Origin of the sequence: Humibacter sp. (genome assembly GCF_035547335.1) — a bacterium.
Classification (GTDB): domain Bacteria; phylum Actinomycetota; class Actinomycetes; order Actinomycetales; family Microbacteriaceae; genus Humibacter.
Genome location: NZ_DASZVF010000075.1, coordinates 1 through 115,343 on the forward strand (window position 1 = coordinate 1; position 115,343 = coordinate 115,343).

General features: G+C 68.5%; 100 protein-coding genes, 1 tRNA gene and 2 riboswitches (1 of these 103 running past the window's edge). Of the genes, 63 read left to right on the plus strand and 38 right to left on the minus strand.

The window, feature by feature from the left end:
- Nucleotides 1-909, plus strand: a 909-nt coding sequence (locus tag VHB92_RS14915) for an HNH endonuclease signature motif containing protein (protein ID WP_325454555.1), incomplete at its 5' end; no start/stop codon positions are given.
- Nucleotides 910-1,222: 313 nt separating this feature from the next.
- Here the strand turns inward: VHB92_RS14915 and VHB92_RS14920 are convergent.
- Together VHB92_RS14920 and VHB92_RS14925 are read right to left on the minus strand one after the other, a co-directional pair.
- The gene (locus VHB92_RS14920) at nt 1,223-1,483 is read right to left on the minus strand and encodes a hypothetical protein (protein WP_325454556.1); all 261 of its coding nucleotides are present in this window, start codon (nt 1,481-1,483) and stop codon (nt 1,223-1,225) included.
- A gap of 143 nt (nt 1,484-1,626) precedes the next feature.
- Nucleotides 1,627-2,199 (minus strand): YceI family protein, encoded by a 573-nt coding sequence (locus VHB92_RS14925; RefSeq protein WP_325454557.1) that lies wholly within the window; start codon nt 2,197-2,199, stop codon nt 1,627-1,629.
- A 174-nt stretch (nt 2,200-2,373) separates the two neighbouring features.
- On the opposite strand from VHB92_RS14925, the gene mfd reads away from it, so the two are divergent.
- From mfd to VHB92_RS14945, 4 genes are all read left to right on the plus strand, one after another.
- A complete protein-coding gene (gene mfd / locus VHB92_RS14930) occupies nt 2,374-6,030 on the plus strand; it encodes a transcription-repair coupling factor (protein WP_325454558.1) in 3,657 nt (1,218 codons plus the stop codon).
- 100 nt (nt 6,031-6,130) lie between these two features.
- Nucleotides 6,131-7,783, plus strand: a complete 1,653-nt coding sequence (locus tag VHB92_RS14935; RefSeq protein ID WP_325454559.1) for a fibronectin type III domain-containing protein — start codon at nt 6,131-6,133, stop codon at nt 7,781-7,783.
- Between the two features lie 4 nt (nt 7,784-7,787).
- On the plus strand, nt 7,788-9,686 hold the full coding sequence (locus tag VHB92_RS14940) for a gamma-glutamyltransferase family protein (protein ID WP_325454560.1): 1,899 nt from the start codon (nt 7,788-7,790) through the stop codon (nt 9,684-9,686).
- A gap of 39 nt (nt 9,687-9,725) precedes the next feature.
- Nucleotides 9,726-10,691, plus strand: coding sequence for an aldo/keto reductase (locus VHB92_RS14945; RefSeq protein WP_325454561.1), 966 nt, complete (start codon nt 9,726-9,728; stop codon nt 10,689-10,691).
- Nucleotides 10,692-10,887: 196 nt separating this feature from the next.
- Here the strand turns inward: VHB92_RS14945 and VHB92_RS14950 are convergent, their stop codons facing one another.
- Together VHB92_RS14950 and VHB92_RS14955 are read right to left on the minus strand one after the other, a co-directional pair.
- Nucleotides 10,888-12,054, minus strand: a complete 1,167-nt coding sequence (locus VHB92_RS14950; RefSeq protein WP_325454562.1) for a Na+/H+ antiporter NhaA — start codon at nt 12,052-12,054, stop codon at nt 10,888-10,890.
- A complete protein-coding gene (locus VHB92_RS14955; protein WP_325454563.1) occupies nt 12,051-12,428 on the minus strand; it encodes a VOC family protein in 378 nt (125 codons plus the stop codon). Before VHB92_RS14955 ends, VHB92_RS14950 begins: the two co-directional genes overlap by 4 nt.
- Before the next feature lie 161 nt (nt 12,429-12,589).
- On the opposite strand from VHB92_RS14955, the gene VHB92_RS14960 reads away from it, so the two are divergent.
- Complete coding sequence (locus VHB92_RS14960) at nt 12,590-13,420, plus strand: MazG family protein (protein WP_325454564.1); 831 nt, start codon at nt 12,590-12,592, stop codon at nt 13,418-13,420.
- 104 nt (nt 13,421-13,524) lie between these two features.
- On the opposite strand, the gene VHB92_RS14965 is transcribed toward VHB92_RS14960, so the two are convergent.
- Entirely contained in the window at nt 13,525-14,994 is a 1,470-nt protein-coding gene (locus VHB92_RS14965) for an MDR family MFS transporter (RefSeq protein WP_414653121.1), read from the minus strand.
- Nucleotides 14,995-15,106: 112 nt separating this feature from the next.
- On the opposite strand from VHB92_RS14965, the gene hisS reads away from it, so the two are divergent.
- Nucleotides 15,107-16,390, plus strand: a complete 1,284-nt coding sequence (hisS, locus tag VHB92_RS14970; RefSeq protein ID WP_325454566.1) for a histidine--tRNA ligase — start codon at nt 15,107-15,109, stop codon at nt 16,388-16,390.
- Between the two features lie 128 nt (nt 16,391-16,518).
- On the opposite strand, the gene VHB92_RS14975 is transcribed toward hisS, so the two are convergent.
- Complete coding sequence (locus VHB92_RS14975; protein WP_325454567.1) at nt 16,519-17,523, minus strand: N-acetylglucosamine kinase; 1,005 nt, start codon at nt 17,521-17,523, stop codon at nt 16,519-16,521.
- Nucleotides 17,524-17,707: 184 nt separating this feature from the next.
- On the opposite strand from VHB92_RS14975, the gene VHB92_RS14980 reads away from it, so the two are divergent.
- From VHB92_RS14980 to VHB92_RS15030, 11 genes are all read left to right on the plus strand, one after another.
- Nucleotides 17,708-18,637 carry a MurR/RpiR family transcriptional regulator gene (locus VHB92_RS14980; protein ID WP_325454568.1) on the plus strand — a complete coding sequence of 310 codons (930 nt, stop codon included), beginning with the start codon at nt 17,708-17,710 and terminating at the stop codon, nt 18,635-18,637.
- Nucleotides 18,634-19,389, plus strand: coding sequence for an SIS domain-containing protein (locus tag VHB92_RS14985; RefSeq protein WP_325454569.1), 756 nt, complete (start codon nt 18,634-18,636; stop codon nt 19,387-19,389). Before VHB92_RS14980 ends, VHB92_RS14985 begins: the two co-directional genes overlap by 4 nt.
- Nucleotides 19,390-19,461: 72 nt before the next feature.
- Nucleotides 19,462-20,838 (plus strand): N-acetylglucosamine/diacetylchitobiose ABC transporter substrate-binding protein, encoded by a 1,377-nt coding sequence (gene ngcE, locus VHB92_RS14990; protein WP_325454570.1) that lies wholly within the window; start codon nt 19,462-19,464, stop codon nt 20,836-20,838.
- Between the two features lie 98 nt (nt 20,839-20,936).
- On the plus strand, nt 20,937-21,839 hold the full coding sequence (locus VHB92_RS14995; protein WP_325454571.1) for a sugar ABC transporter permease: 903 nt from the start codon (nt 20,937-20,939) through the stop codon (nt 21,837-21,839).
- Nucleotides 21,836-22,738: a carbohydrate ABC transporter permease gene (locus VHB92_RS15000; protein WP_414653122.1), complete on the plus strand. Its 903-nt coding sequence runs from the start codon at nt 21,836-21,838 to the stop codon at nt 22,736-22,738. Before VHB92_RS14995 ends, VHB92_RS15000 begins: the two co-directional genes overlap by 4 nt.
- A 194-nt stretch (nt 22,739-22,932) precedes the next feature.
- Complete coding sequence (eno, locus tag VHB92_RS15005; RefSeq protein ID WP_325454572.1) at nt 22,933-24,213, plus strand: phosphopyruvate hydratase; 1,281 nt, start codon at nt 22,933-22,935, stop codon at nt 24,211-24,213.
- 40 nt (nt 24,214-24,253) lie between these two features.
- Nucleotides 24,254-24,703 carry a septum formation initiator family protein gene (locus VHB92_RS15010; RefSeq protein ID WP_325454573.1) on the plus strand — a complete coding sequence of 150 codons (450 nt, stop codon included), beginning with the start codon at nt 24,254-24,256 and terminating at the stop codon, nt 24,701-24,703.
- 4 nt (nt 24,704-24,707) lie between these two features.
- A complete protein-coding gene (locus VHB92_RS15015) occupies nt 24,708-25,223 on the plus strand; it encodes a DUF501 domain-containing protein (protein ID WP_325454574.1) in 516 nt (171 codons plus the stop codon).
- A gap of 39 nt (nt 25,224-25,262) precedes the next feature.
- Entirely contained in the window at nt 25,263-26,663 is a 1,401-nt protein-coding gene (locus VHB92_RS15020; RefSeq protein WP_325454575.1) for an NAD(P)/FAD-dependent oxidoreductase, read from the plus strand.
- A gap of 273 nt (nt 26,664-26,936) precedes the next feature.
- Nucleotides 26,937-27,010 (plus strand) — tRNA-Leu (locus VHB92_RS15025).
- Nucleotides 27,011-27,311: 301 nt separating this feature from the next.
- Nucleotides 27,312-28,127, plus strand: a complete 816-nt coding sequence (locus VHB92_RS15030; protein WP_325454576.1) for a ZIP family metal transporter — start codon at nt 27,312-27,314, stop codon at nt 28,125-28,127.
- Nucleotides 28,128-28,174: 47 nt separating this feature from the next.
- Here the strand turns inward: VHB92_RS15030 and VHB92_RS15035 are convergent, their stop codons facing one another.
- On the minus strand, nt 28,175-28,903 hold the full coding sequence (locus VHB92_RS15035) for a VIT family protein (RefSeq protein ID WP_325454577.1): 729 nt from the start codon (nt 28,901-28,903) through the stop codon (nt 28,175-28,177).
- A 217-nt stretch (nt 28,904-29,120) separates the two neighbouring features.
- Between VHB92_RS15035 and VHB92_RS15040 the strand changes: the two genes are divergently transcribed.
- From VHB92_RS15040 to mctP, 8 genes are all read left to right on the plus strand, one after another.
- Nucleotides 29,121-29,789: a TetR/AcrR family transcriptional regulator gene (locus tag VHB92_RS15040; RefSeq protein ID WP_325454578.1), complete on the plus strand. Its 669-nt coding sequence runs from the start codon at nt 29,121-29,123 to the stop codon at nt 29,787-29,789.
- Nucleotides 29,786-31,063 carry an MFS transporter gene (locus VHB92_RS15045; RefSeq protein WP_325454579.1) on the plus strand — a complete coding sequence of 426 codons (1,278 nt, stop codon included), beginning with the start codon at nt 29,786-29,788 and terminating at the stop codon, nt 31,061-31,063. The genes VHB92_RS15040 and VHB92_RS15045 overlap by 4 nt, the downstream gene beginning before the upstream one ends.
- Before the next feature lie 73 nt (nt 31,064-31,136).
- The gene (locus VHB92_RS15050) at nt 31,137-32,396 is read left to right on the plus strand and encodes an alanine racemase (protein ID WP_325454580.1); all 1,260 of its coding nucleotides are present in this window, start codon (nt 31,137-31,139) and stop codon (nt 32,394-32,396) included.
- A complete protein-coding gene (locus VHB92_RS15055; protein ID WP_325454581.1) occupies nt 32,393-33,730 on the plus strand; it encodes a D-arabinono-1,4-lactone oxidase in 1,338 nt (445 codons plus the stop codon). The genes VHB92_RS15050 and VHB92_RS15055 overlap by 4 nt, the downstream gene beginning before the upstream one ends.
- Nucleotides 33,731-33,929: 199 nt before the next feature.
- Nucleotides 33,930-34,496: a LemA family protein gene (locus tag VHB92_RS15060; protein WP_325454582.1), complete on the plus strand. Its 567-nt coding sequence runs from the start codon at nt 33,930-33,932 to the stop codon at nt 34,494-34,496.
- Nucleotides 34,497-34,550: 54 nt separating this feature from the next.
- On the plus strand, nt 34,551-35,456 hold the full coding sequence (locus tag VHB92_RS15065; protein WP_325454583.1) for a M48 family metalloprotease: 906 nt from the start codon (nt 34,551-34,553) through the stop codon (nt 35,454-35,456).
- A gap of 196 nt (nt 35,457-35,652) precedes the next feature.
- A complete protein-coding gene (locus VHB92_RS15070; protein WP_325454584.1) occupies nt 35,653-35,949 on the plus strand; it encodes a DUF3311 domain-containing protein in 297 nt (98 codons plus the stop codon).
- A complete protein-coding gene (mctP, locus tag VHB92_RS15075) occupies nt 35,946-37,682 on the plus strand; it encodes a monocarboxylate uptake permease MctP (RefSeq protein WP_325454585.1) in 1,737 nt (578 codons plus the stop codon). Before VHB92_RS15070 ends, mctP begins: the two co-directional genes overlap by 4 nt.
- Nucleotides 37,683-37,800: 118 nt before the next feature.
- Here mctP and VHB92_RS15080 read toward each other — a convergent pair whose 3' ends face one another.
- Nucleotides 37,801-39,030, minus strand: coding sequence for a winged helix-turn-helix domain-containing protein (locus VHB92_RS15080; RefSeq protein ID WP_325454586.1), 1,230 nt, complete (start codon nt 39,028-39,030; stop codon nt 37,801-37,803).
- 111 nt (nt 39,031-39,141) lie between these two features.
- Between VHB92_RS15080 and VHB92_RS15085 the strand changes: the two genes are divergently transcribed.
- On the plus strand, nt 39,142-40,329 hold the full coding sequence (locus tag VHB92_RS15085) for an AI-2E family transporter (RefSeq protein ID WP_325454587.1): 1,188 nt from the start codon (nt 39,142-39,144) through the stop codon (nt 40,327-40,329).
- Nucleotides 40,330-40,467: 138 nt separating this feature from the next.
- Nucleotides 40,468-41,724 carry a threonine ammonia-lyase gene (ilvA, locus tag VHB92_RS15090; protein ID WP_325454588.1) on the plus strand — a complete coding sequence of 419 codons (1,257 nt, stop codon included), beginning with the start codon at nt 40,468-40,470 and terminating at the stop codon, nt 41,722-41,724.
- Between the two features lie 39 nt (nt 41,725-41,763).
- Here ilvA and greA read toward each other — a convergent pair whose 3' ends face one another.
- Both greA and VHB92_RS15100 read right to left on the minus strand, forming a co-directional pair.
- On the minus strand, nt 41,764-42,255 hold the full coding sequence (gene greA, locus VHB92_RS15095; protein WP_325454589.1) for a transcription elongation factor GreA: 492 nt from the start codon (nt 42,253-42,255) through the stop codon (nt 41,764-41,766).
- 87 nt (nt 42,256-42,342) lie between these two features.
- Nucleotides 42,343-42,789: a DUF4307 domain-containing protein gene (locus VHB92_RS15100; protein ID WP_325454590.1), complete on the minus strand. Its 447-nt coding sequence runs from the start codon at nt 42,787-42,789 to the stop codon at nt 42,343-42,345.
- A 141-nt stretch (nt 42,790-42,930) separates the two neighbouring features.
- On the opposite strand from VHB92_RS15100, the gene mca reads away from it, so the two are divergent.
- The 3 genes from mca to VHB92_RS15115 are packed head-to-tail and all read left to right on the plus strand — an operon-like array spanning nt 42,931 to nt 45,338.
- Complete coding sequence (gene mca, locus VHB92_RS15105) at nt 42,931-43,872, plus strand: mycothiol conjugate amidase Mca (protein ID WP_325454591.1); 942 nt, start codon at nt 42,931-42,933, stop codon at nt 43,870-43,872.
- Complete coding sequence (locus VHB92_RS15110) at nt 43,869-44,165, plus strand: hypothetical protein (protein ID WP_325454592.1); 297 nt, start codon at nt 43,869-43,871, stop codon at nt 44,163-44,165. Before mca ends, VHB92_RS15110 begins: the two co-directional genes overlap by 4 nt.
- An 18-nt stretch (nt 44,166-44,183) precedes the next feature.
- Nucleotides 44,184-45,338, plus strand: coding sequence for an SLC13 family permease (locus VHB92_RS15115; RefSeq protein WP_325454593.1), 1,155 nt, complete (start codon nt 44,184-44,186; stop codon nt 45,336-45,338).
- 55 nt (nt 45,339-45,393) lie between these two features.
- On the opposite strand, the gene trhA is transcribed toward VHB92_RS15115, so the two are convergent.
- On the minus strand, nt 45,394-46,218 hold the full coding sequence (gene trhA, locus VHB92_RS15120) for a PAQR family membrane homeostasis protein TrhA (protein WP_325454594.1): 825 nt from the start codon (nt 46,216-46,218) through the stop codon (nt 45,394-45,396).
- A gap of 186 nt (nt 46,219-46,404) precedes the next feature.
- Here trhA and VHB92_RS15125 point away from each other — a divergent pair, with 186 nt between their 5' ends.
- The 4 genes from VHB92_RS15125 to VHB92_RS15140 all read left to right on the plus strand — a co-directional run bounded on the left by VHB92_RS15125 (nt 46,405) and on the right by VHB92_RS15140 (nt 50,907).
- Nucleotides 46,405-47,190, plus strand: a complete 786-nt coding sequence (locus VHB92_RS15125) for an isoprenyl transferase (protein WP_325454595.1) — start codon at nt 46,405-46,407, stop codon at nt 47,188-47,190.
- 110 nt (nt 47,191-47,300) lie between these two features.
- Complete coding sequence (locus tag VHB92_RS15130; protein WP_325454596.1) at nt 47,301-48,413, plus strand: aminotransferase class V-fold PLP-dependent enzyme; 1,113 nt, start codon at nt 47,301-47,303, stop codon at nt 48,411-48,413.
- A gap of 431 nt (nt 48,414-48,844) precedes the next feature.
- On the plus strand, nt 48,845-50,143 hold the full coding sequence (locus VHB92_RS15135; RefSeq protein ID WP_325454654.1) for a PhoH family protein: 1,299 nt from the start codon (nt 48,845-48,847) through the stop codon (nt 50,141-50,143).
- Nucleotides 50,144-50,340: 197 nt separating this feature from the next.
- On the plus strand, nt 50,341-50,907 hold the full coding sequence (locus VHB92_RS15140) for a prepilin peptidase (RefSeq protein WP_325454597.1): 567 nt from the start codon (nt 50,341-50,343) through the stop codon (nt 50,905-50,907).
- A 393-nt stretch (nt 50,908-51,300) separates the two neighbouring features.
- On the opposite strand, the gene VHB92_RS15145 is transcribed toward VHB92_RS15140, so the two are convergent.
- The 5 genes from VHB92_RS15145 to xseA all read right to left on the minus strand — a co-directional run bounded on the left by VHB92_RS15145 (nt 51,301) and on the right by xseA (nt 55,655).
- Complete coding sequence (locus tag VHB92_RS15145; protein WP_325454598.1) at nt 51,301-52,722, minus strand: class II fumarate hydratase; 1,422 nt, start codon at nt 52,720-52,722, stop codon at nt 51,301-51,303.
- Nucleotides 52,723-52,789: 67 nt separating this feature from the next.
- Entirely contained in the window at nt 52,790-53,416 is a 627-nt protein-coding gene (locus VHB92_RS15150; RefSeq protein WP_325454599.1) for a carbonic anhydrase, read from the minus strand.
- The gene (locus VHB92_RS15155) at nt 53,413-54,066 is read right to left on the minus strand and encodes a DUF4245 domain-containing protein (RefSeq protein ID WP_325454600.1); all 654 of its coding nucleotides are present in this window, start codon (nt 54,064-54,066) and stop codon (nt 53,413-53,415) included. Before VHB92_RS15155 ends, VHB92_RS15150 begins: the two co-directional genes overlap by 4 nt.
- A gap of 4 nt (nt 54,067-54,070) precedes the next feature.
- Entirely contained in the window at nt 54,071-54,361 is a 291-nt protein-coding gene (locus VHB92_RS15160; RefSeq protein ID WP_325454601.1) for an exodeoxyribonuclease VII small subunit, read from the minus strand.
- 10 nt (nt 54,362-54,371) lie between these two features.
- Nucleotides 54,372-55,655 carry an exodeoxyribonuclease VII large subunit gene (gene xseA / locus VHB92_RS15165; RefSeq protein WP_325454602.1) on the minus strand — a complete coding sequence of 428 codons (1,284 nt, stop codon included), beginning with the start codon at nt 55,653-55,655 and terminating at the stop codon, nt 54,372-54,374.
- 283 nt (nt 55,656-55,938) lie between these two features.
- Between xseA and VHB92_RS15170 the strand changes: the two genes are divergently transcribed.
- Both VHB92_RS15170 and VHB92_RS15175 read left to right on the plus strand, forming a co-directional pair.
- Nucleotides 55,939-56,970, plus strand: coding sequence for a 4-hydroxy-3-methylbut-2-enyl diphosphate reductase (locus VHB92_RS15170; protein WP_325454655.1), 1,032 nt, complete (start codon nt 55,939-55,941; stop codon nt 56,968-56,970).
- Nucleotides 56,967-57,557, plus strand: coding sequence for a DUF6264 family protein (locus VHB92_RS15175; protein WP_325454603.1), 591 nt, complete (start codon nt 56,967-56,969; stop codon nt 57,555-57,557). Before VHB92_RS15170 ends, VHB92_RS15175 begins: the two co-directional genes overlap by 4 nt.
- A 169-nt stretch (nt 57,558-57,726) precedes the next feature.
- On the opposite strand, the gene fbaA is transcribed toward VHB92_RS15175, so the two are convergent.
- A complete protein-coding gene (fbaA, locus tag VHB92_RS15180; protein WP_325454604.1) occupies nt 57,727-58,761 on the minus strand; it encodes a class II fructose-bisphosphate aldolase in 1,035 nt (344 codons plus the stop codon).
- A 398-nt stretch (nt 58,762-59,159) separates the two neighbouring features.
- On the opposite strand from fbaA, the gene glpX reads away from it, so the two are divergent.
- A complete protein-coding gene (gene glpX, locus VHB92_RS15185; RefSeq protein WP_325454656.1) occupies nt 59,160-60,176 on the plus strand; it encodes a class II fructose-bisphosphatase in 1,017 nt (338 codons plus the stop codon).
- Between the two features lie 32 nt (nt 60,177-60,208).
- Here glpX and rmuC read toward each other — a convergent pair whose 3' ends face one another.
- Nucleotides 60,209-61,567: a DNA recombination protein RmuC gene (rmuC, locus tag VHB92_RS15190; RefSeq protein ID WP_325454605.1), complete on the minus strand. Its 1,359-nt coding sequence runs from the start codon at nt 61,565-61,567 to the stop codon at nt 60,209-60,211.
- Nucleotides 61,568-61,726: 159 nt separating this feature from the next.
- Nucleotides 61,727-62,311, minus strand: a complete 585-nt coding sequence (locus VHB92_RS15195) for an exonuclease domain-containing protein (protein ID WP_325454606.1) — start codon at nt 62,309-62,311, stop codon at nt 61,727-61,729.
- A 205-nt stretch (nt 62,312-62,516) separates the two neighbouring features.
- Between VHB92_RS15195 and VHB92_RS15200 the strand changes: the two genes are divergently transcribed.
- The 5 genes from VHB92_RS15200 to VHB92_RS15220 all read left to right on the plus strand — a co-directional run bounded on the left by VHB92_RS15200 (nt 62,517) and on the right by VHB92_RS15220 (nt 69,400).
- Nucleotides 62,517-64,250: an ABC transporter ATP-binding protein gene (locus tag VHB92_RS15200; RefSeq protein WP_325454607.1), complete on the plus strand. Its 1,734-nt coding sequence runs from the start codon at nt 62,517-62,519 to the stop codon at nt 64,248-64,250.
- Entirely contained in the window at nt 64,247-66,370 is a 2,124-nt protein-coding gene (locus tag VHB92_RS15205) for an ABC transporter ATP-binding protein (RefSeq protein WP_325454608.1), read from the plus strand. The genes VHB92_RS15200 and VHB92_RS15205 overlap by 4 nt, the downstream gene beginning before the upstream one ends.
- Before the next feature lie 260 nt (nt 66,371-66,630).
- Entirely contained in the window at nt 66,631-67,380 is a 750-nt protein-coding gene (locus VHB92_RS15210) for a class I SAM-dependent methyltransferase (RefSeq protein ID WP_325454609.1), read from the plus strand.
- Nucleotides 67,381-67,462: 82 nt separating this feature from the next.
- The gene (ychF, locus tag VHB92_RS15215; RefSeq protein ID WP_325454610.1) at nt 67,463-68,536 is read left to right on the plus strand and encodes a redox-regulated ATPase YchF; all 1,074 of its coding nucleotides are present in this window, start codon (nt 67,463-67,465) and stop codon (nt 68,534-68,536) included.
- Between the two features lie 39 nt (nt 68,537-68,575).
- Nucleotides 68,576-69,400 (plus strand): DNA-formamidopyrimidine glycosylase family protein, encoded by an 825-nt coding sequence (locus VHB92_RS15220; protein WP_325454611.1) that lies wholly within the window; start codon nt 68,576-68,578, stop codon nt 69,398-69,400.
- A 50-nt stretch (nt 69,401-69,450) separates the two neighbouring features.
- Here VHB92_RS15220 and VHB92_RS15225 read toward each other — a convergent pair whose 3' ends face one another.
- Nucleotides 69,451-70,002, minus strand: a complete 552-nt coding sequence (locus tag VHB92_RS15225) for a type 1 glutamine amidotransferase domain-containing protein (RefSeq protein WP_325454612.1) — start codon at nt 70,000-70,002, stop codon at nt 69,451-69,453.
- 235 nt (nt 70,003-70,237) lie between these two features.
- Between VHB92_RS15225 and VHB92_RS15230 the strand changes: the two genes are divergently transcribed.
- Nucleotides 70,238-70,966, plus strand: coding sequence for a class I SAM-dependent methyltransferase (locus tag VHB92_RS15230; protein WP_325454613.1), 729 nt, complete (start codon nt 70,238-70,240; stop codon nt 70,964-70,966).
- Here the strand turns inward: VHB92_RS15230 and VHB92_RS15235 are convergent.
- The 6 genes from VHB92_RS15235 to VHB92_RS15260 all read right to left on the minus strand — a co-directional run bounded on the left by VHB92_RS15235 (nt 70,956) and on the right by VHB92_RS15260 (nt 77,262).
- On the minus strand, nt 70,956-71,354 hold the full coding sequence (locus tag VHB92_RS15235; RefSeq protein ID WP_325454614.1) for a PPOX class F420-dependent oxidoreductase: 399 nt from the start codon (nt 71,352-71,354) through the stop codon (nt 70,956-70,958). The two genes, VHB92_RS15230 and VHB92_RS15235, sit on opposite strands and share 11 nt — an antisense overlap.
- A complete protein-coding gene (locus VHB92_RS15240) occupies nt 71,351-72,553 on the minus strand; it encodes a cysteine desulfurase family protein (RefSeq protein ID WP_325454615.1) in 1,203 nt (400 codons plus the stop codon). The genes VHB92_RS15235 and VHB92_RS15240 overlap by 4 nt, the downstream gene beginning before the upstream one ends.
- 2 nt (nt 72,554-72,555) lie before the next feature.
- Nucleotides 72,556-73,434 carry a carboxylating nicotinate-nucleotide diphosphorylase gene (nadC, locus tag VHB92_RS15245; RefSeq protein WP_325454616.1) on the minus strand — a complete coding sequence of 293 codons (879 nt, stop codon included), beginning with the start codon at nt 73,432-73,434 and terminating at the stop codon, nt 72,556-72,558.
- Nucleotides 73,428-75,053 carry an L-aspartate oxidase gene (gene nadB, locus VHB92_RS15250; RefSeq protein ID WP_325454617.1) on the minus strand — a complete coding sequence of 542 codons (1,626 nt, stop codon included), beginning with the start codon at nt 75,051-75,053 and terminating at the stop codon, nt 73,428-73,430. The genes nadC and nadB overlap by 7 nt, the downstream gene beginning before the upstream one ends.
- A gap of 2 nt (nt 75,054-75,055) precedes the next feature.
- Nucleotides 75,056-76,357: a quinolinate synthase NadA gene (gene nadA / locus VHB92_RS15255; RefSeq protein ID WP_325454618.1), complete on the minus strand. Its 1,302-nt coding sequence runs from the start codon at nt 76,355-76,357 to the stop codon at nt 75,056-75,058.
- A gap of 104 nt (nt 76,358-76,461) precedes the next feature.
- Nucleotides 76,462-77,262, minus strand: coding sequence for an NUDIX hydrolase (locus VHB92_RS15260; protein WP_325454619.1), 801 nt, complete (start codon nt 77,260-77,262; stop codon nt 76,462-76,464).
- Nucleotides 77,263-77,451: 189 nt separating this feature from the next.
- A riboswitch (glycine riboswitch) is annotated at nt 77,452-77,559 on the plus strand.
- 1 nt (nt 77,560) lies between these two features.
- A riboswitch (glycine riboswitch) is annotated at nt 77,561-77,662 on the plus strand.
- Between the two features lie 82 nt (nt 77,663-77,744).
- Here VHB92_RS15260 and gcvT point away from each other — a divergent pair.
- Genes gcvT through gcvP form a run of 3 tightly spaced genes read left to right on the plus strand, consistent with a single transcriptional unit; the run spans nt 77,745 to nt 82,271 of the window.
- Complete coding sequence (gcvT, locus tag VHB92_RS15265; RefSeq protein WP_325454620.1) at nt 77,745-78,929, plus strand: glycine cleavage system aminomethyltransferase GcvT; 1,185 nt, start codon at nt 77,745-77,747, stop codon at nt 78,927-78,929.
- Nucleotide 78,930: 1 nt separating this feature from the next.
- Nucleotides 78,931-79,317, plus strand: coding sequence for a glycine cleavage system protein GcvH (gene gcvH, locus VHB92_RS15270; RefSeq protein ID WP_325454621.1), 387 nt, complete (start codon nt 78,931-78,933; stop codon nt 79,315-79,317).
- Nucleotides 79,318-79,373: 56 nt separating this feature from the next.
- Nucleotides 79,374-82,271 (plus strand): aminomethyl-transferring glycine dehydrogenase, encoded by a 2,898-nt coding sequence (gcvP, locus tag VHB92_RS15275; RefSeq protein WP_414653124.1) that lies wholly within the window; start codon nt 79,374-79,376, stop codon nt 82,269-82,271.
- 134 nt (nt 82,272-82,405) lie between these two features.
- Here the strand turns inward: gcvP and VHB92_RS15280 are convergent, their stop codons facing one another.
- Nucleotides 82,406-83,236: a CPBP family intramembrane glutamic endopeptidase gene (locus tag VHB92_RS15280; protein ID WP_325454622.1), complete on the minus strand. Its 831-nt coding sequence runs from the start codon at nt 83,234-83,236 to the stop codon at nt 82,406-82,408.
- Between the two features lie 340 nt (nt 83,237-83,576).
- Here VHB92_RS15280 and VHB92_RS15285 point away from each other — a divergent pair, with 340 nt between their 5' ends.
- The 3 genes from VHB92_RS15285 to VHB92_RS15295 all read left to right on the plus strand — a co-directional run bounded on the left by VHB92_RS15285 (nt 83,577) and on the right by VHB92_RS15295 (nt 88,209).
- Nucleotides 83,577-85,337: an ABC transporter family substrate-binding protein gene (locus tag VHB92_RS15285; RefSeq protein WP_325454623.1), complete on the plus strand. Its 1,761-nt coding sequence runs from the start codon at nt 83,577-83,579 to the stop codon at nt 85,335-85,337.
- 174 nt (nt 85,338-85,511) lie between these two features.
- Nucleotides 85,512-87,044, plus strand: a complete 1,533-nt coding sequence (locus tag VHB92_RS15290) for an ABC transporter permease subunit (protein WP_325454624.1) — start codon at nt 85,512-85,514, stop codon at nt 87,042-87,044.
- A 55-nt stretch (nt 87,045-87,099) separates the two neighbouring features.
- Nucleotides 87,100-88,209 carry an ABC transporter permease gene (locus tag VHB92_RS15295; protein WP_325454625.1) on the plus strand — a complete coding sequence of 370 codons (1,110 nt, stop codon included), beginning with the start codon at nt 87,100-87,102 and terminating at the stop codon, nt 88,207-88,209.
- A gap of 24 nt (nt 88,210-88,233) precedes the next feature.
- On the opposite strand, the gene VHB92_RS15300 is transcribed toward VHB92_RS15295, so the two are convergent.
- Complete coding sequence (locus VHB92_RS15300; protein WP_325454626.1) at nt 88,234-88,863, minus strand: PH domain-containing protein; 630 nt, start codon at nt 88,861-88,863, stop codon at nt 88,234-88,236.
- Nucleotides 88,864-88,961: 98 nt separating this feature from the next.
- Here VHB92_RS15300 and VHB92_RS15305 point away from each other — a divergent pair, with 98 nt between their 5' ends.
- From VHB92_RS15305 to VHB92_RS15315, 3 genes are all read left to right on the plus strand, one after another.
- Nucleotides 88,962-90,875: an ABC transporter ATP-binding protein gene (locus tag VHB92_RS15305; protein ID WP_325454627.1), complete on the plus strand. Its 1,914-nt coding sequence runs from the start codon at nt 88,962-88,964 to the stop codon at nt 90,873-90,875.
- A gap of 293 nt (nt 90,876-91,168) precedes the next feature.
- On the plus strand, nt 91,169-93,079 hold the full coding sequence (gene typA, locus VHB92_RS15310; RefSeq protein ID WP_325454628.1) for a translational GTPase TypA: 1,911 nt from the start codon (nt 91,169-91,171) through the stop codon (nt 93,077-93,079).
- Nucleotides 93,080-93,242: 163 nt separating this feature from the next.
- Nucleotides 93,243-93,686, plus strand: coding sequence for a hypothetical protein (locus VHB92_RS15315; protein WP_325454629.1), 444 nt, complete (start codon nt 93,243-93,245; stop codon nt 93,684-93,686).
- A 6-nt stretch (nt 93,687-93,692) separates the two neighbouring features.
- Here VHB92_RS15315 and efeB read toward each other — a convergent pair whose 3' ends face one another.
- The 3 genes from efeB to efeU are packed head-to-tail and all read right to left on the minus strand — an operon-like array spanning nt 93,693 to nt 97,910.
- Nucleotides 93,693-95,063, minus strand: coding sequence for an iron uptake transporter deferrochelatase/peroxidase subunit (efeB, locus tag VHB92_RS15320; RefSeq protein ID WP_325454630.1), 1,371 nt, complete (start codon nt 95,061-95,063; stop codon nt 93,693-93,695).
- On the minus strand, nt 95,060-96,283 hold the full coding sequence (gene efeO, locus VHB92_RS15325; RefSeq protein ID WP_325454631.1) for an iron uptake system protein EfeO: 1,224 nt from the start codon (nt 96,281-96,283) through the stop codon (nt 95,060-95,062). The genes efeB and efeO overlap by 4 nt, the downstream gene beginning before the upstream one ends.
- Nucleotides 96,270-97,910, minus strand: coding sequence for an iron uptake transporter permease EfeU (efeU, locus tag VHB92_RS15330; RefSeq protein ID WP_325454632.1), 1,641 nt, complete (start codon nt 97,908-97,910; stop codon nt 96,270-96,272). Before efeU ends, efeO begins: the two co-directional genes overlap by 14 nt.
- A gap of 211 nt (nt 97,911-98,121) precedes the next feature.
- Between efeU and VHB92_RS15335 the strand changes: the two genes are divergently transcribed.
- The 4 genes from VHB92_RS15335 to VHB92_RS15350 all read left to right on the plus strand — a co-directional run bounded on the left by VHB92_RS15335 (nt 98,122) and on the right by VHB92_RS15350 (nt 101,579).
- The gene (locus VHB92_RS15335) at nt 98,122-98,517 is read left to right on the plus strand and encodes a hypothetical protein (RefSeq protein ID WP_325454633.1); all 396 of its coding nucleotides are present in this window, start codon (nt 98,122-98,124) and stop codon (nt 98,515-98,517) included.
- Nucleotides 98,518-98,627: 110 nt separating this feature from the next.
- Nucleotides 98,628-98,948 carry a ferredoxin gene (fdxA, locus tag VHB92_RS15340; protein WP_325454634.1) on the plus strand — a complete coding sequence of 107 codons (321 nt, stop codon included), beginning with the start codon at nt 98,628-98,630 and terminating at the stop codon, nt 98,946-98,948.
- A gap of 22 nt (nt 98,949-98,970) precedes the next feature.
- A complete protein-coding gene (gene dapC / locus VHB92_RS15345; protein WP_325454635.1) occupies nt 98,971-100,077 on the plus strand; it encodes a succinyldiaminopimelate transaminase in 1,107 nt (368 codons plus the stop codon).
- 191 nt (nt 100,078-100,268) lie between these two features.
- On the plus strand, nt 100,269-101,579 hold the full coding sequence (locus tag VHB92_RS15350) for a citrate synthase (protein WP_325454636.1): 1,311 nt from the start codon (nt 100,269-100,271) through the stop codon (nt 101,577-101,579).
- 90 nt (nt 101,580-101,669) lie between these two features.
- On the opposite strand, the gene VHB92_RS15355 is transcribed toward VHB92_RS15350, so the two are convergent.
- Both VHB92_RS15355 and dapD read right to left on the minus strand, forming a co-directional pair.
- On the minus strand, nt 101,670-104,276 hold the full coding sequence (locus VHB92_RS15355; RefSeq protein ID WP_325454637.1) for a penicillin acylase family protein: 2,607 nt from the start codon (nt 104,274-104,276) through the stop codon (nt 101,670-101,672).
- Nucleotides 104,277-104,409: 133 nt separating this feature from the next.
- A complete protein-coding gene (gene dapD, locus VHB92_RS15360) occupies nt 104,410-105,411 on the minus strand; it encodes a 2,3,4,5-tetrahydropyridine-2,6-dicarboxylate N-succinyltransferase (RefSeq protein ID WP_325454638.1) in 1,002 nt (333 codons plus the stop codon).
- A 72-nt stretch (nt 105,412-105,483) separates the two neighbouring features.
- Between dapD and dapE the strand changes: the two genes are divergently transcribed.
- From dapE to VHB92_RS15375, 3 genes are all read left to right on the plus strand, one after another.
- Nucleotides 105,484-106,554: a succinyl-diaminopimelate desuccinylase gene (gene dapE, locus VHB92_RS15365; protein ID WP_325454639.1), complete on the plus strand. Its 1,071-nt coding sequence runs from the start codon at nt 105,484-105,486 to the stop codon at nt 106,552-106,554.
- A gap of 73 nt (nt 106,555-106,627) precedes the next feature.
- Nucleotides 106,628-107,878 (plus strand): hypothetical protein, encoded by a 1,251-nt coding sequence (locus tag VHB92_RS15370; RefSeq protein ID WP_325454640.1) that lies wholly within the window; start codon nt 106,628-106,630, stop codon nt 107,876-107,878.
- Between the two features lie 123 nt (nt 107,879-108,001).
- Entirely contained in the window at nt 108,002-108,175 is a 174-nt protein-coding gene (locus VHB92_RS15375) for a DUF3117 domain-containing protein (protein ID WP_325454641.1), read from the plus strand.
- Between the two features lie 135 nt (nt 108,176-108,310).
- Here the strand turns inward: VHB92_RS15375 and VHB92_RS15380 are convergent, their stop codons facing one another.
- On the minus strand, nt 108,311-108,943 hold the full coding sequence (locus VHB92_RS15380) for an O-methyltransferase (protein ID WP_325454642.1): 633 nt from the start codon (nt 108,941-108,943) through the stop codon (nt 108,311-108,313).
- 295 nt (nt 108,944-109,238) lie between these two features.
- Between VHB92_RS15380 and VHB92_RS15385 the strand changes: the two genes are divergently transcribed.
- Nucleotides 109,239-109,562 carry a twin-arginine translocase TatA/TatE family subunit gene (locus VHB92_RS15385; RefSeq protein WP_414653123.1) on the plus strand — a complete coding sequence of 108 codons (324 nt, stop codon included), beginning with the start codon at nt 109,239-109,241 and terminating at the stop codon, nt 109,560-109,562.
- 119 nt (nt 109,563-109,681) lie between these two features.
- On the opposite strand, the gene VHB92_RS15390 is transcribed toward VHB92_RS15385, so the two are convergent.
- The 3 genes from VHB92_RS15390 to VHB92_RS15400 are packed head-to-tail and all read right to left on the minus strand — an operon-like array spanning nt 109,682 to nt 112,716.
- Nucleotides 109,682-110,833, minus strand: a complete 1,152-nt coding sequence (locus tag VHB92_RS15390; RefSeq protein ID WP_325454644.1) for an Mrp/NBP35 family ATP-binding protein — start codon at nt 110,831-110,833, stop codon at nt 109,682-109,684.
- Nucleotides 110,826-111,404: a DUF1003 domain-containing protein gene (locus tag VHB92_RS15395; protein WP_325454645.1), complete on the minus strand. Its 579-nt coding sequence runs from the start codon at nt 111,402-111,404 to the stop codon at nt 110,826-110,828. The genes VHB92_RS15390 and VHB92_RS15395 overlap by 8 nt, the downstream gene beginning before the upstream one ends.
- Nucleotides 111,391-112,716 (minus strand): magnesium transporter MgtE N-terminal domain-containing protein, encoded by a 1,326-nt coding sequence (locus VHB92_RS15400; protein ID WP_325454646.1) that lies wholly within the window; start codon nt 112,714-112,716, stop codon nt 111,391-111,393. Before VHB92_RS15400 ends, VHB92_RS15395 begins: the two co-directional genes overlap by 14 nt.
- Before the next feature lie 270 nt (nt 112,717-112,986).
- Here VHB92_RS15400 and VHB92_RS15405 point away from each other — a divergent pair, with 270 nt between their 5' ends.
- Nucleotides 112,987-113,694: a general stress protein gene (locus VHB92_RS15405; RefSeq protein WP_325454647.1), complete on the plus strand. Its 708-nt coding sequence runs from the start codon at nt 112,987-112,989 to the stop codon at nt 113,692-113,694.
- Nucleotides 113,695-113,712: 18 nt separating this feature from the next.
- Here the strand turns inward: VHB92_RS15405 and VHB92_RS15410 are convergent, their stop codons facing one another.
- Nucleotides 113,713-115,254 (minus strand): aminopeptidase P family protein, encoded by a 1,542-nt coding sequence (locus VHB92_RS15410; protein ID WP_325454648.1) that lies wholly within the window; start codon nt 115,252-115,254, stop codon nt 113,713-113,715.
- Nucleotides 115,255-115,340: 86 nt separating this feature from the next.
- On the opposite strand from VHB92_RS15410, the gene VHB92_RS15415 reads away from it, so the two are divergent.
- Nucleotides 115,341-115,343, plus strand: partial view of a PHP domain-containing protein gene (locus tag VHB92_RS15415; RefSeq protein WP_325454649.1) — the start only. It continues 867 nt past the right edge of the window; only the first 3 of its 870 coding nucleotides appear in the window; its start codon is at nt 115,341-115,343; its stop codon lies beyond the right edge, outside the window.

Sequence of the window (115,343 nt, forward strand, 5' to 3'; positions counted from 1 at the left end):
TTCACTCCCGATCAGACCCGAGTTCAGGCGACGGTGTGGCAGACGGCGCTCGACCGGGACGGCGTCGAGCTGCGCGCCGAGGAGGCCATGCGGCACCGCGGGCTGACCCGGCTCGGCACGCGCGACGGCCTCGTGCGCTACCGAATGGACCTCATGCCGGAGGTGTCCGGCAAGCTGGAGCGTGCCCTGGATGCGTGTGTCTCGCCGAAGACCGCCCCGAAGTTTCTCAGCGACGAGGATGCGCGCGAGCTCGAAGCGACGCAGGCCGACGAGCGGACCTCAGGGCAGAAGCGGCATGACGCGTTCGCGGCTCTCGTCGATGCCGCGGCACGCTCCGCGGAGCTTCCCACCATCGGGGGAGCGGCACCGACGGTGCTCGTGCGCGTCGACCTGGACGATCTCGAGTCCGGGAGCGGTGCAGGCTGGATCGACGGGGTCGACGAGCCGGTGTCGATGCAGGCCGTCACCCAGCTCGCGTGCGCCGGGGGTGTGCAGCGCGTTCTGATGAGCTCCGCGGGGCGGTTGATCTCGCTGGGTGCGCCCGACCGCATCTTCACGCCGCAGCAGCGGCGCGCCATCTTCGTGCGAGACGGGGGATGCGTCATCCCTGGATGCACGGTGCCGGCCGGCTGGTGCGAGATCCATCACGTCACCGAGCACACTCGTGGTGGTCCGACCCACACCGACAACGGAGTATCACTCTGCTGGTTCCATCATCGCACCATCGAGACCTCGGGCTGGAGCGTCGACATGCGACGCGGCGTGCCCTACGTGCGACCGCCAGGATGGATCGACCCGCACGGAAGCTGGCGTCCGGCCGGCGACGGGCGGTCGGGTCGGATGAAGCGGTCAGCCTTGCGGCCAGCCCTCACGGGAGACCACGGGTCGAAGCTCACCGCGAGCGGGTAGGGCGGTCGAGTATGTAGGGGCTGCAGGGTGCGGTATGCAGGCCCGCCTGGTCTCTTTTCGCGGCTGGCATGGGGCCCGGCGGGAGTCACGCGCAGCGCGGCGGGGGCAGGCCCGCGAGAGCGCGATGGGTGCCAGCATGGCGGGGGCAGGCCCGCGAGAGCGCGATGGGTGCCAGCGTGGCCTCGCCTGGTCTCTTTTCGCGGCTGGCATCGGGTCTGGCGGGAGCCGCGCGCAGCGCGGCGGGGGCATGTCCGCGAAAAGAGACCAGGCGAGGGTGCGCACGACGACGTCGCGAATGCCGCTTCCTCAGCGCCTAGCGCCCGTGCGTCGCCAGGATCTGGTCCACGTCGATGTGGTCGAGCAGCTGCTGCCAGTCCAGCCCGCGTGCGACGTCTTCCACGTCCTTCTCCGCGAACACCTTTCCGTTGCGGTGCACCACGATCCCCTCGGGGATGATCGCATTGAGCTCGGCGAGCACGGCGTCGTTGGCCGCCTCCGTGTCGAAGTCGGCGCCGTAGCGCGCGTACACGTCGGCGGGAACCATGTAGTCGATAGTCGTGATCTCGGTGGCCATGAGGCGAGCCTAGGCCGTGCATCCCGTGCGCGACAGGACGACCTCGCCCGGTTGTCCCGCAACGCAGAAGCACCCCGCCATCCAGGTGGACGACGGGGTGCTCCCGGTGAGGTGTGCCCTCGAGTGACGCGATGACCGAGGTGTCAGGCGTCCTGCTGCAGCGCGGCCTGCAGCTCGATGGTGATGGTCACCGTGTCGCCGAGCAGCATTCCGCCGGTCTCGAGCGCCGCGTTGTAGGTGAGGCCGAAGTCCTCGCGGTTGATGACCGTCTTGGCGCTCGCCCCGGCCTTGTAGTTGCCGTACGGGTCGCCGCCGAAGCCGCCGAAGTCGAACTCGAACGTGACGGGCTTCGTGATGCCCTTGATCGTCAGGTTGCCGTCGACGAGGAACTCGCCGCGCTCGACGCGAGCACCGGTCGAGACGAAGTCGATGGTGGGGTAGGTCTCGGCCTCGAAGAAGTCGCCGGTACGAAGGTGGCCGTCGCGGTTCGGGTCGCCCGTGGAGATGGATGCGACCTCGGCGCTCGCCGTCACACTCGCCTCGAGCGGGTTCGCGGGCGTGACGAACGTGGCCTGGAAGCGCTCGAACTTGCCCTTGACCTTGCTGATCATCAGGTGGCGGATGCTGAACGCGACCTCGCTGTGCGCCGGGTCGATGACCCAGGTGCCCTCGCGGTAGCCGGGGATGTCGAGCGTGGTCGTTGCGGTGTCGGTCATGGTTCTCCTCTGGTCGAACGAATGCTGGGCAGGCGCCGGGTGGTCGGTCGCCTTGATGACGGATGCTGATGCCCCGAGTCGTGTATGCAAACGCATGCTCTGCGCAGGTATTCCCGACCGGTGAACTTTTCTTGCGCGACAACGGTGTCGGACCGGATCCGTACACTTGATCCAGTGATCCTCGAGGGCTTGACCGGGGCGCTTTCGCGTGCCCAGACATTCGCTGACGCCCTCGCCTACGCGAATCGCGACGCCGACTTCTCCGTGACGACAGGTCTGCGCGTCCCCCTCGCCTCGGCGCTGCTCGGCACCCGTCCGCGCGACAAGCAGGTATTGCTCGTCGTCACCGCAACCGGCCGCGAGTCCGAGGCGCTGCGCTCAGCACTCGGCTCGGTCGCGCCGCACGCCGAGGTGGTGGAGTTCCCCGCGTGGGAGACGCTGCCGCACGAGCGGCTCAGCCCGAGCGCCGAGATCGTGGGAAAGAGACTCTCCGCGCTGCGCCGACTCGGGTCATGGACACCGGATGACGGGCATCCGCTCGTCGTGGTCGCCTCGGTGCGCGCCGCGCTGCAGCCGCTCGCGTCGGGCCTGCACCTGCTGGAGCCGATCGAGCTCGCTGCCGGCAGTCGTGGTCACGACCTCACCGGCATCTCCTCGCGACTCGTCGACATGGCGTATGCGCGAGTGGACATGGTCACCAGACGCGGTGAGTTCGCCGTGCGCGGCGGCATCCTCGACGTGTTCCCGCCGACGGCGGAGCATCCGGTGCGCGTCGACTTCTTCGGCGACGAGGTGGAGCAGATCCGGCCGTTCTCCGTGGCGGACCAGAGATCGCTCACGCACGAGGTGCAGAACGTGGAGCTGGCGCCGGCGCGTGAGCTGCTGCTGACCGACGCCGTGCGGCAACGTGCCGCTGAGATGGCGCATGAGTTCCCTGGCCTGGAGCAGCTGCTGACGAAAGTGGCGGAGGGCATCCCGGTCGAAGGCATGGAATCGCTCGCGCCTGCGCTCGTCGACGAACTCGTGCCGCTGACCGACTACCTGCCCGACGGCGCGGCCGTCGCGGTGATGTCCCCAGAACGGGTTGCGGCCAGGGCGCTGAGCCTCGCGGAGACCAACCGCGAGTTTTTGGAGGCGGCGTGGAGCGCGGCCACCGTCGGCGCCGCCGCACCGATCGACCTCGCGTCCGGCGACTTCATGTCGTTGCGCCAGCTGCGCGACGCCGCCCAGCTGAGCCGTCCGGGTCAGAAGGCGCCCGACCATCCGTGGTGGACGTTCTCGAGCTTCGACACGGGAGGCGCTGAGCCCGTCGGGCCCGGCAACGTTCCGATCGCCGAGCAGTCCGTCGCGGACCTCGTCGAATCCGCGGGCGACTACGTGCGCGTGGCGGCGGAGGCGGTGCCGAGCTTCGCAGGCAACGTCGACGGCGCCATCAGCCATGTGGCGCAGCTTCTGTCCGACGGCTGGCGGGTCGCGATCGTGGCGGAGGGCCACGGGCTCGTGGAGCGTGCCGTCGACGTGCTCGCCGAGCGCGGTGTGGCCGCGCGCCAGGTGGACGACTATCCGCAGGATGCCGAGACCGGCGTCGCGTACGTGCTGGCGGCATCCGTCGAGCAGGGGTTCGAGCTGCAGGAGGCCAGGCTCGCTCTGATCGGCGAGACGGAGTTCTACGGCCGCACGATCGGATACGACGCCCGCCAGGTGAAGAAGCTCGGCGTTCGCCGCAAGAACGTCGTCGACCCGCTGCAGCTGAAGGCGGGTGACTACGTGGTGCACGAGACGCACGGCATCGGCAGGTTCGTCGAGCTCGTGCAGCGCGAGGTCTCGTCGGGCGGCCGCAACGCCGTGAAGTCGAAGCGCGAGTACCTCGTGCTGGAGTACGCGCCATCGAAGCGCGGGTACCCGGGCGACAAGCTCTACGTTCCCACCGACCAGCTCGACCTGTTGAGCCGGTACGTGGGCGGCGAGGCGCCGCAGCTGTCCAAGATGGGCGGCAGCGACTGGTCGCAGGCGAAGGGCCGCGCTCGCAAGGCGGTCCGCGACATCGCCGTCGAGCTTGTGAAGCTGTACTCGGCGCGCATGGCCTCGAAGGGGCACGCGTTCGGGCCGGATACCCCGTGGCAGCACGAGCTGGAGGAGGCGTTCCCGTTCGTCGAGACGCCCGACCAGCTGCAGACCATCGACGAGGTGAAGGCCGACATGGAGCGGCCCATCCCGATGGACCGGCTCATCTCCGGCGACGTCGGATTCGGCAAGACCGAGATCGCGGTGCGCGCCGCGTTCAAGGCGGTGCAGGACGGCAAGCAGGTGCTGGTGCTCGTGCCGACGACGCTGCTCGTGCGACAGCACTTCGAGACGTTCCAGGAACGGTTCGCCGGCTTCCCCGTGCACCTCAGGGCGCTCAGCCGGTTCCAGACCGACCGTGAGGCCAAGGAGGTGCTCGACGGGCTGGCCGACGGCACGATCGACGTCGTGATCGGCACGCACAGGCTGTTGTCGAAGGATCTGCGGATCAAGGACCTCGGCCTCGTCGTCATCGACGAGGAGCAGCGGTTCGGCGTCGAGCACAAGGACGCGCTGAAGAGGCTGAAGACGAACGTCGACGTGCTCGCGATGAGCGCGACACCCATCCCGCGCACGCTGGAGATGGCCGTCACCGGCATCCGCGAGATGTCCACGCTGGCGACGCCGCCGGAAGACCGGCATCCCATCCTCACATTCGTGGGACCGTACTCGGAGAGGCAGGTGGCGGCCGCTATCCGCCGCGAACTGTTGCGCGAGGGTCAGGTGTTCTTCGTGCACAACCGGGTGTCGAGCATCCAGCGCGTCGCGTCGCAGCTCGCCGAGCTCGTGCCAGAGGCGCGCATCGCGGTGGCGCACGGCCAGATGAACGAGCACGTGCTCGAACAGATGGTGGTCGACTTCTGGGAGCGCAAGTTCGACGTGCTCGTGTGCACGACGATCATCGAGACCGGCCTCGACATCGCCAACGCGAACACGATCATCATCGACCGCGCCGACAAGTACGGGCTTTCCCAGCTGCACCAGCTTCGCGGTCGGGTGGGCAGAGGCCGTGAGCGGGCATACGCGTACTTCCTGTGGGACGCCGACAAGCCGCTGTCCGAGACCGCCCACGACCGGCTCTCCACCATCGCCGCGAACAACGAACTGGGCAGCGGCATGCAGGTGGCGTTGAAAGACCTCGAGATCCGCGGTGCGGGCAATCTGCTCGGCGGAGAGCAGTCCGGACACATCGCGGGCGTCGGGTTCGACCTCTACCTGCGCATGATCGGCGAGGCGGTCGGGACGTTCCGCGGCGAGGTCGCGGAAGGGCAGACCGAGCTGCGGCTAGAGCTGCCGGTGGACGCGCACATCCCCGAGGAGTACGTCGACTCGGAGCGGCTGCGGCTGGAGGCGTACCAGAAGCTGTCGGCGGCGTCGGGCCCGAACGCGAAGCCGGACGCCATCGACCTCGTTCTGGAGGAGCTCACCGACCGCTACGGCGAGCCGCCCGAGGCCGTGACGAACCTGATCTCCGTGTCGCGGTTGCGCAGACGCGCGCAGCAGGCCGGGCTCTCCGACCTGGTGGCCATGGGGTCCAACCTCCGCGTCGCGCCGGCCGAGCTGCCCGATTCCATCCAGGTGCGGCTGCAGCGCATGTACCCGAAGGCGCGCCTCATCGCGGCGCAGAAGGTCGCGCTCGTTCCGCTGCCGGAGAAGGACGGTGCGACGCTGCCCGATGCCGAGCTCATCGAGTGGGTGCGGTCGCTGCTGGATGCGATCTTCCCCGCGCAGGAGACCGAGTCCGCCTCGACGACGTCGGCGTCCTGAGCGCCGCGACCGCTCTCCCCGCGGCACCCGGCGCGGAGTAGCATGACGCCGCCGGGCGCCGTCCGGTGGCACTTTCCGCGCGGAGCCGGGGGGTTTGCGCATGAATCGGAAGATCTCGGTTGCTCGGGCGGGGCGGATGATCGGCCTCGGCCTGCTCGGGATCGCTCTGGCGGCGGCCGGGCCGATGCTCGTCTCGACGCCGGCCGCCGGTGAGGTGGCATCCGGTGGGGCGGCGTCCGGTGCGGTTGCGTCCGCCCAGGCCGCACCGGCGGAGACGCAGCCCGACATCCCTGTCGACCTCGACACAGCGGTCGATGGCGGCTATTTGCCCATCGTCGAGGTCTCCATCAACGGCAGCACGCCCGTGAAGATGATGATCGACGAGGGAACGAGCTTTCTCGTCACCTTCCCCGGATCGATCATCGATCCGACCACCCCGATCGATGAGACCGGCATCCCGCAGAGCATCCAGTACGACGGCACGGCGGCATCCGGCCAGATCGCACTCGCCACAGTGACGGTGACCACGTCGACGGGCACGGTCTCGACACCCGAGCAGGCAGCCTTTCTGGATGCCGACTCGTGCACTCCGCACTGCCTGGGCTACAAGGACGGCGTGCAGGGCGTGATCGGGATCGCCCAGTCGAAGAACGCCACGAAGAACATCGAGCCGCCGGACGGCTTGTATTCCGTTCTCGCACAGCTCGGTCCGGACTACTCCAGCGGGTACACCATCGACTTCACCTCGGCGTCGCCCCACATCCGTCTCGGACGGCCGGCGCCCGGATCCGGCGGCGACACCACGATCCAGCGCGAAGACCAGGACGGGCTCCACTATCCCAACGGGCAGCGCATCTTCAAGCCGCCCGTCATCTGCTGGACCATCAGCCTGGGCGCGAACGTCGGCACGTCCTGCAAGAACACGGTGCTCGACACGGGTCAGAGCACGGGCAAGATCAACGGCGACATGTTCGACTCGGTGGTCACGCCGACCACGCCGCCGGCGACGAGCAAGGCGATCGCGACCGTCTCCGCCGACGCCGTCATCTCGTTCGCCACGCATGCAGGAGGTCCGCCGTTCGCTCGGCTGCCCTCAACGGGGCACGTGCCGCACCAGTACGACCAGTTCCCCGTCGAGCGGAGCGCCACCGCCGACTACTTCAACGCGGGCAACGACTTCTACCTCAGCCATGTGATCGGATTCGACAACGAGAACGGCGCCGTCGTCATCCACGCGGCAACCGGTGCGGCATCGCCACCTTCAGCGGTGACGGCAACGGCGGGAGATCGGACGATCGCCGTCGCCTGGACACCGCCCTCCGCCTCGGGCGACGACCGGCCGACGGGCTTCGTGGTCACCCTGCGCACCGTGGGCGGAGACCTCGTCTCGACCACGGTGGTGGGTGCTGTGGAGGCCGACGCACAACTGACCGGGCTGACGAACGGCACGCCGTACCTGGTCGCCGTCGCCTCGGTGAACGACCTCACCATCGGAGCGGATGCGACCGCCTCCGGGCCCGTCACACCCGGATCCGCGGCTTCGCCGGATCACTCGGCGACACAGCTGGCGGAGAGCGGCTCGAGCGCTCCGACAGCAGCCGTGCTGCTCGCGGCCGCGCTGCTGCTGACCGGAGTCGTTGTCCTGATGCTCGCGCGACGCCGGTCGCGGCACAGCCAGGCCGCTGACCGGGCGGTCGCCGGTGGTCCGGGTGACGGTGTCGCTCCCGGCCACGGTGCCAGTCGCTACCGTTGACCGAGTGACGTTCACTCCCGCCCCCGCTTTCACGACCCGTCCGACGCTCCGCGGCACGTTCGGCATGGCCGCCGCCACCCACTGGCTGGCGACCGCAACGGCCCAGTCCGTGCTGGAGCGCGGCGGCAACGCGTTCGACGCCGCCGTCGCAGCGGGTTTCGTGCTGCACGTCGTCGAGCCGCACCTGAACGGCCCGGGCGGCGACCTCACCGGCCTGTACCGCACGGCAGGGGGAGAGGTGCGCGTGCTCATGGGTCAGGGGCCGGCACCAGCGGCCGCGACGATCGAGCACTACCGCGACGGCGAAGGGCTCGAGGATGTCCCTGGCGCCGGCGCCCTGGCCGCTGCGGTTCCGGGGGCGGTGGACGCGTGGTTCACGCTGCTCGCGGACCACGGAACCTGGGAGCTCGCGGACGTGCTGCAGTACGCGATCGGATACGCCGAGAACGGGCATCCGCTCCTGCCCTCTGCCGCGCTCACCATCGAACGTGTTCGCGACCTGTTCGTCGAGCACTGGCCGACGTCCGCGGCGCTCTGGCTGCACGCCGACGGCCGAGCACCGAAAGCGGGCGAGCTGATCGTGAACCCGGCGTACGCCGGGGTGCTGCGCCGGCTGGTGGGGGCCGGTGAGGATGCCGCGACTCGGGAGGCGCGCATCGACGCCGCGCGAGCGGAATGGTCGACAGGGTTCGTCGCCGAGGCGATCGAGGCTTTCGCCCGTACGCCGCACAGGCACAGCGACGGCCGTGACCATGCAGGGGTGCTCACCGCGCACGACGTGGCGGCGTTCCGGGCGAGCGACGAAGACCCGGTCGTGCTCGACTTCCGCGGGTTCCGGATCCACAAGACGGGTCCGTGGGGCCAGGGGCCTGTGCTGCTGCAGACGCTCGCCATCCTCGACGCGTATGGCGGGATGCACGGCCTCACCGACGAGCACCTGGACCCGTCGACGGCGTTCGGCATCCACGTCATCGCCGAGGCGGAGAAGCTGGCGCTTGCCGACCGGGACGCGTGGTACGGCGATCCGCACGTCGCGGACGTGCCGCTACGCACGCTCCTCTCTGCGGAGTACGCGCGCTCACGCGCGGCGCTCATCGACGACCGGGCGAGCACGGAGCTCCGCCCTGGATTGCCGGACGGTAGAACCCCTTTCCTTCCTCCCGCGAGCGTCGGTGCAGGCAAGGACGGCCTTGCCGAGGTCGACCATCGGTCAGCCGGTGCCGGTGCCGGTGCTGGTGCTGGTGCCGGTGCTGGTGTCGGTGAGCCCACCGTCGACCGGCACGGGCAGACGAGGGGCGACACGTGCCACCTCGACGTCGCGGACAGCATGGGCAACGTCGTCACGATCACCCCGTCCGGTGGCTGGCTGCAGTCCTCGCCGACCGTGCCCGAGCTGGGATTCTGCCTGGGCACGCGGCTGCAGATGACCTGGCTCGACGAGCGCTCCCCGTCGGCGCTGCGACCCGGCGCGCGCCCGCGCACGACGCTCTCGGCGACGCTGGTGACGGCATCCGATCGCGGCGACGAGCGCATCGTCACGCTCGGCACCCCGGGGGGAGATCAGCAGGACCAGTGGCAGCTGCCCGCCCTGCTCAGGATGCTCGTGGGCGGCTGGGATGCGCAGGCCGCGATCGACGCCCCCACCTTTCACACCACGCACCACGTCTCCAGTTTCTGGCCGCGGGACTGGGAGCCGGCGGGTCTCGTCGTCGAGGACCGAGTGGGCCGCGACGTCATCGACGAGCTCGAGCGCAGGGGCCACAGGGTGACCGTCTCCGGCGGGTGGACGCTCGGCCGGCTGAGCGGCGTCGGCATCCAGCCGGCGACGAGCGCTCGGGAGCCCGCCGTGCTCTGGGCAGCGGCGAACCCGCGGGGCATGCAGGGCTACGCCGCGGGCCGCTGACCCCGTCGCGCGCGGGGCGCACGCCCTAGCCTCGATGCCATGGCAGACATCGACTATCGCACTCTCGGACCCTCCGGCCTTCTCGTCTCGACGGTGGGCCTCGGCTGCAACAACTTCGGACGGGCCGGCACCCGAACGGAGACGCAGGAGGGAACGGATGCGGTGATCGACGCCGCCATCGACGCGGGCGTCACGCTCTTCGACACCGCGGACATCTACGGCAAAGAGCCCGGCCTGAGCGAGACGCTGATGGGCAACGCCCTTCGCGGCAAGCGCGACCGCATCGTGCTGGCGACCAAGTTCGGGATGGACATGCGCGGAGCCAACGGTCCGGACTGGGGCGCCCGCGGGTCCCGCCGATACGTGCGCCGCGCCGTCGAGTCGTCGCTCACCCGGCTGCAGACCGACTGGATAGACCTGTACCAGCTGCACGCGCCAGACGGCGCGACACCCATCGAGGAGACCCTCGACGTGCTCGACGACCTCATCGCCGAGGGCAAGGTGCGCTACATCGGCCACTCGAACCTCGCGGCCTGGCAGATCGCCGACGCGGAGTATCAGGCGGTGCTGCACGGGCATCCGCGGTTCGTCTCCGCCCAGAACGAGTACAACCTCGCGCATCGCGGCGTGGAGCATGGCGTGCTCCCTGCCGTGCGGCACTACGGTCTCGGCTTCCTGCCGTACTTCCCGCTCTACAACGGCCTGTTCACCGGCAAGTTCTCGCGAAGCGGCGGCCCAGGCGACTCCCGCATCATGCGGCAGCGCAAGCACATCCTCGACGAAGCGCCCTGGGATGCCCTCGACGCGTTCCAGCGCTTCTGCGACGAGCGCGACATCACGATGGTGCAGGCCACGTTCGGCTGGCTGCTCGCACAGCCCGGCCTCACGAGCGTGATCGCAGGAGCGACCTCGGCCGAGCAGGTGGTGGCGAACGCGGAGGCCGCGACGGCGTGGAGTCCCACTCCCGACGAGGTCGCCGAGGTCTCCGCGCTGTTCCCCGCGTAGGGCCTCACTGCGCCGCCCGTCGTCACCACCTCCACCAGCGACGGGTCCGCATACTGACGAGCGGGCCGGTAATTGACGCGAACAAGGGGACCGCTCGGCAACTACGGGACCGGCGGCGGTGCGGTGTCGCGCTGGTCCGGTGTCGCGGTGGTGCGGTGTCGCGCTGGTCCGGTGTCGCGGTGGTGCGGCGGCCGCGCTACGCAGCGGACCGCTCGTGGTGCGGGTGCAGCCGCCGGTACCGCTTCGCGAGCAGGGCGACGGCGATACCGCCCGCCACGATCGAGACGGATGACCCGAGCAGCACCGCGAGCACCCCCTCGTCGCGCACCACGTCGGAGTGTGCGAACGCGAGCTCGTTCATCAGCAGCGAGACCGTGAACCCGATGCCGCCCAGTGCGGCGACGACCAGCGTGTCGAGCATCCCCGTCGGCTGACCGCTCGATCGGGAACCGATCCTGCCGCCGATCCAGCCGCCGAGCGTGATGCCGATGAGCTTGCCGACGGGGAGCGCGACGAGGATGCCCCAGAACGCCGGAGAGAGTCCGCCGATCGGCACGGCAGGCACCGCGACCAGGGCGGCCGAGAACGCGAACACCGGAAGCACAACGCCGTTCGACCACGGTTCGAGCGCGTGGGCGGTGGCGCGTGCCGGCGGACGCGACATCACGAGGCCGAGAGCGACACCGGCTATGGTCGCGTGCACGCCGGAGTCGTGCACGAGCATCCAGGTGAGGATGCCGACGAGCACCATGAGAACGGCGACGGGCCCGCGCAGCCTGCCGCGCAGCATCCGGCTGAGCAGCCAGAACGCCACGACGCAGACGGCGGCTACGGCCAGGTCGACGAGGTTCGGGTTCCTGGTGAAGAACACGGCGATGATGAGGATCGCGATCAGGTCGTCGAGCACGGCGAGCGCGAGCAGGAAGACGCGGAGACGGTGCGGCAGACCTCGGCCGAACACCGCGAGCACTCCGAGCGCGAACGCGATGTCGGTGGCGGTGGGGATGGGCCAGCCGTTCTGGAATCCGCTGCCGGCGGCGAACACCAGGAAGATGCACGCGGGCACCGCGACGCCGAAGAGCGCGGCGATCGCGGGGTGCAACGCCTTCCGCCACGAGCTCAGCTCGCCCACCGTCAGCTCGTGCCGCAGCTCGATCGCGACGATGAAGAAGAACACCGCGAGCAGGCCGTCGCTGATCCAGGCGCCGACGCTGAGCTGCAGGTGAAGCGCGGCCGGTCCCAGCTGCGCGTCCTTGACGCTCTGCACCACCGGTCCGAAGGGCGTGTTCGCGACCACGAGACCGAGAACGGCCGCCCCGAGCAGGATGCCTGCCGCCGCGCGCTCCGATCGGATCAGGCTCATGCGGTTCCGGCGGTTCCGGCGGTCCCGTGCTCCTGAATCGGAGTGACGACGCAGAACAGGTGGCCGTCCGGATCGCGCAGCACGCTCTGACGCTCGCCCCACGGCTCGTCGTCGGGGCCGTGCACGAGCTCGGCTCCCGCACTCACGGCCGCGGTCGTGACCGAGTCGACGTCGTCGACCGCGAACGTCGCCGCGACCCCGAACTCCGCAGGGGTCGGTGTGCGTCTGTGCAGCATCAGCTCCGCATCGCCGGCGCGCAGCCTGGCCACGTCCTCGTTGGCCCAGAGCGGCTCCAGCCCGAGAGCGCCGGAGTACACCGCCGACGACCGCTCGAGATCCGACACCGACACGACGATTCTGCGCACGCTTGTCACGCTTCCAGCCTAGGGCGGCGGCAACGGCGTCCCGGTGCACCTCCGGCACGCGTCGGGCGCGCTCCGGCCGCGTCGCGTGTGCCCGGTGCGCGGCGGGGTGCTCGCCGTGTTCCCGAAAGCGGGCACGTGCCACGATGAAAGGGCCGAGGAGGGGAGCCGTCATGTCGGAGGATGCACCGAACCATGCGCGAACTGCCACGTCGGGCGACGTCGCGCGAGCGCCGCAGCGAGCACCGGGGCCGTCGTCGGTGGCGTCATCGGCGGCATCGGCCGGGCCATCGGCCGGCGCGTCGGCGGCAGCAGAGGCCGCACCATCGGCCGACGTGTCGGCGCTGGACGTGTTCGCGAGCGCAATGGCATCCGTTCTCGACAAATGCGTGTGGTCGCAGACCATGACGCACGAGACCCTCGTGCCCTACCTCATCGAGGAGACGTACGAGCTCGTGGATGCCATCGAGGCCGGCACGACGGACGAGGTCATCGAGGAGCTCGGCGACGTGCTCTGGCAGGTGGCGTTCCATTCCGAGATCGCGTCGCGAACGGCGGGGGAGGAGTTCGACATCCAGGATGTCGCGGCGCGCGTCACGCAGAAGATGGTGCGGCGGCATCCGCACGTCTTCGGCGACGAGGTCGCGGAGACGCCCGAAGACGTGCTGCGGCTCTGGATGGCGGCCAAAGCCGCGGAGAAGCGCAATCGGAACAGCGTGCTCGACGGCATCCCGCCGGGGATGCCCGCGCTCGCCCTGGCGGACAAGGTGATCGGCCGTGCCGCACGGGTGGGCGTCGAGGTCGCGCGGGCGGACTCGGAGACGGAGACCGCGGCGGCGACGAGCGAGCGCGAGTTGGGGGCGGTGCTGCTGCGGATCGTCGCGTCGGCTCGCGAGGACGGGCTGGATGCCGAGCGAGCACTTCGCGTGGCCATCCGGTCGCTGCAGGACGACATCCGAGCGCGGGAGCACGGCACCGCAGCGGGACAGGTCGGCGATGCCTGAGGCGGATCGCCACGCCCGCCGATTGGCTCTGACCCCATGCGCGCCGGCACACCGTCCCGTGCGGCAGGTGTGCGGGCCGGACCGGACCGCAGCCCCGGGCAGGACTACAGGGCCGCTGCGGCCCCCGCGGAGGCGTCCGACTCGTCGGAGACCGCGGCGTTCTCGCGTCCCGGCATGAGCAGCACGGTCGCGAACAGCGCGACGGCCACGATCGCGATGCCGGCGAACACGAGGTGCACCGCATCCGAGAGTTGTGGCCCGTGCGGCGTTCCGTCTGCGCCGATGGTCGTGTTGCCGTTCACGATCGCGCCGAACACGGCGACACCGACGGCCGAGCCGATCGACCTCGCGAACATGTTCGTGCCCGTCACCATGCCACGCTCCTGCCAGCCGACCGACGTCTGCGCGGCGATGAGCGTCGGGACCGCGGTGAGTCCCATGCCGGCTCCGATCACGAAGCAGAACACTCCGACGAGCCAGACGTTGCTGCCGGCGCCGAGCGTGAGCAGCAGGAGCGCTCCCACGACGACGACGCCAGAGCCGATGACGGCCGTCCAGCGGAACCCCATGCGCAGGTAGAACCTGCCGGCGATCGACGCGGTCAGCGGCCAGCCCACGGTGAGCGCGGCGAGTGCGAAACCAGCGATCAAGGCGTTCACGCCGAGAACATTCTGCGCGTAGATCGGAACGTACGTCGACAGCCCCAGCACCACGGCGCCGATCAGCAGGCTCGCGATGGTCGACGCCCAGATCACGCGCCTGCCGAGCACTCCCAAGGGAAGGATCGGATGCTGCGCCGTGCGTTCGACGAACACGAACGCCGCGAGCGCGGCAGCTCCCACCGCGAAGATGGCGATCGAGGTGGCGGAGTTCCACTTCCAGGCTGTTCCGCCCTCGAGCAGGCCGAGGATGACGAGCGCCGTGCCCGCCGTCAGCAGCAGCGCACCGGCGTAGTCGATGCGCGGGCGGGTGCGCTCGCCGTGGGTGCGCTCGGTGAACTTGCGCCACAGCATCCACGCCGCGAGCAGCGAGAGCGGGATGTTGATGAAGAAGATCCACCGCCAGCTCACGAACTCGCTGAATACACCGCCCAGGGTCGGGCCGACGACCGCGGAGATGCCCCAGACGCTCGCGAGATAGCCCTGCGTCTTGGCGCGCTCCTGGAGCGTGTAGATATCGCTCGCGATCGTCATGCTCATCGGCAGGACAGCGCCGGCGCCCAGGCCCTGGACGATGCGCGAGACGATCAGCACGGGCATCGACCACGCGGCGCCGGCGAGAATCGACCCGACGAGGAACAGGCCGATGCCGATCATCATCAGCCGCTTGCGCCCGAAGAAGTCAGCGAGCCGGCCGTACACCGGCACGGATACAGCCTGAGCGAGAACGTAGATCGAGAACAGCCACGGCAGCTGGTCGAAGTGCCCGAGATCCTTCGAGATCGACGTCGACGCCGTGGCGATGATGGTCGAGTCCAGAGCCACGAGCGACGTGGCGAGCATGAGCGAGAGCAGAATGGGGCCGCGCTCGGATCTGAGTCCTACGCCGCGTCGAGTGATCGTGTTCTCCGACATCGAACAGGTGCAATCCGGATGCGTTCTCCGCTATTCCCGCCGCTCGGCGCGCCGGAAGGAACTCTGTTTCGGTCACGCCGAGCGCTGCTCGCGGTCCTGAAAGAATGAACGCATGGCCAACACCGTGAACCCGCCTCGTGGCATGCGCGATTTCCTCCCGGCCGACAAGGCCAGGCGCGAGCACGCGCTGGGCGTCATCCGGGCCGGCTACGCAGCGCAGGGCTTCGACGAGATCGAGACCCCCGTCATGGAGGATGCCTCGCGGCTGCACTCGGGGCTCGGCGGCGACAACGAGAAGCTCGCGTTCGGCATCCTGCGCAGGGGCCTCTCCGCCGACGCCGTGGCCGAGCTCGCCGCCGTCGGCGATCTCGAAGGACTCACCGACCTCGGCCTGCGCTTCGACCTGACGGTGCCGCTCGCCCGCTTCTACGCCAGCCATCGGGCCGCGCTGCCCAACGTGTTCAAGTCCATCCAGATCGCACCCGTCTGGCGTGCGGAGCGGCCGCAGAAGGGCCGGTACCGCCAGTTCGTGCAGTGCGACATCGACATCATCGGAGAACCGGGTGCGATCGCCGAGATCGAGCTGATCACGGCGACGATCGCGACGCTCGACGCCCTCGGACTCACCGGATGCGCCATCCGCATCAACCACAGAGCCATCCTGCGGAGCCTCATCGCTTCGTGGGGCGTGGCCGAGGCCGACTACGAGCGCGCCATGATCACGATCGACAAAGAGGACAAGATCGGCGTGGAAGGCGTCGTCGCCGAGCTCGTCGACCTCGGGCTCGTGGACGACTCCGCTTCGCAGACGGTGGCCGAGAGCCTGTCCGGCCTTCCCGACGACGGCTGGAACCTCGACAGGGGCGTCGTGCCGCCGCCGGCATGGCTCGACACGGATGCCTATCGTCAGCTGCACGAGATCCGCGATGCCGTCGCCGCCGTCGCCCCCGGAACTCCGCTCGTGTTCTCGCACAATCTGGTGCGCGGCATGGGCTACTACACCGGGGCGATCTTCGAGATCCAGCACCCGGAGCTCGGCTACTCGCTGGGCGGCGGAGGCCGCTACGACGGCATGATCGGGCGCTTCCTCGGAACGGACGTGCCCGCTGTGGGATTCTCGCTCGGGTTCGAGCGCATCGTCGACCTCATCACGGTGCCTGAGGACCGGCAGACGGACGGCATCGTGCTGGTCTACGACCGCGACGTGGAGCCCGCGACGCTGCTCAGGATCAAGACGCAGCTCGTCGGCTCCGGCGCACGCGTGCGCCTGGAACGACGCGTGAAGAACCTCAAGCCGTTGCTCGAACGACTCGCGGATGCCGGTTACACTCGGTTCGCCCCGGTGATGAGCGACACGCGCCAGGTCTCCGACCTGCAGTTCCGCGACCTCGCCTGAGCCCGTCCCGAGGGTTGAGCCTGTTGAACCCCGCTGCGGTGCGGTTTCGACAAGCTCAACCGGCGGGAGGTCGTGCACCGTGGGTTGAGCCTGTCGAAACCCGTGCTCCCCAGCCCCGCCGAGCCTCCCTACCGCAGTCCCGCTAGCGTCTCCCGCACCCGCTCGAACACCTCCCAGTCGACGGCCGTGCCGTTGGCGCGCAGCGCCAGCACGGCGGCGCCCACCGCGCCGTCCGCGACAGTGCGCACCTCGGTCACGCCTCGAAGGCCGTCGATCGGCAGACCCAGGGTGCCGAGCACGCCGCCGCCGCACACCACGGGACCACGCACGATCGCGCTGTCGATGGCGGCGAGTGTGGTGTGCAGTGCGGAACGCGCGTCCGCGAGGATCCCTGTCGCGACCTCGTCGTCGCCGGCGGCGAACACGAGCGGTGCGAAGCGGGCCAGCTCGATCGGACGCAACGCATAGACCGCATCCAGCAGCAGCCGCAGTGCGTCGGGCCTGCCGTCGTAGCCGGGCTCGGTCGAGGCATCCGGCGGTATCTCCAGCGCGGCCAGCAGCAGGGGAGTGAGCGCCGTGCGCGGTCCGCGGTTGTCCAGTTCCGCCGCGACGGCGCGTACCGTGCGCGCACCGAGCCAGAACCCGGATCCGTCGTCGCCGAGCAGCCAGCCGAGGCCGTCGGCCGACGCCTCCTGGCGGCCGCCGTGCACCCGGATGGCGGCCGAGCCGGTTCCCGCCACGACCGCGTAGCCGTCCTGCTCCCAGGCCCCTGAGCAGAAGGTCGCCAGCAGGTCGGATTCCAGCACGATCCGGCCGCGCACGTCGATTGCGGCGAGAGCCGACGTGATCCAGTCGGTCGAGACGTAGGTGCGCGAACCCGCCATCGCGAGCACCGCGATCTCGGCCGTCCCCGCCATCGCATCGTGGGCGCCGTGGGCATCGGGAGCGGCGGATCCAGCCTGGGCGAGCGCGGCAGCCGTCGCCTTGACGACCTCGCGTGCGGCGTGCTCAATGCCCGATGAGATCGGATTTCCGGAGCCGGCGACACCGTATCCGACGCACTGGCCGGCCGGCGTGAGCACGACCGCTCGGGTGGAGGTACCGCCGGCATCGACGGCGAGCAGATTTCTCATTGGTTGCGTTTCGGTTGCGGGACTTGATCCGGGAAGCAGGTGTCCTGATAATACTGTTCAGTCATCCGCACGACGAAGTGAGATTGTTTTTCAGGTGAACCCGACTGCCGAATCCCTCAGTGGCGACGACGTCGCCCGTGGCGACAGCGCCCCGCGGACTGCCGTGGCGCCGGCCGGAATCGGCATGCGCATCCAGTCTCGGCTGCCCCGGATGTCGCAGGCAATGGCGAAGATCGCCAAGCTGCTGCTGGACTCGCCGGATGCGCCGCTTCGGCTCTCGATCACCGAGCTCGCGGAGGCGGCGGGAGCCTCGCCTGCGACCGTCACGCGTTTCTGCCGCACCATCGGGTTCTCCGGCTACGCGCCGTTCCGGGTGGCTGTCGCGTCGGACGTCGGCCGGGAGCTGGCGCGCGAGCGCTGGAGCGAGGACATCGGGCGCGCGTTCGGTCCAGACGACTCGTCGACCGAGGTCATGAGCACGTTGCTGGCGGCACACACGCGATCGCTGCGCGAGACGGCGGAGTTCATCGACCTGGAGCGCATCAAGCACATCGCGGGGCGCGTGGCGACGTGCGCCCACGTCGATCTGTACGGCATCGGCGGCAGCGCGACCATGGCCGAGGAGATGCAGTCCAGGCTCTACCGCATCGGCATCAACTCGCACTTCTGGCCCGAGGTGCACTCCGGCCTGACGAGCGCGGCGCTTCAGGACGAGCACTGCGTGGCCATCGCCATCTCCAACACGGGGCGCACGGAAGAGACCATCCAGATGCTCGAGCGGGCCAAGTCCGCCGGCGCCCTCACCGTCGCCGTGACGAACTCCCCCGAGTCGCCGCTGGCGCAGCTGGCCGACGAGCACATCGTCACGCTCGCGAACGAGCAGTTCCTGCAGCCGGACGACCTCAGCGCCAAGCACTCTCAGCTCTTCGTTCTCGATCTGCTCTACCTCCTCGTGGCGCAACAGAACTTCGGACGCACCACGACGATGCTGTCCGTGTCGGCTCAGGCGGTGTCGCCGCACAGGCGTCCGCTGCGGGGTCGCCGCACCGCGAAGGAACTGGAGTTCGGTTCGGAGATGTTCACCGACGTCCCCCACGACAAGGAGCACGCATGACCCACCTGTTCGACGCCTTCCGGAACGAGGCCGACACCCGCATCGCCGCACTGACGGAAGAGGCGGATGCCGGAGCGTTCGACGCTGCCATCGACCTGCTGGTCGAGTGCGTAGCCGCTGGAGGCGTGCTCCAGGCGTTCGGCACCGGACACTCGGAGGCGTTCGCGATGGAGGTCGCCGGTCGTGCTGGAGGGCTCATCCCGACGAACCGGATCGCGTTGCGCGATGTCGTGCTGCACGGCTCCCGCGGTGTCGACATCCTCGGCGGCAGCGGCCTGGAGCGCGACCCGTCCGTCGTCGACGAACTGTTCGATCTCTCGCCGGTGGGCGAGCGCGACGTCTTTCTCATCGCGTCGAACTCCGGAGTCAACGGCTCCATCGTCGGCATGGCGCTGAAGGCCAAGGAGACCGGTCACAAGGTGATCGCCGTGACCAGCCTGCAGCACACCGAGGCGGTCGAGCCGAAGCATCCGAGCGGCCTGAAGCTGAAGGATGTCGCGGATGTCGTGATCGACAACAAGGCGCCGTACGGCGACGCCACGCTCGAGCTCGGCGACGGCGTGAAGGTCGGTGCGATCTCCTCGATCACCGCCGCGTTCATCGCCCAGCTGCTGACCATCGCGGTCGCCGAGCGCATCGCCGGAACCGGAAAGACCCCGCCCGTCTACATCTCGGCGAACATTCCGGGCGGGGATGAGCACAACAAGGCATTGGAGGACCTCTATCGAGACCGAATCAGCCGGACCGCCTGAGCGTTCGACGATCCGGTCCTACCTGACGCACCACCTACACATTCGAGAAAACGGAAAGGCAACACTCCTACCATGACCACAGAAAACAGAGGACTGGACCGGCGCACGTTCCTGCGCGGTGCTTTCGCCGCCGCGGTGGCCGTGCCGATCACTGTCTCGCTCGCGTCCTGCTCCAGTGGCAGCGGAAACGGCGGAGGGGGCGGAACCAAGTCGGCGAGCAACCCCTTCGGCATCAAGGAGAGCTCGAGCATCGACGCCGTGATCTTCAACGGCGGCTACGGATACGACTACGTCACGTTCGCGTCGAAGCTCGTCGACAAGAAGTGGAAGACCAAGTCCAAGGTCACTCCGCAGACGAACATCGCGCAGTCGCTGCAGCCTCGCTTCGTCGGCGGCAACCCGCCGGACCTCATCGACAACTCGGGTGCGAACCAGATCGGCTTCAACACGATCCTGAAGAGCCTCGAGACCCTCGACGACGTCTTCGAGGCGAACAACTACGAGGGCAAGAAGATCGCCGATACGCTGTACCCGAACGTCAAGACGCCTGGCACGTTCAGCAACAAGTTCGTCGCCATGAACTACGTGATGACGGTGTACGCGATCTGGTACTCGGCCTCGCTGTTCGAGGAGAACGGCTGGACCCCGCCCAAGACCTGGGACGAGGCGCTCGACCTGGGCGCCAAGGCGAAGGCCAAGGGCAAGTACCTGTTCGTCTGGGGCAAGGAAGCCGCGACGTACTACCTCACCATGGCTCTCGACTCCGCCATCAAGGAGGGCGGCCTCGAGGTCATGAACGCCGTCAACAACCTGGAGAAGAACGCCTGGTCGCAGAAGCCGATCCAGGATGTCTTCAACGCCCTCGAGAAGATCGTGGCGGCCGGATACTTCATTCCGGGTGGCGCGGGCACGCAGTTCACCGCGGCACAGGCGAAGTGGAGCAACGACGAGCAGGCGATCCTCTACCCGTCAGGCGGCTGGATCGAGAACGAGATGAAGAAGGCCACCGCGCCGAACTTCAAGATGACCGGTGCTCCTGAGCCCACCGTCACGGACAGCCCCAAGCTGCCGTACGAGGCGCTGCGCGCAGCGGCCGGCGAGCCGTACATCGTTCCTTCCCAGGGCAAGAACGTCGCGGGCGGCAAGGAGATCATGCGCGCCATGCTCTCCAAGGATGCCGCGACGAACTTCTCGAAGACGCGTCTCGCCCCGACGATCGTCAAGGGTCTCGTGCCCTCCGACGGCTTCGGATCGACGGCGCTCGTGTCCCAGACCAAGATGCTCGACGCCGCAGGCAAGAACATCTTCGACTGGGAGTTCGCCAGCCTGTACGGCCTCAACACCGACCAGCTCGTGATCTGGAACTCGTTCCTGTCCGGGCAGGCGACGGTGGCACAGCTGACGGCCCAGATGCAGGCGATCTCGGACAAGGCCGCGGCATCCAAGTGACAGCTCCGAACAGCACTACGACGACCGGGGGGCGGCTTGCGCCGCCGCCCCCCGGGCGCCGCCGCACGTCGAGGTGGACCTTCGACAGGGTCAGCTTCATGGCGGTGTTCCTCATCCTGCCGCTGGCGATCTTCCTGATCTTCGTGATCCTCCCGTTCGTGCAGGCGCTCTACTACTCGCTCACGGACTGGGGCGGGTTCTCGCCGACGATGAACTTCATCGGCTTCAAGAACTTCATCGACCTCGCGCAGGACTCGACGTTCATGCACGCGGTGCTCAACTGCATCCTGCTCGGAATCGTCGTGCCGTTCGTCACGATCTTCGTGGCCCTGATCATCGCCAGTGTGGTCACGGTCGCCGGTCCCAGCAAGGGGCAGATCCGCGGAGTGAAGGGCGCCGGCTTCTACCGCACGGTGTCGTTCTTCCCGTACTGCATCCCGGCCATCGTCATCGGCCTGATCTGGGCCGAGGTGTACGACCCGAGCGCCGGCCTGCTGAACGGATTCCTGACGGCGATCGGCCTGCACAACTTCAACAACTTCGCCTGGCTGGGCGAGGTCGCCACAGCGCTGCCCGCATCCATGTTCGTGATCATCTGGGGCTTCATCGGGTTCTACACGGTGTTGTTCGTCGCGGCGATCAAGAGCATCCCTGCCGAGATCTACGAGGCAGTGCGCCTCGACGGCGCCGGACGGTTCCGCACGGCGCTGTCGATCACGATCCCGTCGATCCGCGACAACATCCAGACCGCATACATCTACCTGGGCATCGCGGCCCTCGACTCCTTCGTCTACATGTCCGCGCTGTTCCCGAACGCGGGAGGCCCTGCGAACACCACCCTCGTGATCAGCCAGGACCTGTTCAATACGGCGTTCCGCAAGGGCCAGTTCGGCTATGCGACGGCCATGGGCGTCGTGCTCGCGGCGATCACCCTGCTGTTCGCCGCGATCGTCTTCACGGTGAACAGATTGAGCAAGGGCCGAGAGGAGGGCAGGTCGTGACTGCCACAGCACAGTCCGTCAGCGCCGGCCCGAAGAAGGCGTTGCGCGCCCCGAACAAGACGAGGCTCACCGGCGGCGACGTGGCCGTCGGCACCGCGTCGCACGTGCTGCTGATCGCGTGGTCGCTGATCGTCGGCATCCCGCTCCTGTGGGTGTTCATGTCGTCGTTCAAGACGACGAAGCAGATCCTCGACAGCCCGTTCAGCCTGCCCCAGAAGCTCGACTTCACGAACTACGTGAACGCGTGGAACGGGTCGGGCATCGGCAGCTACTTCGCGAACACGCTGATCGTGGTCGTGAGCGCGCTCGTGATCGTCATGATCCTGGGCGCCATGTGCGCGTACGTGCTCGCGCGGTTCAAGTTCTTCGGCGCCCGGGCCATCTACTACCTGATGCTCGCCGGGCTCACGTTCCCGCCGTTCCTGGCGATCGTGCCGTTGTTCAAGATCCTGCAGGGCATCGGCCTGCTGAACACGCTGCCCGGCCTGATCCTCACGTACGTGGCGTTCGCGCTGCCGTTCACGGTGTTCTTCCTGTACTCGTTCTTCCAGGGTCTTTCCGACGAGATCTACGAGGCGGCGCAGGTCGACGGGGCGGGCGAATGGCGCACGTTCTTCCAGGTGATGCTGCCCATGGCCACGCCCGGCATGGCCGCGGTGGCGATCTTCAACTTCCTCGGCCTGTGGAACCAGTTCCTGCTGCCTGTGGCGTTGAACTCCAACCAGAACAACTACGTGCTCACCCAGGGCATGGCGCAGTTCGCCTCTCAGGCGGGCTACTCGGTCGACTTCGGAGCGCTCTACGCGGCCGTCGTCATCACCGTCATCCCTGTGCTGATCGTCTACGTGTTCTTCCAGCGCCAGCTGCAGGGCTCCGTGTCGCAGGGCACGTCGAAGTAGTCGCAAGCACCACCGGGGAGGGCGGTCGCTTCGGCGGCCGCCCTTCTTGTGCGCCGGTATCGCGCTGCGCTGCTCAACCGCTCCATCGGCTCGGCTGTTCGGGGAGCGAGCTCCCCGAAAGCCTCGGCTCAGTCGCGGCTAAACTGTGCGGCGGACACTCGTCCATCTTCCGTACTTCCCTGAAGGAGACCGTTGTGGCTTTGATCGAGGCTGTAGGCGCTCGCGAGATTCTGGATTCCCGCGGCAACCCGACCGTCGAGGTCGAGGTGCTCCTCGAGGACGGCACCGTCGCCCGCGCGGCCGTCCCCTCCGGTGCATCCACTGGCGCGTTCGAGGCCTACGAGCTCCGTGACGGCGACAAGTCCCGATACGGCGGCAAGGGCGTCGAGAAGGCGGTCGACGCCGTGCTCGACGAGCTCGGCCCGGCGATCGAAGGGTTCGAGGCATCCGAGCAGCGTTCCGTCGACGCCGCGCTCATCGAGGTCGACGGCACCGAGAACAAGAGCCGGGTCGGCGCCAACGCCATTCTCGGCGTCAGCCTCGCCGTCGCCCGTGCGGCAGCGGATGCCGCCGACCTGCCGCTCTTCCGCTACGTCGGCGGACCCAACGCCCACGTTCTTCCGGTGCCGCTGTTCAACGTGATCAACGGGGGAGAGCACGCTGACAACGGCATCGACATGCAGGAGTTCTTCCTCGCGCCCATCGGCGCCTCGTCGTTCCGCGAAGCACTGCGCTGGGGTGCAGAGACCTACCACGTTCTCAAGTCCGAGCTCAAGGCGGCCGGCTTCAGCACCGGGCTCGGCGACGAAGGCGGCTTCGCGCCCGACCTCCCGAGCAACCGTGAGGGACTCGACTTCCTCGTGAAGGCCATCGAGAAGGCGGGCTTCACCCCCGGCACCGACATCGCGCTCGGACTGGATGCCGCGGCCACCGAGTTCTTCGAGGACGGCGTGTACACGCTCGACAAGAAGCAGTGGACGGCGCCGGAGCTCATCGACTACTACGCCGACCTCGTCGACTCGTACCCGATCCTCACGATCGAAGACGGCCTCGCCGAGGACGACTGGGAGAACTGGCAGCTGCTCACGGAGAAGCTCGGCAAGAAGATCCAGCTCGTCGGCGACGACCTGTTCGTGACCAACCCCGAGCGTCTCGCCCGCGGCATCGAGCTCGGCGTCGCCAACTCGCTGCTCGTGAAGGTCAACCAGATCGGCACGCTCACGGAGACCCTGGACGCCGTGGCGCTGGCGCACCGTTCCGGCTACACGACCATGTTCTCGCACCGTTCGGGCGAGACCGAGGACACGACCATCGCCGACCTCGTGGTCGCCGTCAACTCCGGCCAGATCAAGAGCGGTGCGCCAGCGCGCAGCGAGCGCGTCGCCAAGTACAACCAGCTGCTGCGTATCGAGGAGGAGCTCGACACGGCGGCCGTCTACGCCGGACGCAGCGCCTTCCCGCGCTTCACGGCGTAGCCTCACGACGATCGTGGCGGGCATGCAACAGACTGGAGACATGCCCGCCTCGAACCGTCGCGCGTCCGCGTCGTGGCTGCGCGGCATCCGCTTCTCGTGGTTCAGCCTCGTGATGCTCGGCCTCGTCGTGCTCGGCGTGCTCGTCGTGGCGCCGACGCTGCACCTCTACGTCGACCAGCAGCACGAGATCGCGCGACTCGAGCAGGCCAACGCGGAGACGGCGAAGAAGGTCACCGATCTCCACAAGCAGGCGGCGGACTGGAGCGACCCCGACTACATCAAGGCGCAGGCCAGGGAGCGCCTCCTGTTCGTCATGCCGGGGGAGACCAGCTATCTTGTGATCGACGATCGCCCGCCTGCGCCGAAGAAGCAGGACGCGCCCGTGAGTTCCAGCATCCAGACCACCAAGTCGGACTGGCTCACCAGCCTCTCGGGATCGTTCATCACCGCGGGCCTGACCGATCAGACCGCATCCCAGCTTTCGAAGTGACCTCATGACAACACCCCCGTTCGACGCCGTGGATGCGCGCGACATCGAGATCGTGTCTGCACAGCTCGGGCGCCCGGCCCGCGGCGTCATCGGCATCGCCGCACGCTGTGTCTGCGGTGCGCCGACCGTCGTCGCCACCGCGCCGCGTCTGCCTGACGGCACGCCGTTCCCCACCCTGTACTACCTCAGCCATCCGGCCGCGACGGCGGCGCTCTCGCGCCTCGAGGCATCCGGTGTGATGGCGGAGTTCACCGGGATGCTCGAAGATGACGAAGTGTTGCGCGCCGCCTACCAGCGCGCCCACGTCGCCTACCTCGCCGACCGCGACCGCGTCGAACACGTCGACGAGATCGACGGTTTCTCGGCCGGTGGCATGCCCAGCAGAGTGAAGTGCCTGCACGCTCTTGCCGCGCATTCCCTGGCGGCGGGGCCGGGCGTCAACCCGATCGGCGATCTCGCGCTGGCCCGCGCCGACTGGTCGCAGGATGCCTGTGAATGTGCTGACTACCCAGTGCGGTAGATTAGACGCATACTTTTCGTTTCAAGGAGACGCTGCACTGTGCCCAAAATCCTGATCGTCGGCGGCGGTTACGCCGGTTTCTACACGGCGTGGAAACTCGAGAAGTGGCTGCGCAAGGGAGAGGCCGAGGTCACGCTCGTCGACCCTCTGCCCTACATGACGTACCAGCCCTTCCTTCCCGAGGTCGCCGCCGGTGAGATCGAGCCGCGGCACGCGGTCGTCTCGCACCGCCGCCACCTCAAGCGGACCAACGTCATCACGGCCAAGGTCACTTATGTGAACCACGCCGAGAAGAAGGCCACCATCACGCCCGCCATCGGCGAGCCGTGGGAGTTCGAGTACGACCAGGTCGTGGTCACGGCGGGCGCCGTGAGCCGCACCTTCCCGATCCCGGGTGTCGCCGACCAGGCCATCGGGCTCAAGAACATCGAAGAGGCCGTCGCCATCCGCGACCGCATCCTCGGCAACTTCGACAAGGCGGCGTCCCTTCCCGCCGGGCCGGAGCGCGACCGCCTGCTCACGTTCGTCGTGGTCGGCGGCGGCTTCGCCGGCATCGAGGTGTTCGCCGAGATGCGCGCCTTCGCGAGCGCCCTGCTCAAGCAGTACCCGCAGATCTCGTTCGAGGACACGCACTTCCACCTCATCGAGGCGATGGGCCGGATCATGCCCGAGGTGTCGCTTCCCACGAGCCACTGGGTGATCAAGAATCTGGCCCAACGCGGCGCTGAGATCCACCTCGAGACCCAGCTCTCCAGCGCGGTCGACGGGCACATCGAGCTGTCGACGGGGGAGAGCTTCGACTCCGACCTGATCGTCTGGACCGCAGGTGTCATGGCGAACCCCGAGATCGTGCGGCACACCGACCTGCCGATCGAGGAGCGCGGTCGTCTTCGCGTTCGCGCCGACCTGCGAGTGGGCACCGACGACGAGATCATCGCGGATGCCTGGGGCTGCGGCGACGTCGCGGCCGTTCCCGACCTCACGGGCATGGGCGTCGGCGGATACTGCGTGCCGAATGCGCAGCACGCCGTGCGCCAGGCCAAGCTGCTCGCGAAGAACATCGTCGCGTCGCTGCGCGGTGAGGGCATCAGGGAGTACTTCCACAAGAGCCTCGGAGCCGTCGCCGGTCTCGGTCTCGGCATCGGTGTCTACCAGTACCGCAAGCTCGCCATCAAGGGCCTGATCGCGTGGTTCATGCACCGCGGATACCACGGCCTCGCCATGCCGAGCTGGGAGCGCAAGTTGCGCGTGGTCGGAGACTGGGTGCTCGACTTCCTGCTCGGTCGCGACAACGTGTCGCTGGCGACCACCCAGAACCCGCGCGCGGTGTTCGAGGAGTTCGCGGCTCGCCCGAAGCCCGCTGTCGAGGCTGCCGCCCCGAAGGTCGAGGCCAAGAAGAGCGACGCGAAGGAGCCTGCGAAGGCATCCGTCGCCGGCTGAATATCGTGACGCAAACGGCCACGCGGAATCCGATTCCGCGTGGCCGTTCGCGTCCCGCGTGCGGTTGGGCGCCGGACCCTTCACGAGATCGCGCTTCACTGACAGAAAACGCGCTTGATCCGGTGTCGGTGAGCATTCTCTGTCAGTGAGACGGGGTCTCTTGAGCGCAACAGGGTCTCGTGCGAGCGCAGACGTCCTCGGGACGCGACGGCGGATGCCGGATGGCCGCGCCGCGGGGTGCACTAACCTACGTGTGACCCCGCTCGATGGGGCGCCCCCGTAGCCCAATCGGCAGAGGCAGGCGACTTAAAATCGCCGCAGTCTGGGTTCGAGTCCCAGCGGGGGCACACGCGATCGAGATCCCGAAAAGGGCGCTTGCGCACTTTTCCGCGCCGGACGACCGGACAGGCGTGGCCGGGGGCCGCGAAGACGACGCACACGACCGTGAGGCCACCAGACAAGCGCTCGCCGTCATCCCGCGCGCCCCCATCGGCTGCGGGGATCGTTGCGCCATCCATATGACCCAGCGCACCGATATCACCCAGCGAGCCGAGCGGCCCGAAGCGGGACGAACGGCTGCGGTACGGGGAAGCGGCTTTCGTCCAATAGGTTAGGTATGCCTAAGCCTCCGATCGGAAGAGAGTGTGCGTGACCACAGGCACCGTCATCGTGATGGGCATCGTCGCGGGTGGGACGATCTTCATCGGCCTTCCGATCGGAAGACTTCGAGCACGAGGCGTTGGCCTGCGGGCACTCCTCAACGCCATCACCATCGGGGTCCTGCTCTTCCTGCTCTGGGACGTGCTCGCGCACGCCGTCGACCCGGTGGATGCCGCGCTCACGGCAGCGACGGGCGGCGGGTCGTGGTGGCCGTTCATCGGGCTCGCCGCGCTGTTGTTCGCCGGACTCACCGTTGGCCTCATCGGGCTCGTCGCCTATGACCGCTGGATCGGCCGCCGACCTCGCGAGCTGCACCTGCCGATCCATGGCGTGCTCCGGCTCGGCGACCCCGCCAGCAGGCTCGCGTTCCTCATCGCGGTCGGAATCGGGCTGCACAACTTCTCCGAGGGTCTCGCGATCGGGCAGTCGGCCGCCTCTGGGCAATTGCAGCTCGCGGTCACCCTTGTCATCGGATTCGCCCTGCATAACGCGACGGAGGGCTTCGGCATCACAGCACCGATGGCGGCGTCGTCCGTACGACCGCGCTGGGGTCAACTGGCGATGCTCGGCGTGATCGGCGGCGGTCCCACTTTGGTGGGGACACTGCTCGGCAGCGTGGTGGTCAACGACGCGCTAGGCCTGGTCTTCCTGGCGCTCGCCGCGGGATCGATCATCTACGTGCTCGTGCAGTTGATCGGGGTCGCGCTCAAGATGGGCCGCGGATACACGCTCTACGTCGGAGTCATGATCGGCCTGATCGCCGGCTTCGTGACGGACTTCATCGTCAGCGCCGGCGGAGCGTAGGTCACGCCGGCATCGTCACCCGGCGCGGACCTGACCGACGGTGCCGCTCACACCCCCGAGACGTGGAAGATCCGTCCGATGATGAAGGTGGCCGCCAGTGCGATCGCGCCTCCGATCACGACTCGCAGTGCGGCTCTCCAGCGCGAGCTCCCGCCGATCGCTGCGGCGGCGTACCCCGTGAGCCCGAGCGCCACGATGACGGCGGCAAAGGTGATCGGGATGCGATACGCCGGCGGGAGCAGGATCGTCAGCATCGGCAGCGCGCCGCCGACGAAGAATGACAGTGCCGACGCCAGCGCGGCGTGCCACGGACTGACGACGTCGTCGGGGTCGATGTCGAGCTCCGCCGAGAGGTGCGCGCGAAGGGCGTCGTGCTCGGTGAGCTCGGTCGCGACCAGGTACGCGGTCTTCTCCGACAGCCCTTTCGCCCGGTAGAGCCCGGCGAGCTCCTCGAACTCCTCCTCCGGCATGGTGGCGAGCTCCTCGGTCTCCTTCGCGATCAGCGCTCGCTCGCTGTCGCGCTGACTGCTGACCGACACGTATTCCCCGAGCGCCATCGAAACCGCTCCGCCGACGAGCGCAGCAAGACCTGCCACCACGATGGGGCCGATACCGGTTGTCGCACCCGCGACGCCGACGACGATCGCCGCCACCGACACGATTCCGTCGTTCGCCCCCAGCACGCCGGCGCGAAGCCAGTTCAGCCGCTGCGCCATCCCGCCGCGATGCGGCTCATCTTCATGCTGACCCGGTACGGGAACATTCTCTTCGGACATGTTCGAAGCACATCACACGTCGCGCGTCGTATCCAGCAAGGCTTGGCATACCTGAACCCGCCCCTGGCGTGCGTCCGCGCTGGCGATCATGCATACTGGGGCGATTGACCCAGTTCGGTTGACGGGCCCTTCCGTCGGTCCCGTTCTCTCTGTTCAACGAGGAGCAGGAGCAGTTCGTGCACAACCACCTCACACCACGATCCGAACGGCTCCGCGCATGACGCGCATGTCGGTGTCCGAGCGTCGCACCGCGCTGGTCGACGCGGCCCTGCGCGTGATCGCGCGCGACGCTGTCGCCGGCGCGACGACCCGCGCTATCGCGTCGGAGGCGGGGATGCCGCAGGCATCCTTCCACTACGCGTTCGAGTCCCGCGACGAGCTGATGCGCGAGGTCGTGAGACACGTGCTCGAGCAGGAGGAGAGATCGATCCTGCCCGCGATGGCGCCGACATCCGCTCCCGCTGACATGCGCGAGGCGCTGAAGAGCGGCTTGGAGCACTACTTCGCCGGCATCGCCGCCGATCCGGATCACGAGCGCGCCATGCTCGAGCTCTCCCAGTACTCGCAGCGAACGCCGGGTGCCGAGCACCTCGCCCGGCTGCAGTACGAGAGCTACTTCGCTCTCGCGGTCACCTCGCTTCGCGCCGCCGCCGAACTCGTCGATGCGCGGTGGAGCCGGCCGGTCGAGGAGATCGGCTGCATGATCGTGGCCCTCACCGACGGACTGACGTCGACCTGGCTCGCCACGAGAGACGATGCCGCGGCGCATCGGTTCATCGACTTCGCGGCGGATGCCATCGCCCGGCTCAGCGAACCGCTCTCGCCGAGCGAAGCCGAGGCCGCTGCCGCCTCGCGGAACCGGCTGTCGACGGGAGCGCAGGCATGACCGCCGACAACGCGACGGCCGGCCGGGCGCCATCGACCGTCGGCGTCTTCTCCGAGCCGGTCCGTCCGGTGGGCGGGCGATGGATCGCGGCGTTCGCCCTCGCCTGGCTCGGCGTCTGGATGGCCCAGCTCACACCGGTGCAGCTACTGCTCCCGGCACAGATCCAGGACCAACTGAGAACCGACGACTGGGTGCAGAACGTGGTGGCGTTCGGCATCATCTCCGGGATCTCGGCTTTGTGCGCCATCGTCGCCTTCCCCGTGACCGGCGCGCTCTCCGACCGCACGACCAGCAGACTCGGTCGACGCCGGCCGTGGATCGCCGCCGGCGCCCTGATCTTCGCCCTGTCGTTGCTGGTGCTCGGCGTGCAGCACAGCATGGTGGGCATCGGCGTCTTCTGGTGCCTCGCACTGACCGGGTTCTGCGTACTCACGGCCGCGCTGACCGCGACCATCAGCGACCAGGTCCCGGTGGATCAGCGAGGGTACGTCTCCGGCTGGCTCTCCGCGCCGCAAGCCGTCGGCATCATCGCGGGCATCCTCCTCGTCACGATGCTCGCGCTCGGCACGTTCCTCGGATACGCCGCCATGGCCGTTCTCCTCGTAGTGCTCGTCATCCCGTTCCTGTTCATTCCGGATGCCGTGCTTCTGCGCGAGCAGCGTTCGCCCTGGTCGTTCCGCGGCATGGTCGACTCGCTCTGGATCAGCCCCAAGCGCTACCCCGACTTCGGCTGGACCCTGCTCAGCCGCGTGCTGGTCAACTTCGGGAATGCGTTCGGCACGAGCCTGCTGCTGTACTTCCTCGAGTTCGGGCTCGGTGACAAGCACGCCGAAGACGACCTCATCGTGCTCGTGCTCATCTACATGGTGTTCGTCATCCTCGCGGCCCTCGTGCTCGGCCGCCTGTCCGACGTGCTCGGCAGGCGCAAGGCGTTCGTCTTCCTGTCCTCGACGCTGCAGGCGCTGGCCGCGCTCATCCTCGCCTTCGTTCCGCTGTTCAGCGTCGCGATGGTGGCGGCCGGACTCCTGGGGCTGGGCTACGGATGCTTCCTGGCCGTCGACCAGGCGCTGGCGACGCAGGTTCTTCCCGACCCCGAGACGCGCGGCAAGGACCTCGGGATCATGAACATCGCGACGGCCGTGCCGCAGGCGGCGGCACCGCTGCTCGGCGCGCTCCTGGTCTTCGTCGCGGGCTTCACCGGCCTCTTCATCATGGGCGCCGTCTTCGCCTTCGCGGGTGCCGTTGCGGTGTCGCGAGTGAGGTCGGTGCGCTGATGACCGTCAGCACGGATGGCTTCGCCCCGATGCCCGACTACCGCAACGACAACATCCGGAGACCTCCCCTCCCATGAACCAGATCGACATCTCCCTGCCCCCAGCAGCCTCCCGCCGTCGCTGGGGCAATCCCGCGTTGTACTGGCCGTCGCTGACCGCCGCGACGGCGCACCTGGATGCGCCCGTCGCGGTGCTCGAGCTCGACGCACTGCGCGCGAACGCGCACGACATGCTCCGCCGCGCGGCAGGCACGACGATCAGGATCGCCTCGAAGTCCGTGCGCGTGCGCGACGTGCTCGACGCGGCTCTCGCGCTGCCCGGCTTCCGCGGCGTGCTCGCCTACACGCTGCCCGAAGCGCTGTGGCTGTCCGAAGGCGACGACGACCACGCGGCCATCGAGGATGTTGTGCTCGGCTACCCGAGCGCGGACCGCACCGCGATCCGCCGGCTGGCCTCGTCGCCTGAGCTCGCCCGTCGCGTGACGCTCATGGTCGACTCCGTCGAGCACCTCGACTTCATCGACCGCGTGGTGGCGCCGGACGAGCGGGAGAACCTGCGTGTCGCCCTCGAACTGGATGCCTCGTGGCTCGGCCCGGTCGGCCGAATCGGCGTCTTCCGGTCGCCGGTGCACACCGCGGACGAGGCCGCGGCCCTGGCGGCGCACATCGTCTCCCGGCCCGGATACACGCTCGTCGGCATGATGGCGTACGAGGCTCAGATCGCCGGGCAGGGCGACGCTCCGCGCGGTCGGCCGGGATACGCCGCGACAGTTCGCTGGATGCAACGCAACTCGAAGGCGGAGCTGCTCGAGCGCCGGGCGGGAGCGGTGGCCGCCGTGCGCGCCATCGCCGACCTGGAGTTCGTCAACGGCGGCGGCACGGGCTCGCTGGAGTATACCTCCGCCGATCCGTCGGTCACCGAGATCGGTGCCGGCAGTGGGCTCCTCGGTGGCCATCTGTTCGACAACTACCGGGCGTTCTCGCCCGCGCCCGCCGCCGCGTTCGCCCTCGACGTCGTGCGCAAGGCGGAGCGCGGCAGCGCGACCATGCTCGGGGGAGGGTGGGTGGCATCCGGTCCGCCTGCGCCGGACCGTCTGCCGGCCATCGCGTGGCCGACCGGCTTGCACATGGCTCCCCGAGAGATGGCCGGGGAGGTGCAGACCCCGGTCAGCGGCGACAACGCGGCGGGACTGCGTCTGGGCGATCGGGTGTGGTTCCGGCACACGAAGTCGGGCGAGCTGAGCGAGCACGTCGACGAGTTCGCCCTGGTCGAGGGCGGCGCGGTCGTCGGCTCCGCTCGCACATATCGCGGCGAGGGGAAGGCGTTCCTGTGACGGCCACGGGCGCTGTGTGGCGCAACTGGGGCCGGAGCGAGAGAATCCGGCCCGCGCGAGTCGAGCGTCCTCGCGATGCCGAGGCGGTGCAGCGGGCCGTCGTGGCGGCGGCCGAGCGTGGGCTCCACGTCAAACCGGTCGGCGCCGGTCACAGCTTCTCCGGTATCGCGGTGGCCCCTGGCGTACAGCTCGACCTCTACCAGCTGAGCGGCGTGATCTCGGTCGACGAGGCGTCCCGTCGCGTGACGCTCGGCGCGGGAACCAACCTCTACCGGCTGCCCGAGCTGCTCGCGCCGTACGGGCTCGCGCTGGAGAACATGGGCGACATCGACAGGCAGACCATCGCGGGCGCCACCTCGACGGGCACCCATGGCACAGGTGGCCGGTTCGGCGGGCTCGCGACGCAGATCGTCGGCGTCACGCTCGTCACGGGCCATGGGTCCCTCCTCGAGGTGACGGAGACCGACAACGCCGAGCTGCTGCCCGCCGTCCGGCTCGGCCTCGGAGCGCTCGGCGTGCTCGTCGACGTCACGATCCAGTGCGTACCGGCGTTCCTGCTGCACGCCGTCGAGCGCTCCGAGCCGCTCGACGAGGTGCTGGATGCCTACCTCGAGCGGTCCGCGAACGAGGATCACTTCGAGTTCTACTGGTTCCCGCACACCGAGACCGCTGTCACGAAGACGAACACGCGCCTGGATGCCGGTGCCGAACGGCGCCCTCGGGGTCGCCTCGGCGCGTGGGTGGGGGACGAGCTGATCGCCAACGGTGCCTATCGCGGCATCTGTGCGCTCGGATCCGTGATTCCGCCGCTGGTGCCGTCCGTGAACCGCCTCGCCGGCAGGCTGATGGGCAACGGCGAGTTCACGGACGACTCACCGCGCGTCTTCGTCAGCGACCGTTCCGTGCGGTTCCGCGAGATGGAGTACGCGCTGCCTCGTGGGGCGGTGCCGCACGCGCTCCGCGAGGTGGACGAGCTCATCCGCACGAGGGGATGGCGCATCTCGTTCCCCGTCGAGGTGCGCTCCGCAGCGGCCGACGAGAACTGGATGTCGACGGCGTACGGCCGCGACACCGGCTACATCGCCGTGCACCGCTACTTCCGCGAAGACCCCACCGAGTACTTCGCCGCCGTCGAGGCCATCATGCGCGGCCACGACGGGCGCCCGCACTGGGGCAAGATGCACGGACGCACCGTCGACGATCTTCGCCCCGCGTACCCGCGCTTCGACGACTTCGTCGCAGCACGCGACCGGCTGGATCCGGCCGGCGTCTTCGAGAACCGCTACCTCAGGTCGGTGCTCGGGCCGGTGAAGGTGCGCGCCTCGGGCGGGTGACGCCGTCGGACCCCGTTCGACCGGCCGCAGGAGCGTGGGAGAGGATGCCCGGCTGCCGTTCTCCTCGTTGCCGGCTGTGCGCCGGCCAGGCCATTGCTCCGAGTGTCGTGGGAACGGGCAGAGCGTCGTAGGCCTCCGAGTAAGATGACCGGGTGTCGTCAGGACACGCCCGCCCAACGCTCGCAAGGAGTAGCACGCCATGGAATGGCTGATCCCCGTCATCATCATCGTCGTGATTCTGGTGATCATCGGCATCTACTTCTGGGCGACGTACAACTCGCTCGTCACGCTGAACGTACGCGTGGACGAGGCGTGGAGCGACATCACGGTGCAGCTCAAGCGGCGTGCCGATCTCATCCCGAATCTGATCGAGACCGTCAAGGGTTATGCTTCGCACGAGAAGACCGTCTTCGAAGACGTGACGAAGGCCCGTGCCGAGACCCTGTCCGCCAGTGGACCGGCGGAGGCGTCGGTGGCGGAGAACCACATCCAGTCGGCGCTGAAGAGCATCTTCGCGGTGGCCGAGGCGTATCCGCAGCTGCAGGCGAGCCAGAACTTCCTCCGACTGCAGTCCGACCTGGTCGACACCGAAGACAAGATCCAGGCGGCGCGACGGTTCTACAACGGCGGGGTGCGCGAGTTCAACACGAAGATCCGGGTGTTCCCGAACAACATCTTCGCCAGGCGGCTCGGATTCACCGCGCGCGAGTTCTTCGAGGTCGCTGACGCGAACGCGATCGCCGAGCCTCCGCGCGTGCAGTTCTAGCCGGCCGGCGCACCGTAACGCACCAGGCATCCGTCGACCACAGGGCACCCGTGTATGTATAGGGCGATCGCCGCGAACAAGCGGAACACAGTGTTCATCATCTTCTTCTTCCTGGTGATCATCGGCCTGCTCGGCTGGCTCGCCAGCTACCTCTTCAACAGTTGGACGATCCTCATCGTCGTGATGGTGGTGGCCATCGCGTACGCGCTCATCCAGTACTTCGCGGCATCCGGCCAGGCGATCATGGCCTCGGGGGCCGTGGAGATCCAGAAGTCCGACAACCCCCGGCTGTGGAACACCGTCGAGAACCTCTCCATCGCCACCGGCATGCCGATGCCGAAGGTGTACATCATCAACGACCCTGCGCCCAACGCGTTCGCGACGGGACGCGATCCGCAGCATGCCGTGGTGGCTGCGACCACCGGATTGCTCGACATCATGGATGACAGCGAGCTCGAAGGCGTGATGGCGCACGAGCTCGGACACGTGCGCAACTACGACATCCGGGTGTCGATGATCGTCTTCGGCCTCACGGTCGCCGTCGGCCTCGTCGCCGACATCCTCTTGCGCATGAGCATGTTCGGCGCGTTCGCGGGCGGCAACAACCGCAACAACAACAACGGCGGAGGGGGAGGCAACCCGATCCTGCTGATCGTCGGCATCGTCGCCCTCGTTCTCGCGCCGCTGATGGCCTCGCTCGTGCAGCTCGCCGTCTCGCGGCAGCGCGAGTATCTGGCGGATGCCACGAGCGCCATGACCACGAGGAACCCCGACGAGCTGGCGAGCGCGCTGGCCAAGCTCGAGCAGTACGGGCGACCGATGCGCAGGCAGAACAGCTCGATGGCGCACCTGTGGATCGCGAACCCGTTGAAGCCGACGCTGATGAGCAGGCTCTTCTCTACGCACCCGCCGATCGAGGAGCGCATCGCCCGTCTGAAGAAGATCGGCAGCACGTTCTGAGCACATGCTGACCGGTCAGCGTCGCGTTCCGGTCGGGCAGAGATCTCGTAGCTGAGAAACCCCTTGACGCGCACTGACCGCTGGGTGAAAGGTTGTCTCTGCGCTGGACCCCGCAGACGGGGGACGAGACGGCGCCCGGAACGCTCGGCGACCGTCGGGCTGTCCGGAGGCTTCGAGAAGTGTCAAGGAGACGAAGGTGTCCGACCCCGACATTCCCACCCGAGCGCCCGCGAGGCCCGTTCCCTACGTGATCGCCGGCATCCTGATCGCTCTCGCGATCATCATGCCGCTGATCGTGCCCATCTACGCGTCGGCCGAACCGGCCCTGTGGGGCATGCCGTTCTTCTACTGGTACCAGTTGCTCTGGGTGTTCATCGCAGCAGGGCTTCTCGGTGTCGCCTACCTCATCATGCGCAAGGAGGACAGGCGCCGCCGTGACGCCGTGCGCGGGCACGACGCGCGGCCTGCCGAGCCGAGGGAGGGCGACCGATGACCGCTCACCTGCTCGCCCTCGCCGGCCAGGCGGTCGCCGCGACCGGGCCGGATGCGCACGGCAACCGGCCCGTCAACTGGGTGGCGCTCATCGTCGTGATCGTGCTTTTCGTCGTCGTTGCGGTGATCGGCTTCCTCGCCTCGCGGTGGCGTACGGATCCGAGCGCGCGCGGCCTCAACTCGCTCGACGAGTGGGGTCTCGGCGGCCGGGGATTCGGCACCTGGATCACATGGTTCCTGCTCGGCGGCGACCTGTACACGGCGTACACGTTCGTCGCGGTGCCTGCCGCCATGTGGGCATCCGGTGCCGTGAGCGGATTCTTCGCCGTTCCGTACACGATCGTGCTGTACCCGATCGTGTTCCTGCTGATGAGCAGGCTCTGGTCGGTCTCGCACCGGCACGGGTACGTGACCCCGGCCGACTTCGTGGGCGGTCGTTACGGAAGCAGGTGGCTCTCCGTCGCCGTGGCCGTCACGGGCATCATCGCCACGATGCCGTACATCGCGTTGCAGCTGGTCGGCATCAAGGCGGTGCTCACGGTGCTCGGGCTGGGCTCGAACACCAACCCGTTCATGGCCGACCTGCCGCTGATCATCGCGTTCATCGTGCTCGCCGCCTACACGTACACGGGAGGTCTGCGCGCGCCCGCGCTGATCGCGATCGTCAAGGATGTGCTGATCTACATCGCGATCATCGTCGCCATCGCCTACCTGCCTGCGCACTTCGGCGGCTGGGACGGCATCTTCGGCGCGGCCGACAAGAAGCTGAGCGCCACCAACCCGGCGACGGGCGCACCGTTCGGGGCCGTCATCCCGGGAGCCGGCAGCTTCAACGCCTACTGGACGCTGGCCCTGGGCAGCGCCATGGCGCTGTTCATGTACCCGCACTCCGTGACCGGGCTCCTGGCGACGAAGAGCCGCAACACGATCCGGCGCAACGCCATGGTGCTGCCGTTGTACTCGCTGATGCTGGGGTTCCTCGCCCTTCTCGGATACGTGGCGATCAAGGCCGGAACGCAGCCGATCGACACCAACGGAGCCGTCAACGCGCAGCTGGTGGTGCCACAGCTGTTCCTCGACTCGTTCCCCTCGTGGTTCAGCGGCATCGCGCTCGCGGCCATCGCCATCGGGGCGCTGGTGCCCGCTGCGATCATGTCGATCGCCGCATCCAACCTGTTCACTCGCAACATCTACCGGGACCTGTTCAAGAAGAACGCCACGCAGAAGCACGAGGCGAACGTCTCCAAGCTCGTGTCATTGCTCGTGAAGCTCGGCGCGCTGGTGTTCGTGCTGGGCATGGATCAGTCCTCGGCGATCAACCTGCAGCTGCTCGGCGGCATCTGGATCCTGCAGACGTTCCCGGCGATCGTGGCAGGCCTCTACACGAGGTGGTTCAACAAGTGGGCGCTGTTCGCGGGATGGGCGGCAGGCATCCTGTACGGCACGATCGCGGCGTACAACGTGATCAACCCCGCGACGCACGCTCACTTCGGCGGCTCGATAGCGCCGTTCCCGTTCACGACCGTGCCCGTCTACATCGGGGTCTCGGCGTTCGTGCTGAACGCGCTCATCGCGGTCGTGGTGACGCTCGTGCTTCGTCTGTTCAAGGTCAAGGACACGACGGACGTCACCCGCCCGTCCGACTACGGCGCAGACGAGAACGACCCGAAGGTGGCGGCCATCGAGCAGCGGCAGCCTCCGCTCGAGCCGGAGTTGGACAGCCGCGGCGCCTGAGCCCCGGAGTCTGATCCGCCGGAGCCTGATCCGACGGAGATCGGCGGAGCGATCGTCGCCGGAGCGGAGGGTCTCGCCGCGAGCCCTCCGGTCCGGCGGACGCGCCACGCCGCGACGATCAGGCGGCTTCGGCGATCGCGGAGCGCAACGCACCGGCCAGCGTTCCGCGGTCTCGTACGTGCACGGCGGACAACCCCTGCCACTCGGCGGCATCCCTGAGCAGCTCCGCGAGCCTGCCAGGGGTGTCCGCGTCGGCCTCCGCCTCCGCCCAGGCGGCCTGCACGATGAGCACTCCGGCCTTCCGGTCGCTCTTCAGATCGACCCGTCCCACGATCGCCTCGTCTTGGAGGATGGGCAGCACGTAGTATCCGTAGACCCGCCTCGGCGCGGGCGTGTAGATCTCGATGCGGTAGTCGAGTCCGAACATGCGCAACGCCCGCGCCCGCTCCCACACGATCGGGTCGAACGGCGACAACAGCGCGGATGCCCGCACCTCCCGCGGCAGCCGCGCGTCGGCGTCCAGCCACACAGGGAGCGGCTTTCCCGCCCGTTCCCACCCGGCGACCTGGACCTGTCGCACGGTTCCGGCATCCTCGAGGTCGCGCAACGCCTGCACGGCCGGCGCGGACTTGAGCCGGTAGTAGTCGGCGATGTCGCTGAGTGTGCCGATGCCGAGCGCACGCACCGACCGTCGCACGAGCTCGCGCACGGCATCCGCCGTCTCGACGCGCTCCTCGAGCACCGCCGCCGGGAACACCTGCTCCGGAAGGGCGTAGCGCCGCTCGAACCTGTTGCGCCCCGCGATGGCCACGTCGCCGAACCGGAAGAGCAGCTCGAGCGTGCGTTTCACATCCGACCAGCCCCACCACGGACCTTTGCGCACGTTGTCCTCGTGCTCCATCTCGCTGGCGGCCATCGGGCCGTTGGCGGCGAGCGCGTCCAGCACCCAACTGGCCGTGCGGCCGTGCGAGGCGTTCCAGGCATCCGCATCGGGCGCGTACTTTGCGCGGAACTCGTCCATGCGCCAGCGGAACAGCGGGCGGTCCTCCCTGCGCACGAACGCCGCCTCGTGAGCGACGTACTCTGTGTGTGGCGCACGCGGCCGCAGTGTGATCGCGTCGAGCAGACCTTTGTCGTAGGCGCCCAGCCTCGCGAAGACGGGAAGGTAGTGGCTGCGCTCGAACACGTTGACGGAGTCGATCTGCAGCAGGCCGATGCGGTCCAGCAACCCGTTGAGCTGCCGCGTGCCCACCGTGGCGGGCCGGGGACGTCCGAACCCCTGCGCAGCCAGTGCCACGCGACGCGCCAGAGCAGGAGAGATGGTCGCCGGACGAGCGGAGGATGCCACGCCGCGACACTACCGGCATCCCCCGACAACGAACGGCACGTCGCCGAGGGTCAGGTCCGACGACCGGCACGGCGCGGTCGAACCCATGGCAGCGGCAAATAGACTTGCCAGATGGCCCGACCAGCAGAGCCGAACCATCCTGCCGAGGAGGACGTCGAGTCCTCGGTTCCGCCCGGTGTCCGCCTCGCCGCGTCGTGGTCGTGGCGACTGCTGCTGATCGGCGCGGTCATCGCCGTCGTGGTCTTCCTCATCGTGCAGCTGCGCCTCATCGTCGTGCCGGTGCTCATCGCCGTGCTGCTCGCGGCTCTGCTCGTGCCGTTCGTCGACTGGCTCGTGCGCCTGCACTGGCCGCGTTGGCTGGCCATCGTCGTCGCGCTGGTCGCCGTGGTCGTGGTCGTCGGCGGTCTCGTCGTGCTCGTGGTCTGGCAGATCCGGGGCGAGGCGCACGCCCTGCAGCACAGGAGCGTGCAGGCCTTCGACGCGTTCAAGCAGTGGCTGCAGAGCCCGCCGCTCGAGCTCACGGACCAGCAGATCGACAGCTATGTCGCCCAGGCCGTGAAGGCGCTGCAGCAGGACAGCCAGGTGCTCATCTCCGGCGCGCTCTCGATCGGCTCGACCCTCGGACACGTGCTCACGGGCGCGCTCCTAACCGCATTCAGCACCCTGTTCATCCTGATCGACGGCAAGGGGATCTGGTCGTGGATCGTCCGCATCTTCCCTCGCACGGCACGCCCGGCAGCGGACGGCGCCGGCAGGGCCGGGTGGACGACGCTCACGAGCTTCGCCCGGGTGCAGGTGCTCGTGGCATCCATCGACGCGCTCGGCATCGGGCTCGTCGCCTTCTTCCTGGGCTTGCCGCTGGTCATCCCGATCGCCGTGATCGTGTTCCTCGGGTCGTTCATCCCGATCGTCGGCGCCGTCGTCACGGGCGCACTGGCCGTCGTCGTCGCGCTCGTCTACAACGGCTGGGTGGCGGCGATCGTCATGCTCGCGGGCGTGCTCGCCGTGCAGCAGCTCGAGGGCCACGTGCTCCAGCCCCTCATCATGGGCTCGGCCGTCAAGGTGCACCCGCTCGCCGTGGTGCTGGTCGTGGCGGCGGGATCGCTGCTCGCGGGCATCCCCGGAGCGCTCTTCGCCGTGCCGTTCGCGGCCGTGCTCAACGTGATGGTGAGATATGTGTCGTCAGAGGCGTGGCGGTCGGGGCCCGACGTTCCGTACGCCGGCCCGCCGGAGGCGCTGTGGCGCACGGTTCCGCGTTCCCGGCGCTGGCGCGACAGACGGGATGCCGCCTCGTCGTAGCGCGCACGCGGCCGCGTCCACCCCGCTCGGGTCGGCCCTGGCTCGGGCGTGAGCGCTCGACCGGGGTTCGGCTCGGGTCCACCCCGGCCCATGTCATCGGCGGCATGGACCTCACCGTAAACTGTGCCGGTGACGTCCGTGAGCGAAACTCCTCGTCCCTTCACCGTCGGCCCCGGCCTGGATGAGATCGAGCGTGCCCACGAGATCGTCGCCCGCGTCGCGAAGAAGACGCCCGTCGAGACCTCCAACTACCTCACGGAGCTTCTCGGGTCGCCCGTGCTGCTCAAGTGCGAGAACCTGCAGCGCACCGGGTCGTACAAGATCCGCGGCGCCTACTACATGATGTCCAAGCTCACCGAGGAGCAGCGAGCGCGCGGCGTCGTCGCCGCATCGGCGGGAAACCACGCTCAGGGTGTCGCGTTCGCCGCCCGCGAGCTCGGAGTCAAGGCGACGATCTTCATGCCGCTCGGCGTCGCCCTCCCCAAGCTGCAGGCGACGAGGGACTACGGCGCTCACGTGGTGCTGGGCGGCGCGACGGTGGATGAGCCGCTGCGAGCGGCCGCCGAGTTCGCCAGGGACACCGGGGCGATCCTCGTGCCGCCGTTCGACCACGCCGACGTCATCGCGGGCCAGGCGGCTCTGGGCCTCGACATCCTCGACGACGTTCCCGACGTCGACACGGTCATCGTGCCCATCGGCGGGGGAGGGCTCATCGCCGGCGTGGCCTCCGCCGTCAAGCAGCGGGCGCGCGAACACGGCCGCGAGATCCGGGTGATCGGAGTGCAGGCGGAGAACGCCGCAGCCTTCCCGGTGTCGCTGAAGGCAGGGGAACCGACCGACATCGCCGTCGGGCCGACCATCTCCGATGGCATCGCCGTGGGGCGCCCGGGCGCCCTGAACTTCGAGATCGTGAAGTCGCTCGTCGACGACGTCGTCACCGTGAGCGACGACGACACGGCGAGGGCGCTGCTCGTGCTGCTCGAGCGGTCGAAGCTCGTCGTGGAGCCGGCCGGCGCCGTGGGCGTCGCCGCTCTGCTGTCGGGCGCGGTGCAGGCATCCGCCGTCGACCTGGGTCGCACCGTGATCGTGCTCTCCGGAGGCAACATCGACCCGCTGCTCATGCAGAGGGTGGTGGATGCCGGCCTCGCCGTCTCGGACCGCTACCTCAAGCTGCGCCTCATGCTTCCCGACCGGCCAGGCCAGCTGGCGCGCACCTCAGAACTCATCGCGGCGGCGAACGCCAACGTGGTCGAGGTGCTGCACACGCGCCACGGCAACGGGCTGCAGATCAGCCAGGTCGAACTCGAGGTCAGCGTCGAGACCCGCGGGCCCGATCACAAGGCCGACGTCGTTCGCATCCTGCGCGAAGCGGGCTACGACCCGATCGTCGACTAAGGGCCGGCGTCGGGGTAGCCCGACCTCGCGGAGCGTCTGCTACTGACCGGTCCAGGTCTGCACGTCGGTCACCTTGACTTCGATCGTGCGTCCGTTGGGAGCCGTGTAGGTCGTCGAGTCGCCGACACTGAGACCGAGGATGGCCGCACCGAGCGGGCTCGCCTCGCTGTACACAGACAGCTCGCTGCCGTCGCCGATCTCACGGTTGCCGATGATGAAGGTGTCCTCGTCGCCGGCGATGACGGCCGTGACGACAGTGCCCGGCTCCACGACCCCGCGGCTCTGCGGCGCTTCGCCGACCTTGGCGTGACGCAGCAATTCCGTCAGCTGGGCGATACGGGCCTCCTGGACGCCCTGGGCGTCCTTCGCGGCGTGATAGCCCCCGTTCTCCTTGAGGTCACCCTCTTCCCTGGCGGCTTCGATGCGCTTGGCGATCTCGCTGCGGCCGACGGTGCTGAGGTGCTCGAGTTCAGCGGCGAGACGGTCGTACGCCTCCTGGGTCAGGAAGGTGACCTGCGTGTCCTGGGACATGTGAACTCCTACGGATGGGGAGGTGAAAAGGGCCTATCAACATGTACGCCCCGACGTGTCCGTCAGGGCGTATCAGGAAATCCTACGTCAGCGGGCCGCGGAAGGCCAGCAGGAGTCGACCGTTCCGCTCACGCTGGGCTGGGCCGTTCGCACCGTCGTCGTCACCGAGCGGGTGGACTTCTGCGACGGCGCGAGCTGCACGATCTTCCATCCGGTGACGGTGAAATCCACGTCCTGCGCCTCCACGGCGCACGCCACCCAGGTGCCGGCATCCGCCGATACCGTGAACGACACCGTGACGTGCCGCGAGTCCACGACCTGATTGGCTCCGGTGTCGACCGACACCCCCGAGCCGCGCAGCTGGTCGAGCCCCGCCCACAGCGTCCAGCAGACCATGGCCACCACGATGAAGGCTCCGAGTGCCACGAGCAGCCAGCGGTCGCGCCGCCTGGTGCGGTCCGTGCGACCGTAGCGGGAGCCGACGGCCGACGACCCGCCCGCGCCGGCCGCACCGGATGCCGTGGGTTCGGGCACGAGGCGACCTCCGGTATCGAGCGATTAGGCTGTGCATCAAGCCTAAGCGCATTCGCTGACAAGGCCCGTGTGAGCGGACCCGGCCGGATTCGCGACCGCCCACCCGAACCACTCGACCCGTCTCGCCGCACAGATTGCCGGATGCCTACCGTGACTCCCCGCCTTCTCGCCGTACACGCGCACCCCGACGACGAGTCGAGCAAGGGTGCAGCGACGTACGCGTACTACGTGCACCGCGGCGCCGAGGTGATGGTGGTCAGCTGCACGGGCGGCGAACGGGGCGACATCCTGAACGAGGGTCTCGAGGCGCGGGCCATGGCCGAGCGCGATCTGCCGGGTCTTCGCCGACTCGAGATGGATGCCGCGGCGCGCGTGCTCGGCATCCGTCACCGCTGGCTCGGCTACGTCGATTCCGGCATGCCGACCGAAGACGGCAGCCTGCCGCCGAACTCGTTCGCGGCCATCCCGCTCGAGATCTCGGCCGAGCCTCTCGTGCGGGTCATCCGGGAGTTCCGGCCGCAGGTGCTGCTCACCTACGACGAGAACGGCGGATACCCTCACCCTGACCACATCAGGTGCCACCGGGTGTCGATGGCCGCGTACGAGTGGGCGGCCGATCCCGGGCGATACCCGGCCACGGGAGACGCCTGGCAGATCAGCAAGCTGTATTACGACCGCATCTTCAACGCGAAGCGCATGGCGAGCGTGTTCGAGCAGGTGCGGATCGATGACCCGCAGTCGCCGCTCCTCGAGCACTTCGAGGGCATGATGGAGCGGTTCGGGGAGCAGCCCGACCTCGCCACCACACACGTGCCGGCCGGTGATTTCTTCGAGGCCAGAGACGACGCGTTGCGCTCGCACGCGAGCCAGGTCTCTCCCGACAGCTCCTTCTTCTTCTGGCCCAACGATCTGCAGCGCACCGCCTGGCCGTACGAGGACTTCCAGCTCATCGACTCGAAGGTGGAGACCAGCATGCCGGAGAACGACCTCTTCGCGGGCATCCAGGACGAGCCCGTCCGCAGTGCCGAGCACGGTGACCACGAGCACGGTGACCACGAGCACGGGAACGAGGCCGCTGAGTGATCACCGCAGTGCTGCTGGCAGCCACGCCGTCTCCGAGTCCGAAGACGCCGAACGCCGACCTGATCACCCCCGGTGTGTGGGGGTTCGTCATCACGTTCATGATCGGCGTGGTGACCATCCTGCTCATCTGGGACATGATGCGACGCGTGCGACGCACCCGGTATCGCGCCGAGGTGAACGCGAAGCTCGACGCCGAGGAGGCGCAGCGCGGAACCGGCATCGTCAAGGCGGGGGATGACACGGCCGGCCGGGGAACGGACGTCTCCGGCCGCCGTTCCGACCGCGGCGCCTGACCGGCAGACGGCGCGTACGTGCGCAGCCTGATCATCGGCGGCGTGCTGCTCGTCGCCGGACTGGTGGCCGTCGCGACAGGTCTCTATCCCGCCACGGATGCGCTCGCCCTCGCTGACCGGGTCTGGCCGGTCCTGCTGTTCGTGGTGGCCATTACCGTCGTCGCCGAGCTGGCCGCCGAGGCCGGCCTCTTCGATGTGGTGGCCACGTGGAGCACCCGTGCTGCGCGAGGAAGCGCATGGATGCTGTGGCTCGTCACCGTGGGCGTGGCCACGGTGAGCACGATCTTCCTTTCGCTCGACACGACCGCTGTCCTGTTGACGCCCATCGTCGTGACGATGGCCAGGCGGGTTCGGCTCGACCCGCTGCCGTTCGCACTCACCACCGTCATGCTCGCCAACTGCGCGTCGCTGCTGCTTCCCGTCTCCAACCTCACCAACCTTCTCGCCGCCCAGAAGCTCGACGGCATGGGCCCCGGCGCCTTCATCGCGCTCAGCTGGGCTCCGGCGATCGTGGCCGTCCTGCTCCCTTCGACCGCGATCGCGGTCATCGGCAGGCGCACGCTGGCGGCGCGATACGTCGTGCCGCCAGCGCACTCGCTCCAGGACCGCCGCTTGACCGCCTGGGCGGTCGTCGTCGTCGCTGCGCTGCTTCCCGCTCTCGTCTCCGGCATCCCGGTCTGGATTCCGGCCTGCGCCGCCGCCATCGTCCTCATCGCCGTATTCGCCGTCCTCCGTCCCGGCGCGCTGCGGCCGGGCCTCGTTCCGTGGTCGACCATCGTCTTCGCGTCAGGTCTGTTCCTCGCCATGGGTGCGCTGGACTCGCTCGGTTCTCGGACGGTGCTGGCCGTGCTCAGCCCTTCGGGGACGTCGCCCGTCGATCTGCTGCGTGTCGCCGGTGTCGGCGTCGTGGGCGCGAACGCCGTGAACAACCTGCCGGCGTACCTTGCCCTCGAGCCCGTCGCGGCGCATCCGCTGCAGCTCATGGCGCTGCTGATCGGCGTCAACGCCGGGCCGCTCATCACGCCGTGGGCGTCCCTGGCGACGGTGCTGTGGCATTCGCGGCTGCGCCGTTCGGGCATCGAGGTGCCGTGGGGACGTTACATGCTGATCGGGCTCGTGGTGGCACCCGTCACGGTCGTCGTGGCGACCCTCGCGCTCACCGCCGTGCACTGACTGAGCGTGCCCGGCCTGAGCACGACTAGGTGGACGTAGTGCCTTCGCTGCGGCGTCAGCCGGCGTTGTATGCCGGGTGGAGCACGATGAGCAGCGATGCCGTCCAGTGGCAGAGGAACGCGAGCACCGTCAGCGTGTGGAAGATCTCGTGGAAGCCGAACCGGCCAGGGAACGGGTTGGGTCGCTTGAACCCGTAGACGAGGGCGCCGATCGTGTACAGCCCGCCGCCGACGAAGACGAGCACCATCATGGCCGCGTTCGCGTTGACGAGATCGACGACGTACATCATCGCGGCCCAGCCCAGCAGAACGTAGAGCGGAACGTAGAGCCAGCGGGGCGCGGTGATCCAGAACACGTGGAACGCCATGCCGAGCAGCGCACCTCCCCACACGATCGAGAGCAGGATGGCGCCCTTCTGCGGCGGCAGCGCCAGCACCCCGAGCGGGGTGTAGGTGCCGGCGATGAGAAGGAAGATGTTCGCGTGATCGATGCGCTTGAGCACGACCTTCGTGCGCGGCTTCCAGTTGAAGCGGTGATACAGCGCTGAGTTGCCGAACAGCAGCATCGAGGTCAGCATGAAGACGGCGGATGCCCACTTTGCCGGCGCTCCGTGCGCGAGGCAGACGAGCACGATGCCCGACGCGATCGTGACCGGGAACGTTCCGGCGTGGATCCAGCCCCGCCAGGTGGGCTTGAGCTCGTCAGGGCGCGCGGGGGAGGCATCCACCAGCGGCAGGCTCGCCGTGCCTCCTTCCCGTCGTTCGTCTGCTTTCACGGCGGCATCCGGAGACGACAGCCGGGTAGACGGTCGAGCGAGTTCGTCGGCGACATCGACGTCGTCGAGGGCTGGTGCGACGTCGTCGTGCGAGGAACTGGCCATGGCGCCAGCCTAGGCAGCGATGCCGAGCGCGGGCCGTGCGTGGCCGGCTTCGATGGCTGTACGCTGTGCGGCTCGCGATGGATCCAGCTCTCCGCTGGAGGCGCGTCGATGGCGCGGAGCGGCGCCCGACCCGCGACTGGCTCCACTCCTCCTGGTGCCCTCGAATGCAGGCGCTAACGTAATCGGGTGACATCTCGCCGCATCCCGAAACCCGGCCCCGGGTTCCTCTACGGGCTGTACCAGAACCGGCTGCGGCGCAGCCTCGACCCCGCCGCGATGCCCGGGCACGTCGCCATGATCATCGACGGCAATCGCCGCTGGGCACGGCAGCTCGGGCTCGAGACGGTCGCGCACGGCCATCGGGCGGGCGCAGCCAAGATGCTCGAATTCCTCACCTGGTGCGACGAGCTCGGCATCAAGGTCGTCACGCTCTATCTGTTGTCCTCCGACAACCTGACCAACAGGGACCGCAGCGAGCTCGCCGACCTCATCGAGATCGTCGCCGATCTCGCGCATCAGGTCTCCACCGGCGACTGGCGTGTGCAGCATGTGGGAACGACCGTCGGACTTCCGGGTCGGCTCGTGAAGGCGCTCGGCGACGCGGAGAAGAGCACACAGCACAACACCGGCATGCACGTGAACCTCGCTGTCGGCTACGGCGGTCGCAAGGAGATCACGGATGCCATGCGCAGCATCGTCGCGCAGCACCACGCGGAAGGCAGGAGCCTGGAGGATCTCGCCGAGCGCCTCACGCCCGACCTGATCGGGGCCCACCTCTACACGGGCGGCCAGCCGGACCCGGATCTCGTGATCAGGACTTCGGGCGAGCAGCGGCTGAGCGACTTCATGCTGTGGCAGAGCGCGCACAGCGAGTTCTACTTCGTGGAGGCGCTCGGACCCGACCTGCGCGAGGTGGACTTCTTGCGCGCCGTGCGCGACTACACCCGCAGGAACCGCCGCTACGGCGGATGAGCCGGGTGCCCCGGCTCGCATGGAGCCCGGGGTCGCATCGGTCGAGGCCGTCCGCAACCGGCTCTGTTGCTGGATGTCTGCGACACAGCAGAATGAGCGTGGGAGGTCGCATGACAACCGTCGAAGAGTTCGCCGAAGGTTTCCTGGAAGAGCCGGGGTATCTGGACTTCGCGCGAGTGGGTCCGCTGTCCGCCGCCGTCGTCGCAGAGGTGCAGGGAATCAACGAGGTGTTCTCGCGGGCGCGCTTCGGCTCGCTCGCTCCGCTGCGGAACGAGGACGAGCGGATGCGGGAGGCGGCATCGAGCCTCACCGGCTTCCCCGCTGACCAGATCGTGTTCCAGCCGAACGTCGGCTCAGGACTCATGCACGCGATGTTCGGTCTCAACGGAGCCGTGCTGCTCTCCGGAGGCGAGTTCCCGTCACTGACGTTCGCAGCGGCCAGAGCCGCCGAGGCGCTGCACGCCATGCAGCCGGTGTGGCTCGAGACGGACCACGGACGCGTGACTCCGGGCACGGTCCGCGACCAGCTGTCGAGCTCCATCACGGCGGTCGCCGTGAGCCTCGTCGACTCACGCAGCGGATACGTCGCCGACATCGACGGCATCAGGCAGGTCATCGGCGACCGGCTGCTCGTCGTCGACGCGGTGCAGGGTTTCGGCGTGGTGGATGCGCCGTACGAGGTTGCGGACGTCGTGGTGGTCGGGGCCGAGAAGTGGCTGCGCGCCGGCTGGGGTTCGGCGTTCATGACGCTGTCGGACCGGGCGATGGACAATCTCACGCCGGTGTGGAGCGGGCACACGGGTGCCGGAGTGCTCGACCCGTTCGACGAGGTGCTGCCGCCGGCGCACGCGGCGAGCGCCTTCACGGTGGCGCGGGCGGACAGCGTCGCACAGGCCAGGATGTCCGCGGCCCTGGAGGACGTCGCATCCGTCGGCGTCGACGTCATCGAGGCCACCGTCGCCGACCGTGTCGACCGCATCATCGATCTCGCCGACGAGTACGCCATACCCGTGGCGTCGGCACGGGAGACGCCGGAGCGGGCCGGGATTGTCGTGCTCGAGCCGCCGCATGAGCGGCTGACGCTGCTCACGGCAGCGCTGTTCAACCATGGCGTCACCGTCACGACCAGGGGAGGCACCGTGCGGCTGAGCGCGCACGTCTCGTGCGGAGACGAGACGCTCGAGATGCTGCAAGGAGCGTTCACGTCGTACGCGACGGCGTAGGCGTGCGTGCGCGTGGCGCGTGGTGTGTCTGGACCGTTCGTTGACCGAGTCAGCGCAGCTGACTCGGCGCTGGGGTCGCGGGGAAGGGGTGCCGGACGCATCTGACTACCGAGCCAGCACAGCTGGCTCGGCACTGGCGTCGCGGCGACGGTCCACCGGACCCTCGCTTTCAGCTCCAGCGTGCGTGTCGCCCCGCGGATGTCGGGGGCTGGGCATAGCTTCGGCTTGTCGGGCATCCCGCCCGGCCGAGGCGTCCGTCACGGAGTCGTCTTGAAAGGTGCGGCCGCTTCGTCGACAGATCCGCGCAGAGCTCCACTCCAGGAGCGCGCGGGGTGGGAGTGGTTGTGACCGCGATGCAAACCCAGGTGCCGACGGCCGAGACGATGTCGGAGCGGCCGGCACCGGATGGCCGGTCGAGCGATGCGACTCGGATGCGCCAGACCGAGCGCACCTACGTGCTCGACACATCCGTGCTGTTGTCCGATCCCCGCGCACTGTTCCGGTTCGCCGAACACGCCGTCGTGATCCCCGTCGTGGTGATCAGCGAGCTCGAGGGCAAGCGCAACGACCCCGAGATCGGGTACTTCGCCCGTCAGGCGCTCCGGCTCCTCGACGAGATGCGCGTGCAGCACGGGCGGCTGGACTTCCCCGTGCCGGTGGGCGACGGCGGCTCCCTCCGTGTCGAACTGAACCACTCGAACATGTCCGTGCTCCCCAGCGGGCTGCAGCTCGGCGACAACGACTCTCGCATCCTCGCCGTCGCTCAGAACCTGTCGAACGACGGGCTCGCCGTGACCGTCGTCTCGAAAGACCTCCCGCTGCGCGTGAAGGCCGCATCCATCGGCCTCACCGCCGAGGAGTACCGGGCGGAACTCGCACCCGAGTCCGGCTGGACCGGAGTCGCGGAGATCGGCCTCGGCTCCGACGACATGGCGAGGCTGTACGAGCACGAGATGCTCGAGACGGATGCCCTCGACGGGATGCCCGTCAACACCGGCCTCATCGTGCACTCGGACCGCGGCTCGGCGCTCGGCCGCGTGACGACCAGCGGAGCGATGAAGCTCGTGCGTGGCGATCGCGACGTGTTCGGCCTGCACGGCAGGTCGGCGGAGCAGCGGCTGGCCATCGACATGCTGCTGGACCCGGAGATCGGGATCCTGTCGCTCGGCGGACGAGCCGGCACCGGCAAGTCGGCACTCGCGCTGTGCGCCGGTCTCGAGTCGGTCCTCGAGCGCCAGCAGCACAAACGGATCATGGTCTTCCGTCCTCTCTACGCCGTCGGCGGCCAGGAGCTCGGCTTCTTGCCCGGCGACCAGGGCGAGAAGATGACGCCGTGGGGCGAGGCTGTCTACGACACGCTCGGCGCCGTGGTGTCGCAGAACGTGATCGACGAGGTGGTGGACCGCGGCATCCTCGAGGTTCTCCCGCTGACGCACATCAGAGGCCGGTCCCTCCACGACGCCTTCGTGATCGTGGACGAGGCGCAGTCGTTGGAGCGCAACGTGCTTCTCACGGTGCTCAGCCGGATCGGCCAGAACTCGAAGGTGGTGCTGACCCACGATGTCGCGCAGCGCGACAACCTACGCGTCGGCAGGCACGATGGGGTGGCATCTGTGATCGAGACACTCAAGGGACACCCGCTGTTCGGCCACATCACGCTGACCCGTTCGGAACGCTCGGCCATCGCAGCGCTCGTCACCGAACTTCTCGAGTTCGGCGAGATCGCCTGAGCGGAAGGCGACTGCCGTGCGTCGCGAGGGGCGGCGCACGGCCCGCCGTCGGGTCGTCGCACGCGTGCTCGCCCCGGGCAGCGGCCTCCGTCGCTGCTCGAGGCCGCAGTCGTTCCGGCGAGGATCGGCCGCGACTTCGAGCCCGTGACTGTGGATAACGGCGACGAGCCGAACCCGAATAGCGGTACCGTCGCGCCGTGTCGTCGCCGCGCCCGCTGTCCTGGAGGCCGCTGTCCTCCGTCGCCCGCCGCTGGGCTTGGCAGGCTCCACTCGCCTGTGCGCTCGTCGTGCTCGCGCTGTTCGGCACGGGCATGCGCTTCGAACTCGTCGGATGCCTGTACCTCGCGGTCGTCACACCGGAACTGTGCCGCGTCGACCTCGCGGAGCACCGCCTGCCGAACGCACTCGTGCTGCCGGGTCTCGCCTTCACCGCAGTCGGGGCGCTCTTCGGCTGGTTGGGCGATGGTCGGCCGCCGCTCGTCCCCGTTGTCGCGGGGTTGGCGGTCGGTGGGTTCTTCGGCCTGCTCGCACTGACCGGCGGCCTGGGCATGGGCGACGTGAAGCTCGCCGCTCTGCTGGCCTTCACCGGCGGCACGATCTCCACGGTGGTCGTCATCGGCACGGTCGTGCTGGGATTCGTCGTGGCGGGGGTGGCAGCCTTGGCGCTGCTCGTCTCCCGAGGCGGGGTTGGAAACATCGCCTTCGGTCCGTACCTGCTTGGCGGGTTCTGGGCATCCGTCGCGGCGCTGCCGGCTCTCGGCTGAACGCTGGGCTGGCCCGGCCCGCCCCGCATTCCCTACCCCGTCCCGAACACTTCGGCTGACCAGGCGTGCCCGCATGCTGCCCCACCCTGTCCCGGTCGCCGCACCAGGCGAGGCGTGGGTCCGGACGAAGCGCGAACGCCGATGTGAGACCGACCACGGTGGAACGTCGATCCAGGCCGACCGCGGAGGAGGGTCGATGCGGGAGCGTCGATGCGGAAGCGTCGATGCGGGAGCGTCGATGCAGGAGCGCTCTCACTCGCAGAAAACGTCGGTTTGCGCGGCTCGGGTCGCGCTTTCTGTCAGTGAGACGGGCGATCGAGGTCGCGCACGGTCATCCGGCTCCCGTTCGCGACGGGACGACGAGGGAACCGCGCTCGGCTGCGCCTCGCGATGCTACTTGGCAGACGGAGGCGCCGTCATGCTGAGTACGTCGAGCGCCGAATCGAGCTGCTCGGTCGTGATCTCGCCCCGCTCGATGAACCCGAGATCGATCACGGCTTCCCGAATGGTGATGCCCTGCGCGACCGAGTGCTTGGCGATCTTCGCCGCAGCCTCGTAGCCGATGATCTTGTTCAGAGGCGTGACGATCGAGGGGGACGACTCGGCGAGCGCGCGTGCACGCTCGATGTTCGCCTCGAGCCCGCGCACGGTCTTGTCGGCCAGCGCGCGAGTGGCGTTCGTGAGCAGCCGGATGGACTCGAGCAGCGCCGTTCCCATCACGGGGATGGACACGTTGAGCTCGAAGGCACCGGATGCGCCGCTCCACGCGATCGTGGCGTCGTTGCCGATCACGCGGGATGCGACCATGACGGCGGCCTCGGGAATCACCGGGTTGACCTTGCCCGGCATGATCGACGAGCCGGGCTGCAGGTCGGGGATGTGCAGCTCGCCGAGACCGGTGTTCGGACCTGACCCCATCCAACGCAGGTCGTTGCAGATCTTGGTGAGGCTGACGGCGATCGTGCGCAGCGCACCGGATGCCTCGACAAGCGCGTCCCGGTTCGCCTGCGCCTCGAAGTGGTTGCGGGCTTCTGTGATCGGAAGCTCCGTCTCCTGGGTGAGCAAACGGATGACCAGCTGCGGGAACCCGGCAGGCGTGTTGATTCCGGTGCCGACCGCCGTGCCGCCGAGCGGAACCTCTGCGACGCGCGGCAGCGCGGCCTGCACCCTGTCGATCCCGAGCCGCATCTGGGCGGCATACCCGCCGAACTCCTGGCCGAGTGTCACGGGTGTCGCATCCATCAGGTGGGTGCGGCCGGACTTGACCGCGTCCTTCCACAACTCCGCCTTCTCCTCGAACGCGACGGCCAGGTGGTCCAGCGCGGGGATCAGGTCGTCGATGAGGGCTCCGGTCACGGCGATGTGGACAGAGGTGGGGAAGACGTCGTTCGAGGACTGCGACGCGTTGACGTGGTCGTTCGGGTGCACGGTCCGACCGAGTCGGCGCGTGGCCAGCGTCGCGAGCACCTCGTTCATGTTCATGTTCGACGAGGTGCCGCTGCCGGTCTGATACACGTCGATGGGGAACTCACCCTCGTGCAGACCGGCGATGACCTCGTCGGCGCTGGCCGCGATCGCATCGGCGACGTCCCGCTCGAGCACCCCCAGCTCCGCGTTCGCCAGCGCAGCGGACTTCTTGATCCGGGCGAGCGCCGCGATCTGCGCCGACTCGAGGGTGGCACCTGAGATCGGGAAGTTCTCTACCGCGCGCTGCGTCTGCGCGCTGTACAGGGCGTTCCGCGGAACTCGTACCTCACCCATGGTGTCGTGCTCGATGCGGAAGTCGGCGTCGTCGCCGGGATTATGGCTGTCCATTCGGGATCCCTTGTCGTTGTGTCCGTTTGCGTGAGTTGTGTGCTGGATCGCGCGGGCCGACCTGCGGTCAGACCTCGCCGATCACGAGGTGCGAGGTGACCGTGCCATCGCTGAGCCGGTAGTTGGCGCCGACCACCGCGAGCTCGCCGTCCGCCACCGCCTGTGCGACCAGCTCGCTTCTGCGCAGCAGCTCGCTGACGGTGTCCTTCACGTGCTCGCGCCCCACCTCAGAGGCGTCCACGGACGCCGGGTCGACGACGTCGCCCGCGACGCGGCGGACCGCGGGAAGGATCGGCGCGATCAGGTCTGCGATGTGCGGCGGAAGGCGATCCGCCTCCGGGGCGGCCGTGTCGATGGCCGCGCGGACCGCGCCACAGCTGTCATGGCTCAGAACGAGGAGGAGGGGCACGTGCAGCACCGCGACGGCGTACTCGATCGACCCCAGGACAGACTCGGAGATGACCTGCCCGGCATTGCGGATGACGAACGCGTCGCCGAGTCCGAGGTCGAAGATGATCTCCGCCGCGAGGCGCGAATCGCTGCAGCCGAAGATCGTCGCCACCGGTGCCTGCGAGCCGGCCGTCTCGGCCCGTCGCTCGGCATCTTGTCGGGGATGTTGCGGCTCGCCGGCGATGAAGCGTGCGTTGCCGGCCTGCAACTGCGCCCAGGCCTCCGCGGGTCTGCTGTCGATCATCCACGTCCCTTCGCGTCGTCAGCGAGCTGTCTGCTGACGGAATCCACCAGTGTGGTGAACTCCTGGTTTTCTGCCGTGCCATAGAGCACCACGGTGCTCGCCCCGCTCGTCGCCGACAGGGCGTACTTCGCGTCGCCCACGTCCCGGCTCGACTGCCGGTTGTCGTAGATGCTCCACGTGACGCCGTCGACGACGGTGGTGCTGATCGGATGCGTGTGGGCAACCTGATCGCCGAGCCACGTGGGGTTGGCGTGGAAGCCCTGCACGAGACCGATGTACTGGTTCGACGGCGTGATGAGGCCGATGTACCACTCGTCGACCTGGTCTTGGTTCTCCTGACGCAGCTGCGCGGAGTTCGACGTCCAATCCTTGGGCAGGTGCGGGGTGATGAGCGGATCCGGTTCCACTCCGTTCGCCTGCTGCGCGATCTTCACGTAATCCACGCTCTTGACCGGGGCCGGCGTGGGCCTCGGCACCATGAGCACGATCACGACGACCAGAGCGACGGTGGCCAGCAGCGAGTAGATCAGGTTGTTGACCGTCTGCCGACGTCGATGGTCGGCGGAAGCCTGCGCCTTGCGTCGTGCCGTCTCTTCCGCCGTCTCCGGCCTGCCCAGTTCGGCGACGATCGGATGCTCGTTCCTCGCCATGGCCTCAGGCAACATCTCCTCGAGCACCGCTGGTGTCCGCCGCGCGATCGACGCCGGCGCGCGCAGCATCCAGCCTCGCCTTGGCGCCGATCAGCCACTCCTCGCATCGACGTGCGAGCGCCTCGCCTCGCTCCCACAACGCGAGGGATTCCTCGAGCGTGGACGTCCCCTGCTCCAGCCGGGACACGACGCCGATGAGCTCATCCCGCGCCTGCTCGTAGCTGAGCCCGGCAAGCGACGCTTCGCTCGATTCGGCTGTGCGCGACGCGACGGGACTGGGAGAGTCGGAGGGCATGACATCCATATTAGGAGGGGGTCGCCGCAGACGGGCTGGGCGCCTGGGAAGCAGGGGAGAGATCGTCGCGCGGCTCCTCTGTGGAGGAGTGCCTGCCCCGCGACTCCGCGTCGAGCGCGCCATCCGCCAGCGCAACCACCAGCGGGGAGCCGCTCGGGGCATCCGCCGGCGTGCGGACGATGCCATCGGGTCCCTGCACGATGGCATAGCCGCGGTCGAGCGTGCTCTTCGGCGACAGTGCCCGCAGCCGTCCCGTGAGCTCCCGAGTGCTGTTCTCGGCACGCTCCACGCAGCGCGCGACGAGCTCGGTGCCGCGCGCCACGTACCTCGTGAGCTCTTCGGCGCGAGTGGACACGATCCAGTCGTGCGAGGCCAGCGCGGGCCGCGAGCGCAGCTGCGCGATCCGGTCGATCTCGTGCGTGAGCAGCGCGGTGACGCGAACGCTCATCCGCGTCGAAGCCTGCTGAACGCGCAGCAGCTCCTCCGCGACGTCGGGCACCACCCGCTTGGCGGCATCCGTGGGCGTCGACGCGCGGAGGTCGGCGACATCGTCGAGGATGGGGCGGTCGTTCTCGTGACCGATCGCGCTGACGAGGGGCGTGCCGCACGCTGCGGCGGTGCGCACCAGGGCCTCGTCGCTGAACGGCAGCAGGTTCTGGAAGTCGCCCCCGCCACGCGCGACGATGATGACGTCGACCTCCGGATCGGCGTCGAGCTCGCGGATGCCTGCGGCGATGTCGGCCGCCGACCGGTCGCCCTGCACCGCGGCGTGACGCACCCGGAAGCGCACGGCCGGCCAGCGCAGTTGCGCATTGCGCAGCACATCCTTCTCCGCGTCGGAGTCCTTGCCCGTGATGAGCCCGATGCAGTGCGGCAGGAAAGGGAGCGGCTTCTTGCGGCTCTGCTCGAACAGCCCGTCCTCGCGCATCTGGGCGCGCAACCGCTCGAGACGCTCGAGGAGGTCGCCGAGCCCGACATGCCGCATGTCGTAGACCTGCATCGTGAGCGTGCCGCCCTTGAGCCAGTAGTTCGGCTTGATGAGCGCGATCACGCGGTCGCCCTGCTTCAGGTCGGCGGGGATACGTGAGCGTGTGGACGACCAGATCGTGAAGGAGACCGTCGCGTCAGCCTCGCAGTCCTTGAGCTTGCCGTACACGTTGCCGCCCGACACGCCCCACTGGGTGATCTCGCCCTCGACCCAGACGCTGCCCAGCCGGTCGATGTAGTCGCGGAGCTTTCCGGCGAGCAGCGCAACGGGCCACGGTGCTTCCACGGTGGGCAGGCCATCGGGCACGCTCTGTTCCCTCCCGTGTTCGCGGCATGGCCGCGCGGATGTCTCACGATCGGCTCCGCACGCACGACGCGGACGGAGCGCGGCTGGCGCCGCTCAGTTCAAGTTCAGAGGTTCAATCGGTTCGGCGCTGCATGTAAGCATTCAGCGCACTCACCTCAATCACCTCTATCGCGGCTGGCACCGCTCAGAGGTTCAATCGGTTCGGCGCTGCATGCAAGCATTCAGCGCACTCACCTCAATCACCTCTAGCCTGGATGTCGTGACCGACACGATCGACCTGGCGATGCCGCGCGTTCCCGGCGTCCGGGGCAGGCTCAAGGATACCCCGGGGGTCGGACCCAAGCGGGTGCTGCTCGCCTCTCCCCGTGGATACTGCGCGGGTGTGGATAGAGCCGTCGTCGCCGTGGAGAAGGCGCTCGAACGCTACGGTTCCCCGGTGTACGTGCGCAAACAGATCGTGCACAACATCCATGTCGTCTCCACCCTCGAGAAGCGGGGCGCCATCTTCGTCGACGACGTCGACCAGGTGCCCGAGGGAGCGCACGTGGTCTTCAGCGCACACGGCGTCGCGCCCTCGGTCGTGCAGGCGGCATCCGACCGCGGACTGCGAGCGATCGACGCCACGTGCCCCCTTGTGACCAAGGTGCATCGCGAGGCCGTTCGGTTCGCGCGCGACGACTACGAGATCCTCCTGATCGGCCACGCAGGGCACGAGGAGGTCGAGGGCACGGCGGGCGAAGCTCCCGAGCACGTGACGCTGGTCAACGGGCCCGACGACGTCGATTCCATCGAGGTCCGGGATCCGGAGCGCGTCGTGTGGCTGTCGCAGACGACGCTGTCCGTCGACGAGACCATGGAGACGGTTCGCCGGCTGCGTGAGCGGTTCCCGAAGCTCGCCGACCCGCCGAGCGATGACATCTGCTATGCGACCCAGAATCGTCAGGTCGCCATCAAGAAGGTGGCGCAAGAGGCGGAGCTCGTGCTCGTGGTGGGATCCGCGAACTCCTCGAACTCGGTGCGCCTCGTCGAGGTCGCCCTGGAGAACGGCGCGAAGGCCGCTTATCGCGTGGACTACGCGAGCGAGGTGCGACAGGAGTGGCTCGACGGCGTGACGACCGTCGGGGTGACGAGCGGCGCATCCGTTCCCGAGATCCTCGTTCAGGAACTGCTCGACGACCTCGCGGATGCCGGGTTCGGCGATGTCGAGATCGTCAAGACCGCAGAGGAGGACCTCATGTTCTCGCTGCCCAAGGAGCTGCGGCGCGACGAATCGGGATCGCAGGATGCCCGCGCACTCGGAGGCCGTGCCCGATGAGCGACCCGGCTGCCCGCCCGCGACCGCAGTACGGCGAGTACGCGACGCCGGAACAGCAGCGCGCCGCCATCAAGGCGCCGGAGACCAACCCGCACTATGCGCCGCCGGAGGAGCTTCGGTCGTACCAGGCAGCATCCGCTGCAGCGCCGACGAACGCGGACGATCGGTTCACCTCGCAGGGCGAGGCCGGCTCCGACCGTCCGGCCGACTCGACCGCGCTTCGCCATCCGGCCGACCGGGTGGTGACGATCGCGCTTCTCGTGCTCGGCCTCTACAACGTCATCACGACCGTCGCCGGCCGAGGCGGCATCGCCGACCAGATCGATGCCGCGTACCAGAGCATGGGCCTGGCCGGGAATTACGTCGTCACGCCGCTCACCGGGATCGTCGCGGATGTCGTCGCCGTCGCGTTCCTCGTGCTGTGGGTCGCCGCGGCTGCCCTGTCGAGCTGGGCCATCGTGCGCGGAAGGATGGCGTTCTGGATACCGCTGGCCGCCGGAGTTCTCGCGAGCATCGTGAGCGGCGTCGGCTACTTCATCCTCTTCCTGCACGACCCCACGTTCCTGGCGTACATGCAGCACCTGTAGCAGCGCTCCGGTGGCACGCATGCCTCCGGCACACCGCTCGGACAGGCTCAGTGCCGCTGGGGAGTGCCGGGCAGCAGGCGTGCTGCTAGACAGCGCTCGGCAGCACGCTTGCGTCCGCGTAGAAGCGGATGGCGCCGCCGGTCGGCGACACCCTCCGCGTCGCCGGCTGCTACTTGTTCGACAGCGACTTGCCGGCCGATCCCAGCTGCTGGGTGGCCTCGACGACGCGCTGCGCCATGGCCGTCTCCGCCACCTTGCCCCAGGCCCGCGGGTCGTACTGCTTCTTGCTGCCGACCTCGCCGTCGATCTTGAGCACGCCGTCGTAGTTCTCGAACATGTACCCGGCGACCGAGCGGGTGAACGCGTACTGCGTGTCGGTGTCGATGTTCATCTTCACCACGCCGTTCGACACCGCCTCCTTGATCTCCTCGTCCGACGAGCCCGACCCGCCGTGGAAGACGAGGTCGAGGGGCAGCGGGCCCGTGCCGAATCGCTGCTGGATGCCCTCCTGGATCTCGCCCAGCAGTTCGGGACGCAGCTTCACGTTGCCGGGCTTGTAGACGCCGTGCACATTGCCGAAGGTCAGGGCGGCGATGTAGCGGCCGTTCTCGCCGAGCCCGAGGGCTTCGACGGCCTTCGTCACGTCGCCGACCGTCGTGTAGAGCGCCTCGTTGGTGCCTTCGTGCTTGACGCCGTCCTCTTCGCCGCCGACGACGCCGATTTCGACCTCGAGGATGGCGTTGATCGCCCTCGTGCGCTTGAGCATCTCCTGCGCGATCTCGAGGTTCTCATCCAGCGGCACGGCCGAGCCGTCCCACATGTGCGACTGGAAGATCGGGTTGCGCCCCGCCTTCACCTCCTCTTCGGATGCCGCGATGAGCGGAAGCACGAAGTCCTCGAGGGCAGGCTTCGGGCAGTGGTCCGTGTGCAGCGCGACCGTGATCGGGTAGCTCTTGGCCACCTCCGTCGCGAACTTCGCGAACGCCAGTGCCCCCGTCGCGCGGGCCTTCACCGTCTGGCCGGCGAAGTAGTCCGCTCCGCCCGTCGTGACCTGGATGATGCCGTCCGACCCGGCCTCCGTCAGCCCCTGGAGGATCGCGTTGACGGACTGCGAGGAGGAGGCATTGACGGCCGGGTAGGCGAATCCGCCCTTCTTCGCTCGATCGAGCATCTCGGCGTACTGGTCCGGGGTGGCGATGGGCATGACGTCTCCTCAAGAAGCAGGGGCGGATTCAGGCACGAGTCTAGTCAGTGCCCTGGAAGCGCGACCGGATGCCCGTGCATCCGGCATCCCGCGCTCGGCTCCGCACCGCCTGAGGCCTGCAGGCTCGGGGACTCGGGGACCGGGGGCCTGGAAACCCGGAGGCTCGGGGACTGGGGGCCTGGAAACCCGGAGGCTCGGGGACTGGGGGCCCGGAAACCCGGAGGCTCGGACAGAGGCCGGTGCCGCGCCTTCACGGATCGTGAAGAAGTCCAAAACATTCGCGGTCGTGTCCGCTGAACGCGTCAAGTTCTGTTCCTAGCGTTGAATCGAGCGGAAGATTCGTGGCAGATCGGCCATGAGGCGCGAAAGTGGAGGAGCCAGACGTGCATCCCGAGGTGATCGATCGGCCGGCCGAGACGACGGAGCAGGTCCAGCAGACGGTTCCGGCGGCAGGGACGCTTCGGCCCGACCGGAACCTCGCGCTCGAGCTCGTGCGCGCGACGGAGGCCGCGGCGATCCGCGCGACACCGTGGATCGGGAAGGGCCGCAAGAACGACGCGGACGGCGCGGCCGTCGACGCGATGCGCGCGTTCCTCTCCACCGTGGACTTCGACGGCGTCGTGGTCATCGGGGAGGGGGAGAAGGACAGGGCGCCCATGCTCTTCAACGGCGAGCACGTCGGAACCGGCAGCGGGCCGGCCTGCGACATCGCCGTCGACCCCATCGACGGCACCTCGCTCACGGCGGCAGGCCGCCAGAACGCGCTCTCGGTCATCGCCGTCAGCGATCGCGGAACCATGCTGGACGCCTCGGGCGTGTTCTACATGGACAAGATCGTGACCGGACCCGAGGGCGCGGGCGTGGTGGACATCCGACGGCCGGTCGGCGAGAACCTGCGGGCACTCGCCGGCGCCCTCGGCAAGGACATCAGCGATCTGCGCGTCGCCGTGCTGGATCGGCCGCGTCACACCCGGCTGATCCAGGAGATCCGGGATGCCGGCGCCGGCACCCGCCTCATGCTCGACGGCGACGTGGCAGGAGGCATCAACGCCGCCCGGCCGGACACACGGATCGACGCGTGCATCGGCATCGGCGGCAGCCCGGAAGGCATCACCACGGCGTGCGCCATCAAGGCGCTCGGCGGGTTCATGCAGACGCGGCCGGCGCCTCGTGACGCCGCGGAGCGTGAGCGGGCGATCGCATCCGGACTGGACCCGGAGCGGATCTACGAGCTCGACGATCTCGTGGCCGGCGACAACACGATCTTCGTGGCGACCGGCGTGACGGACGGCGGTCTCGTCGACGGCGTGCGCCGTGACGGTCCGATCATCCGCACGAGCAGCATCGTGCTGCGCTCCACGTCGGGCACGATCCGCCGGATCGCCGCCGAGCACCTCGCCTCGAAGTGGTGGTGAGGCGCGCCGGGAGTGCGCTCGTCCCTGACCGCTCAGCGGCGGCGGTCGCCGATCGCGATGGGCTCCACCGCATCGTCGGCGTCGTAGTCCGCCGCGACGTCCAGGGCGCCGACGAGCTCGAAGGCCGTGAGCTCACGCGGGCTCTCTTCCAGTCCGGTGAGGTTCGGGATGATCTTCGACTCATCGAGTGCGCCGAGCTTGCGAGCAGAGGGCAGCACCTGACGCTCCAGTGAGCCGACGAACTTGTTGTAGTCGTTCACGGTGCCCTTGATGGCACGGCCGAGCTTGTCGATGTGGGCGGCCGTGGTCGCCAGTCGGGAGTACAGCTCCCGACTCAGGTCGAACAGAAGCTTGGCGTCGTGCGTGAGCACATCCTGCTGCCAGCTGAAGGCGACCGTCTTCAGCACCGACCACAGAGTGACGGGCGACGCGAGCGCCACGCGCTTGCCGAACGCGAACTCCATGATGGTCGGGTCGGCCTCCATGGCGGCCGACACCAGCGACTCGCTCGGGATGAACGCGATGACCATCTCCGGGGAGGCGTCCAGTCCGGCCCAGTACGTCTTGCCGCCGAGCGTGGTGATGTGGTCGCGCACCGCTTTCACGTGCTGCTTCATCAGCGCATCGCGGCGTGCTCGTTCGTCGCCGGACGCCGTCGCCGGGATCTGACTCGCTTCGAGGAACGCGTTGAACGGGGCCTTCGCGTCGACGGCGATGTTCTTGCCGCCTGGGAGGTGCACCACCATGTCGGGACGGCCGGCGCCGGCATCCGACGTGATGCTGGACTGCACGTCGAAGTCCACGCGCTCGAGCAGGCCGGCGGCCTCCACCACGCTGCGCAGCTGGGTCTCGCCCCAGACGCCCCTCGTGCTGTTCGATCTCAGTGCGGACGCGAGCGCCTCCGCCGTTCCGCGCAGCCGCTCCTCGGACTCCGAGGCGGAGCGCAGCTGCTGGGCGAGCTCGCCGTGCTGTCTGCTGCGCTGCTCCTCCAACTCGGCGACCTTCTTCTGCATGCCCTGCAGCGAGTCCCGCACCGGTGCCAGTGCCTGCAGCACCCTGCTCTCGGCCTGCTCGCGCTCACGCTGGGCGAGGAGCTCCCGGCGCTGTCGCTCCGCGAGCTCCTCGTACTGCTCCTGCTGACGCTGGATGCTCTCGCGCAGGCCCTCCGCCGTCGCGGTCACCGCGGCCAGCTGCTCACGCAGCGTGGCCTGGGCGAGCTGCTCCTGAGCGCGAACCTCGGCGAGCTCAGCCGCATGCCGAGCGGCCACCACCTCGGGACGCTCCTCCGCCGTCGTCGTCCCGCCGGTGCCCCGGCGCGCGTACGCGACGCCGCCGAGCGCACCTGCGGCGGCGCCGACGAGGAGGCCGACGATGAGGAAGAGAACGTCCATGTCTTCATGCTGGCAGCCCCCACCGACATCCGATTGAGGCCTCGCCATGGATGCTCGCATCCATGGCGATGCCGATTGAGTGATGTTGACCGGCGAAGCCGGGAGTACATCCGATTGAGGCCTCGCCATGGATGCTCGCATCCATGGCAGCCCCGGAGCTCAGGCGGCTGCGGCGACGTCTCCGATGCGGCCCATGCGCACGGAAACGAGTGCGGCGAGCTCCGCGAGGTCGTCTGCGCCATGGCGCTTCGCCGCGTGCACGATGATGGCCGCGCACGCCTGGGCATCCGCCAGCGCCTGGTGATGCTCGAAGTCCTCGAACCCCGCCGCCATGGCCGCGACGGGCAGCCGGTACGAGTCGAGCGTGTACGTCTTGCGTGCCACCTGAAGGCTGCAGAGGTAGTCGTAGCCGGGGCAGGGGATGCCCGTCGCCGCGCATGCCCCGCGGATCACGCCCATGTCGAAGCCGGCGTTGTGGGCGACGAACGCATCCGTCCCCGCGAACGCGACGAGGTCGGCGAACTGCTCGACCCAGCCGCGGGCGTGTCTGACGTCGTGCGACCGGATGCCATGGATGCGCGTGTTCCACTCCACGAATTCGTCGTGACCGGGAGGCGGCTTGATGAGCCAGTTCGCCGTGTCCACCACGCGGCCGTCGCGCACCTTGACCATTCCGACCGAGCACGCGGACGCGCTGCTGGAGTTCGCGGTTTCGAAGTCGATGGCGGTGAAATCCAGTGACACGCCGTCATGCTCGCACCGAGGTCCGTCGCCGCAGGCACCGTGCACGGCGAGCCTCGGTATTGCGTCTTCCCGAAACGCGATATATCGTGAGTTGACGGTTCACCGCCCGCCGCGTTGCGAATGTCGGTGGCACCGGGCAGGATGCTCGGCACACCCGAAAGCGCACCTCACATCTCAAGCACCCCGCACTCAATCGGAGTATCTCGTGCTGCTCAAGCTCCTCGTCCGTTATCTCAAGCCGTACGGCTGGCTGCTGCTCGGCGTTCTCGTGTTCCAGTTTGCGTCCGCGCTCGCGAGTCTCTACCTGCCCAGCCTCAATGCCGACATCGTCGACAACGGCGTCGCCAAGGGCGACACCGGCTACATCTGGCGCAACGGCGGCGTCATGCTCGCCATCTCGCTCGGCCAGATCGTGGCATCCGTCATCGCCACGTTCTTCGCCGCGAGGGCCGCGATGCGGCTGGGCCGCGACGTGCGCGACGATGTCTTCGAGCGCGTCTCCGCGTTCTCCGAGCGCGAAGTCACGACGTTCGGTGCCGGCTCTCTCATCACCCGCAACACGAATGACGTGCAGCAGGTGCAGATGCTCGCGATGATGTCGGCCACGTTCTTGGTCTCAGCACCGCTGCTCGCGATCGGCGGCATCATCCTCGCCGTTCGGCAGAGCGTGAGCCTGTCCTGGCTTATCGCCGTCGCGGTCCCGTTGCTGCTCATCGTCGCGGCGCTCGTCATCAGCCGGATGGTTCCGCTGTTCCGCAGCTACCAGAAGCGGCTGGACGGCGTGAACCGCATCATGCGCGAGCAGCTGACCGGCATCCGCGTCATCCGCGCTTTCGTGCGGGAGCCGATCGAGGAGCAGCGCTTCCGCGACGCCAACACGGGCATCCTCGACGTGGGTCGCCGGGTGGGCTCGCTGTTCGTGCTGCTGTTCCCGGTCGTCATGCTGATCCTGAACATCACGGTGATCGGCGTCATCTGGTTCGGCGGCATCAAGGTGGATTCCGGCGAGGTTCAGATCGGCACTCTGTTCGCCTTCATGCAGTACGTGATGATCATCCTGTCCGGCGTCATGATGGCGAGCTTCATGACGATGATGATCCCGCGGGCGGCGGTGTCGGCCGAGCGCATCGGCGAGGTGCTCGCATCCGACACCTCGTTGAAGCGAGCGGCCGAGCCGGTCGCCGCGTTCCCGTCAACGGGCGCGGTCGAGTTCGTCGACGCCACGTTCACGTATCCCGGCGCGGAGCAGCCTGTGCTCTCCGGGATCACCTTCTCCGCAGCCAAGGGAGAGACGGTGGCCGTCGTCGGCTCGACCGGCGCAGGCAAGACGACGCTCGTCTCTCTCATCCCGAGACTGTTCGACGTCACGGCCGGATCGGTGAAGGTCGGGGGAGTGGATGTCCGCGACGCCGACCTCGAAGCCCTCTGGCGCACGATCGGCCTCGTTCCGCAGCGCCCGTTCCTCTTCACCGGCACCGTGTCGTCGAACCTCCGGTTCGGTCGGGAGGACGCGACGGACGCCGAGCTGTGGCAGGCGCTCTCGATCGCGCAGGCCTCCGACTTCGTCGCCCAGATGGAGGGCGGGCTGGATGCGCGTATCGCTCAGGGCGGCACCAACGTCTCCGGCGGCCAGCGACAACGTCTCGCCATCGCGAGGGCGATCGTGCACCGGCCGCAGATTCTGGTGTTCGACGACTCTTTCTCCGCGCTCGACCTCACGACGGATGCCCACCTCCGCCAGGCCCTGTGGCGCGAGCTTCCCGAGGTGACCAAGATCGTGGTCGCGCAGCGCGTCTCCACGATCACGGATGCCGACCGCATCGTCGTGCTGGAGGACGGCGGCATGGTCGGGCTCGGCACCCACGAGGAGCTCCTCGAATCCAACACGACGTACCGCGAGATCGTGGAATCCCAGCTCGGAGTGGAGGCAGGCCGATGAGCCCCCGCAAGACGAAGAACAGGGCCGGCGCCGCAGAGCGCACCGGTAGCGAGGTCGCGGAACTGAGCGCCGAGGAGAAGGCGGAGCTCGAGCTCGCCGAGCAGGCGAGGATCTCCGCCGACGACTGGACCGGCGGCGTCGCACCGGGGAAGGCCAAGCAGTTCGGGCCGACGTTCCGTCGACTCGTCGGACTACTCAAGCCGAATGCCGTCGCCTTCGTGTTCGTGTCGGTCCTCGGCGCCATCGGGGTCGTCCTCGCGGTGCTGGCGCCGAAGGTGCTGGGCGAGGCCACGAACATCCTGTTCGAGGGCGTGATCTCCAAGCAGTTGCCGCACGGCGTGACGCAGCAGCAGGTCGTCGACCAGCTGAACCAGTCCGGTCAGCACGACCTGGCGAACATCGTCGCCGCGATGCACGACCTCGTTCCAGGGCAGGGCGTCGACTTCACGCGGCTCGGGCAGGTGCTGCTCATCGTCCTCGCGCTGTACGTCGGGTCATCCGTGCTGGCCTGGCTGCAGGGCTACGTGATCAACGTGATCATGGTGCGCACGATGTGGCGGCTTCGCGAGCAGGTCGAGGCGAAGATCAACCGGCTGCCGCTCAGCTACTTCGACCGGGTGCAGCGCGGGGAGCTCATCTCCCGGGTGACGAACGACATCGACAACATCACGCAGATGATGCAGCAGTCGCTGTCGCAGGCGCTGACCAGCGTGCTCACGGTCATCGGCGTGCTCATCATGATGCTGTCCATCTCGTGGCAGCTCACTCTCGTGGCGCTCGTCACGCTTCCGCTGATGGGCATCATCTTCGGCGTCATCGGTCCGCGCTCGCAGAAGGCGTTCGGCATCCAGTGGCGCAAGGTCGGCAGGCTGAACGCCAGGGTCGAGGAGTCGTTCTCGGGCCACGCGCTCGTCAAGGTGTTCGGCCGCGAGAGGAGCTCGCGCGAGGCGTTCAAGGCCGAGAACGAGGAGCTGTACCAGGCCTCGTTCAAGGCGCAGTTCCTGTCGAACACGATGATGCCGGCGATGATGTTCGTCGGGAACCTCACCTACGTGGGCATCGCCGTGATCGGTGCGCTCATGGTGGCAGGCGGTCAGCTGCGGCTCGGTGACGTGCAGGCGTTCATCCAGTACTCACAGCAGTTCACCCAGCCGCTGTCGGAGCTCGGCGGCATGGCGGCTGTCGTGCAGTCGGGCACGGCGTCTGCCGAGCGCGTGTTCGAACTGCTCGACCAGAGCGAGCAGGAGCCGGACGCGGTGGATGCGCCGAAGCCGGTCGACGGCGACGGCACGATCGTGTTCGACCACGTGTCGTTCTCGTACTCGGCAGAGCGTCCCCTGATCCGCGATCTCTCGTTCAGCGTGAAACCGGGCGAGACCGTCGCGATCGTCGGTCCGACAGGTGCGGGCAAGACCACGCTCGTCAACCTCATCATGCGGTTCTACGAGCTCGACGGCGGACGCATCCTGTTGAACGGCCAGAACATCGCCGACCTCACGCGGCGCGACGTGCGCGCGAAGACGGGGATGGTGCTGCAGGATCCGTGGCTGTTCGCCGGAAGCATCAGGGAGAACATCCGGTACGGAAACGCCGACGCCACGGACGAGCAGATCCTCGAGGCCGCGAGGGCGACGTACGTCGACCGCTTCGTGCACTCGCTGCCCGACGGGTACGACACCATGCTCGACGAGGATGCCTCCAACATCTCGGCCGGCGAGAAGCAGCTCATCACGATCGCGCGCGCCTTCGTCGCCCGGCCGTCCGTGCTCATCCTCGACGAGGCGACGAGCTCCGTCGACACGCGCACCGAGCTGCTGCTGCAGCACGCCATGGCTGCCCTCCGCAAGGGACGCACGTCGTTTGTGATCGCGCACCGGTTGTCCACGATCCGGGATGCCGACCTCATCCTCGTGATGGAGCACGGCGACATCGTGGAGCAGGGAACGCACGAGCAGCTCATCCGCGCCGAGGGTGCGTACTTCCGCCTGTACAACTCGCAGTTCGAGCAGGCGGCGTCCGACCTCGACCAGGAGTTCGCCGGCATGCAGGGCGATCCGCTGGCGGAGGAGGCGCGCGAGATCGCCGAGCGCGACGAACCGGATGCGGCAGTGGTCGACTGAGCGGGCCGGTGCCCGCCAACCCGACAGCCTGCGTGGCGGCCGCCTGACGAGAGTCGTCGTGCGCGGTCGTCCTGTCTGGATACGGTCGCCTAAGCACACGGCCGTCTCGACTGAGCCCGCGAGCGTCTCGACTGAACCCGCGGCCTCTCCCTTGAGCACGAGCCCGTCTTGTGCGCACGGGGCCGTCTTGACTGCGTATGCGGCCGTCCTGACTGAGCACGGGGCACTCTTGACTGAGCACGGGGCCGTAGGGTGAGCGCATGGAGCCACGCAACGCCAAGCTCGAGCATGCCCGGTCGTTCGGCGGTGTCGCCGATGTCTACGAAGCCTCGCGCCCCGGCTACCCGGCGGATGCCACCTCCTGGCTCGTGCGGCCGGAGCAGCGTCATGTGCTCGATGTCGGAGCCGGAACCGGCAAGCTGACCCGGGGTCTCGCGGCGGAGGGCAGGGAGGTGGTCGCCGTCGACCCGTCGCCCGAGATGCTCGAGGTACTGCGGTCGACGGTGCCCGGTGTGCAGACTCTGGTCGGAACGGGGGAGCGGCTGTCGTTGCCCGACCAATCGGTGGATGCCGTCACGTACGCACAGGCCTGGCACTGGGTCGACCCGGTCGCTGCCTCGGCGGAGGCCGGCCGCGTGCTGAAGCCGGGAGGCTCGCTCGGCCTGGTGTGGAATTTCCGCGACGAACGCGTCGACTGGGTGCGCGAGCTCGGTGTGGCGATGCATGCCGACGGTGACCAGTACACGGAGGGCATGGACGACGATCCCCATGTGGGTGCCCCGTTCGGCGAGCCGGAGCGCGCCGCGTTCGAGTGGACCCAGCCGTTCGACCGGGAGGGCCTCCTCGATCTCGTGCGCTCGCGCAGCTACTTCGCGGTCATGACGCCTGCAGACCAGGCGCAGACGCTTTCTGCGGTTCGCGAGCTGCTGGCGACGCATCCGCAGGTAGCCGGTCGAGAGACCATCGAGCTCCCGTACGTCACACTCGCCTTCCGCTACCTTCGCCCCTGAGAGTTTCGACTCCGCTCACTGATGGCCGGGCATTCCGACGGCCACAGGGGCGGTGCACGGCCGCCGGATACGATGGATGCCCGTGGCTCTCACTATCGGCATCGTCGGCCTGCCCAACGTCGGCAAGTCCACCCTCTTCAACGCGCTGACCAAGAACCAGGTGCTCGCGGCGAACTACCCGTTCGCCACCATCGAGCCCAACGTCGGCGTGGTGAACCTGCCCGACCCGCGCCTGCAGACGCTGTCCGATCTGTTCCATTCGGAGCGCATCGTGCCCGCCACGGTGAGCTTCGTCGACATCGCCGGCATCGTGCGCGGCGCATCCACCGGCGAAGGTCTCGGCAACCAGTTCCTCGCGAACATCCGCGAGGCGGATGCCATCGCCCAGGTCGTGCGCGGATTCGCCGACTCCGACGTCGTGCACGTGGAGGGCGAGGTGAACCCGGCGAACGACCTGGAGACGATCGGCGCGGAGCTCATGCTCGCCGACCTCCAGACGCTCGAGAAGGCGGTCGTCAGGTACGAGAAGGAGGTGCGCGGTCGCAAGCTCGACGCCTCCGTGCTGGAGGCGGCGCTGGCGGCGAAGGACGCGCTGGAGCGGGGCGTGCTGCTGTCGGCATCCGGACTCGACCTCGCTCCGATCAGAGAACTCGGACTGCTCACCTCGAAGCCGTTCATCTTCGTGTTCAACGTCGACGAGGCCGTGCTGACGGATGCCGCTCGCAAGGCGGAGCTGGCCGCTCTCGTCGCCCCCGCCCAGGCCGTGTTCCTCGACGCGAAGATCGAGTCCGAGCTCATCGACCTCGACCCCGAGGATGCCGCCGAGCTGCTCGCCTCCACCGGGCAGGACGAGAGCGGGCTCGATCAGCTCGCGCGCATCGGATTCGACACCCTGGGTCTGCAGACGTTCCTCACCGCGGGCCCGAAGGAGTCGCGCGCGTGGACGATCCACAAGGGCTGGAAGGCCCCGCAGGCCGCCGGCGTCATCCACACCGACTTCGAGAAGGGCTTCATCAAGGCGGAGGTCATCTCGTTTGCCGACCTCGTCGAGCTCGGCTCGGTGCACGAAGCGCGAGCACACGGCAAGGCGCGCCTGGAAGGCAAGGACTACGTCATGCAGGACGGCGACGTGGTGGAATTCCGCTTCAACAACTGACCCGTCGCCGGTGACGGATGTCTGTGCAAGGCTGGCCCCATGCCCGAGTCACCCGAGGTACAGGCGCTCGCCGATCAGGTCGGTGAGCGGCTCGCCGGCAGCACGCTCACCGCGGTGGACGTGCTGGAGTTCCGCGTGATCAAGACGCGGGCTCGCCAGCCGGAGTCGCTCGTGGGAGAGCGCGTGACGGGGGCACGCCGTTACGGCAAGCTGGTCGACCTCGAGTTCGGCGATACGCACCTTGTGATCTCACTCGGCAGGCATGGCTGGGCTCGGTGGGGAGACGCCGAGCTGCCGCCGGACCCGCCGCCCGCCCTGGCTCTGCTCGACTTCGACGATGGCACCCGGCTGGAGCTGACGGATGCCGGCGGGTGGGTCTCCCTCGGAGCCTGGGTGGTCGACGACCCGCTCGACGTCTCGACGGTCGCGGCACTTGGACCGGACCCCGCCGACCCCGGCTACACTCGCGCGGACTTCGACCGGGCGTTCGGGGGACGGCGCAAACAGCTCAAGGCGATCCTCGAGGAGCAGAAGTCGATCTCGGGGATAGGCAACGCGTACTCCGACGAGATCCTGTTCGCAGCGCGGCTGAACCCGGTCTCGCACTCGTCAGACCTCGGCGACGAGGAACTCGACCGGCTGTGCGAGCAGACGGTCGCGGTCATCCGGTCGGCCACGGACGCGCGTCGCGGCATCCCGATCGCCGATCTGAAAGCAGCGAAGACGGAGGCGATGCAGGTGCACGGTCGCACGGGGGAGCCGTGCCCGGACTGCGAGGGAACCATCCTCGATTTCGCGTTCGCTAGCACGACAGCGCAGTACTGCCCGTCGTGTCAGACCGGGGGAGTCATCCTCCCGATCTGACACGACCTCGCGGCCTGCCACAACGCTGCACCCTGGCAGGGCGCTGCGGGTCAGACCGTCTGTCCCTCGTGCTTGCCCTCGCCGAACTCCTCGATGGTCTTCGCGTTGAAGGCGGGAAGGTCGTCGGGGGTCCGGCTCGTCACGAGCCCCTGATCCACGACGACTTCCTCGTCCACCCAGTCGGCGCCGGCGTTGCGCAGATCGGTCTGGAGGCTGCTGTAGCTCGTCATGCGCCGTCCGTCGACGACGCCGGCCTCGATGAGCGTCCACGGCGCGTGGCAGATGGCGGCCACAGGCTTGTGCTGCTCGAAGAAGGCTTTCGCGAAACCGACGGACGGCTGGTCCATGCGCAGGTGATCGGCGTTGACGACGCCTCCGGGCAGCACGAGCGCATCGAAGTCGGATGCCTGCACGTCGGACACCGCAGCATCCACCGGTTGCTCGTGCCCGTTCTTGCCCGTGATGCTGCCGGACTCGGGCGAGACCATCGTCAGCGTGGCACCGGCGGTCTGCAGCGCCTCCCACGGCGAGGTCAGCTCGGCGTCTTCGTACCCGTTCGTCGCCAGGAAGGCGACCTTCTTGCCGTTCAGTTCTCCGCTCATGCAGACGACCGTACGAGCGGGCTGCTGCGGGCTCCCAGGGGTTGACAGCCCTCGGGCCCGAGCACGTCCCGAACGTCGGGTTGCCGGGCCGACCCCGTCCAACTGACCGGGCCGGCCCCGTCGAGCTGACCGGGCCGGCCACACGCCCCGTCGGGCCGCGCCGCCGCACCCCACGCGCCATGGGTGCACGCGCCCCACGCGCCACCAGTGCACGAACCGCTGGCAGACTGGCCCGATGCCTGACGCTCTCTTCGACGACCCGCGTTTCGCGCGTCTCTACGACCCGCTCGATCCGGATCGCGGCGATCTCGACGTGTATGCCGCCATAGTGGACGAGTTCAAGGCGCAGACCGTGCTGGACGTCGGATGCGGCACGGGCACCTTCGCGTGCCTGCTGGCGAGGTCCGGGCGGAACGTGGTGGGCGTCGATCCGGCGCGCGCGTCCCTCGACGTCGCCCGCACGAAGCCGGGCGCTGAGTCCGTCCGCTGGATCCACGGCGACGCGACGACCTTGCCGCCCCTCACTGCCGATCTGGCCTTCATGACGGGGAACGTTGCTCAGGTGTTCCTCACCGACGAGGAGTGGATGGCGACGCTCGCGGGCATCCACTCTGCGCTGCGCCCTGGCGGCAGGCTTGTCTTCGAGTCACGAGACCCCGAGAAGCAGGCCTGGCGGGAATGGACGCGCGAGCGCACCTACATCGACACCCAACTCAAGGGAGTCGGCCGAGTGCGCACGTGGACCGACCTCGCCGAGGTCGCACCACCGTTCGTCACGTTCGAGAGCACGCTGATCCTGCCGAGCGGCGAGACGCTCCACTCGACGTCCACCCTGCGGTTCCGCTCCCGCGACGAGCTCGAGCGCTCCCTCGTCGAGGCCGGGTACACGGTGGACGAGGTACGCGACGCGCCGGACCGGCCTGGCCGGGAGTTCGTGTTCGTCGCGCGCGCCGTCAGTTCGTGACGGCGTGCTCGACGCTCATGACGAGGATGACGCGGTCGGCACGGTCGGCAGGCGGCTGCACGTCGGCGTCCCCGTACCGCTTTCCGAGCCGCACGTAGAACTCGCCCTCGGGATCCGGGATCACCTCCACGAGCCGTCCGCGCACCTCGAGGAACCGGTAGAAATCGCGTTCGCGCACCACGGAGAGGCTCATCGACGGGTTGCGGCGCAGATTCCGGTACTTCTGACGCTTCGTGGTGTGCGTGAACCGGATGTGCTCGCCGTCGAACTCGAACCACATGGGGTTGACCTGCACGGTGTCGTCCGGGCGAACGGTGCCGAGGAACCCGAAGTTGGGCTCTTCGAGCATGGGCAGCAGGTCGGAGGGGATGATGTCGGAAGCCGTCATCCCTCCATCCTGGCGGTCCTTCCCTGGTCCCGCTCGTCAGGCGTCTGCCCCATGCCGCGCACTGTCTCGACTGCGTCGACGAGGGCATCCACCGCGTGCGCGAGGTCGTCGCGGGATGCCGTCGTCCAGCTGAAGCGAACGGCAGTGGATGCCTCGTCATCGGCCAGGCCCAGTGCCGTGAGCACGTGGGACGGCTCGGTCCGGCCCGCAGCGCACGCCGACCCGCTCGAGGCGACGACGCCGCGCCGTTCGAGCTCCAGCAGCACGGTCTCGCCGTTGACACCATCGATGACGAACGAGGCATGACCGGCGATGCGCTCGCGCGGATGCCCGGTCAGCCGTGCCCCAGGCACGCGCGACAGCACGGCGTCGACGAACTCGTCTCGCGCGGCATCGGTCGTGCCCACGCAGGCGGCGGCGTGGGCACGACGCTCCTGCTCCGCCGCCTCGAGAGCGGTCGCGAGCGCCACGGTGAACGCCACGTTCTCGGTGCCGGAGCGGCGCCCGCGTTCCTGTCCGCCGCCGTGCAGCACGGGCTCCAGCGGGATGCTGCCGCGCACGAAGACCGCGCCGGACCCCTTCGGCGCCCCCACCTTGTGTCCCGAGAAGGAGAGCGCGTCGACGCCGAGCGCTGCGACATCGAGCGACAGCTTTCCGGCCGCCTGCACCGCGTCCGTGTGGAAGCGTGCGCCCGCTTCGTGCGCCGCCGCCGCAAGCTCGGCGATCGGCTGCACGGTCCCGATCTCGTTGTTGGCGTAGGCGATGGACACCAGAGTGGTGTCCGGTCGCAGCACGGAGCACAGCGCATCCGCCGTCACGCGTCCGTCGCCATCCACCGGCACGAAGTCCACCGTGAAGCCGTACACCCGGCGCAGGAAGTCCGCAGACTCCAGCACCGCCTCATGCTCGGTCGCCACCGTGACGAGGTGGAGTCCGCGCGGCTCCGCGAGCGCGATCCCCTTGATGGCCAGGTTGTCACCTTCGGTTCCGCCGGAGGTGAAGACCACCTCGGATGCGCGGCAGCCGAGCACGGTGGCGACGCGGCGGCGGGCATCCTTCAGCGCCTCAGCGGCGCGCAGCCCGGCCTCGTGCGTGCTCGACGGGTTGCCGTATTCGCCCGTGAGGTAGGGCCACGCGGCCTCGAGCGCAGCGCGGCGCACCGGTGTGGTGGCCGCGGCGTCGAGGTAGAGCGTGGACATGATCAGCCGGCTTGCGGTGCGAGTGCGGGCGCGTCGACCTCGACGTCGAGACCGAGATCGAGCGAGCGCACGCTGTGGGTCAGGGCACCGACCGAGATGATGTCCACGCCCGTCGCCGCGATCGCCGCGACCGTGTCGAGGTTGACGTTGCCGCTGGCCTCCACGATCGCCCTCCCGCCCACGAGGGCGACGCCTTCGCGCAACTCGTCCGGCGTGAAGTTGTCGAGCATGATCGTGTCGACGCCTCCGGCCAGCACGGGCTCGATCTGGTCCATGCGGTCGACCTCGACCTCGAGGTGCGTGGTGTGCCCGAGACGCTCGCGCACCGATCGGATGGCGTCGGTCACCGAACGACCGTCCGCGGTCAGCACGGCGAGGTGGTTGTCCTTCGCCATGACCGCGTCGGAAAGCGAGTTGCGGTGGTTCCTGCCCCCGCCGCACACCACGGCGTGGCGTTCCAGGGCCCGCAGGCCCGGCGTGGTCTTGCGCGTGTCCACGATGCGTGCCCGGGTTCCCGCCGCAAGCCGCACGTACGCGGCCGTGAGCGTCGCGATGCCGCTCATGCGCTGCACGAGGTTCAGTGCGACGCGCTCGCCGCGCAGGATGCCGCGCGCAGGCCCGGACACGGTCGCGAGCGTCTGCCCCTTCGAGAACGACTCGCCGTCGGCGACGAGCACGTCGATGTCGAGCCGCTCGTCCACGGCGAGCATGGTGCGCGTGAGCACGCCGCCGCCGGAGAACACGCCGCTCTCCCTGGCGACGAGGCGCGCTGTGGCTGTCGCCTGCTCGGGGATGAACAGCTCGCTGGTCACGTCGCCCCACGGCGCATCCTCGTCGAGGGCGGCCAGGACGACGCGGTCGATGATCTGCTGGGTCAGCACGCGGCGACCACCTCTCCGATGAAGCCCTCCCGGGCGCTGAGCCGGTGCGAGGAGCCGATGGCCGCCTCGCCCGCCCGGTTGACCATGATGCTGTGCTCGCCTGTGGCGTCCGTCTCGGGGAAGTCACGACGGAAATGCGCGCCGCGCGACTCCCCGCGGGCCAGCGCGGACAGCACGACGAGCCGGCCGATGGTGAGCAGGTTGCGCTCCTCCAGTTCGGCGATCGCCGAGCTTGCGCGGTCCGCGCGGCCGGCATCGCCGCTCGTGCCGCGCTGCAGGCGATCGAGGTGGCCCAGCGCCTCGGTCAGCCCGTCGGCGTCGCGCTCGACACCGGCGAACCGCCACATGACGTCCCGCAGCTCGTCGGCAGCCGACGGTGCGCCATCCGTTCCCACCCGCTGTTCGCCCGGCTCCGCCGACGCGGTCCAGGTGTCCGTGAGAGGAGAAGCCGGCAGTTCCGACGCGGACAGCGCGTCGGCGGCACGCGCGGCGAACACGAGTCCCTCCAGCAGCGAGTTGGAGGCCAGGCGGTTCGCACCCTGTGCACCGGTGCACGCCGCCTCACCGACGGCGAACAGCCCGGGGATGCTCGTGCGCGCCCAGGCATCCGTCCTCACCCCGCCCATCCAGTAGTGGGCCGCCGGCGTCACCGGAATCGGCTGCCTCGCCCAGTCGAGACCGGCCGCGTCGCACGCGGCCTGGATGGTGGGAAAGCGCCTGGCGAGGAACGCGCGTCCGAGGCGGGTCGCATCCAGCAGCACGGGCGAGCCGTTCTGCAACTGCATCTGCCTGGCGATGCCGCGAGCCACGATGTCGCGGGGGGCGAGCTCGGCATCCGGATGCACACGCGTCATGAACCGCGAGCCGGAGGCGTCGACGAGCACGGCACCCTCTCCGCGGACGGCTTCGGAGACGAGGGTTCCGCCCGGTGCGGCGAGGGCCGTCGGGTGGAACTGGTAGAACTCCAGGTCGGCCAGCTCGGCGCCCGCCCGCCACGCCGCGGCCACCCCGTCTCCCGTGGCGACGGCCGGATTCGTCGTGTGGGCGTACAGTCGGCCGGCGCCGCCGGTGGCGAGCACGACGGCCTCTGCCGCCAGCGTCGACCTGTTGCCGCGGTCGTCCACGACGCGCGCGCCCACGACTCTCGACTCCTCGACCACGATGTCGGCGAGCATCGTGTGCTCCAGGATGCGCACTCCCGATGCCCGCACGCGGGCCGCGAGCGTCAGCTCGATCGCGCGCCCCGTCGCGTCGCCTCCCGCGTGCAGCACCCGCGCCCGCGAGTGAGCGGCCTCGAGCCCACGAGCGAGGCCTGCTCCTTCGCGGTCGAACGGCACGCCGGAGCCGATGAGCTCCCGAACGCGCGCCGGACCCTCCGAGCAGAGGATGCGCACGGCATCCTCGTCGCCGAGGCCCGCGCCGGCCAGAAGCGTGTCCGCGACGTGCAGGTCGACGTCGTCATCGTCGAAGAGCGCGGCCGCGATCCCGCCCTGCGCGTAGAGCGTGTTGCTCTCCTCGAGCGAGCCCTTGGTCAGCAGCGTCACGTCGGCGAACGACGAGACCCGCAGCGCCGTGGTGAGTCCGGCGATGCCGCTGCCGACGACGATCACGCGGGGCATGCTCAGGCCGCCATCGTGGTGTCGGGGCGCGCCGCGAGCATCCGCTCCAGCGCCACTCGCGCGTCGGACGCGACGTCGTCGGAGACGCGCACCTGGTTGACCACCGTTCCGTTCACGAGCGACTCGAGAACCCAGGCGACATAGCCGGGGTGGATCCGGTACATCGTCGAGCAGGGGCAGACGACGGGGTCCAGGCAGAAGATGGTGTGCTGCTGGTACTCGGCCGCGAGCCGCTGCACGAGGTTGATCTCCGTTCCGATGGCGAACGTCGAACCGGCGGGCGCCGCCTGGATCGCCTTGACGATGTAGTCGGTCGACCCGTACTCGTCGGCGGCATCCACGACCTCCATCGAGCACTCCGGGTGCACGATCACGCGCACGCCGGGATACGTCGCCCTGGCCTGCTCGATCTGGGACACGGTGAACCGCTTGTGCACCGAGCAGAACCCCTGCCACAGGATGACGCGGGCATCCAGCAGCGCGTCCGCGTCGTTGCCGCCGAGCGCCTTGCGCGGGTTCCACATGGGCATCCGCTCGACCGGGATGCCCATCGCCTTGGCCGTGTTGCGTCCCAGGTGCTGGTCGGGGAAGAACAGCACGCGCTTGCCGCGCTCGAACGCCCAGCGCAGCACCGTGGACGCGTTCGACGACGTGCAGACGATGCCGCCGTGCCTGCCGCAGAACGCCTTCAGGGCTGCCGAGGAGTTCATGTACGTGACGGGGATGACCGAGGCGAGCCCGTCGCTCTCCGCGCTCTCGTCGGAGTAGACGCCCATGAGCTGGTCCCACGCCTCCTCCACGGAGTCGATGTCGGCCATGTCGGCCATCGAGCATCCCGCTGCCAGGTTGGGCAGGATCACGCTCTGCTCGCGCGAGGTGAGGATGTCGGCCGTCTCGGCCATGAAGTGCACACCGCAGAACACGATGGCCTCAGCTTCGGGGTGCGCCTTGGCGGCGTTCGCGAGCTGGAACGAGTCGCCGACGAAGTCCGCGAACTGCACGACCTCGTCGCGCTGGTAGAAGTGTCCGAGCACCATGACGCGGTCTCCCAGCGTGCGCTTGGCGGCTCGGATGCGGTCGGCCAGCTCGTCCGCGGACGCGTCGCGGTACTCCTGCGGCAGCTCGCCCTGCACGGGCGAGTTCACCGGGATCGGGTCGGCCATGGATGCTCCGGGTCCGTAGCCGGGCATCCCGAGGTCGAAGGCCCACGGTGCTTCGACGAGTTCTGGTGTACAGGTCTCGCCGGACTCCGCGCCGGATTCGATGAGGCGGATGGTGGTGTCGACGGAGGCTGTCAGGGTCATGGGATGCCTTCTCTGCTGTGGAACGACTGGCTGTGGAACGACTGGCTGTGGAACGGCTGCTTCTGCGGTGGGAATGGTGCGGGGGTCGCGGGTCGTGTTCCCGTTCAGGGCGGCGGGAGCGGGCCGTTGTCGGCGAGGTCGACGGACTCGTCGTAGCGATAGAGCTTCGGCGGACGATGGCGGGTGCCGGTGAGCCGCTCACCGGTGTCGACGAGGGCGTTGGATGCCTCCATCGACCTGCGGAAGTTGGCCGGGTCGAGAGGCTTGCCGAGCACCGCCTCGTGCACCTCGCGCAGCTGGGCGAGCGTGAAGGTCTCGCCGAGCAGGGCGTGCGCGATGCGGGAGTACTCCATCTTGTTGCGCAGGCGCCAGAGCGCGTATTCGACGATCACGTTGTGGTCGAACGCGAGCGGCGGCAGCTCGTCGGCGGGGAACCATCGCACGTTCTGTCCCGTCGTGGCCCTGGCGGCCTCGCCGGAGCCGACGAGGGCCCAGTACACGATGGAGACCACGCGAGCCGCGCCCGGCAGCTCCGCGCTGGGGCGCACGAGCGGGGAGCGGTCGGCGTCGCCGAACGCGTACAGCTGTTCCAGGTAGCGAGGGGCGAGGCCTGTCGTGTCGCCGAGCGTGCGGCGCGCGGCATCCGCGAGTCCCTCCGTCACCCGCAGCGGCCCGCCGGGAAGCGCCCATCGGCCCTCGAACGGTTCCCGGATGCGCCGCACGAGCGGCAGCCAGAGGGTGGGCGCCAGGCCCTGCGCCCCGAAGCGGTCGTCGCTGCGCAGCGCGAAGATGACGGTCGAGACGGCCAGTTCCACATCCGCGCCCGACGCATGCGCGCGCGCCAGGTCTTCGTGGTCTCGCTCTGGGAGCTGACCGCTGTCGGAGGGGATGGCGTGATCTGTCATGAGAGTAAAAGTCGCTTTGACCTGAACTCATATTACACCTTTCGGTGGTACTGACTCGAACTGAATGACGCGGACGGTCGTCGCTCAGGCGCCGACGCGGCACGACGGATGTGCGCCGGTCGAGCCAGGAGCGCGGGCGCGGGACCACCGCGCACGATAGGCTGAGCGCACAACTGAAGATCGGGCCACACGGTCGATGCGGGAGAGTCCACGAGCTGCCATGCCGGCAGCGCGAACGGACACCGAAGGAGCAATCCTCCCCGACAATCTCTCAGGTACCCCTACCGCATCGAACTGGCCGCTCTGGAGAGCAGATCAGGTCGCCCGACCTGGTCTCGCCCACGGTGAAAGGTCCGGCACGCCGGTCCGAATCTCTCAGGCATTCAGTGACAGAGGGGGAGTTCCCGTAACGCACCACGTGGTGCGTGACGCTTTCGACGGGCGGACCCTTCGGTTCCCCAGCGAAAAGAAACGGAGAACTCATGGCCCAGGACTCGACTCGCGTGTCGCCGCTGAACGAGGCACATGTCGCGGCCGGCGCTAGCTTCACGGACTTCGCGGGCTGGCAGATGCCGGTTCGCTACTCGAGCGACCTCGCCGAGCACCACGCCGTCCGCACCGCCGCCGGCCTGTTCGACCTCTCGCACATGGGCGAGATCGTCGTGCTCGGTCCGCAGGCCGCCGACGCGCTCGACTACGCGCTCGCCGGTCGTCTCTCGGCGCTCGAACGCGGGCAGGCGAAGTACACCCTTCTGCTCAACGAGCGAGGCGGCATCCTCGACGATCTCGTCGTGTACCGAACCGGTGCCGACCGCTATCTCGTGGTGGCGAACGCGGCCAACCGCCAGGTCGTGGCCGACGAGCTCGACCGGCGCGCGGCATCCTTCGACGCGGATGTCTACGACGAGTCCGACGACATCGCGCTCATCGCGATCCAGGGGCCGAGAGCGCTCGAGATACTGCAGAACGTCGAGGAGCTGGGCATCGAGGCCGGCGATGACGTGCCAGAGGACCGCGAGGAACCCGACGTGGAGAACGCGCTCGCCGCGCTCAAGTACTACCGGTCGCTGTCTGGCACGTTCCAGGACCAGCCCGTGCTGATCGCCCGCACCGGCTACACCGGCGAAGACGGCTTCGAGCTCTACCTCGCGCCCGACAACGCGCGCGCCCTCTGGGATGCACTGCTCGAGACCGGAGCGGGCGCCGGACTCATCCCCGCAGGCCTCGCCGCGCGCGACACGTTGCGGCTGGAGGCCGGCATGCCGCTCTACGGCCACGAGCTCACGGCCGGAACGTTTCCCTCGCAGGCCGGTCTCGGCCGCGTCGTCGCCCTCGACAAACCGGGCGACTTCGTGGGCCGGTCCGCCATCGAGCAGGGAGCAGCCGCGGATGCCCGTGTGCTCGTCGGTCTCGCGGGCGCCGGCAAGCGCGCCGCGCGGGCCGGGTACACGCTGCACGTGCACGCCACGGCGGAAGGCGCCGACGACTCGCCCGTGGGAGAGGTCACCTCCGGTGCGCTCTCGCCGACGCTCGAGCATCCCATCGCCCTCGCCTACGTCGACCCGCAGTACGCCGAGCCCGGCACCGAGCTCGACGTGGAGGTGCGCGGCTCGCGCATCCCGTTCACCGTCACCGCATTGCCCTTCTACAGCAGAAAGAAGAACTGACATGGCCGTGCCCACCGACCGCAGGTACACCGCAGAGCACGAATGGGTACTGGTGGACGGCGACCTCGCCACCGTCGGCATCACCGAGTACGCGGCGGAGAAGCTCGGCGACGTCGTGTACGTCGACCTCCCCTCCGCCGGGAGCGACGCTGCTGAGGGCACGGTCGTCGGCGAGATCGAGTCGACCAAGTCGGTCGGGGAGCTGTTCGCGCCCGTCACGGGCGAGGTCGTCGAGGCCAACGACGCAGTCGTGTCCTCTCCCGAGCTCGTCAACAGCGATCCGTTCGGCGAGGGCTGGCTGCTCAAGGTGCGCGTCGCCGACGCTTCGCGACTCGAGGACCTGCTCGACGCCGAGGCGTACGCGGCTCTCATCGGTGAGTCCGCGTGAGCGGCACTTCGGCGGGCGGCCGTGCCGTCGCAGAGGCAGCGGACGAGGCGGACGGCGTGACCCGCGCCCCGGCCGGAGGCGGCGCGCGCACGACGTTCGCCGACCGGCACATCGGACCCGACGCGGATGCCACGCGCGTCATGCTCGATGAGCTCGGCTTCGACTCGGTCGACGAGCTGGTGCGCACGGCGGTGCCCAAAGGCATCCAGCTGCCCGCCGACGTCGACCTGCCGCACCGCGCACTGCCGGTGCAGGGCGTGAGCGAGCGGGAGGCGCTCGGGGAGCTGCGCGAGCTGGCGTCGCGCAACCGCGTGAACACGTCGTTCCTGGGGCTCGGCTACTACGGGACGCTGACGCCGGCGGTCATCCAGCGCAACGTGCTCGAGAACCCCGGCTGGTACACGGCCTACACCCCGTACCAGCCGGAGATCTCGCAGGGGCGTCTGGAGGCGCTGATCAACTTCCAGCAGCTGGTGTGCGACTTCACGGGCCTCGACATCGCCAATGCCTCGATGCTCGACGAGGGCACGGCGGTCGCCGAGGGGATGCTGCTCGCGCGGCGGGCGTCGAGGGCGAAGTCCAACGTCTTCCTCGTGCACCGCGACGCGTTCCCGCAGACGCTGGCCATCCTCCGCGGCCGAGCGGCGGCCGTCGGCATCGAGCTCGTCGAGCACGACTTCGACGGCGACCCGGCCGGGCTGCCGGATGCGTTCGGCGCGTTCGTGCAGTACCCGTCGGCATCCGGACGCGTCTGGGATCCGTCGCCCGTCATCGATGCCGTGCACGACAAAGGCGGCCTCGCGGTCGTGGCCGCGGATCTGCTCTCTCTCGCGCTCATCACCGCGCCCGGCGAACTCGGCGCCGACATCGCCGTCGGAACCACTCAGCGCTTCGGCGTGCCGATGGGGTTCGGCGGGCCGCACGCCGGGTACATGGCGGTGCGGTCGGGGCTGGAGCGGCAGCTGCCCGGGCGTCTCGTCGGGGTCAGCCAGGATGCCGCAGGCAAGCCTGCGTACCGCCTCACGCTGCAGACCCGCGAGCAGCACATCCGCCGCGAGAAGGCCACGAGCAACATCTGCACGGCCCAGGTGCTGCTGGCCGTGATGGCCTCGATGTACGCCGTGTACCACGGTCCGCGCGGCATCCGCGCGATCGCCCAGAACGTGCACGGCGCCGCAGCTGCTGCAGCACGCCGCCTGCGCGACGCCGGCTTCGAGCTCGCGCACGAGCACTTCTTCGACACGCTCGCCGTGAAGGTGCCAGGGCGCGCGGCGGAGCTGGTGGAGGCCGCGCACGGCCACGGGCTGCTCATCTCGGGCGTCGACGCGGATACGGTCGCGGTGGCGTTCGACGAGGTGACCGCAGGCGACAGCGCGCTGTCGGAAGCTCTCCTGGTCGAGGTGTTCGGACTCGAGCGAGGAGACCCGTCGTCTCACGGCGCCCCGTCGGCTCTTCCGGAACCGCTGGTGCGCACGAGCGCGTACCTCACGCATCCGGTGTTCAATTCGTACCACTCCGAGACGGCGATGATGCGCTACCTGAAGCTCCTCGCCGATCGCGACTACGCGCTCGACCGGGGCATGATCCCGCTCGGCTCGTGCACCATGAAGCTCAACGCGGCGACCGAGATGGCGGCGGTCACCTGGTCGGAGTTCTCGCAGGTGCATCCGTTCGCCCCGGCGTCGGATGTCGACGGCTACCTCGACCTCGTCGCCCAGCTCGAGACGTGGCTCGCCGAGCTCACGGGATACGACACCGTGTCTCTGCAGCCCAACGCGGGCAGTCAGGGGGAGCTCGCCGGCCTGCTCGCGATCCGCGGCTACCACGACTCCAACGGCGACACGCACCGCACCGTGTGCCTCATTCCGCAGTCCGCGCACGGCACCAACGCGGCGTCCGCCGTGCTGGCCGGCATGCGCGTCGTCGTGGTGGCGACGGATGCGTCGGGAAACGTCGACCTCGACGACCTGCGCGGCAAGGTGGCCGAGCACGCCGCTGAGCTGGCGGCCCTCATGATCACCTACCCGTCCACGCACGGCGTGTACGAGCACGACGTGGTCGAGGTCATCGACGCAGTGCACGCTGCGGGCGGGCAGGTGTACATCGACGGGGCCAACCTCAACGCCCTGCTCGGATTCGCGCGGTTCGGCGATTTCGGAGGCGACGTCTCGCACCTCAACCTGCACAAGACGTTCTGCATCCCGCACGGCGGGGGCGGGCCCGGCGTCGGCCCGGTCGCCGCGAAGGCGCACCTCGCCCCGTTCCTGCCCGGCCATCCGATGATGCAGTCGAACGACCACGTGGGGTACGCACACGAGGGCGCACCCGTGTCGGCGGCGCCGTACGGGAGCCCGAGCATCCTGCCGATCTCCTGGGCGTACGTGCGCATGATGGGCACGGAGGGGCTCTCGCGGGCGACCGCGTCCGCCGTGGTCTCGGCCAACTACATCGCGGCGCGACTGCGCGAGCACTATCCGGTGCTCTACGCGGGTGAGCGCGGGCTGGTGGCGCACGAGTGCATCCTCGACATCCGCCCGCTCACGGACGCCACCGGCGTCACGGTGGACGACGTGGCGAAGCGTCTGATCGACTACGGGTTTCATGCGCCCACCATGAGCTTCCCGGTGGCGGGCACGCTCATGGTCGAGCCGACCGAGAGCGAGGACCTCGCTGAGCTCGACCGCTTCATCGAGGTGATGATCGCGATCATGGCCGAAGCGGATGCCGTCGGCGCCGGCACCTACCCGGTGGACGACAACCCGCTGCGCGGGGCGCCTCACACCGCGGAGTCCGTCGTGGGGGAGTGGAACCACCCGTACACGCGCGAGCAGGCCGTGTATCCGGTGCCGTCGCTGGTGCGGAACAAATACTGGCCGCCCGTGCGTCGTATCGACCAGGCGTGGGGCGACCGCAACCTGTTCTGCGCGTGCCCTCCGCCGGAGGCCTTCGCGTAGCGCCGGATCCGCCGTCTGCCCATGCACGGGCCGACACGTGGACGCACGGGCACGGTCGTGCCGAAAACCCCGAGACATCCGGTTTCGTCTGACACCGACCGCGTGGCGGCAGGTCTCGACTGAATCGGTATGTCTCAGGATTTGGGCGGGGGTCCGAAGACGCCCGGCCAGAGGGCGACGGCGAGCGGATAGCCCACGAACGAGACGATGTCGAGCAGGCTGTGCGCCACGACCAACGGGGCCACGCGACCCCAGCGTCGATAGCACCAGCCGAACACGATGCCCATCGCGGCGTTCCCGAAGAACGGTCCGATGCCCTGGTAGAGGTGGTAGCTGCCGCGCACCAGCGCGGACGCGACGATGACCCACCACGAGTTCCAGCCCAGCTGCTTCAGTCGCGCGAACAGGTATCCGATCATGATGACCTCCTCCTGCAGCGCGGCCCTCACGGCCGAGAGCAGGAGCACGGGCACCGTCCACCAGTACTGGTCGAGCGGAGAGGCCTGCACGTCAACCGTGATGCCGGCCGCCCGTCCCACCGCGTAGAGAGCCAGACCGGGAACGCCGATGACGGCCAGGAGAAGCGCGCCGCCGCCGAGGTCGCGCCACGGCCTCGTCCAGTCGAGGCCCATCCGCCGGAACCCGCTCCGCCGGGGCAGCCACAGCAGGTAGATCACGAGCGCGACGGCCATGAGCGAGAAGAAGATGTCGAGCAGCTGGTAGGTCAGGTCCACCCACTGGGTCGACGACTGTGACGGGTTGAGCTGCGTGCTCTGGTCCTTGAGCGGCGTGGGCGCCGCGAGCCGCTGCACGATGGTGAAGATCGAGTAGACGGCGGATTGCCCGAGCGACAGCCCGAGCACGATGGCCACTTCCCACCACAGCGCGCGGCGCCGCTCGTGCTCCACCTCGACCTCGAGCGGGAAGGATGCCCGCGCCCGCCGCGTCCCGCTCGCCTCGCTCATGGCTGTCATCCTGTCACGAGCCACCCGGTCGCCCCGGCTTCACCGAGCTCTCACCCGTCACGTTCCGCAGACTGCCGACGAGGGCCGCTCTCGTCGTGCGACGACGGACGCGATGACCCGGAATGAGGATTATTCGATATTGCTCAAATGTTGCGAAGCGCGACGGAAACGAGCGTCGGGCGCCGCATGCGCGCCTGAAAGTCGCATCCCGGTTACTACCTCGTAACAGTTCTCGCCGCGGGATTTGTCCCTCGGTCGGGAGGTGTCTATCTTCATTGCTATCTAGCGCATGTCGCGGCCCCCGGTCTGTCGTGCGCCAAATTCCCAACCAGGAGGAACATTGAAGATCACGCGAAAGCGTCTGCGTCCCGTTGTGGGTGCCGTCGCGGTCGCCGCCGCCGCGGGCCTTGTGCTCTCCGGCTGCACGACAAGCACGCCGTCAGGTGAAGCGTCGTCTGGCGGAAAGACCATCACGGTCGCCGAGGTCAATGAGGCGTCGTCGTTCAACTACAACACCCCCCAGGGCAACCTGGACACGAACGGCTTCATCTGGCAGATGACGCAGCCCCAGTTCTTCACGCTGGACCAGAACTACAACATCGTCCACAACACGGACCTCGGCACGTACAAGAAGCTCAGCGACAATCCGCTCAAGGTCGAGTACACGCTGAACCCCGATGCCAAGTGGTCGGACGGTGTGGCGATGACGGCGGATGACCTGATGCTCGGCTGGGCTCAGTCCGCTTGCTACTACGACTCCGCCAAGTTCAACGACGACGGCGACGTCACCTCGGGCACGCAGTACTTCACCACAGCAGGTGGCTGCCCGTTCGCGACGAACCTGCCGAAGATCAGCAACAACAACCGCACCATCACGTTCACCTACGACCAGCCCTACGTGGACTGGGAGCTCGTGAACCCGATCCAGTTCCCCGCGCACTCCACGGCCAAGGAGATCGGCGTCAGCACCAAGGATCTGACGAACGCGTTCCTGAAGACGCCGAAGGGTGACCCCGACAACCCGGCAGCGCCGAACCCGATCATCCAGAAGGCCGCGAAGCTCTTCAACACGGGCTACGACGCGACCGCGATGCCGAAGGACAAGAACCTTCTGGTCTCCGGCGGCCCGCTGCAGGTGTCCGCGTGGACGCCGAAGCAGTCGATGACGCTGGTGCCGAACAAGGAGTACAAGGGCAAGCACGCCGTGAAGTTCGGCAAGCTCGTCATGCGCTTCATCGGTGACGCCAACGCACAGGTCACGGCTCTCCAGAACGGCGAGGTGGACGCGATCCAGCCGCAGCCGTCCGCCGACACGGTGAAGGCGCTGAAGGCCGTTTCCGGTGTTCACGTGCTCCAGGGCGACCAGACCGCGTACGACCACGTCGACCTGAACTTCAAGTCGAGCGTGTTCAGCGACCCGACGATCCGTCAGGCGTTCCTACTCACGATTCCGCGTGCCGACATCCTCAAGTCGATCATCACGCCGATCAACCCCGACGCGAAGGTGCTGGACTCGCAGGTCTTCCTGCCGCAGCAGAAGGGCTACGACGAGTCCGTCAAGAACAACGGCTCCTCGGCGTACGACAAGGTCGACATCGACAAGGCGAAGCAGCTCCTCGCGGGCAAGACCCCGACCGTGAAGATCCTGTACAACACGGGCAACCCGAACCGCGTGGACTCGTTCCAGGCGATTCAGGCCTCGGCTGCCAAGGCCGGCTTCAACGTGGTCGACGGCGGTTCGCCGCAGTGGAGCTCGCTGCTCGCCGGTGGTGACTATGACGCGTCGATCTTCGGCTGGATCAACCCGGGTGCAGGCAACGCCGCGCTCCCGCAGCTGTTCCAGATCGGCAACGGCGGCAACTACAACAACTACAACGACAAGGAGGCGAGCGACCTCGCGGTGAAGTCGCAGACGACGCTCGACCCCACGAAGTTGCTCCAGATCAAGCAGCAGATCGATGCGCTGACGTTCAAGGACGGATACGGCCTTCCGCTGTTCCAGACGCCTGGCCTGTTCGCCTACACCGGAAAGGTCAAGGGCATCAAGTACTTCGGCGGCCAGAACGGCATCTTCTGGAACTTCTGGGAGTGGACGAAGTAAAACAGTCCATAAGCTGATCAGCTAAGATCGCTCAGTCACGCGGGGCGTCGGACCGACTCGGTTCGACGCCCCGTCGCTGGGCACGGTCGCCTCGGCGTACCCTTTCGTACGCAGTATTCGGCAACGTCGCCGTTCGATGCGATCGCGCCTCCTGTTAGCAGAGGTTCGTTCACTATGGTGAGTTACATTGCGAGGCGCATCGGCGTCTCGATCCTGATCTTGATCGCCGCGTCGTTCATCATGTACGTGCTCGCGGCCAACTCCGGTGATCCGCTCCAGGATCTCGAAGGCAGCAATTCCCCCAACAAGACGGCGCTCATCGAGGCGCGCGTCCACACCCAGCACCTCGACCTGCCGGCGCCCGTCAGGTGGCTGCTCTGGCTCGGCGGCGTCGCCCGGTGCATCGTGCCCGTCGGCGGCGGATGCGATCTGGGCACCACATTCCAGAACCAGCAGGTCTCGCAACTGCTGCCGCAGGCGATGGCTGCGACGCTGCAGCTCGTCACGGTGGCGTTCGTGCTGGCCGTCGTGCTCGGCGTCGCGCTCGGCATCGTCACGGCCCTGCGCGCGTACAGCGGCTTCGACTACTCGATCACGCTCGTGAGCTTCTTCCTGTTCTCGCTGCCGTCGTTCCTGATCGCGGTGCTGCTGAAGAGCTTCATCGCCCTCGGCTACAACAACTTCCTCGCCGACCCCAAGCTGTCGCCTCTGGCGCTCGCGATCTGGGCCGTGGTCGTCGGACTCATCGTGCAGCTCATCGTCGGCGGCAACTTCCGCAAGCGGGTCGTGACGTTCCTGATCTCGGGGGCTATCACGGCGGCAATCCTGTGGTTCATGTCGGCGACGGACTGGTTTGTGAAGCCGTCGCTCGGTCCCGTCGTGGTGATCATCTTCTGCGCCGCGATCGGATTCGCGTTCGTGGCCCTTCTGGCCGGTCTCCACAACCGCAAGGCGTGGATCACGGCCGGCATCAACGTGCTCATCGCCATCGGGTGCTACTTCGGCCTGCAGGGGCTGCTCAACGTGTCCAGCGCTGGAACGCTGATCATCCTCGCCGTGGTGACCGTCGGTGTCGGGCTGGCCGTCGGGTTCTTCGTCGGCGGATACGATCGCGGACTCATGATGCGCATCGGCGCTCTGACGGCCTTCTTCAGTGCGGGCGTCATCGTGCTCGACCGGTTCATGCGGTCGTGGCCTGCGTACATGGACATCACGAACGACCGCCCGCTCGCAACGGTGGGATCCGGCACACCTGGTCTCGAGGGCGACGTCTGGATCACCGGCCTCGACACGTTCACTCACTTCCTGCTGCCCACGCTGAGCCTGCTCGCGATCAGCTTCGCCAGCTACACCCGGTATTCGCGATCCGGCATGCTCGAGGTGCTCGGTCAGGACTACGTGCGCACGGCGCGCGCCAAGGGCCTTCCTGAGCGGACCGTGATCGTCAGGCACGCCTTCCGCAACATGCTCATCCCGATCACGACACTCGTCGCCACCGACATCGGGGCGCTCCTCGGTGGTGCCGTCATCACGGAGTTCGTGTTCGGCATCAGCGGCATGGGCCAGCTCTTCGTCGCCGGTCTCTTCCGAACCGACGTGAACCCGATCATGGGCTACTTCCTGGTGGTCGCGATCACCGCCATCGCCTTCAACTTCCTCGCCGACCTGACGTATTCGGTGCTCGACCCGAGGGTGCGTGTGCGATGACCGGAATCAAGACGCGCACGCACGGCATGGAACTACTGGCTGCGGAGGTGGCCGCATGAGCACGATCCAGGGAAACATCCCCGAGCCGAGTCTGAACGACGGCGTCGACGCCGCAGAGACCGAGCCCGGTGGCAAGAGCCAGAGCCAGGGACGGATCATCTTCCGTCGCTTCCTCAAGAACAAGATCGCGGTCGTCGCGCTGATCATCTACGTGCTGGTGCTCGTGTTCTCGGTGTCGGCGATCGGCATCGGTCCGATCCACGGTTGGTGGCACTACACCTACAAGGAGCTCAACCCGCAGGTCAACCAGGGTGCTCCGACGCTCACGTTGTGGCCGTTCAGCTTCGGTGACCACCCGTTCGGACAGGACCGCATCGGCAAGGACTACTTCGCGCTGACCATGCGCGGCATCCAGAACTCCGTTCTGGTCATGATCGTGCTCGGAGTCTTCGCCACCGTTCTCGGAGTCATCGTCGGTGCCATCGCCGGGTACTTCCGTGGCTGGGTGGACGCCATCCTGATGCGCATCACCGACATCTTCATCGTGATCCCGGCCCTCGTCGTCGGCGCGATCGTCGGACGGACGGCCAACGGACTCGGCGCTTTCGGTCTGGCAGCACTGCTCGGCCTGGTGTCGTGGATGGTGATCGCGCGTCTCGTCAGGGCCGAGTTCCTCGCCCTGCGAGAGCGAGAGTTCGTGGAGGCGGCACGGGTCGCGGGCGCATCGGATGCCCGCATCATCTTCCGGCACATCCTGCCGAACGCGGTCGGCGTCATCATCGTCGCCTCGACGCTGCTCATCGCGGCCGCGATCCTGCTCGAGACCGCGATCAGCTATCTCGGATTCGGCATCAAGGCGCCCGACTCCTCGCTCGGTCTGCTGATCAGCCAGAACCAGAGCGCGTTCAGCACCCGGCCGTGGCTGTTCTGGTGGCCCGCGCTGTTCATCGTGCTGCTGGCGCTGTGCGTGAACTTCGTCGGCGACGGTCTGCGCGAGGCGTTCGACCCTCGCCAGCAGCGCTTCAGCCTGCGCAGGACGAAGGATCCGGAGCCGGACGAGCCCACGAACACCGACGCGCCGACGCGGATCGAGATGTCGATGGCGAGCCACGACGCATCAGCGGATGCCGACTCGCACGGCACCGGCGGCAAGGCGGAGAGCTAAGTGTCGCCCGAACACCACGTGGCGCTACAGCACCAGCACGAGGACGCTGCCCACCAGCAGCACCAGCAGCGCACCGTTCAGCCACCAGTGCACACGGATGCCGACGGGCGTCTCATCCGCCACTCCGGCCTCGATGCGTCCCGTGTCGCGCAGCCGAGCCCATCGTTCGCGGATGAGGTAGGCCACCTGGCCGGACTCGCTCGCGATGAGGTCGCCTGGGCGGATCGATCCGTCCGGGCCCGTCGGGGCCATCGCCACGCGGCCCCGATCCTGCTTGCGCGCCGCGATCGCGGCGCCGGTCCTGCCGGGAGCAGGCGCGGCCCATGCGCTGTAGCGGTGTCCGGGGGTGAACAGCGTGAGAGCGAACCTCGTGTCGACGTGGATCAGCGCTGGCCACGGCACCGTGATGGTGCGCACGACGTTGCGCACCATGATGCGTTCGTCATCGATCTCCACACGCGGTCGCCACAACGCCACCCAGGCGAGCAGGGCGACGAACGCGACAGGAACGATCACGAAGGGATCGCGGAGCTCTCCGTGCACCCACACGTAACCCGCGAGCACGAACGCATCGAGAAGCCACACGAGCACCGCGAACATGCGATTGAAGTTCGACACGAAGACATCACGGTCGACGGCCGCGGAATCCTGCATGACTCCATCGTGGCAGCATCCGCTCGCGCTTCCCTGCATGCGCGGCTCGCAGCACGAGACGTAAGACGGCCGAACGGCCGAGAAGGGGCCGCCTCCTGATGGCACCGGAGAACAACACACCCGTCCTGCAGGTCACCGACCTCAGCGTCGACTTCGCGGTGGACAACGTCTGGGTTCCCGCAGTTAAGAAGCTCAACTACTCGATCAAGCGCGGCGAGGTCATGGCTCTCGTGGGCGAGTCCGGCTCCGGCAAGAGCGTCAGCTCGATGTCCGTGCTCGACCTGCTCCCGGCGAACAGCCGGGTCAGCGGTTCCATCAAGCTGAACGGACGCGAGCTGCGCGGGCTGGCTCCCGCGCAGATGCGCGGCATCCGAGGCAAGGACATCGCGGTCATCTTCCAGGAGCCCATGACGGCGCTGAACCCGGTGCTGACCGTGGGATTCCAGATCGTCGAGACGTTGCGCATCCATTACGGCATCTCGCCGCACGAGGCGCGCGACCGCGCCATCGAGCTGCTGCGCCTTGTGGAGCTGCCGGACCCGATCAAGGCGTTCAACTCCTACCCGCATCAGCTCTCCGGCGGTCAGCGCCAGCGTGCCATGATCGCCCAGTCGATCTCGTGCGACCCCGGCCTGCTCATCGCCGACGAGCCGACGACAGCGTTGGATGTGACGGTGCAGGCCGAGATCCTCGACCTGATCCGCAACCTCAGCGACAAGCTCGACTCGGCCGTTCTGTTGATCACCCACGACATGGGAGTCGTTGCCGACCTCGCCGATCATGTCGCCGTCATGCGCAGGGGCGAGGTCGTGGAGGCGGGGCCGACGCTACAGATCTTCCGCGAGCCCAAGCATCCGTACACGATCGCGCTGCTGGATGCCGTGCCGCACCTCGGACAAGGCGCCGAGGGCGAGGAGATCGACGTCACCGTCGCCCTTGCCGCGGCCGCGCTAGCCGAAGAGGATGCGCCGACCGGGCTGATCGAGCAGATCCAGGTGAACGAGCGGGCGCTCGAGGAGGCCCACCGGATCGCCAAGGAGCTCGACGCGCGGGAGAAGGTGCTCGAGTTCAAGAACATCGTCATCGAATACCCGGGCCACGGCAGGGTGAAGGCGTTCCGTGCCATCGACGGCGTCGACCTCACGGTGCACAAGGGTGAGGTGATGGGCCTGGTCGGCGAGTCCGGCAGTGGCAAGACCACGCTCGGCCGTGCCGCGATCGGACTGCTTCCCGTCACCTCGGGCGAGCTCAACGTGACGGGTGTCGACCTATCGAAGTGGAACCGCAAGCGCGTTCGCCAGGTGCACAAGAACGCGGGCATCGTGTTCCAGGACCCGGCGTCGTCGCTGAACCCGCGCATGACCATCGGCGCGTCCATCGGCGAGCCGCTTCTGCTGGCGAAGGGCATCAAGGGCCGCGCGCTCGACAAGGAGGTGCAAGCGCTCCTCGACAGCGTCGAACTGCCCAAGGCGTACAAGTCGCGCTACCCGCACGAGCTCTCCGGCGGTCAGAAGCAGCGCGTGGGCATCGCCAGGGCGATCTCGCTGCACCCCGACCTCCTGATCGCGGACGAGCCGACGTCGGCGCTCGACGTGTCGGTGCAGGCGACAGTGCTCGATCTGATCAAGAACCTGCAGGCCGAGTTCCAGTTCGCCTGCCTGTTCGTCACTCACGACCTCGCCGTGATCGATGTGCTGGCCGACCGCATCGCCGTGATGCACCTCGGCCGGCTGGCAGAGGTGGGGACGCGCGACGAGATCCTGCGCAACCCGCAGGATCCGTACACGCAGCGACTCATCGCCGCGGTGCCGCTGCCCGATCCCGAGGTGCAGCGGGAGCGGCGCGAGCTGCGCGCGCGCATCCTCGCCGCGGGCAGCGACGAGTACAACAGCGAGACGCTGCACCCGGATGCCGAAGAGTACGGGGAACCCCAGCGCTACCCCGCGGCGGAGGGCTACAACGCGGGTGGCGAGGACCCCGAGTCCGACCGCGACCCGCGTCCGAACGACTGACGAACTGAGCGACCGACTGACGCGCTGAGAGAACGACTGACGAGATCAGCCATCGCGACCGCGTTTCGGAGGCGGTTCCGGCGTGGGCTCGCGGTGGCACGTGGCAGGTGGCTGCGGCCGGCGGCCGAAGGCGGCATCCAGGCATCCTCGGCTAGACTCGGGTGAAGGGCTTCTGCCGCCCTTTCGTCGTGCCCGCCCGCACCGTGTGCGAGAGGCGGCGCATCCGACTTCGGTCTGACCGCTGTGTCGCGGACAGGCATCCACCTTCATCCCTGCACGCGAGGACTACAGCCATGGCCATCCGCTCCCGTGACGATCTGCGCAACGTCGCGATCGTCGCCCACGTCGACCACGGCAAGACGACGCTCGTCGACGCCATGCTGAATCAGACGCACTCGTTCGCCGAACACGCCCACGTCGAAGAGCGCGCGATGGACTCCAACGAGCTGGAGCGCGAGAAGGGCATCACGATCCTCGCCAAGAACACGGCGATCTCGTACAACGGCAAGCACTCGGGCGGCAAGCCCGTCACGATCAACGTCATCGACACCCCTGGGCACGCCGACTTCGGCGGCGAGGTCGAGCGTGGCCTCTCCATGGTCGACGGTGTCGTTCTTCTCGTGGATGCCAGCGAGGGTCCGTTGCCCCAGACCCGATTCGTGCTGCGCAAGGCGCTCGAGTCGAAGCTGCCGGTCATCCTGGCCGTCAACAAGACGGACCGCCCGGATGCGCGCATCACCGAGGTCGTGCACGAGAGCCAGGACCTGCTCCTCGGCCTGGCCTCCGACCTCTCCGACGACGTGCCCGACCTCGATCTCGATGCGATCCTCGACGTGCCCGTCGTGTACGCCTCGGGCAAGGCGGGACGCGCGTCCGCCACGGAGCCCGGCAACGGCGAGCTGCCGGACAGCCCGGATCTCGAGCCGTTGTTCGAGGCGATCCTCAAGCACATCCCGGCGCCGACGTACGACGACGAGGCACCGCTCCAGGCGCACGTGACGAACCTGGATGCCTCGCCGTTCCTCGGCCGTCTCGCGCTGCTCCGCGTGTTCAACGGCACCATCAGGAAGGGCCAGACGGTCGCCTGGGTGCGCCACGACGGCGACGTGCACAACGTGCGCGTCACCGAGCTGCTCATGACGAAGGCCCTGGACCGTTACCCGGCCGACAGCGCGGGACCCGGCGACATCGTCGCCGTCGCTGGTTTCGCCGACATCATGATCGGCGACACGCTCGCCGACCCGGACGACGTGCGGCCGCTGCCCGCCATCCACGTGGACGAGCCCGCGATCTCGATGACGATCGGCACGAACACCTCGCCGCTCATGGGCAAGGTGAAGGGTCACAAGCTCACCGCACGCATGGTCAAGGACCGCCTGGACCGGGAGCTTGTCGGCAACGTCTCCATCAAGGTGCTCGACATCGGCAGGCCCGACGCCTGGGAGGTGCAGGGCCGTGGAGAGCTCGCTCTGGCCATCCTCGTCGAGCAGATGCGCCGCGAGGGCTACGAGCTCACCGTTGGCAAGCCGCAGGTCGTCACGAAGAAGGTGGACGGCAAGACGTACGAGCCGTACGAGCATCTGACGATCGACGCGCCCGAGGAGTACCTGGGCGCCATCACCCAGCTCCTCGCCTCCCGCAAGGGACGCATGGAGTCGATGTCCAATCACGGAACGGGCTGGGTGCGCATGGAGTTCATCGTGCCGTCGCGCGGCCTGATCGGATTCCGCACCGAGTTCCTCACCATTACCCGCGGAACCGGCATCTCCAACGGCATCTCGCACGGATACGACGAGTGGGCCGGCCCCATCGTGACGCGCAGCAACGGCTCCATCGTCGCCGACCGCGCCGGCGTCGTCACGCCGTTCGCCATCATCGCGCTGCAGGAGCGCATGACGTTCTTCGTCAACCCGACGGAAGAGGTGTACGAGGGCATGGTGGTCGGCGAGAACTCTCGCGCCGACGACATGGATGTCAACATCACCAAAGAGAAGAAGCTCACGAACATGCGGCAGTCGACCGCCGACAACTTCGAGTCGATGACGCCGTCCAGGCAGCTCACTCTCGAGGAGTGCCTCGAGTTCGCGCGCGAGGACGAGTGCGTCGAGGTGACGCCGGAGACGGTGCGCATCCGCAAGGTGGAGCTGGACCAGCAGACCCGTGGGCGCGCCGCGGCACGGCTGAAGCGCGAGACGCAGGCCTGAGCGGCGCCGTCATCCGGCCGCCGGCGCCCCGGTGTCGCGTCTTCCGTCGGTGAGCGCTGCCCCGGAACCCTGAGGATTCCTTGGGTCTGCCCGTGACAGCGCACCGCCGACGCGTTACCGTACGGGTGTCGGTGAATGCCGGCGTCGAGCATCGGGAGTCATCATGATCGCGTCGCGTCGCGCACTGATAGCCGTCCCGCTCGCCGCCCTCCTGGCCTTCGGGTCGACGGCGGCGCTGTCGGGATGCAGCGTGCAGGGCCTGGTGAAGAACGTGACCCACGGTCACGTCGATCTCGGCGGCAAGTCCGTACCTTCGGACTTTCCGCAGTCGGTGCCTCTCGCCAGCGGCGATGTGGTCTACGCGGCCTCGGTCGGGTCGTCGGACGGCAAGATCTGGAACGTCACGATCAAGGTCGGCGGCGCCGACGCCGTTGACACCGTCGACAAGCAGTTCGCGGATGCCGGCTACCGGCAGGACATGGACAACAAGACCGACAAGGGCGGAACGGCCTCGTTCACGAAGGAGCCGTACTCGGTGCTCGTCGTGATCGCGAAGGACTCGTCGAGCGGGTGGGTCGCCAACTACACGGTGACGCAGAAGAAGTAGGGCTCCTCAGCCGAAGAGCTTCTCCGCGAGGAAGTGTCCCGGCTCCGGCGCAGGCGGCACGGCGAAGATCGCCGAACCGATGTGCGAGATGTACTCGTTGAGGCGGTCGTACGATCCGAGTCGCTTCTGCAAGGTCACGAAGTGCGCCGGATCGTTCATGTAGGCGATGAAGAGCAGGCCGGCATCCAGCTGCCCGTACTGATTGATGCCGTCCGTGTAGTTGTACGAGCGGCGCAGGATCTTGACGCCCCCGTTGTTCTCGTGGGCCGCCAGCGCGACGTGCGAGTTCTGGGCGATGACGTGCTCGCCGTGCACGGTCTTGGCGAAGTCGGGCGTGTCGAACTCCTTGGTGCCCGACAGCGGAGCGCCCTCCGACTTGGTGCGGCCGAAGACAGTCTGCTGATCGCCGATGCGGTCGGCATCCCAGATCTCGATGTTCATCTGGATCTTGCGCGCGACCTGGTAGGTGCCGCCCGACATCCACGACGGCCCGCCGTCGACCCAGACGAAGTCGCGGAACTCGTCGTCGGAGCGGATGTTGCGGGTGCCGTCCTTGAACCCCATCAGGTTGCGTGGGGTGGTCTGGTTGGCGCCGGCGGAGGCGCGACCGAAGCCCATGACGGTCCAGCGCGTGCTGACCGTCCCTCGTCCCATCCTGGCGAGGTCGCGGATCGCGTGGTACGCCACCTGCGGATCCTCTGCGCACGCCTGGAGGCTGAGGTCGCCGCCGGTCAGCTCCTTCTGCAGGTTGTCGCTGGGGAGGTCGGGGAGGTGCTTCAGAAGCGCCGGCCGCTTCGCCGACAGGCCGAAACGGTCGTCGAAGATGCCCGGGCCGAGACCCAGCGTGACCGTCAGGGCGTTCGGACTGAGGTCGGCTGCCTCGCCGGTGTCCTGGGGCACGGCACCCGGCCTCGGCGGCTGAACCAGCCCGACGGGCCTGCCCTGCATGAGCTGGGCGATGCCGGCCGACCAGCGAGCGAACAACGACTCGAGGTCGTTCGCCGTGCTGCCGGGGTCGACGTCGAACGTCATGTACACGCAGTGGCGCTGCGGCTCGGTTCGGATGCCTGCCTGGTGGCCTCCGCCGTAGAACGGGTAGCTCAGCGATGCGTCGACCGCCTCGCCCTGATCCTTCGGCGCGAGCGCCTGCGCACCCAGCGTGCCTCCGACGCCCGCGAGCGCGCCGACGGCGAGCCCGCCGGCTCCCATCGCGAAGAGACCTCGCCTGCTCACCTGGCCGTCGGCGGGGGAGTGCCGGGTCTCAGGTGACCGTGCGCCGGCATCCGACGGCGCGGCACCCTGCGCGGTCACGCCGTCGCCGTGCTCGCGCCCTTCGCCTCGCTCCGCGTCGCCCTGCGAGTGTGGAGCGTCCGTCATTGTGCGGTGGCCACCTTCTCGGCGAGCCGCGACAGCGGATCCTGCAGGGCCTGCACGGCCTGGCTGAGCTTGTTGGCGTCTGCGGCCTTCAGCTGGGCCGTGTACGGCTGGTACCCGCCGATGGCCGAGGGGTCGCGGTAGGTGTCCAGCAGCGAGTTCACCTTGTCGAACTGCGTCCTGATCTGGCTCGTGAGCGACGCGTCGATCTTCGTGAGCCCTGGCTTCAGATATTCGAAGGCCTGCTGAGACCCCTCGACGTTGGCGGCGAAATCGACCAGGTCGGTGTGGCTGTACGCCTCTTCCTCGCCCTTGATCTTGGAGGACTGCACCTCCTCGAGAAGACCTGCCGCTCCGTTGGCGAGGTCCTCCGGCTTGTACTTCAGCGACTTCGCGAGCGATGCCAGCGTGTCGACGTTCTTCTGGAGCTCGGCGGCCAGCTGCTTGGTGCTGTCCGTGATCGCGCCGGCCTGCCAGAGGTCGCGCTCGATGGCATGGAAACCGTGCCACCCGACGGTGTCGTCGAGGTTGGAGGCGCGCATGTCGACGAGGTAGTCGAGGTTGCCCGCGTTGTCGTTGGCCTTGGTACCCGGCAGGACGAAGCCGTCGACATCGGACTCGATGCGCTCATAGAACGGCCGTGCCTGGCCGTATGCCTGCTGCGATGCCGCCACGTCGCCGGAGTCGACGGCGGCCTTCAGCGTCGCGACGCCCTGCACGAGTCCGGCGAGCTGGTCGTCCACGTAGCCTGCGTACTGGGTCGAGCCCTGCTTCAGGAGGGTCTGCACACTCCCGCCCTTCGTGGCCGCAGCCTTGCCCGTCACGGTGAACGGGATGTTCTCGTTCTTCCCGCCAGGGCAGTAGAGCGTGTACTTGCCGCCGCCTAGCGTCAGCGTGAAGCTCACGGGCTTGAGGCCGGGAGCCAGGTTCTCCTTCTCGCCGATGATGCGCTGGTCGCTCTGCAGCTCGACCTCGGTGATGCCCGTCGCGCTCTCGTTGCTCACCGTGAACGTGATGGGGCCGGCGGGAGCGGAGGCGTGGTCGAGTGTGCACGCGTCGGCCGAGCCGTCGTTCTCCAGCGTGATCTTCACGTGGGATGCGCCGGACGCCGACGGTTTGGCCGCGCCCTGGTCGGACGCGCATCCGGCCAGCATGAGAGTGGCGGTCACGAGCGCCGCCGCGGTGGCGAGGCCGGTGCCGACTCGGCGGCTACTTGGCTGCATAGGTCGTACTCCTGGGATTCGGGGGCGTCGAACGGGTGTCGACGTCGGCGGATGCCGAGGTGGATGCCGTGGTGGTCGTCGAGGTCGCCGCCGCAGCGGCGGTGGTTCCTTCGTGGTCGGGGGAGGCGGAGCGCTGCGCGCGCCGCGATCGCAGGGCGCCGGCCGCGAGCACGACGGCCGCCAGCGCGAGGACGAGCGGAAGCCAGAGCTTCCACAGCACGGACTCGCGAGCGGATGCCTGTGCAGCGGCGATGGACGCGCGCACCTCGGCCGCGTGGCCGGGTTTCACCGACCACGAGCCGTCTTCGCCGCTCACGGCGAACGACCGAGGCGCTACGAGGCCGCCCGCGGAGATCGTGACCACGGTGCGCACGTCGCTGGAGGCATCCACCAGACCGCCGCGGAGTGTGTAGGCGGTCACGCGGGAGGTGCTGGTCCAGTTCGCCGAGTACGGGCCAGGCGCGCGGCTCGGGTCGACGCCGACCGGCACGCGACCTCCCGCCAGCCTGACGAGCTCGTCGAGGTCGATGGTGCCGGGGCGGCCGGCCGGATGCTCGGTGGCCGTCGCTCGCCACTCCCTGTCGGCTCCGTCGTGCGCCGTGGGCGACGAGCTGCGGAAGCGCACGTCCTCGCCGACGGCCCCCGTCACGGAGAGCACGGCCGACGCGCCGCTCTGGCTGAATGTCGCCGTGCCGCCGTCGGTGAGGGGCGCGGAGGCCGGCACGTCCGGCTTGGCACCGGCGGGTACGGCGATGGCGAGTGCGAGGGCCGAGGCACCGAGCACGGCGGCCAAGGCGAACACCGCCTTCTGTGCTGAGGAACCGGTGAGTCGCATCCGCTTCGGCCACAGCGAGTACGCCAGCACGGGCACCACGTAAAGCGCCCAGCCGAGCACCTCGACCACCCGTGGGTCGGCGGGGATGCCGAGCACGCCGGTGATGAGCGCCGCCTGCACCGAACCGGCGGGCGCCAGCCAGGAGAGGTCGACTGTGCTTCCCTGTCCGAACGTGATCCAGCCGGCCTCGTGCGCGGTGCGCAGCGTCGTCACGACCAGCCCGGCTGCGACGAACACGAGGAAGATCCCCGTGATGGTGAAGAACCGGGAGAGGTTCAGCCGCACGCCGCCGGTGTAGAGGCCGATGCCGATGGCTATGGCGGCGCCGATGCCGATCACGGCGCCCAGCGCCGCGGCGCCCGCGCTCGTCGAGGCCTGGAACGTGGCCAGCAGGAAGACGGCTGTCTCGAATCCCTCTTTGAGCACGGCCAGGAAGGCCATGCCGGCCAGCGCCCACGTGGTGCCCGAGCCGAGCGCTGCCGCCGCCTCCCGCTCCAGCTCCTTCTTCATGCCGCGGGCGTTCTTCTTCATCCAGACGATCATCGTGGTGACGAAGACGACGGCGACTGCGCCGATGACGGCCTCCATGCCCTCCTGTGCCGCCTGCGGCAGGCTGGCCTCGATGCCCTGAAGGATGAATCCGACGGCCACGCTCAGCGCGAGCGCGGCGCCGACGCCGAGCCACATCGGCTTCAGCGATGCCCCGTTCCGCTTGAGGAACGCGGCGATGATACCGACGATGAGCGCGGCCTCGAGACCTTCGCGAAGGCCGATCACCAGGGTTGCGAGCACAGCGGAGCCTTCGGATTCGGGAGCGTGGGATTCGGTAAGGCTAACCTTACCTGCGATTCGACTGTAGGCGGGATGGCCGGTCGTTGTCCAGCCGTCTGAGCCGGTTCGCAGCAACGACGGAGCCGACGACGAGTCGACGAGTGCGTCGACGAAATGCGAGACGGCGGGCGACGGCGGTTCGGTCTGCCGCGATCGCCCGTATCATGTGCAGATGCTGATGCGCGTTCTCTCTGCCGTGATCATCGGCATCGCCGGCTTGGTCTTCGGGATGCTCGGAACCGTCGTGCACAGCGCCACGATCGGACCAGCACGGCTGCCGTGGGGGATCGTCGTCGCGCTGGTCGCCCTCGCCTGCCTGCTCACCGGCATCCGGCTCCTCAACGACGGCCGGCTCTACACCGCATGCGCCGCCCTCGGAGCGCTCGTGGCCATTGGAGTTCTGTCGCAGCAGAGCTTTGGCGGATCGGTGCTCATCACCAACGGAGCCGTCGGCTGGACCTGGATGGGCGGAGCGCTCGTCATCGCGCTGGTCACGGTGGTCTGGCCGCGGTCTCTCGCCCGCACCAGGGGACCCCGCACCCCGGCATCCAGCACCCGCGCATCCTGAGCGCCGAGGTGGCTCGCGGAGGGTGCCGAGGTCGCTCGCGGAGAGAAACGGCGGGTCCCGCGTCCTAGACTGGCTTCGCGCTCAACGAGCCCGAGAGGAGCCAGCACACCGTGACCTATGTCATCGCCCTGCCGTGCGTGGACGTCAAAGACCGTGCGTGTGTCGACGAATGCCCGGTGGACTGCATCTATGAGGGCGAGCGCACGCTCTACATCCACCCCGACGAATGCGTCGACTGCGGCGCCTGCGAGCCGGTCTGCCCGGTCGAGGCGATCTACTACGAAGACGACCTGCCCGAGGTGTGGAGCGACTACTACCGCGCGAATGTCGAGTTCTTCGACGACATCGGCTCGCCAGGAGGAGCGGCGAAGGTGGGCGTGATCCCGAAGGACCACCCGCTCGTGGCCGCGCTTCCGCCGCAGAACCACTGATCGCCGGCGAACGGCTGCACACGTGACCCGTCCCGATCTGCCCGACTACCCGTGGGACCTCGTGGCGCCGTATTCCGAGCGCGCCAGGAGGCATCCGGACGGCATCGTCGATCTGTCCATCGGCTCGCCCGTCGACCCGACCCCGGAACCCGTGCGAGCGGCGCTCGCCGAGGCGACGGATGCGCACGCGTACCCCCAGACGGCGGGCACACCGCAGCTGCGCGAGGCGATCGCCTCGTGGTACGCGCGGCGCAGGGACGTGCCAGGACTCCCTCCGAACGCCGTGCTGCCGACCATCGGGTCGAAGGAGCTCGTCGCTCTGCTTCCGATGCTGCTCGGGCTCGGGCCGGGCGACGTCGTGGTGCATCCGCGTGCCGCGTACCCCACGTACGCGATCGGCGCCGCCATCGTGCAGGCCGACGCGCTCGCGGCGGACGACCCCGACGAGTGGCCGGAGGGAACGCGACTGGTCTGGCTGAATTCGCCTGGCAACCCCGACGGACGCGTGCTCGACGAGCGCTTTCTGCGCCGGGCGGTCGAGCGGGCGCGACGACTGGGCGCGGTGATCGCCAACGACGAGTGCTACGCCGAGCTCGGCTGGGAAGGTCGGTGGGCCGACGAGCCGGTTCCCAGCATCCTCGATCCCCGCGTCGTGGGCGACGACCACTCCGGGGTGCTGTCGGTGTACTCGCTCAGCAAGCAGTCGAACATGGCGGGATACCGGGCCGCGTTCCTGGCGGGCGACCCGTCGTTGATCGCGAAGCTGCTCACCGTGCGCAAGCACGCAGGGCTCATGCTGCCCGCACCGTTGCAGAGCGCGATGGTGGTCGCGCTCGAGGACGACGAGGCCGTGCGCGAGCAGGTCGAGCGGTACCGGGTCAGGCGCCGTCTCCTGAAGCCGGCCCTTGAATCCGCCGGTTTCCGCATCGACCACAGCGAGGCAGGGCTCTACCTCTGGGCGAGCGCGGGGGAGGATGCCTGGACCACGCTGGGCAGGCTCGCCGACGTGGGAGTCCTCGCGGGCCCAGGCGTGTTCTACGGCGAGCACTTCCCACAGCACGTGCGCTTCTCGCTGACGGCGACGGACGAGCGGATCCGCTCGGCAGTCGCGCGTCTCGCGACCCTGTGACCCGGGCGGGCAACGGATGCCGGTGGCAGGCTCACGCACGCCGCTTCCGCGTGGAGCACACCGCTGGCCGCGGTGTTTTGGCGGTATCGCTGCACCGAATCCGGCTGCCGTTGGCGGGTACGACAGTGGACTCCCTTTGCCCGTAGGCTGTACTGGCACGATCTACGCCGCATGTCTGTGAGGAGGCTCGAGTGAACGCAGGTGGTCACGACGGAGGGGACGGCGACGCGCGAGCCACTCTGACGTACCCGGGCGGTACAGCCGAGTTCCCGGTCCTCCCCAGCGTGGACGGCGCCTCGAGCATCGACATCTCGACGCTCACGCGGCAGACCGGTCTCACCTCGCTCGACTACGGGTTCGTGAACACCGCGGCAACGCGCTCCAAGATCACGTTCATCGACGGCGACGCCGGCATCCTGCGCTATCGCGGGTATCCGATCGAGCAGCTGGCCGCGAACTCCACGTTCCTCGAGGTGGCGTGGCTGCTGATCCACGGCGAGCTGCCCACGGCAGACGAGCTCGGCGAATTCGACGAGCGGATCCGCCGTCACACCCTCCTGCACGAAGACCTCCGCCGCTTCTTCAGCGCACTGCCGCACGATGCGCACCCGATGTCGGTGCTGTCCAGCGCCGTGTCGGCGCTCGGCACGTTCTACCAGGACTCGTTGAGCATCAGCGACCCGAAGGCGGTGGAGCTGTCCACCATCCGGCTGCTCGCGAAGCTGCCGGTCATCGCCGCCTACGCGCACAAGAAGAGCCTCGGCCAGGCGTTCCTCTACCCGGACAACGCGCTGAGCTTCGTCGACAACTTCCTGCGCCTCAACTTCGGCACGATGGCCGAGCCGTACGAGGTGAACCCGACGGTGTCGCGGGCGCTCGAGCGTCTGCTCATCCTGCACGCCGATCACGAGCAGAATGCGTCGACGTCGACGGTGCGGCTCGTCGGCTCGACGCAGGCGAACCTGTTCGCGTCCATCTCCGCGGGCATCAACGCGCTCTACGGTCCGCTGCACGGCGGTGCGAACGAAGCGGTTCTCGACATGCTGGCGGCCATCCGTGACTCGGGCGAGAGCGTGCACCGCTTCGTCGAGCGGGTGAAGAACAAGGAGGACGGCGTTCGGCTCATGGGCTTCGGCCACCGGGTCTACAAGAACTACGACCCGCGGGCCAAGCTCGTCAAGGAGAGCGCGGATGCCGTGCTGCAAGACCTCGGCGTGCACGACCCGCTGCTCGACATCGCCAAGGAGCTCGAGCAGATCGCGCTCGATGACGACTACTTCATCGACCGCAAGCTGTACCCGAACGTCGACTTCTACACGGGCGTCATCTACAAGGCCATGGGCTTCCCGACCCGGATGTTCACCGTGCTGTTCGCGATCGGCCGCCTGCCGGGGTGGATCGCGCACTGGCGCGAGCTGAACGAGGATCCGGCCACGAAGATCGGCCGCCCGCAGCAGCTCTACGTCGGCGAGCCCGAGCGCGATTACCCTGCGGAGCGCTGAGCCGAACCCGACACCGTCGGTTGCGCTTGTCGAAACCGTGCACCGTCGGTTGAGCTTGTCGAAACCGCGCTGACGGGGGTTCCGACGGGCTCAACTCGCGGTGGTGGTGGGCGTCAGCGTCAGGGTGTCCTGGGTCGCCTTGTCGACGGCATCCGCGGTGAACGGCCACGCCCTGGTGCGATTGTGCTGCCAGAGGGGTGTCTGGTCGACGTAGTGCGGGTTGAACGCGTGACCGGAGTCACCGGTGAGGTTGATCCACGTCGAGTCGTCGAAGTCGTTCAGGTCGATGACCTGGCGCATCGAGGGGACCCAGTTCACCTGGTAGCCCTGCGAGGCATCCCAGCCGACAGCATCGACCACCGACGACCCGCCTCCGAGCTCGTACGGTCCACGGTTGAAGAGCCACTCGATGGGCGCGATGCCGGATGCGCCGAAGCTCTGGTTCGTGACCTCGAGGGTGTGGATGTCGCCCCACCGCCACTGGGACGTGTCCGGCCCCATGAGACGCACGGCTTCGTGGTACGCCTGGTCGGCGGCGTAGGCGAACATCTCGTCTCGACTCCCGACACCCAGTTTCTCGTCGGACCACCAGGACGAGTCGCCGTCCTTCACGAGGGTGCCCACCACATGGAACCACCGGTCGCCGCCCACCGGGACGGCGCCCTTCGGCAGCTTGCGCGCGAACGCATCGTGCAGCAGGTTGCGCCAGAAGATGTTGAAGTACGCGGCAGCCGCGCTGTCTGTGTCGTCGTGGTAGTTCCAGTGCGACAGCAGGTCCACGGCCGTGCGCGTTCCCTCGTCGAGCGGCGCCTTCTTCAAGATCGGCACGAGCGCAGCAGCGTTGGCGTCGTACGTGTCGGCGTCGATCTTCGACATGTCGCGGGAGGTGATCTTGGTGCCTGAGGCGATGAGCTTCTTCAGGTCGTGCGTGATGCGGTCCGCTCGATAGCCGGCATCCCAGTCCCTGGTGATGTCGACGGGGAACGACGGCCCCACTGCCGCGTTGTTGGCCGTGACGATGTATCCGCTCGCCGGGTTGTACACGCTCGGCAGCTGATCGAACGGCACGAAGCCGTTCCAGCCGTACGCGCTCGTCCATCCCGGCGTGATCGTCGTACCGTCGCCCTGCTTGCGGATCGGGATGACGCCGGGCGCCTGGTACCCGATGTCGCCCTTCGTGTCTGCGTAGATGAGGTTCTGCGCCGGCACGTCGAACTGCCTGGCGGCATCCCGGAATCCCTGCCAGTCGGTCGCGCGGTCGAGCGTGAAGATCGACTCCGCGGTCGTTCCCGGCGTGAGCGCCGTCCACTGCAGAGAGAGCGCGTACTTGCCGCCGGGGATGTCGCCAGACGACTTGACGTGGCTCTTCACCACGGTGTCGTACGCACCACCCGAGACGACGGGACCGTGCAGAGTGGAGCGCACCGTCATGGTGACGGGTCTACCGCCCGCGACCTTGATCGTCTCCTTGCGCGTGGTGAACGGCAGCACCTTCCCGTCGTATTCGTACCCTGTGCCGTTGAGCTTCTCGAGGTAGAGGTCGGTGACGTCGGGACCGAGGTTGGTGAAGCCCCATGCGATGTGGTCGTTGTGCCCGATCACGACGCCGGGCAGACCGGAGAAGCTGAATCCCGCGACGTCGAACGGGCACGTGGCCGTGACCTTCTCGCAGTGCAGACCCACCTGGTACCAGATGCTCGGCGCTGCAGGGCCGAGATGCGGGTCGTTCGAGAGCAGGGGCTTGCCGGTCGCTGTGTGGGATCCGGCGACGACCCAGGAGTTGGAGCCGATGTCGTCGCTGTTGATTCCGAGGAGCGCAGGCACCTCGGCGGCTGACGCCTGCACACTCGACGCCAGCGACGCTACGTCGTGGGCCTCGTCGCCCTGTACGCCGGCATTGTTAGCGCTGGACGATGAAGCGCTCGTGGCGGCGGCCGGTGCTGCAGAGGGCGCCACCCGGCCGGCGTCGCCACCTCCGGCATCCGTGATGGTCGGATGCGCGTCATACGGATACGCGGGATGCAGCTGCGCGATCTGCGCGGACGACAGCGTGGTGGCCAGCACCGCCCGATCGAGCTCGTCCTCGAGATTGGATCGCAGGTCCCACGCCATGGCCTTCAGCCACGCGACGGAGTCGGCCGGCGTCCACTTCTCCGGCGTGTAGCCGGGAGTCTGCAGCCCGAGCACCGCGTACTCGAGAGAGATGTCCGCGCCCTTGTGGCCCTTCAGATACGCGTTCACGCCGTCCGCATAGGCCGTGTAATAGGAGAGGGAAGTGGCATCCATCCGCTTCACCTCCTGCTCGGCCACGCGTCGCCAGCCGAGTGTGCGGATGAACTCGTCGGTTCCGAGCTGGCTCTTGCCGAACAGCTCACTCAGCCGCCCCGCCGTGACGTGCCTGCGGAAGTCCATCTCCCAGAAGCGATCCTGCGCGTGCACGTAGCCTTCGGCGAGGAACAGGTCGTGGGCGCTGGATGCCGTGATCTGCGGGACCCCGGCATCGTCGCGTCGCACCTCCACCGCGGACTTCAGTCCGGGAATGGCGAGCGTGCCGGTCGTCTGCGGGAACGAACGGGTGACGGTCCAGAAGCCGAGGACGGCGACGATCAACGCGAGCGTCACGACGATCGCCAGGAGCACCCCGAGGAACCGCCAGAACGGATGCCTTCGTGTCAGGCGCGGTGCATCGGTGCCCACTTCACTCCCTCGTGTCGTCCCCGCACATGGTATCGGGCTCGAGGCGGCGGGGCGGGAGGACCTGGGCAGAAGCGGCGCGGCGGAGTGCAGCGAGCGAGTCGCGCGGTGCGCCCGCCAGGCGCCGCACCAGGTGCTACGCGTGCAGGATCGTGTTGAGCTGCACACCCTCACCGGTGCGCTGGAGCACCTCGACGGCCCCGGTGAGCGAGTTGCGGCGGAACAGGAGGCGGGGTACGCCGGAGAGCTCGACAGCCTTGACGGTCTGCGCCTTGCCGTCGGGTGTCGGCGCACTGCCGACGAGCACGACCTTGGTCCCCGCTGTCACGTAGAGGCCCGCCTCGACGACGCAGTCGTCGCCGATCGAGATGCCGATGCCGCTGTTGGCGCCGAGCAGCGAGCGCTCGCCGATGGAGACCCGCTGCGTTCCGCCACCGGAGAGCGTGCCCATGATGGACGCGCCGCCGCCGATGTCCGACCCGTCGCCCACGACGACGCCCTGCGAGATGCGCCCCTCGACCATCGAGGCGCCGAGCGTTCCTGCGTTGTAGTTGACGAAGCCCTCGTGCATGACCGTGGTGCCGGGGGAGAGGTGGGCGCCGAGCCGGACGCGGGACGCATCCGCGATGCGCACCCGGTCGGGCACGACGTAGTCGAGCAGCCGCGGGAACTTGTCGATACCGCTGGCCTGGATGCCCGCCCGCTGCAGAGACGGCCGCAACCGCGCGTAGTCGTCGGGATGCATGGGGCCGGCGTTCGTCCACGCCACGACGGGCAGGTGGGCGAAGATGCCTTCGAGGTTGATGCTGTTCGGAGCGACGAGCAGGTGCGACAGCAGATGCAGCCGGAGGTAGGCATCCGGCGTGCTGCCGACCGGAGCGCCGAGGTCGATTTCGATGGCGCGCGCATCGAGCCGCACGTTGCGTCGCTCGTCCTCGCCGGTCTGCGCCTCGAGCCCGGCGGGCACGATCCACGGCTCCCGGCCCTCGGGCAGCCGTCCGAGTCGCGGCTTCGGATACCAGGTGTCGAGCACCGTCCCGTCGCCCGCGACGGAGACCAGGCCATAGCCCCAGGCGTACGTCGCCTCGGGCGATGCGCTGTCGGAGGGCGTGGCTGCAGAGGGCGGAACGGCGGGCATGCCTCTACATTAGGGGAGCCCGCGGATCCGCGGCCGCGCTCGCGAACGCCGGCAGGGCCGTACCCTGGAACGGTGCCTCTGGACCTTACGGCCGGCCCGGTCGACCTCACCCGTGCCATCTGCGACATCGAGTCCGTCTCGGGCAACGAGGAGGGGCTTGCGGATGCCATCGAGCACGCCGTGCGCGAGCTCCCGCACCTCTCCGTGACCCGTGTCGGAAACAACGTCATCGCACGCACCGAGCTGGGGCGCGAGAAGCGCGTGGCCATCGCCGGGCACATCGACACCGTGCCGGTCAACGACAACCTGCCCACCCGGTTCGAGACGCTTGCGGGAGTGGACTACCTGTGGGGGCGCGGCACCGTCGACATGAAGGCGGGAGTCGCCGTTCAGCTGTCGCTCGCTGCAGAGCTCGCGGATCCGCGCTACGACATCACGTGGCTCTGGTATGACAACGAGGAGGTGTCCTCCGACCTCAACGGCCTGCGCAGGCTGTCGGTCGACAGGCCCGACCTGCTGGAAGCGGACTTCGCGATCCTCGGCGAGCCAAGCGGAGCCGAGGTCGAGGGCGGGTGCAACGGAACGCTGCGCGTGGACGTGCGGACGACGGGCCTTCGCGCGCACTCGGCACGCCCATGGGTGGGGGACAACGCCATCCACAAGGCAGCCCCCATTCTGCAGAGGCTCGCCGACTACAGAGCCAGAGAGGTCGAGGTGGGCGGCCTGGTGTACCGCGAGGCGTTGAACGCGGTGCTGATCCGGGGCGGAGTGGCGACCAACGTCATCCCCGACGAGTGCGTCGTGCACGTCAACTACCGTTTCGCGCCGAGTCGCTCCGGGCAGGAGGCGATCGAGCACGTGACGCACGTGTTCGACGGCCACGAGGTCACCGTCGTCGACCTGGCCGAGGGTGCCAGGCCGGGGCTGGACACGCCGTTCGCGCGGGAGTTCGTCGCGGCCGTCGGCGCGGAGGCCAAGCCCAAGTACGGGTGGACGGATGTCGCGCGGTTCGCCGCGCTCGGCATCCCCGCCGTCAACTACGGGCCGGGCGACCCGATCAAGGCGCACGCCGATGACGAACGGGTCGCATGCGACGAGATCGTCGCGTGCGAACGCGGTCTCCGACGCTGGCTGGCCCGGTGACGACCGGCGACGAGTGCACGGCCACGGCGCGGGGAGCGCGACGCCGCGACCGCAGCATCGTGGCAGCGCGACCGTGACCGACCTCGACCTCGGGCACGCGGCGACCAGGCGCAGGCTGTTTCCTGCCGGTATCCGTCTGCGCTACCGGCTCACGCCGTGGTGGGTCAAGGTGATCGTCGTCTACCTGCTGGCGCGTCTGGTCACCACCGTGATGCTGGTCGTGCTGGCCGGCGTGCAGGGTCCCAACCCATGGACGGGCGCGCAGCCCGGCTACTTCGACTACGCGTCCATCTGGGACGGCCGCTGGTACGACATCGTCGCAGAGGCCGGCTATCCGAAGACGCTGCCCATCGGGGCGGACGGAAGCGTTCAGCAGAACCCGTGGGCGTTCCTGCCCGCGTACCCGTTCCTCGTGCGGGCGATCATGACGGTCACGTTCCTGCCCTGGTCGCCGACAGCGGTTCTCGTCTCGTTCGGATTCGGGCTGGGAGCCGCGCTGCTGTTCCACCGGCTGCTCGCACTGCGGCTGCCGGCGTCCGTGAGTCTGTTCGCGACGGTGCTGTTCTGCGCGGGGCCGACCTCTCCGCTGTTCCAGCTCGCGTACGCGGAGTCGATGTACCTGTTCTTCCTCATGCTGGCGCTCTACCTGTTGATGCGCCGCAGGTACTGGTGGATGCTCGCGCCCATCGTGATGATGGCGCTCACGAGACCGAGCGGGCTGGCCTTCGCCCTCGCGATGGGCTTTCACGTGGTGTACCGCTGGGTGGTGCGCAGGCGCGACCCGTTCACCGTGCGGGAGCGCGTGGCATCCGTCGTCGTCACGGTCGTGTCCGGCCTGGCCGGGCTCGCCTGGCCGGCCGTCGCGGGGTGGGTGACCGGGGTTCCGGATGCCTACATCGCCACTGAACTGTCGTGGCGCTCCGACTACATCGGGCCGAGTCACCTGCTGCCGTTCGCGCCGTGGTTTCAGGCCGTCGACTGGTGGTTCTCCGTGTGGCTGCGCCTTCCGCCGTGGCTCGGGTACCTCACGCTGGTGCTGATCCTCGCCCTGTTCGCGATGTGGATGTTCACGCCGTCCGTGCGCAGGCTCGGTGTCGACCTCAGGTTCTGGCTCGTCGCGTACGCACTGTATCTGCTGGCCGTGTTCTTCCCGCAATCGAGCACGTTCCGGCTGCTGGCACCGATGGCACCGCTGGCGGGGGCACTGGCCCAGCCGACCAGCCGGGTCTATCGCGTGGCCGCCGTGGTCGCGTGCCTGGTGCTGCAGTGGGCCTGGCTGCTGCTGTGCTGGGGCGTGGACGGGGCCGACTGGTCGCCGCCGTGATACCCGCGCACGCGCGCTGACGGGAGCGCGGCCGGTGGTCGTGGACGTTCAGGAAGGGGCACGATTTCCCAGCCGTTCACCAGATGTCGGATAATAGAGGAACATCCACGAAAGGGGAGCTACATGGCGGCCATGAAGCCGAGAACCGGAGACGGACCCATGGAGGCTGTGAAGGAGGGGCGGCTCATCATCGTGCGCGTCCCCCTTGAGGGTGGAGGCCGGCTCGTCGTCTCGGTCAATGACGCCGAGGCAAAGGAGCTTCACGACGTGCTCGGTCAAGTCATCTCGGGCGGCTGACGCACCACAACGAGAACCACGAAAGAGAGCGGATGCCCCATGGCATCCGCTCTCTTTCGTCTGTCCGCAAAGCGCGCTGTCCGCAAACAGCGCTGTCCGCAAACAGCGCTGTCCGCAAAGAGCGGAGCCCGGTGATCAGTCGCCGAGCTTGGTCAGCTGGAGCAGCCCGTCGCCCACGGTGCTGAGTGCGCTCACCACGGCGGGCGACGCGGCGATCTCGGTGACGAGCGTGCGGAATCCGGTCGTCACCTCGTCGCGTTGCGCCGGATCGGCGACGCGTCCCTTCCACAGGGCGTGCGCGACGAGCACCGTGCCGCCAGGGCGCGCGAGGCGCAGGGCGTGCTCGACGTACTCGATGGCTCCCACCGGGTCGGCGTCGACGAAGACGATGTCATAGGCGTTCTCGTTCATCCGCGGCAGAACGTCACGAGCGCGACCCGTGATGAGCCGCACGCGCGAAGGCTGGATGCCCGCGTCACTGAAGTTCGCCCGGGCGCTGTGCAGATGGTCGGGTTCCACGTCGATGGAGGTGAGCGTCGCCGCCGGGCTGCCGCGCAGCAGCCACAGCCCGGAGACTCCGACTCCGGTGCCCACCTCGAGGATGCTGGTCGCCCGCGAGGCCGACGCGATCACGGCCGCCTGCGCGCCGATGGAGGGTGCGACCGGCTCGATGCCGAGCTCGAGGGACTGCGCCCTGGCCGCCCGGATCGCTTCGGACTCCGAAACGATGTCGTCGGCGAACTTCCAGTTCTGATCGTGTTGAGACACAGACGTTCCCTCCTCGCCGTCAACAATACGGGCAGACCGGGCGTTGACCGGTCTCCCGCGCAGACGCCGAGTGCGGTGGCCGGTCTCCCGCACAGGCGCCGAGTGCGGTGGCCGCTCTCCCGTGCGGGCCGGGTGCCGCCGTCGCTCGATCAAGTCTCCACGGCGCGACCGTGAGCGAGTGGGGCGGATGGGCCCTCCGGATGGCCGACGACCCGATCGGCTGCGTAACGAGATGCATACGACGCATCCGCGGCCCAGCCGCTCGGGTTACTCTGTACGGGTGTTCGGTTTGACCATGGAGAAGTTGGTGATCATCGCGGTGATCGCCATCTTCCTCGTCGGTCCCAACCGGTTGCCGAGGTACGCGGCCCAGCTGGGCCAGTGGGCGCGCAACCTGAGGAACATGGCCACGAACGCCACCGAGAAGATGCGCGAGGAGCTCGGACCCGAGTTCGACGACGTCGACTGGCGCAAGCTCGACCCCAGGCAGTACGACCCGCGCCGCATCATCCGTGACGCGCTGCTGGATGACGAGCCGGCACCAACGCTCAGCAGGCCGGCCAAGACCGCCCGGCTCGAAGACGGCGATCTTCCGCCGTACGACAGCGAAGCCACCTAGCGCGCCAGCCGGCCGGCACTCCGGGTCTCTCATCAGCGTCTCTCGTCGGCGCGGACGTTCGGTTGCCGCGTGCCGCTCTTCTGCATGGCCGCGTCGGGCTGGTCGTCCGAAGCGCTCGCTCAGGCCGGCCGTGGGTTGAGCGACCGGCCCGCGAGGCCACGCGGTCGGTTCGCGATGCGGTCGGCCATCCCGCCGATGGCGACGGCCGCTGGGTCTGACGGATCCTCGACGACGATCGGCACGCCATCGTCGCCGCCTTCTCGCAGGGCCACGCTGAGCGGAACGGATGCCAGCAGCGGCACCGTCGTTCCCGTCGCCTCCGAGAGCCGCTCGGCCGCCTCGGCGCCGCCGCCCGAGCCGAAGAGGTCGAGCACGCTCCCGTCGGGCTGAGGAAGGCCCGCCATGTTCTCGACCACCCCGAACACGTTCTGCCCGGTCTGCCTCGCCACCACACCGCTGCGCACGGCGACGTCGGCGGCCGCGGGCTGCGGCGTGGTCACCACGATGACATCGGCTCCGGGAAGCAGCTGTCCGACCGAGATGGCGACGTCGCCCGTTCCGGGCGGCAGATCGAGGAGCAGCACGTCGAGGTCGCCGAAGTACACGTCGGTGAGGAACTGCGAGATGGTGCGATGCAGCATGGGGCCGCGCCAGGCGACTGCCGTGGAGCTGCCCTGTCCTCGTGCCGGGTCGAGGAACATGCCGATCGAGATGGTCTTCACACCGTACGCCACGGGCGGCAGGATCATGTCGTCGACCCTGGTGGGCTGCTGCGTCACGCCGTCGCGCACGAGACCGAGGATGCCGGGAATCGAGAATCCGTATACGTCGGCATCCACGAGGCCGACCCGCAGCCCGCGCTGGGCGAGCGCGACGGCCAGGTTGGCCGTGATGGTGGACTTGCCGACGCCGCCCTTGCCGCTCGTCACGGCGTAGACGCGCGTGAGGGAGTCAGGGGTGAACGGATTCACCCGACCCCGGGAGCCGCGCAGCCGCTCGGTGAGCGCGGCGCGCTCCGCCGGCGTCATGACCGAGATGTCGAGCTCGAGCGACGTCACGCCAGGGGCCAAGGCGACCGCCTCGCGCACGTCGCGTTCGATCGTGTCTGCTGCCGGGCATCCGACGATGGTCAGCTTGATGGCGACGGATGCCCTACCCGCGTCGTCGGCGGAGACCTCGCCGACCATGCCGAGGTCGGTGATCGGCCGGCGGATCTCTGGATCGATGACGCGCGCCAGTGCTGCGCGCACCCCGTGCGCGACGTCAGCCACGCGCGGGCTCGTCGTGCTGGGCGACGCGGGGGGCGCCTGCCGCTGCGGTGTTCTCGGTCTCGTCGGCGTTGTCGTCGCGTCCGCGTTCGAGTTCCTCGAGCAGCGCCCGCAGCTCGGCTCGGATGAATTCCTTCGACGCCATGTCCTTCACCGCCAGGCGCAGCGCCACCACCTCACGAGCCAGGTACTCGGTGTCGGCGAGGTTGCGCTCGGCTCGCTGCCTGTCCTGCTCGATCTGCACCCGGTCGCGGTCATCCTGCCGGTTCTGCGCCAACAGGATGAGCGGAGCGGCGTACGAGGCCTGGAGCGAGAGGATGAGCGTCAGCAGTGTGAAGTTCGTGACCGATGGGTCGAACTGCCACGCCCGCGGCGCGGCGATGTTCCAGATGAGCCACAGTGCGACGAAGACGGTCATGCCCAGCAGGAAGCCGGACGTGCCCATGGCGCGGGCGAACGCCTCGGAGAAACGGCCGAACCTGTCGCTGTCGCTGCGCGTGCTCAGGCGCAGCACGGGGGAGCGGAGGCCCTTCGGGGCATCCAGCCGTGTGACGGCCCTGTCAGCTCGTGCCATGACTCACCCTCTTTCCCAGGCTGTTGCGGTTGCTGCCGGTGTTCGGCGCCGATGACTGCCCGTGAGGCAGCTCGTCGTCTTCGTCGTGACTTCGCCAGTCGTCAGGCAGCAGGAAGTCGAGGATGTCGTCAATGGTCACCACCCCGACGAGCCGATAGTTGTCGTCCACGACGGGCACCGACACGAGGTTGTAGCTGGCCAGGATGCGCGACACTTCGGCCGCGGACGTGTTAGCCGTCACGGGCTCGAGCGTCTGGTCGATGATGGTGCCCAGGCGCTCGTGCGGCGGGTAGCGGAGCATCCGCTGGAAGTGCACGAGCCCCAGGAAGCGACCGGTCGGCGGCTCGTACGGCGGCAGCGTGATGCACACGGCGGCGCCCAGCGCCGGAGCGAGCTCCTGCCTGCGGATCAGCGCAAGGCCTTCGGCCACGGTGGCGTCGGCCGACAGGATGATCGGCTCGGTGGTCATGAGACCGCCGGCGGTGTCGGGGGCGTAGCTGAGGAGCATCCGCACGTCGTCCGCCTCCTCGGGCTCCATGAGCTCGAGCAGGTGCTCGCCGCGGTCGCCGGGAAGCTGGGCAATGAGATCCGCGGCGTCGTCCGGCTGCATCTGGTCGAGCACATCGGCGGCACGGTCGTCGTCGAGGCCGGCGAGGATGCCGACCTGCTCGACCTCGGGCATCTCCTCGAGCACATCGGCAAGACGGTCGTCTGGCAGCTCGCCCGCGACCTCGAGTCTGCGCTGTTCCGGCAGGTCGAGCAGCGTGTTCGCCAGGTCGGCCGGCTTCAGCTCGGAGTACGTGGCGATGAGCTGCTCGGCCGACTGCGCCTGGCCCTTGCCGGCGCGTTCGCGCACATCCGTCCAGGTGACCAGGGCCGTCGCACCTTTCGCGAACGGAGACGCGCTGGTCTTCGGGCGCCGCACGAACAGCTGGGAGATCGACCATTCCCCTGGCCGGGACTGCTCGATCGCGACGTCCTCGATGGTCGCCGGTCCGGATCCGTCGCGGAAGTCGACCACGCGGCCGAGGATCTCCGCGATGACGCGCACCTCACCGCCGCGCTGCTCGAACCTTCGAACGTTGATGAGTCCTGTCGTGATGATCTGGCCGGAGCCGATGCTGGTCACGCGTCCGATGGAGACGAAGACCCGGCGTTTGCCGGGGATCTCGACGACGAGGCCGACGACACGCGGAGGGTCGCTCTTGCGATACACGACGAGCACGTCGCGCACCTTGCCCACGCGGTCACCCGCCGGGTCGAAGACCGTGCACCCGGCCAGCCGGGCCACGAACACGCGCGCTGCACTCACACCTAAACCTTACGGGCGATCGAGGTTCGGTAGCGCGAGCTTGCTCGCGGTACCGAACCGATTGAGCCCATGAGCCGCGAAGCGGCGATAGAGGCGATTGAGGCGAGAGTACCGGGAGCTTGCTCCCGGTACCGAGCCGATTGAGCCTCTGAGCGGCGCAGCCGCGATACGGGCGATTCCCGGCCGAGCCGTGAAGCGGCGATAGAGGCGATCACCCCACAGCTCGGGTGAAACCCCGGCGGATCTCCCCGGGCATGACACAATGGCGCCATGAGCAGCCAGGGCCCGCTGGGCGGGCGTCAGGGTCAGGCGTTCCCGACCGTGCCGCAGGGAGAGATCGTCGCGACGTTCAAGACGTACGTGGATGCGCAGAGCGCTGTGGACATCCTCGCCAGGGCCGACTTCCCCGTCGCCCAGGTTTCGATCGTGGGCAGTGACCTGAAGACCGTGGAGCGGGTGACGGGCAAGCTGACGTGGGGACGCGTCGCGGCGGCGGGCGCGGCATCCGGTGTCTGGCTGGGCATCTTCTTCGGTCTGCTGCTGCTGATCTTCAGCCCGACGACGAGCTTGGGCGTGCTGCTGGCCGCACTGCTGCTGGGCGCGGGCTTCGGCATCCTGTTCGGCTTGGTCTCCTACGCCATCACCCGCAGGCGGAGGGACTACACGTCGATGACCCAGGTGCTCGCGACGAGCTACTCGATCATCGTCGACCCGGAGATCGCGAACCGGGCACGCAATTTGCTGGGCGATCAGGCGACGGGCGCCGCGCAGGCACGGGCCGGTCAGGATGGCGGGCAGATGTTCGCGCCGCCGGCCGAGCATCCGTCCGATCCGCCAGCGGCTCCGGCCGGCGCGCCTGCGCAGCAGGAGGCGCCCCACGAGCCGCGGACGGGTTCCGCCGCTGAGCCGCCTCGATACGGAGAGCGGGCAGGCGAACAGCCGAGGCACGACGACTCCACGCCGCCGTCCGGAAACTAGCGGCGCCCCGGCGCGGCCTCAGCGACGGAGCCGCGCCATCCAGGCTTCGACGTCGTCGGCCGTGCGCGGGATGGAGATCGACAGGTTCTCCGCGCCCGTCTCCGTGACCAGGATGTCGTCTTCGATCCGCACGCCGATGCCCCGGAATTGCTCGGGCACCGTCAGGTCGTCCGGCTGGAAGTACAGGCCGGGCTCGATGGTGAACGTCATTCCCGCCTCGACGACGCCGTCGATGTAGAAATCGCGCCGGGCCTGAGCGCAGTCGTGCACGTCCAGTCCCAGGTGATGGCTCGTTCCGTGCACCATGTACCGGCGGTGCTGCTGCTGGTCGGCCTCCAGTGCCTGCTCGGCCGTGACCGGCAGCAGACCCCATTCCGCCACATGGCCCGCGATCACGCGCATGGCCGTCGCGTGCACCTCGCGAAAACGGATGCCCGGGCGCACGATCGCGAAGGCGGCATCCGCGGCCTCGCGCACGGCCTCGTAGACCAGGCGCTGCGTCTCGGTGAACCTGCCGCTCACCGGAAGAGTGCGGGTGATGTCGGCGGTGAAGAGGCTGTCGACCTCGACGCCCGCATCGATGAGCACCAGGTCGCCCGGTTGGACCGGCCCGTTGTTGCGCGTCCAGTGCAGGATGCAGGCGTGCGGCCCGGATGCCGCGATCGTGTCGTATCCAACGGTGTTGCCTTCCAGCCTGGCGCGCGCGTTGAAGACGCCCTCGATGATGCGTTCGCCGCGCTCATGCTCGGCGATGCGCGGCAGCTCCCTGACGATGTCGTCGAAGCCGTTCGCGGTGGCCGCGACGGCGGCGCGCAACTGACCGATCTCCCAATAGTCCTTCGTCAGGCGCAGCTCGGAGAGGTCGCGCGCGAGCACGGCGTCCTCGCCATCGGCCGTGGCCTCTGCCGCTCGGTCATCGAGCTGCACGAGCCGCGCGGCGTCGATCGCCGCGGTGAGTTCGGCATCGGCCTCCCGCACGACCAGTGTCGCCTCATCGATCGCGTCGAGCACGCCCTGCAGGTCGGCGACGTGCCGAGTCTCGATGCCGAGGTCACCTGCCACCTGCTTCAGCGACGGGCGGGGGCCGATCCAGAACTCGCCGATCTCGGGGTTGGCGTAGAACTCGTCGGAATCGCGTCCGGCGCGCTCCCGGAAGTACAGCGTGGCGGCGTGGCCGTCGGTTGTGGGTTCGAGCACGAGCACGCTGCCCGGCTCGGCATCCGAGCCCCAGCCGGTGAGCTGAGCGAACGCGGAGTGCGCGCGGAACGGGTAGTCCGTGTCGTTCGAGCGCTGCTTGAGCCTGCCGGCGGGCACGATCAACCGCTGCCCTGGATGCCGGGCCGAGATGGCTGCGCGGTGCGCGGTGGCCGACGCGACGGCCGTCCTGGGCGCAGGCACGGTCTCGTCCCGGTCCGCCCAGCCCGATCCGATGTAGTCGGCGAACGCCGACGACGTGGGCGTGGTCGACCGGTTCTGGGTGGCGCGCGGCGTGGTCCCGCCGGCCGCCGCTGCCGCTGAGGCGCTGGCCGTTCCGGTCGAGGAGGTTGTGGTGTCGGACATGCCTTCCATTCTCTCGTGCCTGACCGACCGCCGCGCCAGCCTGGCGCGCGCTCCGAGGCGTGCGGGTACGGCAATACGATGGAGGAATG

Excerpts from the sequence above, each read along its gene's own strand:
- VHB92_RS14920 (WP_325454556.1), bottom strand. The coding sequence starts at position 1,483 with ATGGCCACCGAGATCACGACTATCGACTACATGGTTCCCGCCGACGTG.
- VHB92_RS14925 (WP_325454557.1), bottom strand. The coding sequence starts at position 2,199 with ATGACCGACACCGCAACGACCACGCTCGACATCCCCGGCTACCGCGAG.
- VHB92_RS14935 (WP_325454559.1), top strand. The coding sequence starts at position 6,131 with ATGAATCGGAAGATCTCGGTTGCTCGGGCGGGGCGGATGATCGGCCTC.
- VHB92_RS14945 (WP_325454561.1), top strand. The coding sequence starts at position 9,726 with ATGGCAGACATCGACTATCGCACTCTCGGACCCTCCGGCCTTCTCGTC.
- VHB92_RS14950 (WP_325454562.1), bottom strand. The coding sequence starts at position 12,054 with ATGAGCCTGATCCGATCGGAGCGCGCGGCGGCAGGCATCCTGCTCGGG.
- VHB92_RS14960 (WP_325454564.1), top strand. The coding sequence starts at position 12,590 with ATGTCGGAGGATGCACCGAACCATGCGCGAACTGCCACGTCGGGCGAC.
- VHB92_RS14965 (WP_414653121.1), bottom strand. The coding sequence starts at position 14,994 with ATGTCGGAGAACACGATCACTCGACGCGGCGTAGGACTCAGATCCGAG.
- hisS (WP_325454566.1), top strand. The coding sequence starts at position 15,107 with ATGGCCAACACCGTGAACCCGCCTCGTGGCATGCGCGATTTCCTCCCG.
- VHB92_RS14975 (WP_325454567.1), bottom strand. The coding sequence starts at position 17,523 with ATGAGAAATCTGCTCGCCGTCGATGCCGGCGGTACCTCCACCCGAGCG.
- VHB92_RS14980 (WP_325454568.1), top strand. The coding sequence starts at position 17,708 with ATGCGCATCCAGTCTCGGCTGCCCCGGATGTCGCAGGCAATGGCGAAG.
- VHB92_RS14985 (WP_325454569.1), top strand. The coding sequence starts at position 18,634 with ATGACCCACCTGTTCGACGCCTTCCGGAACGAGGCCGACACCCGCATC.
- ngcE (WP_325454570.1), top strand. The coding sequence starts at position 19,462 with ATGACCACAGAAAACAGAGGACTGGACCGGCGCACGTTCCTGCGCGGT.
- VHB92_RS14995 (WP_325454571.1), top strand. The coding sequence starts at position 20,937 with ATGGCGGTGTTCCTCATCCTGCCGCTGGCGATCTTCCTGATCTTCGTG.
- VHB92_RS15010 (WP_325454573.1), top strand. The coding sequence starts at position 24,254 with ATGCCCGCCTCGAACCGTCGCGCGTCCGCGTCGTGGCTGCGCGGCATC.
- VHB92_RS15015 (WP_325454574.1), top strand. The coding sequence starts at position 24,708 with ATGACAACACCCCCGTTCGACGCCGTGGATGCGCGCGACATCGAGATC.
- VHB92_RS15035 (WP_325454577.1), bottom strand. The coding sequence starts at position 28,903 with ATGTCCGAAGAGAATGTTCCCGTACCGGGTCAGCATGAAGATGAGCCG.
- VHB92_RS15040 (WP_325454578.1), top strand. The coding sequence starts at position 29,121 with ATGACGCGCATGTCGGTGTCCGAGCGTCGCACCGCGCTGGTCGACGCG.
- VHB92_RS15045 (WP_325454579.1), top strand. The coding sequence starts at position 29,786 with ATGACCGCCGACAACGCGACGGCCGGCCGGGCGCCATCGACCGTCGGC.
- VHB92_RS15050 (WP_325454580.1), top strand. The coding sequence starts at position 31,137 with ATGAACCAGATCGACATCTCCCTGCCCCCAGCAGCCTCCCGCCGTCGC.
- VHB92_RS15060 (WP_325454582.1), top strand. The coding sequence starts at position 33,930 with ATGGAATGGCTGATCCCCGTCATCATCATCGTCGTGATTCTGGTGATC.
- VHB92_RS15065 (WP_325454583.1), top strand. The coding sequence starts at position 34,551 with ATGTATAGGGCGATCGCCGCGAACAAGCGGAACACAGTGTTCATCATC.
- mctP (WP_325454585.1), top strand. The coding sequence starts at position 35,946 with ATGACCGCTCACCTGCTCGCCCTCGCCGGCCAGGCGGTCGCCGCGACC.
- VHB92_RS15085 (WP_325454587.1), top strand. The coding sequence starts at position 39,142 with ATGGCCCGACCAGCAGAGCCGAACCATCCTGCCGAGGAGGACGTCGAG.
- greA (WP_325454589.1), bottom strand. The coding sequence starts at position 42,255 with ATGTCCCAGGACACGCAGGTCACCTTCCTGACCCAGGAGGCGTACGAC.
- mca (WP_325454591.1), top strand. The coding sequence starts at position 42,931 with ATGCCTACCGTGACTCCCCGCCTTCTCGCCGTACACGCGCACCCCGAC.
- trhA (WP_325454594.1), bottom strand. The coding sequence starts at position 46,218 with ATGGCCAGTTCCTCGCACGACGACGTCGCACCAGCCCTCGACGACGTC.
- VHB92_RS15130 (WP_325454596.1), top strand. The coding sequence starts at position 47,301 with ATGACAACCGTCGAAGAGTTCGCCGAAGGTTTCCTGGAAGAGCCGGGG.
- VHB92_RS15135 (WP_325454654.1), top strand. The coding sequence starts at position 48,845 with ATGCGCCAGACCGAGCGCACCTACGTGCTCGACACATCCGTGCTGTTG.
- VHB92_RS15145 (WP_325454598.1), bottom strand. The coding sequence starts at position 52,722 with ATGGACAGCCATAATCCCGGCGACGACGCCGACTTCCGCATCGAGCAC.
- VHB92_RS15150 (WP_325454599.1), bottom strand. The coding sequence starts at position 53,416 with ATGATCGACAGCAGACCCGCGGAGGCCTGGGCGCAGTTGCAGGCCGGC.
- VHB92_RS15155 (WP_325454600.1), bottom strand. The coding sequence starts at position 54,066 with ATGGCGAGGAACGAGCATCCGATCGTCGCCGAACTGGGCAGGCCGGAG.
- VHB92_RS15160 (WP_325454601.1), bottom strand. The coding sequence starts at position 54,361 with ATGCCCTCCGACTCTCCCAGTCCCGTCGCGTCGCGCACAGCCGAATCG.
- VHB92_RS15170 (WP_325454655.1), top strand. The coding sequence starts at position 55,939 with ATGCCGCGCGTTCCCGGCGTCCGGGGCAGGCTCAAGGATACCCCGGGG.
- VHB92_RS15175 (WP_325454603.1), top strand. The coding sequence starts at position 56,967 with ATGAGCGACCCGGCTGCCCGCCCGCGACCGCAGTACGGCGAGTACGCG.
- fbaA (WP_325454604.1), bottom strand. The coding sequence starts at position 58,761 with ATGCCCATCGCCACCCCGGACCAGTACGCCGAGATGCTCGATCGAGCG.
- rmuC (WP_325454605.1), bottom strand. The coding sequence starts at position 61,567 with ATGGACGTTCTCTTCCTCATCGTCGGCCTCCTCGTCGGCGCCGCCGCA.
- VHB92_RS15205 (WP_325454608.1), top strand. The coding sequence starts at position 64,247 with ATGAGCCCCCGCAAGACGAAGAACAGGGCCGGCGCCGCAGAGCGCACC.
- VHB92_RS15210 (WP_325454609.1), top strand. The coding sequence starts at position 66,631 with ATGGAGCCACGCAACGCCAAGCTCGAGCATGCCCGGTCGTTCGGCGGT.
- VHB92_RS15220 (WP_325454611.1), top strand. The coding sequence starts at position 68,576 with ATGCCCGAGTCACCCGAGGTACAGGCGCTCGCCGATCAGGTCGGTGAG.
- VHB92_RS15225 (WP_325454612.1), bottom strand. The coding sequence starts at position 70,002 with ATGAGCGGAGAACTGAACGGCAAGAAGGTCGCCTTCCTGGCGACGAAC.
- VHB92_RS15230 (WP_325454613.1), top strand. The coding sequence starts at position 70,238 with ATGCCTGACGCTCTCTTCGACGACCCGCGTTTCGCGCGTCTCTACGAC.
- VHB92_RS15235 (WP_325454614.1), bottom strand. The coding sequence starts at position 71,354 with ATGACGGCTTCCGACATCATCCCCTCCGACCTGCTGCCCATGCTCGAA.
- VHB92_RS15240 (WP_325454615.1), bottom strand. The coding sequence starts at position 72,553 with ATGTCCACGCTCTACCTCGACGCCGCGGCCACCACACCGGTGCGCCGC.
- nadB (WP_325454617.1), bottom strand. The coding sequence starts at position 75,053 with ATGCCCCGCGTGATCGTCGTCGGCAGCGGCATCGCCGGACTCACCACG.
- nadA (WP_325454618.1), bottom strand. The coding sequence starts at position 76,357 with ATGACCCTGACAGCCTCCGTCGACACCACCATCCGCCTCATCGAATCC.
- VHB92_RS15260 (WP_325454619.1), bottom strand. The coding sequence starts at position 77,262 with ATGACAGATCACGCCATCCCCTCCGACAGCGGTCAGCTCCCAGAGCGA.
- gcvT (WP_325454620.1), top strand. The coding sequence starts at position 77,745 with ATGGCCCAGGACTCGACTCGCGTGTCGCCGCTGAACGAGGCACATGTC.
- gcvH (WP_325454621.1), top strand. The coding sequence starts at position 78,931 with ATGGCCGTGCCCACCGACCGCAGGTACACCGCAGAGCACGAATGGGTA.
- VHB92_RS15280 (WP_325454622.1), bottom strand. The coding sequence starts at position 83,236 with ATGAGCGAGGCGAGCGGGACGCGGCGGGCGCGGGCATCCTTCCCGCTC.
- VHB92_RS15290 (WP_325454624.1), top strand. The coding sequence starts at position 85,512 with ATGGTGAGTTACATTGCGAGGCGCATCGGCGTCTCGATCCTGATCTTG.
- VHB92_RS15295 (WP_325454625.1), top strand. The coding sequence starts at position 87,100 with ATGAGCACGATCCAGGGAAACATCCCCGAGCCGAGTCTGAACGACGGC.
- VHB92_RS15300 (WP_325454626.1), bottom strand. The coding sequence starts at position 88,863 with ATGCAGGATTCCGCGGCCGTCGACCGTGATGTCTTCGTGTCGAACTTC.
- VHB92_RS15305 (WP_325454627.1), top strand. The coding sequence starts at position 88,962 with ATGGCACCGGAGAACAACACACCCGTCCTGCAGGTCACCGACCTCAGC.
- typA (WP_325454628.1), top strand. The coding sequence starts at position 91,169 with ATGGCCATCCGCTCCCGTGACGATCTGCGCAACGTCGCGATCGTCGCC.
- VHB92_RS15315 (WP_325454629.1), top strand. The coding sequence starts at position 93,243 with ATGATCGCGTCGCGTCGCGCACTGATAGCCGTCCCGCTCGCCGCCCTC.
- efeB (WP_325454630.1), bottom strand. The coding sequence starts at position 95,063 with ATGACGGACGCTCCACACTCGCAGGGCGACGCGGAGCGAGGCGAAGGG.
- efeO (WP_325454631.1), bottom strand. The coding sequence starts at position 96,283 with ATGCAGCCAAGTAGCCGCCGAGTCGGCACCGGCCTCGCCACCGCGGCG.
- VHB92_RS15335 (WP_325454633.1), top strand. The coding sequence starts at position 98,122 with ATGCTGATGCGCGTTCTCTCTGCCGTGATCATCGGCATCGCCGGCTTG.
- dapD (WP_325454638.1), bottom strand. The coding sequence starts at position 105,411 with ATGCCCGCCGTTCCGCCCTCTGCAGCCACGCCCTCCGACAGCGCATCG.
- VHB92_RS15375 (WP_325454641.1), top strand. The coding sequence starts at position 108,002 with ATGGCGGCCATGAAGCCGAGAACCGGAGACGGACCCATGGAGGCTGTG.
- VHB92_RS15385 (WP_414653123.1), top strand. The coding sequence starts at position 109,239 with ATGGAGAAGTTGGTGATCATCGCGGTGATCGCCATCTTCCTCGTCGGT.
- VHB92_RS15395 (WP_325454645.1), bottom strand. The coding sequence starts at position 111,404 with ATGGCACGAGCTGACAGGGCCGTCACACGGCTGGATGCCCCGAAGGGC.
- VHB92_RS15405 (WP_325454647.1), top strand. The coding sequence starts at position 112,987 with ATGAGCAGCCAGGGCCCGCTGGGCGGGCGTCAGGGTCAGGCGTTCCCG.
- VHB92_RS15410 (WP_325454648.1), bottom strand. The coding sequence starts at position 115,254 with ATGTCCGACACCACAACCTCCTCGACCGGAACGGCCAGCGCCTCAGCG.